The 113,436-nt window shown below is 61.3% G+C and carries 110 protein-coding genes and 4 pseudogenes (1 of these 114 cut by a window edge); 78 read left to right on the top strand and 36 right to left on the bottom strand.

All coding sequences use genetic code 11. The features are described 5' to 3' along the window. The first annotated feature begins 6 nt into the window (after positions 1–6). The 6 genes from AC066Y_RS15465 (at position 7) to AC066Y_RS15440 (ending at position 4,369) form a co-directional block, all read left to right on the top strand. Positions 7–276 carry a DUF992 domain-containing protein gene (locus AC066Y_RS15465; protein WP_478274614.1) on the top strand — a complete coding sequence of 90 codons (270 nt, stop codon included), beginning with the start codon at positions 7–9 and terminating at the stop codon, positions 274–276. A 141-nt stretch (positions 277–417) separates the two neighbouring features. Next, positions 418–720: a hypothetical protein gene (locus AC066Y_RS15460; RefSeq protein ID WP_478274613.1), complete on the top strand. Its 303-nt coding sequence runs from the start codon at positions 418–420 to the stop codon at positions 718–720. A 423-nt stretch (positions 721–1,143) separates the two neighbouring features. After that, entirely contained in the window at positions 1,144–1,860 is a 717-nt protein-coding gene (locus tag AC066Y_RS15455) for an outer membrane protein (RefSeq protein ID WP_478274612.1), read from the top strand. A 203-nt stretch (positions 1,861–2,063) separates the two neighbouring features. Continuing rightward, positions 2,064–2,417: an HdeA/HdeB family chaperone gene (locus AC066Y_RS15450; protein ID WP_478274611.1), complete on the top strand. Its 354-nt coding sequence runs from the start codon at positions 2,064–2,066 to the stop codon at positions 2,415–2,417. 122 nt (positions 2,418–2,539) lie between these two features. Continuing rightward, positions 2,540–3,493, top strand: a complete 954-nt coding sequence (locus tag AC066Y_RS15445; RefSeq protein WP_478274610.1) for a helix-turn-helix domain-containing protein — start codon at positions 2,540–2,542, stop codon at positions 3,491–3,493. Between the two features lie 129 nt (positions 3,494–3,622). After that, positions 3,623–4,369 (top strand): outer membrane protein, encoded by a 747-nt coding sequence (locus AC066Y_RS15440; protein ID WP_478274609.1) that lies wholly within the window; start codon positions 3,623–3,625, stop codon positions 4,367–4,369. 623 nt (positions 4,370–4,992) lie between these two features. Here the strand turns inward: AC066Y_RS15440 and AC066Y_RS15435 are convergent. Together AC066Y_RS15435 and AC066Y_RS15430 are read right to left on the bottom strand one after the other, a co-directional pair. After that, positions 4,993–5,997, bottom strand: coding sequence for a phospholipase D-like domain-containing protein (locus tag AC066Y_RS15435; RefSeq protein WP_478274608.1), 1,005 nt, complete (start codon positions 5,995–5,997; stop codon positions 4,993–4,995). 45 nt (positions 5,998–6,042) lie between these two features. Beyond that, on the bottom strand, positions 6,043–7,902 hold the full coding sequence (locus tag AC066Y_RS15430; RefSeq protein ID WP_478274607.1) for an ABC transporter ATP-binding protein: 1,860 nt from the start codon (positions 7,900–7,902) through the stop codon (positions 6,043–6,045). Positions 7,903–7,918: 16 nt separating this feature from the next. Here AC066Y_RS15430 and AC066Y_RS15425 point away from each other — a divergent pair, with 16 nt between their 5' ends. Further along, a complete protein-coding gene (locus tag AC066Y_RS15425) occupies positions 7,919–8,464 on the top strand; it encodes a hypothetical protein (protein ID WP_478274606.1) in 546 nt (181 codons plus the stop codon). A 4-nt stretch (positions 8,465–8,468) separates the two neighbouring features. Here AC066Y_RS15425 and AC066Y_RS15420 read toward each other — a convergent pair whose 3' ends face one another. Then, the gene (locus AC066Y_RS15420; RefSeq protein WP_478274605.1) at positions 8,469–9,005 is read right to left on the bottom strand and encodes a DUF2721 domain-containing protein; all 537 of its coding nucleotides are present in this window, start codon (positions 9,003–9,005) and stop codon (positions 8,469–8,471) included. Between the two features lie 166 nt (positions 9,006–9,171). On the opposite strand from AC066Y_RS15420, the gene AC066Y_RS15415 reads away from it, so the two are divergent. After that, the gene (locus tag AC066Y_RS15415; RefSeq protein WP_478274604.1) at positions 9,172–9,663 is read left to right on the top strand and encodes a DUF992 domain-containing protein; all 492 of its coding nucleotides are present in this window, start codon (positions 9,172–9,174) and stop codon (positions 9,661–9,663) included. A 275-nt stretch (positions 9,664–9,938) separates the two neighbouring features. On the opposite strand, the gene AC066Y_RS15410 is transcribed toward AC066Y_RS15415, so the two are convergent. Next, entirely contained in the window at positions 9,939–11,048 is a 1,110-nt protein-coding gene (locus tag AC066Y_RS15410; protein WP_478274603.1) for an HlyD family secretion protein, read from the bottom strand. A gap of 588 nt (positions 11,049–11,636) precedes the next feature. Here AC066Y_RS15410 and AC066Y_RS15405 point away from each other — a divergent pair. The 9 genes and pseudogenes from AC066Y_RS15405 to AC066Y_RS15365 form a co-directional block, all read left to right on the top strand. After that, positions 11,637–13,079 (top strand): DUF1254 domain-containing protein, encoded by a 1,443-nt coding sequence (locus tag AC066Y_RS15405; RefSeq protein WP_478274602.1) that lies wholly within the window; start codon positions 11,637–11,639, stop codon positions 13,077–13,079. 296 nt (positions 13,080–13,375) lie between these two features. Continuing rightward, entirely contained in the window at positions 13,376–14,242 is an 867-nt protein-coding gene (locus AC066Y_RS15400) for a helix-turn-helix domain-containing protein (protein WP_478274601.1), read from the top strand. 352 nt (positions 14,243–14,594) lie between these two features. Next, a complete protein-coding gene (locus AC066Y_RS15395; protein ID WP_478274600.1) occupies positions 14,595–15,278 on the top strand; it encodes a hypothetical protein in 684 nt (227 codons plus the stop codon). Positions 15,279–15,359: 81 nt separating this feature from the next. Continuing rightward, positions 15,360–16,796, top strand: coding sequence for a DUF1254 domain-containing protein (locus tag AC066Y_RS15390; protein ID WP_478274599.1), 1,437 nt, complete (start codon positions 15,360–15,362; stop codon positions 16,794–16,796). Between the two features lie 52 nt (positions 16,797–16,848). Further along, a complete protein-coding gene (locus tag AC066Y_RS15385; protein WP_478274598.1) occupies positions 16,849–18,279 on the top strand; it encodes a DUF1254 domain-containing protein in 1,431 nt (476 codons plus the stop codon). A gap of 81 nt (positions 18,280–18,360) precedes the next feature. Beyond that, positions 18,361–18,705 carry an HdeA/HdeB family chaperone gene (locus AC066Y_RS15380; protein ID WP_478274597.1) on the top strand — a complete coding sequence of 115 codons (345 nt, stop codon included), beginning with the start codon at positions 18,361–18,363 and terminating at the stop codon, positions 18,703–18,705. A 188-nt stretch (positions 18,706–18,893) separates the two neighbouring features. Further along, positions 18,894–19,247 carry a response regulator transcription factor gene (locus AC066Y_RS15375; RefSeq protein WP_478274596.1) on the top strand — a complete coding sequence of 118 codons (354 nt, stop codon included), beginning with the start codon at positions 18,894–18,896 and terminating at the stop codon, positions 19,245–19,247. Between the two features lie 114 nt (positions 19,248–19,361). After that, entirely contained in the window at positions 19,362–21,212 is a 1,851-nt protein-coding gene (locus AC066Y_RS15370) for a sensor histidine kinase (RefSeq protein ID WP_478274595.1), read from the top strand. Positions 21,213–21,457: 245 nt separating this feature from the next. Then, positions 21,458–21,844 (top strand): annotated as a pseudogene (locus AC066Y_RS15365) (indolepyruvate ferredoxin oxidoreductase family protein); the annotation flags it as partial. Between the two features lie 711 nt (positions 21,845–22,555). Here AC066Y_RS15365 and AC066Y_RS15360 read toward each other — a convergent pair. After that, the gene (locus AC066Y_RS15360; protein ID WP_478274594.1) at positions 22,556–23,557 is read right to left on the bottom strand and encodes an AraC family transcriptional regulator; all 1,002 of its coding nucleotides are present in this window, start codon (positions 23,555–23,557) and stop codon (positions 22,556–22,558) included. Positions 23,558–23,844: 287 nt separating this feature from the next. Here AC066Y_RS15360 and AC066Y_RS15355 point away from each other — a divergent pair, with 287 nt between their 5' ends. The 16 genes from AC066Y_RS15355 (at position 23,845) to AC066Y_RS15280 (ending at position 39,561) form a co-directional block, all read left to right on the top strand. After that, positions 23,845–24,339, top strand: coding sequence for a helix-turn-helix domain-containing protein (locus tag AC066Y_RS15355; RefSeq protein ID WP_478274593.1), 495 nt, complete (start codon positions 23,845–23,847; stop codon positions 24,337–24,339). Between the two features lie 161 nt (positions 24,340–24,500). Further along, positions 24,501–24,821 (top strand): hypothetical protein, encoded by a 321-nt coding sequence (locus tag AC066Y_RS15350; protein ID WP_478274592.1) that lies wholly within the window; start codon positions 24,501–24,503, stop codon positions 24,819–24,821. Positions 24,822–25,137: 316 nt separating this feature from the next. Further along, positions 25,138–25,476 (top strand): hypothetical protein, encoded by a 339-nt coding sequence (locus AC066Y_RS15345; protein ID WP_478274591.1) that lies wholly within the window; start codon positions 25,138–25,140, stop codon positions 25,474–25,476. A gap of 424 nt (positions 25,477–25,900) precedes the next feature. Further along, entirely contained in the window at positions 25,901–26,578 is a 678-nt protein-coding gene (locus tag AC066Y_RS15340) for a hypothetical protein (RefSeq protein ID WP_478274590.1), read from the top strand. A 277-nt stretch (positions 26,579–26,855) separates the two neighbouring features. Beyond that, positions 26,856–28,286 carry a DUF1254 domain-containing protein gene (locus AC066Y_RS15335; RefSeq protein ID WP_478274589.1) on the top strand — a complete coding sequence of 477 codons (1,431 nt, stop codon included), beginning with the start codon at positions 26,856–26,858 and terminating at the stop codon, positions 28,284–28,286. Positions 28,287–28,720: 434 nt separating this feature from the next. Beyond that, entirely contained in the window at positions 28,721–29,551 is an 831-nt protein-coding gene (locus tag AC066Y_RS15330) for a helix-turn-helix domain-containing protein (protein WP_478274588.1), read from the top strand. Positions 29,552–29,763: 212 nt separating this feature from the next. Then, the gene (locus AC066Y_RS15325) at positions 29,764–30,558 is read left to right on the top strand and encodes an outer membrane protein (RefSeq protein WP_478274587.1); all 795 of its coding nucleotides are present in this window, start codon (positions 29,764–29,766) and stop codon (positions 30,556–30,558) included. An 88-nt stretch (positions 30,559–30,646) separates the two neighbouring features. Further along, a complete protein-coding gene (locus AC066Y_RS15320) occupies positions 30,647–31,354 on the top strand; it encodes an outer membrane protein (RefSeq protein ID WP_478274586.1) in 708 nt (235 codons plus the stop codon). A 28-nt stretch (positions 31,355–31,382) separates the two neighbouring features. Beyond that, positions 31,383–31,859 (top strand): DUF992 domain-containing protein, encoded by a 477-nt coding sequence (locus tag AC066Y_RS15315; protein ID WP_478274585.1) that lies wholly within the window; start codon positions 31,383–31,385, stop codon positions 31,857–31,859. 67 nt (positions 31,860–31,926) lie between these two features. Next, positions 31,927–32,283 carry an HdeA/HdeB family chaperone gene (locus AC066Y_RS15310; protein ID WP_456721817.1) on the top strand — a complete coding sequence of 119 codons (357 nt, stop codon included), beginning with the start codon at positions 31,927–31,929 and terminating at the stop codon, positions 32,281–32,283. Positions 32,284–32,335: 52 nt separating this feature from the next. Next, on the top strand, positions 32,336–32,533 hold the full coding sequence (locus AC066Y_RS15305) for a DUF992 domain-containing protein (RefSeq protein WP_478274584.1): 198 nt from the start codon (positions 32,336–32,338) through the stop codon (positions 32,531–32,533). 221 nt (positions 32,534–32,754) lie between these two features. After that, complete coding sequence (locus AC066Y_RS15300; RefSeq protein WP_478274583.1) at positions 32,755–33,192, top strand: ABC transporter substrate-binding protein; 438 nt, start codon at positions 32,755–32,757, stop codon at positions 33,190–33,192. After that, complete coding sequence (locus AC066Y_RS15295) at positions 33,153–33,566, top strand: type 2 periplasmic-binding domain-containing protein (protein WP_478274582.1); 414 nt, start codon at positions 33,153–33,155, stop codon at positions 33,564–33,566. The genes AC066Y_RS15300 and AC066Y_RS15295 overlap by 40 nt, the downstream gene beginning before the upstream one ends. 1,461 nt (positions 33,567–35,027) lie before the next feature. After that, entirely contained in the window at positions 35,028–36,695 is a 1,668-nt protein-coding gene (locus tag AC066Y_RS15290) for a hypothetical protein (RefSeq protein ID WP_478274581.1), read from the top strand. After that, the gene (locus AC066Y_RS15285) at positions 36,677–38,323 is read left to right on the top strand and encodes a Dyp-type peroxidase (protein WP_478274580.1); all 1,647 of its coding nucleotides are present in this window, start codon (positions 36,677–36,679) and stop codon (positions 38,321–38,323) included. Before AC066Y_RS15290 ends, AC066Y_RS15285 begins: the two co-directional genes overlap by 19 nt. Beyond that, a complete protein-coding gene (locus AC066Y_RS15280) occupies positions 38,320–39,561 on the top strand; it encodes a cytochrome P450 (RefSeq protein WP_478274579.1) in 1,242 nt (413 codons plus the stop codon). Before AC066Y_RS15285 ends, AC066Y_RS15280 begins: the two co-directional genes overlap by 4 nt. A 47-nt stretch (positions 39,562–39,608) precedes the next feature. On the opposite strand, the gene AC066Y_RS15275 is transcribed toward AC066Y_RS15280, so the two are convergent. Then, a complete protein-coding gene (locus AC066Y_RS15275) occupies positions 39,609–43,610 on the bottom strand; it encodes a BTAD domain-containing putative transcriptional regulator (RefSeq protein WP_478274578.1) in 4,002 nt (1,333 codons plus the stop codon). Positions 43,611–43,797: 187 nt separating this feature from the next. Here AC066Y_RS15275 and AC066Y_RS15270 point away from each other — a divergent pair, with 187 nt between their 5' ends. From AC066Y_RS15270 to AC066Y_RS15250, 5 genes are all read left to right on the top strand, one after another. Then, positions 43,798–44,022 (top strand): DUF1127 domain-containing protein, encoded by a 225-nt coding sequence (locus AC066Y_RS15270; RefSeq protein ID WP_478274577.1) that lies wholly within the window; start codon positions 43,798–43,800, stop codon positions 44,020–44,022. A 193-nt stretch (positions 44,023–44,215) separates the two neighbouring features. Further along, positions 44,216–44,401: a hypothetical protein gene (locus AC066Y_RS15265; protein ID WP_478274576.1), complete on the top strand. Its 186-nt coding sequence runs from the start codon at positions 44,216–44,218 to the stop codon at positions 44,399–44,401. A 1,396-nt stretch (positions 44,402–45,797) separates the two neighbouring features. Next, a complete protein-coding gene (locus tag AC066Y_RS15260) occupies positions 45,798–46,385 on the top strand; it encodes a c-type cytochrome (protein ID WP_478274575.1) in 588 nt (195 codons plus the stop codon). A 69-nt stretch (positions 46,386–46,454) separates the two neighbouring features. Further along, entirely contained in the window at positions 46,455–47,069 is a 615-nt protein-coding gene (locus AC066Y_RS15255) for a hypothetical protein (protein ID WP_478274574.1), read from the top strand. A 288-nt stretch (positions 47,070–47,357) separates the two neighbouring features. Continuing rightward, positions 47,358–47,858 carry a S1C family serine protease gene (locus tag AC066Y_RS15250; protein WP_478274573.1) on the top strand — a complete coding sequence of 167 codons (501 nt, stop codon included), beginning with the start codon at positions 47,358–47,360 and terminating at the stop codon, positions 47,856–47,858. Positions 47,859–47,942: 84 nt separating this feature from the next. Here AC066Y_RS15250 and AC066Y_RS15245 read toward each other — a convergent pair whose 3' ends face one another. Next, positions 47,943–48,629 (bottom strand): CBS domain-containing protein, encoded by a 687-nt coding sequence (locus AC066Y_RS15245; protein ID WP_478274572.1) that lies wholly within the window; start codon positions 48,627–48,629, stop codon positions 47,943–47,945. A 607-nt stretch (positions 48,630–49,236) separates the two neighbouring features. Between AC066Y_RS15245 and AC066Y_RS15240 the strand changes: the two genes are divergently transcribed. The 8 genes from AC066Y_RS15240 to AC066Y_RS15205 all read left to right on the top strand — a co-directional run bounded on the left by AC066Y_RS15240 (position 49,237) and on the right by AC066Y_RS15205 (position 54,281). Beyond that, the gene (locus tag AC066Y_RS15240; protein ID WP_478274571.1) at positions 49,237–49,698 is read left to right on the top strand and encodes a CBS domain-containing protein; all 462 of its coding nucleotides are present in this window, start codon (positions 49,237–49,239) and stop codon (positions 49,696–49,698) included. Positions 49,699–49,898: 200 nt separating this feature from the next. Next, on the top strand, positions 49,899–50,084 hold the full coding sequence (locus AC066Y_RS15235) for a hypothetical protein (protein WP_478274570.1): 186 nt from the start codon (positions 49,899–49,901) through the stop codon (positions 50,082–50,084). After that, on the top strand, positions 50,081–51,100 hold the full coding sequence (locus tag AC066Y_RS15230) for an LOG family protein (RefSeq protein ID WP_478274569.1): 1,020 nt from the start codon (positions 50,081–50,083) through the stop codon (positions 51,098–51,100). Before AC066Y_RS15235 ends, AC066Y_RS15230 begins: the two co-directional genes overlap by 4 nt. Beyond that, on the top strand, positions 51,097–52,485 hold the full coding sequence (locus AC066Y_RS15225) for an MBL fold metallo-hydrolase (RefSeq protein ID WP_478274568.1): 1,389 nt from the start codon (positions 51,097–51,099) through the stop codon (positions 52,483–52,485). Before AC066Y_RS15230 ends, AC066Y_RS15225 begins: the two co-directional genes overlap by 4 nt. Positions 52,486–52,737: 252 nt before the next feature. Beyond that, a complete protein-coding gene (locus tag AC066Y_RS15220; protein ID WP_478274567.1) occupies positions 52,738–53,109 on the top strand; it encodes a carboxymuconolactone decarboxylase family protein in 372 nt (123 codons plus the stop codon). A gap of 86 nt (positions 53,110–53,195) precedes the next feature. Continuing rightward, entirely contained in the window at positions 53,196–53,480 is a 285-nt protein-coding gene (locus AC066Y_RS15215; protein WP_478274566.1) for a hypothetical protein, read from the top strand. Between the two features lie 318 nt (positions 53,481–53,798). Next, positions 53,799–54,011 carry a YgaP family membrane protein gene (locus AC066Y_RS15210; RefSeq protein ID WP_478274565.1) on the top strand — a complete coding sequence of 71 codons (213 nt, stop codon included), beginning with the start codon at positions 53,799–53,801 and terminating at the stop codon, positions 54,009–54,011. Between the two features lie 9 nt (positions 54,012–54,020). After that, complete coding sequence (locus tag AC066Y_RS15205; protein WP_478274564.1) at positions 54,021–54,281, top strand: hypothetical protein; 261 nt, start codon at positions 54,021–54,023, stop codon at positions 54,279–54,281. Positions 54,282–54,632: 351 nt separating this feature from the next. On the opposite strand, the gene AC066Y_RS15200 is transcribed toward AC066Y_RS15205, so the two are convergent. The 7 genes from AC066Y_RS15200 to AC066Y_RS15170 form a co-directional block, all read right to left on the bottom strand. Continuing rightward, positions 54,633–55,370, bottom strand: a complete 738-nt coding sequence (locus tag AC066Y_RS15200) for a CBS domain-containing protein (protein ID WP_478274563.1) — start codon at positions 55,368–55,370, stop codon at positions 54,633–54,635. A 216-nt stretch (positions 55,371–55,586) separates the two neighbouring features. Beyond that, entirely contained in the window at positions 55,587–56,939 is a 1,353-nt protein-coding gene (gene hemN, locus AC066Y_RS15195) for an oxygen-independent coproporphyrinogen III oxidase (RefSeq protein ID WP_478274562.1), read from the bottom strand. Between the two features lie 53 nt (positions 56,940–56,992). Next, positions 56,993–57,670, bottom strand: a complete 678-nt coding sequence (locus AC066Y_RS15190) for a helix-turn-helix domain-containing protein (protein ID WP_478274561.1) — start codon at positions 57,668–57,670, stop codon at positions 56,993–56,995. Between the two features lie 175 nt (positions 57,671–57,845). Beyond that, complete coding sequence (locus AC066Y_RS15185) at positions 57,846–58,010, bottom strand: hypothetical protein (protein WP_342726645.1); 165 nt, start codon at positions 58,008–58,010, stop codon at positions 57,846–57,848. 18 nt (positions 58,011–58,028) lie between these two features. Beyond that, on the bottom strand, positions 58,029–58,751 hold the full coding sequence (locus AC066Y_RS15180; RefSeq protein ID WP_478274560.1) for a CBS domain-containing protein: 723 nt from the start codon (positions 58,749–58,751) through the stop codon (positions 58,029–58,031). 61 nt (positions 58,752–58,812) lie between these two features. Continuing rightward, a complete protein-coding gene (locus tag AC066Y_RS15175) occupies positions 58,813–59,136 on the bottom strand; it encodes a c-type cytochrome (RefSeq protein ID WP_478274707.1) in 324 nt (107 codons plus the stop codon). A gap of 47 nt (positions 59,137–59,183) precedes the next feature. Beyond that, positions 59,184–60,020, bottom strand: a complete 837-nt coding sequence (locus tag AC066Y_RS15170; RefSeq protein ID WP_478274559.1) for a universal stress protein — start codon at positions 60,018–60,020, stop codon at positions 59,184–59,186. A gap of 165 nt (positions 60,021–60,185) precedes the next feature. Here AC066Y_RS15170 and phbB point away from each other — a divergent pair, with 165 nt between their 5' ends. From phbB to AC066Y_RS15145, 5 genes are all read left to right on the top strand, one after another. Next, positions 60,186–60,911 carry an acetoacetyl-CoA reductase gene (gene phbB, locus AC066Y_RS15165; protein WP_478274558.1) on the top strand — a complete coding sequence of 242 codons (726 nt, stop codon included), beginning with the start codon at positions 60,186–60,188 and terminating at the stop codon, positions 60,909–60,911. Between the two features lie 9 nt (positions 60,912–60,920). Further along, complete coding sequence (locus AC066Y_RS15160) at positions 60,921–61,406, top strand: CBS domain-containing protein (protein WP_478274557.1); 486 nt, start codon at positions 60,921–60,923, stop codon at positions 61,404–61,406. Continuing rightward, positions 61,403–61,783: a hypothetical protein gene (locus AC066Y_RS15155; RefSeq protein WP_478274556.1), complete on the top strand. Its 381-nt coding sequence runs from the start codon at positions 61,403–61,405 to the stop codon at positions 61,781–61,783. Before AC066Y_RS15160 ends, AC066Y_RS15155 begins: the two co-directional genes overlap by 4 nt. A gap of 85 nt (positions 61,784–61,868) precedes the next feature. After that, on the top strand, positions 61,869–63,683 hold the full coding sequence (locus AC066Y_RS15150) for a PHA/PHB synthase family protein (protein WP_478274555.1): 1,815 nt from the start codon (positions 61,869–61,871) through the stop codon (positions 63,681–63,683). A gap of 87 nt (positions 63,684–63,770) precedes the next feature. Further along, complete coding sequence (locus tag AC066Y_RS15145) at positions 63,771–63,938, top strand: hypothetical protein (RefSeq protein ID WP_478274554.1); 168 nt, start codon at positions 63,771–63,773, stop codon at positions 63,936–63,938. Between the two features lie 219 nt (positions 63,939–64,157). Here AC066Y_RS15145 and AC066Y_RS15140 read toward each other — a convergent pair whose 3' ends face one another. Genes AC066Y_RS15140 through AC066Y_RS15130 form a run of 3 tightly spaced genes read right to left on the bottom strand, consistent with a single transcriptional unit; the run spans position 64,158 to position 67,042 of the window. After that, complete coding sequence (locus AC066Y_RS15140) at positions 64,158–64,412, bottom strand: hypothetical protein (RefSeq protein ID WP_478274553.1); 255 nt, start codon at positions 64,410–64,412, stop codon at positions 64,158–64,160. Positions 64,413–64,466: 54 nt separating this feature from the next. Beyond that, on the bottom strand, positions 64,467–66,062 hold the full coding sequence (locus tag AC066Y_RS15135; protein WP_478274552.1) for a bifunctional aminoglycoside phosphotransferase/ATP-binding protein: 1,596 nt from the start codon (positions 66,060–66,062) through the stop codon (positions 64,467–64,469). Continuing rightward, a complete protein-coding gene (locus AC066Y_RS15130; RefSeq protein WP_478274551.1) occupies positions 66,059–67,042 on the bottom strand; it encodes a zinc-dependent alcohol dehydrogenase family protein in 984 nt (327 codons plus the stop codon). The genes AC066Y_RS15135 and AC066Y_RS15130 overlap by 4 nt, the downstream gene beginning before the upstream one ends. Before the next feature lie 132 nt (positions 67,043–67,174). On the opposite strand from AC066Y_RS15130, the gene AC066Y_RS15125 reads away from it, so the two are divergent. The 3 genes and pseudogenes from AC066Y_RS15125 to AC066Y_RS15115 all read left to right on the top strand — a co-directional run bounded on the left by AC066Y_RS15125 (position 67,175) and on the right by AC066Y_RS15115 (position 70,950). Beyond that, complete coding sequence (locus tag AC066Y_RS15125) at positions 67,175–67,645, top strand: Hsp20/alpha crystallin family protein (protein WP_478274550.1); 471 nt, start codon at positions 67,175–67,177, stop codon at positions 67,643–67,645. A 74-nt stretch (positions 67,646–67,719) separates the two neighbouring features. Next, entirely contained in the window at positions 67,720–68,196 is a 477-nt protein-coding gene (locus AC066Y_RS15120) for a CBS domain-containing protein (RefSeq protein WP_478274549.1), read from the top strand. Next, positions 68,178–70,950 (top strand): annotated as a pseudogene (locus tag AC066Y_RS15115) (bifunctional acetate--CoA ligase family protein/GNAT family N-acetyltransferase). The gene AC066Y_RS15120 and the pseudogene AC066Y_RS15115 overlap by 19 nt, the downstream one beginning before the upstream one ends. Here AC066Y_RS15115 and AC066Y_RS15110 read toward each other — a convergent pair. Beyond that, the gene (locus AC066Y_RS15110; protein WP_478274548.1) at positions 70,920–71,330 is read right to left on the bottom strand and encodes a hypothetical protein; all 411 of its coding nucleotides are present in this window, start codon (positions 71,328–71,330) and stop codon (positions 70,920–70,922) included. The pseudogene AC066Y_RS15115 and the gene AC066Y_RS15110 sit on opposite strands and share 31 nt — an antisense overlap. A gap of 180 nt (positions 71,331–71,510) precedes the next feature. Between AC066Y_RS15110 and AC066Y_RS15105 the strand changes: the two genes are divergently transcribed. Genes AC066Y_RS15105 through AC066Y_RS15095 form a run of 3 tightly spaced genes read left to right on the top strand, consistent with a single transcriptional unit; the run spans position 71,511 to position 74,491 of the window. Next, positions 71,511–72,623: an MlaE family ABC transporter permease gene (locus tag AC066Y_RS15105; RefSeq protein WP_478274547.1), complete on the top strand. Its 1,113-nt coding sequence runs from the start codon at positions 71,511–71,513 to the stop codon at positions 72,621–72,623. Positions 72,624–72,625: 2 nt separating this feature from the next. After that, on the top strand, positions 72,626–73,363 hold the full coding sequence (locus tag AC066Y_RS15100) for an ABC transporter ATP-binding protein (protein ID WP_478274546.1): 738 nt from the start codon (positions 72,626–72,628) through the stop codon (positions 73,361–73,363). Between the two features lie 18 nt (positions 73,364–73,381). Further along, positions 73,382–74,491 (top strand): ABC-type transport auxiliary lipoprotein family protein, encoded by a 1,110-nt coding sequence (locus AC066Y_RS15095; protein ID WP_478274545.1) that lies wholly within the window; start codon positions 73,382–73,384, stop codon positions 74,489–74,491. A gap of 82 nt (positions 74,492–74,573) precedes the next feature. Here AC066Y_RS15095 and AC066Y_RS15090 read toward each other — a convergent pair whose 3' ends face one another. The 5 genes from AC066Y_RS15090 to AC066Y_RS15070 form a co-directional block, all read right to left on the bottom strand. After that, positions 74,574–75,758 (bottom strand): acetate/propionate family kinase, encoded by a 1,185-nt coding sequence (locus AC066Y_RS15090; protein ID WP_478274544.1) that lies wholly within the window; start codon positions 75,756–75,758, stop codon positions 74,574–74,576. A 28-nt stretch (positions 75,759–75,786) separates the two neighbouring features. Next, entirely contained in the window at positions 75,787–78,198 is a 2,412-nt protein-coding gene (locus AC066Y_RS15085) for a phosphoketolase family protein (RefSeq protein ID WP_478274543.1), read from the bottom strand. A 989-nt stretch (positions 78,199–79,187) separates the two neighbouring features. After that, positions 79,188–79,796, bottom strand: coding sequence for a response regulator FixJ (fixJ, locus tag AC066Y_RS15080; RefSeq protein WP_478274542.1), 609 nt, complete (start codon positions 79,794–79,796; stop codon positions 79,188–79,190). Next, on the bottom strand, positions 79,793–81,223 hold the full coding sequence (locus tag AC066Y_RS15075) for a PAS domain S-box protein (RefSeq protein ID WP_478274541.1): 1,431 nt from the start codon (positions 81,221–81,223) through the stop codon (positions 79,793–79,795). Before AC066Y_RS15075 ends, fixJ begins: the two co-directional genes overlap by 4 nt. Positions 81,224–81,553: 330 nt before the next feature. Then, a complete protein-coding gene (locus AC066Y_RS15070) occupies positions 81,554–81,910 on the bottom strand; it encodes a hypothetical protein (RefSeq protein WP_478274540.1) in 357 nt (118 codons plus the stop codon). A gap of 686 nt (positions 81,911–82,596) precedes the next feature. On the opposite strand from AC066Y_RS15070, the gene AC066Y_RS15065 reads away from it, so the two are divergent. The 12 genes from AC066Y_RS15065 (at position 82,597) to ccoS (ending at position 92,495) form a co-directional block, all read left to right on the top strand. Continuing rightward, positions 82,597–83,346: a CBS domain-containing protein gene (locus AC066Y_RS15065; RefSeq protein WP_478274539.1), complete on the top strand. Its 750-nt coding sequence runs from the start codon at positions 82,597–82,599 to the stop codon at positions 83,344–83,346. After that, on the top strand, positions 83,343–83,552 hold the full coding sequence (locus AC066Y_RS15060; RefSeq protein ID WP_456718733.1) for a hypothetical protein: 210 nt from the start codon (positions 83,343–83,345) through the stop codon (positions 83,550–83,552). Before AC066Y_RS15065 ends, AC066Y_RS15060 begins: the two co-directional genes overlap by 4 nt. A gap of 223 nt (positions 83,553–83,775) precedes the next feature. Next, positions 83,776–84,003: a hypothetical protein gene (locus tag AC066Y_RS15055; protein ID WP_106320070.1), complete on the top strand. Its 228-nt coding sequence runs from the start codon at positions 83,776–83,778 to the stop codon at positions 84,001–84,003. Between the two features lie 113 nt (positions 84,004–84,116). Next, positions 84,117–84,614, top strand: coding sequence for a hypothetical protein (locus AC066Y_RS15050; RefSeq protein ID WP_478274538.1), 498 nt, complete (start codon positions 84,117–84,119; stop codon positions 84,612–84,614). Positions 84,615–84,640: 26 nt separating this feature from the next. Then, entirely contained in the window at positions 84,641–86,263 is a 1,623-nt protein-coding gene (gene ccoN, locus AC066Y_RS15045) for a cytochrome-c oxidase, cbb3-type subunit I (RefSeq protein ID WP_478274706.1), read from the top strand. Positions 86,264–86,271: 8 nt separating this feature from the next. After that, positions 86,272–87,006: a cytochrome-c oxidase, cbb3-type subunit II gene (gene ccoO, locus AC066Y_RS15040; RefSeq protein ID WP_456760150.1), complete on the top strand. Its 735-nt coding sequence runs from the start codon at positions 86,272–86,274 to the stop codon at positions 87,004–87,006. Between the two features lie 10 nt (positions 87,007–87,016). Next, positions 87,017–87,181: a cbb3-type cytochrome c oxidase subunit 3 gene (locus AC066Y_RS15035; protein ID WP_050402627.1), complete on the top strand. Its 165-nt coding sequence runs from the start codon at positions 87,017–87,019 to the stop codon at positions 87,179–87,181. A gap of 6 nt (positions 87,182–87,187) precedes the next feature. After that, positions 87,188–88,060, top strand: coding sequence for a cytochrome-c oxidase, cbb3-type subunit III (gene ccoP, locus AC066Y_RS15030; RefSeq protein ID WP_478274537.1), 873 nt, complete (start codon positions 87,188–87,190; stop codon positions 88,058–88,060). Positions 88,061–88,156: 96 nt separating this feature from the next. After that, the gene (ccoG, locus tag AC066Y_RS15025; protein WP_478274536.1) at positions 88,157–89,614 is read left to right on the top strand and encodes a cytochrome c oxidase accessory protein CcoG; all 1,458 of its coding nucleotides are present in this window, start codon (positions 88,157–88,159) and stop codon (positions 89,612–89,614) included. 15 nt (positions 89,615–89,629) lie between these two features. After that, positions 89,630–90,130: a FixH family protein gene (locus AC066Y_RS15020; protein WP_478274535.1), complete on the top strand. Its 501-nt coding sequence runs from the start codon at positions 89,630–89,632 to the stop codon at positions 90,128–90,130. An 11-nt stretch (positions 90,131–90,141) separates the two neighbouring features. Further along, a complete protein-coding gene (locus AC066Y_RS15015) occupies positions 90,142–92,328 on the top strand; it encodes a heavy metal translocating P-type ATPase (protein ID WP_478274534.1) in 2,187 nt (728 codons plus the stop codon). Next, positions 92,328–92,495: a cbb3-type cytochrome oxidase assembly protein CcoS gene (ccoS, locus tag AC066Y_RS15010; RefSeq protein ID WP_176533342.1), complete on the top strand. Its 168-nt coding sequence runs from the start codon at positions 92,328–92,330 to the stop codon at positions 92,493–92,495. Before AC066Y_RS15015 ends, ccoS begins: the two co-directional genes overlap by 1 nt. Here the strand turns inward: ccoS and AC066Y_RS15005 are convergent. Together AC066Y_RS15005 and AC066Y_RS15000 are read right to left on the bottom strand one after the other, a co-directional pair. After that, entirely contained in the window at positions 92,477–92,650 is a 174-nt protein-coding gene (locus AC066Y_RS15005) for a hypothetical protein (RefSeq protein WP_478274533.1), read from the bottom strand. The two genes, ccoS and AC066Y_RS15005, sit on opposite strands and share 19 nt — an antisense overlap. A 2-nt stretch (positions 92,651–92,652) precedes the next feature. Further along, positions 92,653–92,898 (bottom strand): hypothetical protein, encoded by a 246-nt coding sequence (locus AC066Y_RS15000; RefSeq protein ID WP_478274532.1) that lies wholly within the window; start codon positions 92,896–92,898, stop codon positions 92,653–92,655. A gap of 105 nt (positions 92,899–93,003) precedes the next feature. Here AC066Y_RS15000 and AC066Y_RS14995 point away from each other — a divergent pair, with 105 nt between their 5' ends. Both AC066Y_RS14995 and AC066Y_RS14990 read left to right on the top strand, forming a co-directional pair. Beyond that, the gene (locus tag AC066Y_RS14995; protein WP_478274531.1) at positions 93,004–93,330 is read left to right on the top strand and encodes a hypothetical protein; all 327 of its coding nucleotides are present in this window, start codon (positions 93,004–93,006) and stop codon (positions 93,328–93,330) included. A 55-nt stretch (positions 93,331–93,385) separates the two neighbouring features. Beyond that, positions 93,386–94,729, top strand: coding sequence for an NRAMP family divalent metal transporter (locus AC066Y_RS14990; RefSeq protein ID WP_478274530.1), 1,344 nt, complete (start codon positions 93,386–93,388; stop codon positions 94,727–94,729). Positions 94,730–95,053: 324 nt separating this feature from the next. Here AC066Y_RS14990 and AC066Y_RS14985 read toward each other — a convergent pair whose 3' ends face one another. Further along, entirely contained in the window at positions 95,054–95,338 is a 285-nt protein-coding gene (locus tag AC066Y_RS14985) for a hypothetical protein (RefSeq protein WP_478274529.1), read from the bottom strand. 184 nt (positions 95,339–95,522) lie between these two features. Between AC066Y_RS14985 and AC066Y_RS14980 the strand changes: the two genes are divergently transcribed. Both AC066Y_RS14980 and AC066Y_RS14975 read left to right on the top strand, forming a co-directional pair. Next, positions 95,523–96,002: a MarR family winged helix-turn-helix transcriptional regulator gene (locus AC066Y_RS14980; protein WP_478274528.1), complete on the top strand. Its 480-nt coding sequence runs from the start codon at positions 95,523–95,525 to the stop codon at positions 96,000–96,002. 9 nt (positions 96,003–96,011) lie between these two features. After that, positions 96,012–96,959, top strand: coding sequence for an AraC family transcriptional regulator (locus AC066Y_RS14975; protein WP_478274527.1), 948 nt, complete (start codon positions 96,012–96,014; stop codon positions 96,957–96,959). Positions 96,960–97,292: 333 nt separating this feature from the next. On the opposite strand, the pseudogene AC066Y_RS14970 reads toward AC066Y_RS14975, so the two are convergent. Together AC066Y_RS14970 and AC066Y_RS14965 are read right to left on the bottom strand one after the other, a co-directional pair. Beyond that, a pseudogene (locus AC066Y_RS14970) lies at positions 97,293–98,045 on the bottom strand (beta-keto acid cleavage family enzyme). Between the two features lie 12 nt (positions 98,046–98,057). After that, positions 98,058–98,264 (bottom strand): annotated as a pseudogene (locus AC066Y_RS14965) (protocatechuate 3,4-dioxygenase subunit alpha); the annotation flags it as partial. Here AC066Y_RS14965 and AC066Y_RS14960 point away from each other — a divergent pair. After that, positions 98,233–98,580: a hypothetical protein gene (locus AC066Y_RS14960; protein WP_478274717.1), complete on the top strand. Its 348-nt coding sequence runs from the start codon at positions 98,233–98,235 to the stop codon at positions 98,578–98,580. The pseudogene AC066Y_RS14965 and the gene AC066Y_RS14960 sit on opposite strands and share 32 nt — an antisense overlap. Before the next feature lie 81 nt (positions 98,581–98,661). Here AC066Y_RS14960 and AC066Y_RS14955 read toward each other — a convergent pair whose 3' ends face one another. Further along, positions 98,662–98,829 (bottom strand): hypothetical protein, encoded by a 168-nt coding sequence (locus AC066Y_RS14955; RefSeq protein WP_478274526.1) that lies wholly within the window; start codon positions 98,827–98,829, stop codon positions 98,662–98,664. Positions 98,830–99,443: 614 nt separating this feature from the next. Between AC066Y_RS14955 and AC066Y_RS14950 the strand changes: the two genes are divergently transcribed. Both AC066Y_RS14950 and AC066Y_RS14945 read left to right on the top strand, forming a co-directional pair. Further along, positions 99,444–102,548, top strand: coding sequence for a DEAD/DEAH box helicase (locus AC066Y_RS14950; protein ID WP_478274705.1), 3,105 nt, complete (start codon positions 99,444–99,446; stop codon positions 102,546–102,548). Between the two features lie 298 nt (positions 102,549–102,846). Beyond that, a complete protein-coding gene (locus AC066Y_RS14945; RefSeq protein ID WP_478274525.1) occupies positions 102,847–104,295 on the top strand; it encodes a porin in 1,449 nt (482 codons plus the stop codon). A gap of 83 nt (positions 104,296–104,378) precedes the next feature. On the opposite strand, the gene AC066Y_RS14940 is transcribed toward AC066Y_RS14945, so the two are convergent. The 4 genes from AC066Y_RS14940 to AC066Y_RS14925 form a co-directional block, all read right to left on the bottom strand. Beyond that, positions 104,379–105,413 (bottom strand): LLM class flavin-dependent oxidoreductase, encoded by a 1,035-nt coding sequence (locus AC066Y_RS14940; RefSeq protein ID WP_478274524.1) that lies wholly within the window; start codon positions 105,411–105,413, stop codon positions 104,379–104,381. Between the two features lie 225 nt (positions 105,414–105,638). Next, the gene (locus AC066Y_RS14935) at positions 105,639–106,562 is read right to left on the bottom strand and encodes a glutathione S-transferase family protein (RefSeq protein ID WP_478274523.1); all 924 of its coding nucleotides are present in this window, start codon (positions 106,560–106,562) and stop codon (positions 105,639–105,641) included. Between the two features lie 112 nt (positions 106,563–106,674). After that, positions 106,675–107,433, bottom strand: coding sequence for an SDR family NAD(P)-dependent oxidoreductase (locus AC066Y_RS14930; RefSeq protein ID WP_478274522.1), 759 nt, complete (start codon positions 107,431–107,433; stop codon positions 106,675–106,677). Between the two features lie 37 nt (positions 107,434–107,470). Next, positions 107,471–108,040: a TetR/AcrR family transcriptional regulator gene (locus AC066Y_RS14925; protein WP_478274521.1), complete on the bottom strand. Its 570-nt coding sequence runs from the start codon at positions 108,038–108,040 to the stop codon at positions 107,471–107,473. Positions 108,041–108,144: 104 nt separating this feature from the next. Here AC066Y_RS14925 and AC066Y_RS14920 point away from each other — a divergent pair, with 104 nt between their 5' ends. Both AC066Y_RS14920 and AC066Y_RS14915 read left to right on the top strand, forming a co-directional pair. Beyond that, a complete protein-coding gene (locus AC066Y_RS14920; protein WP_478274520.1) occupies positions 108,145–108,933 on the top strand; it encodes a crotonase/enoyl-CoA hydratase family protein in 789 nt (262 codons plus the stop codon). 275 nt (positions 108,934–109,208) lie between these two features. Then, entirely contained in the window at positions 109,209–109,994 is a 786-nt protein-coding gene (locus AC066Y_RS14915) for a division plane positioning ATPase MipZ (protein WP_478274519.1), read from the top strand. Between the two features lie 115 nt (positions 109,995–110,109). Here AC066Y_RS14915 and AC066Y_RS14910 read toward each other — a convergent pair whose 3' ends face one another. The 3 genes from AC066Y_RS14910 to AC066Y_RS14900 all read right to left on the bottom strand — a co-directional run. Then, positions 110,110–111,501: a hypothetical protein gene (locus tag AC066Y_RS14910; protein WP_478274518.1), complete on the bottom strand. Its 1,392-nt coding sequence runs from the start codon at positions 111,499–111,501 to the stop codon at positions 110,110–110,112. Positions 111,502–111,679: 178 nt separating this feature from the next. Beyond that, entirely contained in the window at positions 111,680–112,540 is an 861-nt protein-coding gene (locus AC066Y_RS14905) for a sugar phosphate isomerase/epimerase family protein (RefSeq protein WP_478274517.1), read from the bottom strand. A gap of 3 nt (positions 112,541–112,543) precedes the next feature. Beyond that, a protein-coding gene (locus AC066Y_RS14900; protein WP_478274516.1) for an MFS transporter crosses the window boundary here: on the bottom strand, positions 112,544–113,436 show its 3' portion. It continues 454 nt past the right edge of the window; only the last 893 of its 1,347 coding nucleotides appear in the window; the start codon falls outside the window, past its right edge — the gene reads right to left on this strand; the stop codon is at positions 112,544–112,546.

Genomic DNA, 113,436 nt, shown 5'->3' with positions numbered 1-113,436 from the left:
TCGCGCATGCTGCTCTATGAAAACAGAAGGCGGTTCAGGACCAAGCGCCTGCCCGCGATCAATGAGGTTTTGCGAGATGATCGGGAAAGGAAATGCGTGCGCAAGTTCTGGCTGTCGTCGGGTGACATTGGGCTCGGCCTGGGCGCCGCCGGCGTCAATGTTCTTGTCGGTGGCTCGGGGCGGTCATTTGCGTTGCAGCCCGTTTCCGTAGAGGGATCGATTGCCATCAATGTCACTGTCGGCCTTTCCGGCCTGCAGCTGCGCCCGATCTATTGAAGCTCCGCGCTTTTCTCTGGCGTGACGGGATGGGACGCGGCTCCAGTTCGTGGTGTCGAAAGTGCGTGGTGTCGAAAGTGCGTGGCGGGACCGAGCTCGCAGAGATCGGCGAGCCCACAGGAAAGCAAATCGGAAGACCCGGTGTCAACTGATCCGCCGAAAACATGGTATGTTTCATTTGAGGTGCCGAAGAAGGTGCGCAAAGCATCGGCGCAGCGACATCCGAGACGAAGTGAGAGCTTTCCGACCGAGCTCGACGCCCAGAGGTTTGCTCGCCAGAAATTCGAGCAAGGATACGTCGTGACCGCGGGTACCATCAATCCCTGCACACCGCGACGGGCAATTCCTTCGATGCTCATTCACCATTGGTTTGCGGAAATGTCCGAGCCGCCGTTTGTCGAGCCGGCCTCATTCGAGGATACCAAAGAGGCTGATCTGCCGTAGAAGTCACCGCGATGCGGTGCCCTATGCATTGGCAGATTTTGCATAGAGCGTTCCGGCAAGTTGTCGATTTCGTTCCAGCATCCCGCAATCTCCCGGAATATTGAGCGGGGTTCGCCGGACGACGCACAATGCAAAGTTTGACCGAGATATTGCCCGTCCCTCCCTCGATCGATCAGCTTGGCCGCATCATTACTGTCAGTCCGACTGTCAGAATTTACATATTCGTCAGCTCGCTCGGCTGAACCCAGAGGCGTTTCGCGAAGGTCGCTTGTGGTGAACACCGATGGCGCGTCGGTCTTCCGCTGCGGCAACTTGGCCACAGTCGGGAAAACTGAAGGCGGGCGTCAGATTCTGCATAGCGGGTTGCGCGAGTTCGATGCGATTTGATGTTGCATGAATTTCTTCGGTCAATCAGGTGGGGTCATGAACAAGATTGGAAAGCTAGCAGTTGCGATCGCGGCTTCGGCAATGATGGGTGGCTACGCAACCGCGGCGGATTTGCCGGCGGCGCCCGTCTACAAGGCGGCTCCGGTTGCCGCCGTCTACAACTGGACGGGATTCTATGTCGGCGGCAACGGCGGTTATGGCTGGGGTAACCAGGACCCGCTTGTGCTGTTCTCCAACAGGTTCGATCGTTCCGGCTTCGACATCAATGGCGGCATGATCGGCGGCACGTTTGGCGCGCAGATTCAGCAGGGATATGTCGTGCTCGGCTTGGAAGGTGATATGGACTGGGCCAACATCAAGGGCTCGTCCGTCGTAACACCCCGCGTTCTCGGCATCGGGCAGGGCGTCACGCTGAACACGTCGTCGAGCATCAGCGCCTTGGCAACGGTGAGGGCGCGTGTCGGTGTCGCCATGAACAACGTGCTGATCTACGCCACCGGCGGCGGAGCCTTCGTCAGGTCGACCGCCAGCGCATCGAGCATCGCGGGCGTACCCTGCGGCACGCTTGGTGTCTTGCCGGATTGTTCCGGCTCGTCCTGGCGTCCGGGCATCGCCGCGGGGCTGGGCCTGGAATATGGCTTTACGCCGAACTGGTCCGTGAAGGCCGAGTATCTCTACACGAAAGTCGTCGGCACTGGAATCAGCACGGATCAACTGAATATCGTGCGTGGCGGCGTCAACTATCGATTCTGAATGGAGCGGCATTGATGACGCATTCGGGTCGTGTTCGATGCGCGATGTGCCGCCTCAACCATCCGATAGTGCTGCATGGATCCCGATCGCGCATCCGAGCCGATGGTTTTGAGCTCGGATGCCGGTCGCCCGCGAAGGCGCCCGGACTCTGAAAGTCATCGGAAGTCCTTCCACATCCGATCATTCCAAAATGGGGGCTCCCAATGCGTTCGAAACTGCTGCTTTCCGCCGCTCTGCTTGCCGCCGGCATGGCTTCAGCCAAGGCCCAAGTGCCGCTGTCGTCCTATGTCGATGCGAACGGATTCATCGACGTCCAGACGTTGACCTGCGCGCAACTCGCAGGGACTTACCAGGAGGACGCCGATGCGCTGACAGCCTGGTACAGCGGATGGTACAATGGCCTTGCCAAGAAGCATTTCCTTGACCTGCGCAAGGGCAAGCTCGTCGAGCACGAAGTCATTCTCTACTGCAAGGCCAACCCGGACAAGCGCATCATCGATGCTATCGCTGTCGTATTCAAAGCGGAGAGGGAGCTGATGGGCATCCATATGAAGTAGACCGTCCGGAACGGCGTCGTCGCGGCGGCAGACCTGTCCCCTTATGCCGCTTTGCCAAAACCGCGCAGCCTGCGCCATCTATTTCATGTGAGATGCCGCTCTGACGAGTCGGGATTCTAGATTTGAACGATTTCGGGCAATACACCGACGCCATTCGGGGTGCGACGGTGACATTTCTGAAATCCGCCCCATCGTCCCACCGTTGGGGGGTGCGGTATCTCCCCTTGAATCGCACGATGCTTCAGTTCGGAGCCGACGGCGGCCCAGGGATCTCTCATGGCGTCACCGCCTCGAACTTGACGACGGTGATGATCCAGTCGTCCAATTTCGATGATCGCGTCGTGCTCGATGGCGTGCCATTTCATGTGTCGGACCTGGTCATTATGCCCCCGGACTGTCAATTTACCTTTGTTCGGTTCGGTCACGTCGAGTGGATAGCATGGTCGCTGCCGGAGGATGGGGAGGTCGCGAGGAAGATCCTTCCGGTCGCCACAAGTCGGGAATCGCTGAGCACTGCCAAGCATCGCGTCCGATTGCCAATACCGATCGCATCGGGACTGATCGAAGCATCGAGGCGGGCCCTGCGTTCCATCTCCGATTCCGCTTCCACCGATCGGCCCGTGATGGCCCGGGAGACAGAGCGCGCCTTGATGGATGAACTGGCTTACGTCTGGGACAATCGCCTGAGCGAAACCCTCCTGCCCACCAAGTACACCGTCTCGTCCGAGCGAATCGTTCTGGAGGCACTCGAATTCGTGCGGAAAAGGCCGGAAAGCGTCGTCCATATCAAGGATATCGTGAAAGCTACCAAGGTGGAGTACCGAACCTTGCTGCGCGCTTTCGAGCGCTATCTCGGCTTCTCGCCAAAGCACTATCTGAAGCTGCGACAGCTAAACCTAGTTTACCATGAGATCCGTCGCGGGAATGGCGCATCCGCCAGGCTCGCCGATATCCTGGCGGCCCACGGCGTCACCGAGTTCGGCAGGTTTGCCGGCCACTACCGGTCGCTGTTCGGCGAGTTGCCATCCGAGACATATCGCCGGTTTCGCGCAGTGAAGTCTGGCAAGTCGCTGTGAGTTCGGCGTGGTGTTTTGGTGCAACACCGCGGTGAAATGCTCGGCGGTGACAGTTTCTGCATATCAGGTGAGCCTGGGGCGATGGCAAATGGCTAGACTATTCTCCACGTTCGAAAAGGCACACAGACGATGAAAAAAATCAGCTTACTCGCCGCAGCGGCGGTGACGTCCGTTTCCCTGACGGGTATTGCAAAGGCCGCTGACCTTCCTCAGAGACCGACCTATAAGGCAGCGCCGATCGCAGCGCCGATGATGTACAACTGGTCCGGCTTCTATCTCGGCGCGAACGGCGGATATGGCTGGAGCAACCAGTGCATCGATATCACGGCCATCAACGGAATTGGCGGCGTTTTCGCGGAAGGCTGCAATAGCAAAGGCGGCGGCATCATCGGTGGTCAACTTGGCTATCGCTGGCAGGCTGGACCATTGGTGTACGGTCTGGAAGCGCAGGGCGACTGGGCCAACATCCGCAATACGCGCATCAGTGCGCAGGATCCGACCCGCACCTACAAGTCGACCCTCGCCGGCTTGGGCCTTTTCACGGCTCAACTTGGCTACGCGGTCAACGAGGCGTTGTTCTACGTCAAGGGCGGCGGCGCGGTTGGCAGCCAGGACTTTGCCATCATCAACAACGTGACCGGCACGGGCCTAGCTTTCGCGAATCGGACCCGCTGGGGTGGGATCGTGGGCGTCGGCTTCGAGTACGGCTTCTCTCCGAATTGGACGGCCGGCATCGAGTACGACTACCTGTGGCGGGTGAACGAGAGCAACACCTTCCTGACGCCATCATTGGGCCCCATCGCGTCGATCACCTCCAACACCAAGACGGACGCCAATCTGCTCGCGCTCCGCGTCAACTACAAGTTCGGTTACTAATGAAGAGAGGAGGCCGGCCAACTCGGCTGGCCTCCACTCGGTCCCATCATGTGCCTGGGCCCAGGTCGTCCCTGATTCTGGAACTGATCATGCTCTCGAATACGATGTCGAGCGGGCCGAGTAATTCGTGCCGCACACCGGTGTTCAGACAAAGTGATTGGAGACATCTATGATCGCTGCACGTTGCCGCTGCCTGGCTTGGGCCTGTTCGCCGCTACGTCGTCCACTTCCTTAACCGCCGTCACGCCAGATCTCGACCGACCACTTCATCCGCAGGTCTCAACGATCAGTTGATCCAACGCGCCGTCGAGGCCGTGATCTGGTCGACGCCAGCTATAAGCGACGTGTTCTTCCGGCAGTCTCTTTTCCGTGGCTTCGGAATGAAGCCCGGCGACGTCATGGTCATGCGCAAGCCCCTTGTGGCGCGTCACGAGGTGCTTACGGCAAACAACCAAGTCAACTAGCGGCCATGGCATATGAGCAGAAGCAGCCCGTCTTCTCCCTCAATTGATCGCGTAGCACCCGTGGCTTGCCTCAACGCAGCCGCTGAACTCGGCGCGGTGTCCGGGTCCAATTTTGCGCCGGCGTTTGGTTCCGTGGGGCTATCGTGGCTCCTCTTCTGTTCAAGACGTACGCTTCTTTGGCTTCTTGCTTATGGCAAGCGTCTCCGCTCCCTTGGTTCCGTGTTTTTCGAAATCGGCCAAAATTCCCTCGTCAGACAAATCGAGCTTTTTGGAATTTTTCCAATCCCGGCGCGATGTCTTGACGAGCCGCTTCACGACATGCTTGTCGTCTGTCTCGACGGCCAGTTCTCGTCTTGCATCGAAACTTCCTGGCGTGAGGTTGATCGATCCTACAATCGCGCGCTTCTCATCCGCGAGCAGCATCTTGCCGTGCAGCTTGAGGTCTTTGAGTTTATGAATCTTTGCACCGACGTCGTGCATGATGCGGAGACCGCCGACCGCTTCGACAAGCTTGTTCCGCTTCAGCTTGTGCGCGGGCCGCGCCATGATTCGGACGCGAACGCCACGATTTAAGGCTTGAACCAGCCTTTCGATAATCACCGTGTCCTGGTAACGCTCGTTTTGAATCCAGAGGCTTCTCTTGGCCCCGTCGATGAAAGCCGCAATGCGTTCGCGGCCGTCGTTGGGACACCAGATGAGCCGCGACTTGGGGGCGGGCTTGAACGGCTTTCGTGACCAATCGGCGTTGAAGCACGCTATCATCTCCGCAACTTCGCGCTTGCTGGTCGTTACGACGGCGTAGTCGCGGGTTTCCGTAAGGTCCCGCGTCTCCCAATTGAGCGACTCGACAAATCCAGACGCATCATCAACGACCATCGACTTTTGATGGGTTAGTGCAAACTTCTCGCTGCTGTTCCGGACTTTGACACCCGCTTTGAGCAATAGCTTGCGGGCCTCTTCGTTGTCGCTTTCCCCGTCGCGTCGCGCCGGGTTCAGCATCACACGCACGTTGACGCCGCGGTGCTGTGCCGCAATCACGGCACGCAACAGTGTCGGATCGGTGAACAGAAACATTCGAATGTTGAGCGAATGTTGAGCCGCATTGATCGGGTCAAGGATCGATTTGGCGGTGTCATCCGGGAGAACGATTAGCCTGTGCGACATTGCCTTAGCTCCGGAAAATCACAAAGCGAGATGGCCGACCGGAGGCTACGGGGTGCCGGCCGGTTCATATTGGACGCGGTGCAGTTCGGCGTAGACGCCCCCGCGTGCAATCAATTCGTCATTTGAGCCTTCTTCCGCGACGACGCCGTCCTTCAGGACGACGATCTTGTCGGCGTTGACGATGGTGCTGAGGCGATGCGCGATCATGATGACCGTGCGCCCCTTCATTAGACGCTCCAGGCCTTCAATGACCAGACGTTCGGATTCCGAATCGAGCGCCGCGGTGGGCTCGTCAAGGATCATGATTGGACTGTTGCGAATGACCGCACGCGCGATGCCGATGCGCTGCCGTTGACCGCCCGAAAGCGTGTCACCGCGCTCGCCCACAGGGGAGTCGTAGCCGTGCGGCATCCGACTAATGAACTCGTCCGCGTTGGCAATTTTTGCGGCAGCGATGACCTCGTCCTTCGTGGCCCCGGGACGTCCATAGGCGATGTTCTCGCGAATGGTTCCACGAAACAGCACCGTTTCCTGCAAGACGAAGCCAACCTGAGAACGCAGTGACGCTAGCTTGTACGTAGAGACGTCGGCGCCGTCGATCAGCACTCGTCCGCCGGTGGGATTGTAGAAGCGGGGAACCAGGCTCAACACCGTCGATTTGCCAGAACCCGTTGGGCCAACGATTCCCACGACCTGTCCGGGCTCGATGCTGAACGAAACGTCGCGCAACACTGGAGCATCGTCACCGTAGCCGAATGCGACATGATCGAACGTTATGGCGCCCTTGAGGCGACCAGGATCTGTGGCATCCGCATGCTCTTGGATGATGTCATCGGCGGACAAAATGGTTTGGATGCGTTCCAGGGCCACTGTCGTTTGCGCGATGGCGCTTGTCATGCTCGCGAGATCTTTGACGGGTTTGAAGAACTTTGACAGATAGGCCAGATAGACGGTCAAGGCGCCTGCCGTCATCGTCCCTGCGACGATCAGGGAAGTGCCCTTCCACAGCACGATCCCCGTACAGACCGCCACGACGATATTGACCATCGGCGACAGCAGGGATTTCACCTGTCGCGCCTTCAGTGCAGCTTCAACGGTGGCATGGCTCGCGGCCTCCAGATGGGCAACCTCGAGATCCTGCCGTCCGAACGCCTTGACGGCCCGAACCGAACCCAGCCCCTCCTGGACAACGGCAACGATCTCGCTCTGCCGCGCACGCACGGTTCGTGTGACGTCCTTCACCGCCTTCTTGAAGTGGAAGAGGAACACCACCAGGAAGGGCGTGAAACCGACGGCAATCAGAGTGAAATCCCAGTCGAGCCAGAACATCAGCCCGACCATGAAAATGATCGTGATCAGGTCAACGACGATGTCGAGCGTCGATGACGATGCAAAACCTTGGATCGTTGCAACGTCGCTGGTGATCGTGGACATCAGCGCGCCGGTCTTGACGTTGTCATAGTAACGCAGCGAAAGGCGATGGAGATGTTCGTATATACGAATACGGAGGTCGTTTGCCACCCATTGCCCAACGCTTGTCGTGTAGTAATTGTCGATGTAAGTGGCGATTGCTCCGAAGATGGCGATGAACAGGGTTGCGACCCCTGCGAACAGGGCGACGCCGAGCGTATGGCGTCCAAAGCCGTAGTCGTGTGCCCAGGCGAGCCAGTCCGGGAGCTTGTGGTGTCCGAGGGCGTCGTCGAGTACCAGCTTGAGTGGCCACGGTGCCGCCAGGCTCATGGCGATTTCGACCAACATCGCGATGAACACAATGATTAGCCAGCCACGGTACGGCCTGAGGAGGTCAAGAACCAGGCGAGTCAACTGCCCGCTCTTCGCAAGGTTTGCTTTAGAGACTTCGCCGACCGACACGGTAGTCGTTGCAGCGGATTTCGAATGCGGCATTCCTGATCACCTGGTCATGGCCGTCCTTCTACCTCGGTTCAAATTTTCACGATGCGACATCATCCGCTATGCAGAATCGGGCAAATCGTGGAGGCCGAATTGTTCGGATGAGGGAACGAAGCTTCGATGTCGCAGGCATCATCGTTTCGTGGTCGGATTTTGCATAGACGGACGGCGCGATGCCGAAATAAACACGGTCAGCGAAGGCGGTCTTTTCGTGACCGTTGAACCAGGCAAGAACGAGGAGTCGCAGATGCCCATCTCAATTTCGATGATTGTTCTGAGCTCGCAGCTGGTCATGCCCGTGGCTGACGGTGTGCCGAAGTTCGATATCGCCCGGAGCTGCAAGCTCGATATTGCGGCGACCGCGGGCCTCACGGTTGATCAGCCCCTGAAGAGCTGCATGAATGACGAACAGAGGGCCAAGCGGCAACTCGCGGGTCAGTGGCTGAGATTCCCCGCGCCAAGCCGGGAAAGCTGTGTCTCGCAAGAGAGCATTGGCGGCACGCCGAGTTACGTCAGTTTGCAGACTTGTCTCCAAATGGGGCAATGGGTGCGGTAGCAGCTCACCCGTAGTGATCATATTCGCTCAGCGCAATTCGGACTTCACGGGCAAAGTCTACCAGCGAGATGGTGAAAGCGCCGAGCGAGATCATGAAAAAGATGGCGACTCCGCGTTCGTGCTGTATCTGAAAGAATGCGGTTACAAAGGCGACGATCACGAGAAGCGTCACCGCGATACTTGCGATCACTGCCCAGAAGATCGCCCGGTTCATCATCACCGCACGCTGCATCAGACGCGGCAGATCGGCCTTCAGCCGGCATCGGGCCGTATCGTCATCGGGAATCCCGTTCAGGATCACCGTCCGGTCGACGATCCTGTTTAGACGGGAGATCAGGATGGCGATGAAAGCGGCCAGCGCGCCCAGAAGGAAAGCGGGTGCAGCCGCTTGTGAAATGACATGAGATAGCTGAGTTACAGAGGGCGTATCTGGGAACATTGAGCGGCTTTCGGTTGGCATCACGGTCAGCGCGCTTGGTTGGACCACCTGACTTACCGTCCATCCGACGGATCGACTATGCAAAATCGGCGTCGTCTGCATTGAGCCTTCGATTCATTCGGATAGATAATCAGCGTTGCGCGCCGAGCACGGTCCGATCTTGCATAGGCAGATGACTACGCCGGTCCGTATAGCTACTCCACACATCAGCCCGAGTGGGCTCATCCATAGCAGCGATCGGTGTCAGGCTCGCAGGGAGCGATCGATCATGACCAAGCGCCATTTCGTTCGGGTAATGAGCCTTGCAGCGCTGATACTTCTCGGCCCGGCGTTTGCCTCGGCTCAGCAGCCCCCTCCGGGCGTCCAGGCCGGTATGCTGACCTGTAACCTCGCGCCCAGCATCGGCCTGATTGTCGCCGAGAGCCAACGGATGAGTTGCCGGTATGCACACAACGGGCCTTATCCGCCCGAGAACTATAATGGTGTGCTGAACACGGTCGGACTCGAACTCGGCATCACTGCAGGGGGAGCTATGGCGTGGGGCGTGTTTGCTCCAACTCAGGGGACGCCGATCGGAGCGTTGGCCGGCGAGTACGTAGGCGCCAGCGGCGACATCACAGTCGGGGTCGGTGTCGGCGCCAACGTCCTGTTCGGCGGCTCAAACCAGACGATTGCGCTGCAACCTTTGTCGGTAGAGGGGCAGGCGGGTTTGAACGTGTCCCTGGGAGTGTCGGGCCTGACACTCGCCTTCGCGCCCTGATGCCGAGGTCATTTTCCGGGATGTTGCCATAGCCGACGGCGCGACCGCGCTTGCCCAGGGGCAATGGAATGCCCGACTTGATGAGTTGGCGGACCACATCGAGCGGAACGAAGGAGGAGAACGATTGCAGCGAGCTTCGCAGCAGCGAAGCCGCCGATTCCATCTTTGCAATCTGCCGGATATTCGATCCATTCCTCATGCTCTGTCCGTTCTTTCAGCATGCCGGAATCTGCCCGATATCTTCCGCGGTCCTGCGACCAGGGAGGCCGCTTCGGCTAGAGGTAGGCTGTGTAGGAGCTGACCCAGACCAGAATGGAGGCGAGCAGCCCGATAACGCCCGCATTCGCAGCAAAGGCGGTTGCGCTGCCGGACATCCCGAGCCGGAGCGAGTCGCGGCTCATTTCGTCCGGAATGGAGATCGCTGCTGGAAAGACCGACGCCCCACCGATCGCATTGGTCCGCGCAAGGGTGCCGGATGTGGCAATCTGTCCCTGGCCTACCCCCTTTGGAATTTCCGTGATCTTCGCGTGATAGATCCGTCCGGGGGCGTTGTCGAACACGATATCGACGGGCGCGCCGGCCTTGATCGTCTGGAAGCCGTTTTGTGAAAACATTCCGACAATCGTAATTTCATTCTCAACGATAAACGACATCGTTGAGCGTGCCTGGAGGGCACGATCGCCGACAGTGAGTGCAACAGATGTGACATAGCCGTCGGCCGGCGCGCGAATGGTCGTCTGCGACAACTCCCAATTGGCATTCTCCAGCTGGGCCCGAATCTGGGCAACGGCGGTATTCACCCCACCGATTTCCGAATCCAGGGCGAGCTTGGCGCTCTGCTGAGCAGCCTTGGCCGCATTGAGCTGCGCCAGTGACGTCTCGTATTGATTCTGGCGATCCTGTCCCTGGAATTGTGTGTTGGCATCATCAGCGACGAGCTTCTGTATGTCCGCGAGACGTTTTGCGTTGAACGCGACCTGCGAGGTCAAACCAACAACGTTGGCGGTGGCTTGTTCGTAGTTGGATTTCAGTATCTCCGTTTGCTGTTTCGCGGCAGCCAGCGACGCCTGCAATTGCGCTACCTTGTATTGAAATGGTGCAGGATCGATTTGAAACAGGATGTCACCTGCGCTCACCAGCACGTTCGGCTTTACCGGAATGGCTACCACCTGACCTGTCACATTCGGCGTCACCTCGACCACCCGGCCAGCGACCGTCACCTTGCCCGACGGTGTCAGATTGTTGAACAGCGCGAGGAATGTCGCGAGAATAAACGCGCCGATCAGTATCGAAATCGTTCCCGATAGCCAACCCCAGCGCACGAGCTTGAACCTGGAAAACACGGCCCACATCCCAGCAATATAAAGGCACAGGATGATGACCACGGCCGGATCTCCCATCGTTCGGGCACGAGATCGCCATTTGCCGGCAATCGATCAATCCGCGCTATGCAAAATCGGCGTCGTTAAAATCTTCGTACCAAACGATCGCCGTGCTTGTTTTTGCATAGTCGACGCAGCGTGACGTCTCCATGGTGGCCGGCGAGCGAGGCCAGGCCGGAATCATCGTGACCAACAAGGAGATATATCGGCACTCAGACGTTGACCTGCGCTCAGCTTGCGGGCGCCAGGCAGGAAGATGCGGAGTTGCTGACGTCCATCGGAGACGGTGGCAAGGTCGCGGGCGCAACGAGCGCGATGAAGCGATGCGCTTCAGTCAATGTCATCCACCGCAAGGAGCAAATTCGCTAAGTGCAATTCGCGCCTCCAAGCGGGCCACGGGCGCGGACAACGACTAGGCCGTGCTCATCATGGAAAACCTGATGAGCTCGAGGTCGTTGTTTTTCACCGCGGACGCCGAGGCGGGTTTGGACCGACCGTTTTTGCATAGCCAACCATCGCATCGGGCACCTAACATTTACCCATCATCCAAACTCGCATGACCGTGAGCTGCGAACCAGAAGGATTGTTCCGATGTTTACGAAGAGAGATTTACTTCGCTCCACCGCGGCGATCGCCGCGCTCGCGGTCACCACGGCGAAGTACAGCCCGGCAACTGCGCAGAACCAAGCCGATTGGCCCCGGCTGTTGGAGGCCAAGGACATCGCCGAGGAAGGCTTCATCTACGGCCTGCCGATCGTGATGAACTACGGCATCATGTACGAATACGCCGTCGATCGCAACTCGGGACAGTTCAAGGCGCCGTTCAATCAGATCAAGAACGAATCCCAAGTCTTTACTTATAAAGATACCGCCGTCATTTCGCCGAACAGCGACACGCCCTATTCGGTCGTGTGGATGGATCTGAGAGCCGAGCCGATGGTGCTTTCGGTCCCGGCGGTGGATCCAAAGCGCTACTACGCTGTCCAGCTTATCGACGGTAATACCTCCAATTACGGTTATATCGGCCAGCGCGCCACTGGAAGCGATGCCGGCGACTACATGGTCGTCGGACCGGAGTGGAAGGGGACTACTCCCCCCGGAATCAAGAAGGTGTTCCAGTCGGGCACGCAGTTCTCGCTCGCCCTCTACCGCACCCAGCTTCTTGATCCGGGCGACATCGACAACGTGACGAAGGTGCAAGCCGGTTACAAGGCGCAGGCGCTTTCCGCCTATCTGAAGCAGCCGGCGCCGCCCGCTCCGCCGGCCGTGAATTTTCCGAAGATCGACAAGGAACTCGTGAAGACAAACTTCTTCGAGTATCTCGATTTCTGCTTGCAGTTCGCGCCGGCGCTCGAGAACGAGAAAGATATCCGGGCGAAGCTCGCGCGCATCGGTGTCGGGGCCGGAAAGACCTTCAGCTTCAGGGATCTGCCGCTGGAGCACAAAGCCGAGATTCTCATCGGAATGAAGCAGGGAGAACGAAAGATCGGCGAAGCCGTCGACAAGGCCGGCGTGTCGGTCAACGGATGGCGGCTCAGCTCTCTCTTTGGCGACGCCGCATTCTTCAATGGCGACTGGCTGAAACGCGCCGCAGGCGCCAAGGCGGGCATCTATGGAAACGATGCGGCGGAAGCAACCTATCCGCTCGGAAAATTCGATTCGGAAGATAGACCGCTCGACGGCAGCCAGCATAACTACACGCTGACTTTCCCGGCCGGTCAATTGCCGCCGGTCAACGCCTTCTGGTCGATGACAATGTACGATGGCAAGACCCAGTTGCTGATCGAAAATCCGATCAACCGCTATCTGATCAATTCGCCAATGCTGTCGACCTTGAAGAAGAACCCCGACGGGTCGCTGACGCTTTACGTCCAGCACGAGTCGCCGGGTGCGGACAAGGAATCGAACTGGCTGCCAGCGCCGAACGGCCCGATTTATACGGCGATGCGGCTCTATTGGCCGAAAACAGAAGCGCCTTCGATTCTGCCGGTCGGCAAAGGGACCTGGCAGCCGCCTGGCATCAAGCGGGCTTGATGGCATCTGGACCTGTCATGCCGCCCTGAAAGTTACTTGAGCGCTCGAACCCGTGCCGACCACTTTGGTCAGCGCGGGTTCGGGTGGGATGTGCGGACTTCAAGGGCGGCAATCGGAAACGAAGATGGTGGGAAATACTCCACCTGGCGGCAATTCAATCGGCGCGCTCGGACCAACCTGAGCGCGCGGATTTCCGCAGGAAGAATGAGAGGATTTTTCCGTTGGGGGGTGCTAGCGCCGTACCATTGCACAGCCTTAGCTTTGACGAATATTCCGACATGGTTTTTGGAGCGACGGTGAACCTCCCCTGGTCGGTCGGTCATTGCAAATCAGGTTCAATTGTCCTGCAATTTGGCATGGAGGGAGGCTCCAAGATTTTGCACGGCGTTTCTCGCCCGGATACTTTGAGCTTTATTTTCCAGGACGGGCAAATTGCGGATCGCTTGATTTTCGATGGTCAGATCCTTCAGCCTCAGGACTTCGTGGTGCTTCCGCCGGGAAACGATTTTACGTTCGCGTCGTGCGGCATCCATCGCTGGATGTCTATCTCGATGCCTGTCGGGCTCTTTGAAACGTTCGCTTTCAAAACCGGCAGGAAAGATCTCGCTCGGGTCGGGAAGGAAAAGTGCGTCATTTCGGTTCCGGAACAATTGCTTGGATGTTTGACCGCGGCAGCCGCGAGTACCGCCGGGCTCATACGCGAGAAGCAAACGTCAACTCTCCCTGAATCCAGCATTGACGGTTTATTAACCGCATTGATCACCGCCGTTGCGGGTTCGAACAACCAAATGTGTCTCCCAACAGAAAGGTCACGATTGTCCAACGACACCGTGGCAAAGGCGTTAAAGTATGTCCGTGGTCAGAAATGGGGAGGGCTTCAAGTCGCTAACCTGGCCCTCGCGGCTGACGTAACGAGCCGGACGCTGTTGAGGACGTTTCGGCAACAGTTGGGCGTTGGACCGGCAAGCTACCTCAAGCTGCGTCAACTCAACATGGTCCGCCGTGCACTCCGCGGAAAATGTGAGCCGTCAGGCAAAGTCACAAACATCATGAGCGAACACGGCGTTACTGAATTCGGTCGCTTTGCCTCAGAATACAGAGCTCTTTTTGGAGAGCGCCCATCGGAGACAGTGGCGAGGTCGCGGTTGCAAAAAGTGGGCTGAAGCGATGCGCTTCGGCCGGTCTCGTCAACCGTAATGCGCAAATTGGCCAGGTGCAGTTCACCCTCCGAGCGCGCGGAAAAGAAGCACGACGCAACTGCCTGCGGAAATGGCAATCGGCACGCGGGTGGCGACTGGCTGGCATCTGGCATCGAGTGATGGATGCCCTTGTTGCGGCTCATGGCGGTACGGATGATTGATGGTGCGTCGTCCGGTCGCGAGACGGCTTGCTTTATGTTTTTCGGTCGGTTGGTTTTTGCATAGTCGGTGCGTCATCGCAGACCCATAGTGCCGGCTAGCGCGACCGCCCCCTGCTGACATTGGCGATAACCGAATCCCGACAGGAGAAGTAGAGATGACGACTGCAAGATCTGTTCAGATAGCCGGGCTGCTCGCCGTGACGGCGGTATTGGGCAGCATGGCAACTGCCAATGCCCAAACCGCACAAGCGCCGTCCGCGTTGAAAACGATTGGCACGCCGTCCACCGCAGCCAAGCCTGAGATCGTTCCCTCGCTGTTCGTGCTCAATTCCCGTGGGGCGACGTTGCAAGGCGAGACGCTGGTGCTGACGGGCATTGCCCCGAGCTCCATCATATTCGCCGACCGCCCGGTGCGATCCGCCGGTCATCAGCCCACCGCCGACGTCATCGGGGAATGGGGATCAGGTGACGACAGCTTTGCCAAGAATCCACCGAACGCGACCGTGTCGGTGCTGGGCAAGGACGGCTTGGTCAAGGACGCGGTCGTGGTGCTGAAGAATCCGAAGCTCGAGGGCGACAAGCTCACCTTCAATGTCCAGACCCTCGAAGGCGATCTGGCAGGTGCCGACGGCGCGGCCGCGCTCTTCATCGATATCATCGGTCGGCCATTCACGCCGCTGTCGTTTGCCGGCGTCGCCCGCCGCACGGCATTCAGGGGCGCGATGTATGCAGGTGCGGTCGGAGCGGCCGCGTATGGAGCGGCTGCCTACTACCACCCGTACGCCTACGCCTATCCCCGTCCGGCCTGTGGCTATTACCCGTATCCGCCCTGCTACTGACGTCGGCCGATCGGCAGATGGTCATGCGCCGTCTGCTGCTTCAGCTTCCAGAAAGATTTTGGAAACCAGAAAGAGCTTGTCATGACAACGACCCGCCGTTCTTTCACGATCTCTGCATTTGCAGGCAGCCTCGTTCTCTCCAGCCTCGTACTCACCTTGCCTGCCGCGGCCCAGGTGTCGCCGGCTGAAGCGCAGCAGATCGCGACGGATGCCTACATCTACGGCTATTCGCTCATTACAACAGAAGTTACCCGCGTTCAGATGAGCAGTGTGCCGAAGGTTGAAGGACTGAAGGGGCCGCCCGGGCAGTTCATCAACGTTCCGCGCTACCCGCCGGCCGATTATCGCGGGGTATCGGCACCCAATGCCGACACGCTCTACTCGCTCGCCTGGCTCGATCTGACTGAACCGCAGGTCTTCAGCCACCCGGACATGGGCAACCGCTTCTATCTGTTCGAGGTCGTCGATCTCTGGATGTCGGATTCCGAATCCTCGCCAAGCAAGCGCACGGCAGACGGCAAGGCGGCGAATTACCTGTTCACCCCTCCTGGCTGGAAAGGTGAGGTGCCGGCTGGTGTGAAGCACTTCCCCGTGGCGACGCGCCACATGGTCATTCTGGGCCGGACCTACGCCGATGGGACAGAAGAAGACTACAAGGCCGTCAACGCTCTGCAGGCGCAGTACAAGATCACGCCGCTTTCCGCCTGGGGCAAATCCTACACGCCGGTGGCGCCGCCGGTCATCGATCCCGGTTACAGCATGACCGATAAGCCGCAGTCGGTGATCCTAGCCATGGGAACGGAAGGCTATTTCAACCTGATGGCCAAGCTGATGGGAGGGGTTGCCCCTCCGGCGACTGACGACGGTGCGATGCTCGCAAATATGGCGAAGATCGGCATCGTGCCCGGCAGGCCGTTCGAGATGAGCAAGCTCGATCCGGCCGTGCAGGCCGCGCTGAAAGACATTCCGCAATCCGCGTTGAAGAAGATCGAGGGAAACAAGGATAGCCTCGGAGAGACGGTGGACGGATGGGTTGTAACAAAGGGGCTCGGGACCTACGGGCCGGCGACCTACACGAAGCGCGCGGTGGTGGCCGCGTTCGGCTGGCCCGCCAATCAGGAGCGCGATGCGGTGTACCCCAACACCCAGGTCGATTCCGCCGGACAGAAGCTGACCGGCGCGAACAAGTACACCCTGACCTTCCCGAAGGACGCGACGCCTCCGGTCAACGGCTTCTGGTCGATCACCATGTATATGATCGATCAGGGCTGGTGGTTCGTTCCTAATCCGTTGAACAAGTTTACCGTCAGCATGCGCGACAATCCCAAGTTTAATGCTGATGGATCCCTGACGCTCTATTTCCAGAACGAGTCGCCCGGGAAGGACAAGGAAGCGAATTGGCTGCCCACTCCGAAGGGCGACTTCCTCCCGATGCTGCGGATGTATTGGCCGAAGGAGACCTCTCCTTCGATTCTGAATGGGAGCTGGAAAGTGCCAAAGGTGGTGAAAGTCGACTGACACGGGCGCTTGACGGATCTCATTACGAAACTCAGTTGAAAGGCATCCTCCGATGAACATCACTCGACGCAACCTCACCCTAGGCGGCATCAGCCTGTTGGCCGGAGCGTCCGCGAGCACCGTCAGCCGCGCCGAATTCGGCTCATTCCTCGGGATCGGGGAGGGGATCGAAGACTTCATGCTCGCTACCGACGCCTACATCTTCGGATACCCACTGGTGACGATGGAGATGACGCGGCGCGTCATCACCAACGTCGCGTCACCAGTCGGAACGCGTGGTCCGATGGGCCAGATCATCAAGCTGCGGCAATATCCCGACGCATCGTTCCGCGACGTTACTGCGCCGAACGCCGACACGCTGTACACGACGTCGTTTTTCGACGTCGGCAAGGAGCCGTGGGTCCTCAGCACTCCCGATATGAAGGGTCGCTATTTCCTGTTGCCCATGCTGGACGGCTGGACCAATGTATTCCAGGTGCCGGGCAAGCGTACCACGGGTACCGGCGCGCAGACCTACGCAATCACCGGCCCGGGCTGGAAGGGCACGCTGCCGCCCGGGGTCAAGGAGTACAAGTCGCCCACGTCTATCGTATGGCTGCTCGGGCGCATCTATTGCACCGGCACGCCGGAGGATTACGCCGAGGTGCACAAGCTGCAGGATGAATTCAAGCTGGTACCGCTAAGCTCGTATGGCAAACCCTATGTGCCGCCGCCGGGGACGGTCGATCCATCGATTGATATGAAGACGGCGGTGCGCGAGCAGGTCAACCGGATGGATGCAGTGGCGTACTTCACGCTGCTATGCAAGCTGATGAAGGACAACCCGCCGTCGGCGGCGGATGCGCCGCAGCTGGCGAAATTCGCCAAGCTTGGTATCGTTCCGGGTCAGGACTTCGATGCGAGCAAGCTCAAGGCGGATTTCGTCAAGCGGGTGCCTGAAATCGCGGTCGACCGGATCATGCTCCAGTTCAAGGTCAACAAGGCCGTTACGGACGAGAACGGCTGGACGTTCACGACCAAGACCGGCATCTACGGGACCGACTACTTGATGCGCGCCCTCATCACCGCGATCGGGCTTGGCGCCAACAGGCCGCAGGATGCGGTCTATCCGACTTCACAGAAGGATGCCAAGGACCGCAAGTACAACGGTGCCAACAAATACGTGATGCGATTTCCGAAGGGACAGCTGCCCCCGGCGGAGGGATTCTGGTCGCTCACGATGTATGATTCCGGCTATTTCTTCGTCAAAAATCCGCTCAATCGCTATTCGATCAGCGCGCGCGAGAAGCTGAAGTCGAATCCGGATGGCTCGATCGATCTCTACATCCAGAACGAATCGCCCGGCAAGGACAAGGAGTCCAACTGGCTCCCTGCACCCTCCGGCGATTTTATCCTGATGCTGCGCATGTACTGGCCGCAGGAGAATGTCCCTTCGATCATCAATGGCTCCTGGAAGATCCCGCCGGTGAAGAAAGTCGCCTGAACCAGCGGAGACGTCGGCGCTTCGGTGCCGGCGTCTCATCCGCAACCAAAAAACGGAATGGAGTGCAAAGTGCGCAGGGCCATGATTTTCGCAACGATATTGTCTGCGGCGGCGTTTCCAGTTGCCCGCGCCCAGGTCGATCTCAGCACCTATGCCGACGCCAACGGGTTCCTGAACGTACAGAAATTGACATGCGCTCAACTCGCCGGGACCTGGCAGGGCGACGCCGACCGGCTGACGGCCTGGTACAGCGGCTGGTACAACGGACTCGCTCGCAAGCACTACATGGATATCGTCAAATCAAAAGAGGCCGAGCACGAAGTCATCGTCTATTGCAAGGCGAACCCTGATCAATTGATCATCGAGGCGATCGCCGTCGTGTTCAGGGACATGCGGGCGAAGCTGGGGATTGAAATGAAACCCTGAAATCCGGCGGTTTGCCGCTGCAACTGCCCAATTCGGTTGCCACAGGGGCGGATTTTGCACAGTGTGCCAAAAGGACATCGGTGCAGAACGGCTGTTTGCGAGCCGCGCGCAGGAACTAATCTGATCGCATCCGGGACTTGCTTTTCTCGTCGAGGGGGCAGCGGCAAACAGCCAATGATCGTTCTGTCATGCGCACCATAGCTGTCGTCGATGACAATCCCAGCTTGCTGCAAGGTCTAAACCGCCTTTTGTCCGTCCACGGCTTTCACGTCAGCACCTTTGCATCGGCGGAGGCTTTTTTGGAGGCCTATGTCGAGTGCGAAGCGGATTGTTTGCTCCTCGATATACACCTTGGCGGAATCTCGGGCATCGACCTGCAACGGCAATTGATCGCGTCAGGTAGGGAATTACCGGTCATTATGATGACCGCCATCGATAATGAGGTCACCCGGCAGGAGGCATTCGACGCGGGCTGCATTGCGTATTTAAAGAAGCCGTTTCTATCAAAACTGCTCATCGATGCCATCGGCAGGATTCCCTGAGGAATGGAGGTCAATTTCTTAACGATTGCCGGGAATTGTCGCGGAAGTTGATGTTTATCTCTCCCTGGGCGCTGGGCAAGTCGAGTGGGATTGGGTTCTCGGTCATGATGTGACATGACGGATAAATGGCCGCCTTATTGCATGATCACTCGAATACTTTTCAGTTCGATCGTTCTGCTCCTGGCGATGACCGGTGCCGCGCTTTCCCAGCCGAAGCGGATGCTGATTGTTGATTCCGTCGGCCGCGATTTTTCGCCGTGGGATGATTACGCACGAAAGATCCGCGAGGAGTTGAAGCTTCAGTCGAAAGATCCCATCGATATCTTCGAGGTGTCGCTGTCGACGGCCCGCTTCCCCGACGGGAATGAAGACGCCTTTGTCAGCTATTTGAATGCGGTGTTTTCCGAGCGCAAACTCGACCTGATGATGACGATCGGGGGTCCCGCGGCTGCGTTCTTTCAGAAGAACCGGCAAAGGATCTTTCCCTCCGTCCCAACCCTCTATGCGGCCTTTGACCAACGAATGTCTCCGAAGATATCAGCGACGGACGCGATGGTCCCGGTTTCGGTCGACATATTCGGCACGCTCGATCAGAGTCTACAGTTAGTTCCGGAGGCGAATAAAGTCGTCATCGTGATCGGGAATTCTCCGATCGAGAAGCGTTGGCTCGAGGAGATGCACAAGCTGTATCAGCCGCTGACAAACCGGGTCGAGATAACCTATTTCAACGAACTATCGCTAGAAGAGATACTCAAGCGGGTGGCCGTCCTGCCACCCCGGACCATCATCATCTATGGGCAGATGTTGGTGGACGCCGCCGGCGTCGTGCACGAAGGCGGTCATGCCATAGATCGGCTTCACGCGGTCGCCAACGCGCCTATTTTTTCGGAGCAAGACACGTTCTTCGGCCGAGGGATTGTCGGCGGCCGGATGTCGGACATAGCCGACATCAGTCGACAGACCGCCGCAGTTGCGGTGCGGATCCTGGCCGGGGAGTCGCCGGGCGGCATCAAAACGCCTCCGATCCCCGCTGCATCGCCGAGATACGACTGGAGAGAGCTAAAGCGCTGGAACATCAGCGAGAGCCAACTGCCGCGAGGGAGTCGGGTAATGTTTCGCGTGCCGAGCGTGTGGGAGCAGTATCGGCTGGAAATGTCGGCTGTTACAGCCGCTATCCTGCTGCAGGCCGGTATCATTGGGTTGCTGCTGGTCGAGCGGCGGCGACGCGTAGTCGCCCAGGCGGAGGCGACCAGTCGTCGTCAGGAGGTCGTCCATCTGAATCGGGTCACGACCGCCAGCGTTCTGTCATCATCGATTGCGCATGAACTCAATCAGCCGCTCGGAGCGATCTTGAGCAATACCGAGGCCGCGCAGATGTTGCTCAAGGCTAATCCACTTGATCTGGCCCAGCTCGGCGAAATACTCTCCGATATCGTCCGGGATGAGCAACGCGCCAGCGACATCATCAGCGGCCTGCGGAATCTGCTCAACAACACAGCGGAAGCCGATCTGCGGACGCTCGATTTGAACGACACCGTGCGCGACATCGTCAAGATTGTGTCTCCTGAAGTCACGAGGCGGAGAGTGTTATTGCGCACCATACTGGCACCGGAGCCATTGCGGGTACGCTGTGATCCGATTCATCTGCAGCAAGTCATCATCAACCTTGTGATGAATGGCGTGGACGCGATGGAGGGAGTGGCCAGCCCGCACAATCTGACGATCCGAACGGCCCGGGCGGATGCCGACGGAATCGAAGTCCAAGTATCCGACTCCGGCCCCGGTATTCCCAATGACAAGCTGGCAAGCATCTTCGATGCGTTCGTCACAACAAAGTCGCATGGGACCGGGCTGGGTCTCCCAATCGCGCGAACGATACTTGAGAGCTACGGAGGCGAGCTCTGGGCCAAGAACGGTAGTCGAGGTGCGGTGTTCTCGTTTAGGCTTCCGCTGGCCAGGACTTGAGCGAACGACGAGCGATCGCGCTCACGGAGCCCGATGAATCCTAAAAACTAAATTGCGATTTCAATGGTATAAGAGTTCGCAGTTTTGTTCTGAATGGCGGCCAACCTCACAAAAACCTGGACGCCGCAGGTTTAAATCCTGCCCCCGCAACCATTCCACGCCACGACAGTCGCATCTGCGATCCTGTACGGTGGGTCACGATTTGGAGCATGCAAGTACAAATTGCGCGAAGGACCATCCAGTAGCACGACATCGCCTTCGTCCCCGGCCTGAACGAGGACCTGGCGGCAACCGCGGTCTAGGGCAGCCAGCAGGTCGGCCTGTTTCCCGGCGCCAAGGTCGATGGCGTGTTCGGCATCTGGTACGGGAAGGGGCCGGGCGTCGATCGCTCGGTCGATGCGCTCAAGTATGCCAACGCGACCGGCACCTCGCTCAATGGCGGCGTGCTGGCGCTCGCCGGCGACGATCACGGCTGCCAGTCCTCGACGCTGGCACATCAGAGCGAGCAGGTGTTCGCGGCGGCGCTGATCCCCGTGATCAATCCCGCCACGCTCCAGGACTATCTCGATCTCGGCCTCTATGGCTTTGCGCTGTCGCGCTTCTCCGGCTGCTGGGTCGGCTTCATGACCATTGGCCCATCTGAAGGGCACGTCTGCAAGCTGACATAGCTTGGCGTCCCCCCGATGCTCTCCTGCGAGATGCAGTTCGCCCGGCTCGGCGCTGGGAATTTTGACCACTGGCCTCCCAGTTGTTGGCGCGCTTTCTGTTCGTCACTGATGCATCTTTTTAGCGATTGATCGACCGAGAGCCCGGCAGTGGCCGCCACATCGAGCTTGCAGCTCCGGGCGATGTCGAACCTCGGAACTCCATCTGCGACCGGAATGACCAATTGCCAACCCAACACGATCATCGAAACGCCGAGAGGCATGATGTTTCTCTTCATAAGGCGCGATAGAGCGAGAGCCAATGCGCAGCTTGCGCCAATTTGGACCCATTGCAGAGCCGCCGCCTATGCAAAAACCGACAGGGGGAGCGCCGATCAGGCCGATTCTGCGGCGTCTAGAGCACGCCCTTGGCTAATAATTCTCCTTAGCGACCGCCATGAACGCGAGAGGACTGCCATCGCTGAACGGTCTGGAGCAAAGTACGGCAGAGGTCCGTCCGTTCTCTTTTTTGAACGAAGGATCGAAAAGGACCGCGCGAGAGTTGAGAAATTCTGTGGGACTTTGGCTATCGCGTGCGTGTGAAGAGCGGCTGCGCGACCGCCGCCGACCACAGGGTGGCGACGCTTCGGCGAGCACGGGTTGAGCTCAAGAAAGATCGCCGCGGACCCGGACCGCGGCCTATTGCGGATTCCATTTGCCGCGAAACTCTCTCGGCGTAACTCCGGAAAAGCGTCGGAAAGCGCGCGTGAAATGCGCAGGGTCGGTGTAGCCCGAGGAAAATGCGACATCGATAATCTTGGCATTCGTGTCGCGCAGAAGTTTAGCGGAATTTTCAAAGCGGACCCCGTCGAGCAGGTCAGAATATGTAACGCCGGCGCTTGATAGCTTACGCTGAAAGCTCCTGATGCTGATGCCGGCGATCTCCGCGATTTCCGCGATCGTTGGAACTCTATCGTCCAGGTAGGATGGTAGCATCAGTTTGACTGCGGAGACGATTTCGTGGCCGGACGGCCCAACGTCGTCGTTATATGAAGGCGCCCGCGTCTCGCTTGCGAGATTGGGGAGATCGAGGAAGGAAGCGGGAATATCGATCCACGAGGAATTCTGACCCGAAATGAAGCGGGTATTTTGCCAGAACGACCGGGTCTCAAGGCTCGGTTCGTAGCGGGCTTCGAAGGCCATCGTCGCCGGTACCCAGTCGGGGCCGGAAAATTGCCTTACGATATTCATCATGTAAACGTTCTGAAGCCACTGCGAATGCTCAAGATGCGGCATCCTGGCCGTGCCCGCGACCTTGCTGCAAATCCTTACGTGATTGTCGTTGCGCTCCAGCCACACGCTCACAGTCGTGTCTTCAAGCGACGCCCATTTGCACAGTTGCTGTAAGGCAATGAACAGTGTCGGCGAGAAGCCGATGATGACGCGCATTTTTTCGCTCAGGTGACAGAATTGCAGCCGGCGCGCGGCTTGAAATCCAATGTCTGTGATGCCTTGCGATCGCTGTGCGGCTTCCGCGAAACGTAGGGCCAGCAGGATTGGGATATAGTGCTCGGGCTTTTCCTCCAGAGAAGCGGGAAGGCGAAACTTGGTCAGCAATGCCTCCGTTGGAGCACCGATCTCATTACAAATGTGAGCGACAGGAATAATGAATTGGCAACGAGTTAGAGGAAGTACGGTCATTTTTTCGGTTCTCGCGCAAATATTGATTTTATTTAGTGATGATTTCACACGTTTCCGGCGCGGCCTGGCTGAATTGCCGGAAGCTTAATGGCTCCCGGTTGGCGTGTATTGCAAAAAATTTACCCGCTGCATTGGGCGAAGAGGCTTGGCTGGCCAATTGGGTGCCAGCGCGCTTCGGCTTTAACTTGGCGGCTTATGGCAAGACCTCCGGCGTTTCTCCCACTATGCTCCAGCAAATGGAGGGTTAGACGAGGCGTCTCGGCTCTCCACCACATGTCTTCGGTCCCATGAAGCCTGTTCACATCCCTTCCCGATATTCGGTGCGGGCGGCGATCGCTGCCTCACTGCGTCATGGTGACGCAGCGCTTCAACGCACCGCATTCCAATTAGGGATGAGCCCGCGCTCGTTGCAGCGGCATCTCGCTGGAATGGGCACCAGCTACAGCGACATGATTGCGGAAGTGCGCCTCGATACGGCCTGCTACCTGCTTCTGGAATCCAACAAACGCATATCCGAGATCGCCCGGCGCCTCGGTTATGCGGGAACAAGCAGCTTCAGCCGTGTCTTTATGCGTTTGACAGAAATACAGCCCGTGATCTATCGGCGGCAGCACGCTGTTCAAGGAAATGACGAGTGCCGACCCGGGAAGGAGCCGCATACGGGCGATCAGCAGAAGCCATCGCGATTGGCGCGAAATGGCAAGACATCTTCGCCGCCAGGCGGGAGTAACGTCACACCCTCTCGACAAGGGAAAAGACAGCGCTCTGACGGCACTGACTGAAGAACGTTGGCGTTAGCCTGCCACCCGCGACCGACAGGACCAACGATGTTCATCATTCTCGTCTGATTTGGCTGGCATTTTCAAAGTTCAAGTTGATACGCCTGACCTAGTCGTCCGGAATCGTCGCTGCCCTTGCTGGCATTGCCATTCTCGCCGTCTTCATGGCGATGCTGAACTATCTCACCCCCAACGGGCGGGTCGTGGTCGCATCACGCGTCGTGGAAGTGACGCCGAACGTCAGAGGTGAGGTGATTGCAATCCAGGTCAAGCCAAACGTGCCGGTGAAGGCCGACGCGATCCTGTTCGAAATCGACCCGGCGCCGTTTCGATACAAGGTTCGTCAGCCTGAAGCCGCACTAGTCGCCGCTCAGCATCAGGCCGAGGTGCTGAAGGCGAATTACGATCAGGCCGATGCCAATGTGGCGGGTCTTGAAAGGCAGGTCTCGTTTCATGAAAAGAGGTTGACGATATCGCGTCCTTGACAAACAGCGGAGCCGCCACGTCGTTTCGTGAACAGGACACGCGCGAACAGCTCGATATTGCGATTGCTCAGTTGCAGTCCGCAAAGGCGCAACAGTAGGGCGCGAGGGTCTCGCTCGAATCGTCGATCGGCGGCGTCAACACCACCGTACTGCAGACTAGCGCACAGTTCGATGATGCAAAATGGGAGCTTGAGCAGACGACGATCAAGGCGCCGTCGGACGGCTATGCCGGCGTCGTGGCGCTCGCGGTTGGTGCTCGCGCCTTGCAGGCGCGTGCGGCGATGTCCTTTATCATAGAGTCGGACGCATTGTCGGTGTGTTTTCACAGAATGGCTTTTGCACCATCAAGCCCGGCGCACGGGTCAAACTCGTTTTCGACAATGACCCGGGACGCATTTACGAGGCCAGGATCACGGAGATTCCGGAGGGCGTCGGGCAGGGTCAGATTGCGGTATCAGGGACGCTCGCTCGTGTCGGATCAATCGGCGGTGCGAGCGCATATCCCGCGGTGATTTCGATTCCAGCGAATGTAGACCGCTCCGTCTTGCGGCTCGGTACATCGGGCACTGCCACGGTGTTCGCCGAAAATGCGGGACCCATCGGGCTCATTGCCCTTATCGTGCTCTGGATCCAGTCGTACACGGCTTATCTGTAAGGATTCGATCCGATAGCCGTATGCGAGGGAGTGGGTGTGTCCGGCAACCGGAGATGCAGCGTCGGGTATAGCTTCCGCCCGTCAAGCCCGATCGGCGGGCAGCCGTGCTCCGGCGATCCAAAAGCGTGCAACCCGCGTCACCTTATCGAGCGCATGTCTTGCCGTCTCGACGATTTCACCGGCTTCGCGATCCGACAGCGAGAATTAGCGAAGGTCGGCGACCATTGGCGTGAAATGGCAAGACATTCTCCTCGGTTGCGATGAAATAGCTGGACGAAAACCACTCCCGGTGCTCACCGGATGCCAGCACGATCGTCTGGGTTGGGGCGGAGAGCACGATACGGAGACCCGGCAGCCGAGGTGCCCCGTTCGAGGGACGACGTCGGTTTGCCGCCGTACGGAGAGGATACAGAAAGGTGAACCAATGACAATACTGCGTGCCGCTGTTCTCGCCATCGCCGCCGCTGGCATGGCGTGTGTGCCGACGATCCTTTCCGCTCAATCGGCAGCCGAACCGAAGCCGCACATACCGTTGGAGAAATCCATCGGACAGTCGAGGCCCGAGGTCGTTCCGTCCTTGTTTGTTCTCAACTCTAGGGGCGCCGTCCTGAAGGACGGAAAGCTGGTTCTGGCCGGAGTTGCTCCAAATGCTATCGTATTCGCGGATCGTCCTGTGCGGGCCGCCGGACATGATCTGACGGCGCGGATCGTCGAGGATTGGGGCAACGGCAGCGACAATTTCGCAAAGGATCCGCCGAACGCTACGGTGTCCGGATTCAAGAAGGACGGATCGGCCGTCCTCGACGCGGTGGTTGTGCTGAAGTCGCCGAAGCTCGAAGGAGACAGGCTGACTTTCGATGTCGATGTGCTCGAAGGTGATCTGGCGGGAGCCGATGGACCGGCATCGGTCTTCATCGACATCATTGGTCGGCCGCTGACGCCGCTGTCGTTCGCTGGTGTTGCCCGCAGAACGGCCTGGCGCGGCGCTTACTATCGCGGAGCTGCTGTTGCGGGGGCGGCGGCTGTCGGAGCGGCTGCTGTGGCCTATCCTTATTACTACGCGCCTCGCTGTGGCTATTACCCCTATCCGCCTTGCTACTAGGCTTCCGCGCGAAAGTTCGAACAACCTTATGGCATGAGTAGACGGCGGGCGGTTGCGGTCATGAGCATATGGCAAACTACTCGTTCCTCGCACTCGGGTCTACCGCGAGCGCGGATCTGCCGTCTGGTCATGAGCACGCCCGCCGACCCCACGCAGGATCGGGCGCGGAGGCCGCGGTCAATGTGTCGGTCGGCATATCTCGAAGGTGCGATGGACTCCCTGACTTCCGAATGCGTTTCGATTCAATAACTCAATAGAACAACAAGGAGTACGGCAAATGTTGACGAAGCGAGATCTACTTCGCTCCACCGCGGCGATCGCCGCCGGCGCCGCGATTGCGAGGCCAAGCCTCCTGATGGCGCAGAGCTACCCTGGCATTATCGAGGCCAAGGACATCGCTGAGGCCGGCTTCATCTACGGCCTGCCGATCGTGATGAACTACGGCATCATGTACGAATACGCCATCGATCGGAACTCGGGGCAGTTCAAAGCGCCGTTCAACCAAATCAAGAACGAACCCAACGTTTACACCTACAAGGACACGGCAATCGTCACGCCGAACAGCGACACGCCTTATTCCTTCGTCTGGATGGATTTGCGGGCGGAGCCGGTGGTGCTCTCGGTGCCGGCGATCGATCCGAAGCGCTACTACTCGGTCATGCTCTGTGACGGCAACACCTACAATTACGGCTATATCGGCACCCGAGCCACAGGGAGCGATGCCGGCGACTACATGGTGGTCGGGCCCGACTGGAAGGGTGATACTCCGGCGGGCATCAAGCAGGTGTTTCGCTCGAGCACACAGTTTTCCCTCGCGGGCTATCGCACCCAGCTCTTTGGCCTGGATGATCTCGACAACGTCAAGAAGGTGCAGGCCGGCTACAAGGTGCAGATGCTCTCAGCCTATCTGAAGCAGACGCCGCCAGCGGCCGCACCAACCATCGAATTCCCCAAGATCGACAAGGAACTCGTGAAGACCAACTTTTTCGATTATCTCGACTTCGCGCTGCAATTCGCGCCGGCGCAGGGCAATGAGAAGGAGATACGCGCCAAGCTGGCTCGCATCGGCGTTGGTCCTGGGAAGAGCTTCAACTTCAAGGACCTGCCAGTGGAGCATAAGCTGGAGTTCGGCCTCGGCATGAAGGAGGGCCAGCGAAAGGTCGACGAGGCTGTCGCCGATGCCGGCAAGGCGATCAATGGCTGGCGGGTTAGCGGTCTTCCGGGAGATAGCGCCCACTACAATGGCGACTGGTTGAAGCGTGCTGTTGCCGCCCAGGCCGGCATTTACGGCAATGACCCGGCGGAAGCGACCTATCCGTTCACGCGCGTTGACAGCGACGGCCAGACGCTTGACGGCAGCCAGCACAATTACACGCTGACCTTCCCGGCGGGACAACTGCCGCCGGTGAACTCCTTCTGGTCAGTGACGATGTACGACGGCAAGAGCCAACTCCTGGTCAAGAACCCGATCAATCGCTACCTCATCAACTCTCCAATGTTGCCGGCGATGAAAAAGGACGCGGACGGCTCTCTGACGCTGTACATTCAAAAAGACAGCCCTGGCGCGGACAAGGAAGCAAATTGGCTTCCGGCGCCGGCTGACAAAATCTATCTCGTGATGCGCCTGTACTGGCCTAAGCCCACGCCACCTTCGATTCTGCCGCCCGGCAACGGCACCTGGCAGCCGCCTGCTATCAAGCGTGTTTGATGGCATCTGGACCAGTCATGCGGCCCTGAAGATCGCTTGAGCGCGAGAACTCGTGCCGGCCGCTTTTGGCCGACGCGAGTCCGAGCGTGACTCACGGTCGCTTACGCAGATAGCGAAGGATATGTCGGAATTCAGACGCTGACCTGCGCTCAGCTTGCCGGCACCTTTTAGGAAGATGCGAAGTTGCTCACCACGTGAGACAGCGGCGGATACGACGGTCTCGCGCGTACGTGCGCGCGGAGCTTGGTGTCGGGATGAAGCCGTACGCGGGTCTGTAGAAGCCGAATGGGAGGATTTTTCCGTTGGGGGCTGCTAGCGACGCACCATTACATAGTCTTAGCTTTGACGAATATTCTGACACGGTTATTGGGGCGACGGAGAATTTCCTGCTGACGGCTCCCAGTCAGGCCTGTTGGTCGGTGGGTCATTGCAAATTGGGTTCGATCGTCTTGCAATTTGGCGTGGAGGGAGGCTCCAAGATTCTGCACGGCGTTTCGCGTCCGGATGCTCTGAACTTCATTTTCCAGGACGAGAAGATTGCCGATCGCTTGATCTTTGACGGTCAAATCCTTCGGCCTCAGGACTTCGTGGTGCTTCCGCCTGGGAGCGAGTTTACGTTCGCTTCGTGCGGCATCCATCGTTGGATGTCGATTTCGATGCCTGTTGGGCTCTTTGAGAGATTTGCTACCGAGACCGGCAGAAAGCATCTTGCATGGGTCGAGAAAGAAAAGCGCGTCATTTCGGCCCCGGAGCAATTGCTCAAATGCTTGACCGCGGCAGCCGCGAGCACCGCCGTGCTCATCGACGAGAAGCAAACATCGACGCTCCATGGATTTAGCACTGCCCGTCTACTAAACGCATTGATCACCGCAATTGCGGGCTTGGATAACGACATCTGTCTCCCAACTGAAAAGTCACGACTGTCCAGCGACACCGTGACAAAAGCGTTGAAGTATGCCCGTGGTCAGAAATGGGAAAGGCTTCAGGTTGCCGACCTGGCCCTCGCGGCTCACGTAACGAGCCGGACGCTGTTGAGGACGTTCCGGCAACAGCTGGGCGTTGGACCGGCAAGCTATCTCAAGCTCCGTCAACTCAACATGGTCCGCCGTGCACTCCGCGGAAAATGTGAGCCGTCAAGTAGGATTACAAACATCATGAGCGAATACGGCGTTACTGAATTTGGTCGTTTTGCCTCGGAATACAAAGCCCTTTTTGGAGAGCGCCCATCGGAGACGGTGGCGAGGCGGGCGCAAAGAGCGCGATGAAGCGATGCGCTTCAGCCGGCGCCGTCAGCTGCAATGCGCAGATTCGCCAACTGCAATTCGCGTCTCCGAGCGCGCCGAGAAGAAACGCGGAGGCGAACGCCTGCGCAATGGCAGAAGCGTCACGCTGCAGTGTGCCGAATTTGCAACGGGCCAACTTCTTCCGACGGGTTGTCGGATTTTACATAGCGACCGGGAGTTGACCAAAATACTTTTTGGTACAGGCCATCGAACTTGTGGCCGATGTGTTTCCAGAGGATTTTGAAATGAGAAAGATCGTACTCACGGCTGCTGCATTCAGTGCATTCGTAGCTCCCGCGTTCGCTGCCGACCTGCCGCAGCGGCCTTACGCCCCGGTCAAGGCCCCGTTGATGGCTGCGGTCTACGACTGGACCGGATTCTATATCGGCGGTAACGGCGGCTATGGCTCTAGCCGCAATTGCTGGGGTGTCGTACCGGCAGGTGGCTTGGTCATTCCCGATGGTTGCCACAGTCAGTCTGGAGGCGTCATCGGTGGACAGCTGGGGTACCGTTGGCAGGCCGGCCAGTTTGTGTTCGGTTTGGAAGGCCAGGGCGACTGGGCAAATATGCGCAGCTCGCACGTGAGCGTTGTCAATCCGCTTCTCACCGATTCTTCCAAGGTCACCAGCCTGGGCCTTTTCACCGGCCAGATTGGCTACGCCTGGAACGCGGCGCTGCTGTACTTGAAAGGCGGCGCGGCGGTGACGGACAACAACCTTCTTCAAGCGACTACGTTTGGTGGCGTTGGCCTGAACTATGCGACCTCAACCCGTTGGGGCGGTGCCATCGGCGCAGGGTTTGAATACGGCTTCACCCCGAACTGGTCGGCCGCCATTGAATACGATCGCTTGATCATGGGTAACGCCAACAATTCCTTCTCGGTACCGGCAGGCGCTGCTGCCGTGGTCAATCAGGCCAGCCAAGACGTGGATCTGATCACCGTGCGCGTGAACTACAAATTCGGTGGACCCGCGGTTGCGGCATACTGATCTTTGCTAGCTAACGCAAAGGCTGGCTTAACGGCCGGCCCTCGTTGGCCTCCCGACCATTTGAGGCGAAATTTTCGTGATGGATGACATGAAGAAACTTATCATTGGAGCAGCATTTTCTGCCGTCAGTTCTATCTGCGCCTTTGCGGCAGACCTTCCCGTGCAGAGCTACAAGAGCGCGCCGGTGGCGGCCCAGGTCTATAATTGGACCGGCCTTTATGTCGGTGTGAACGGCGGTTACGGTTGGGGCACGCAAGATCCGCTTACGCTCGTCTCTGGCAGGTTCGACCGCGCAAGCTTCGATGCCAGTGGCGGGATGTTCGGCGGCACCATGGGTGCCCAAATCCAGCAGGGATATGTGGTGATCGGCCTTGAGGGCGATCTCGATTGGGCAAACGTGAAGGGCAGCGGCATCATAAGTCCAGCTATCGCTGGCATCGGGCAGGGCATCACACTCAATATAGCGTCCAACATCAGCGCCGTTGGAACGGCTCGGGCGCGCGTCGGCGTCGCCGTCAACAATATGCTTTTGTATGTCACCGGTGGTGCGGCTTTCGTGAAATCGAGCGCGAACGGCACCTCAATTGCCGGCGTTCCATGTGGTACGCTCGGCGTATTTCCGAATTGCGCAGCCTCGGCCTGGCGTCCTGGCATCGTTGCCGGCTTGGGTATCGAATATGGCTTCACGCCGAACTGGTCGCTGAAGGGTGAATATCTTTACACCCAGGTGGTCGGCACGGGCGCAAGCACTGACAAGCTCAACACCTTCCGCGGCGGCATCAACTATCGATTTTGAAACAGAAGATGCGGGGTAGGACGTTACCATGAATCTTAAAGCGTTGGCTCTTTGTGCAACGTTGGTTGCATTTACCGGTCCTGCTTCGGCCCAGACGCCGACATGGACCCAGACAGGCATGCTCAGTTGCAAGCTTAACCCGAGCATCGGATTCTTTATCGCCGGCCACCAGTCGATGGAGTGCCGCTTCGTGCCGTCGATGCCCGGTCCCCCGCAGTTTTACGAAGGCGCGCTCAACACTGTGGGAATTGATATTGGGATAATCGGCGGCGGCGCCTTGGCGTGGGGCGTTCTGGCGCCTACCGCCGGCGTTCCCGCCGGCGCTCTGGCTGGCACCTATGTTGGCGCAAGCGGTGATGTGGCGTTGGGACTTGGCGTTGGAGCAAATGTTCTGGTCGGCGGATCCAACAGAAGCTTCGCGTTGCAACCGGTATCAGTCGAGGGCTCGGTCGCGCTGGATGTCACGCTTGGTCTGTCCGCACTTCAATTGAGATGGGTTCCTTGAGCCAGTGCACCTGGCCACGCAGAACACAGTTCGGGTTATGCAAGGGCAAGAAACCAGAGGGTTTAGAATGCGACTTTACTTCGTTCTCGCAACGGCTGCGACAATTGCCTGCTCCAGCGCCTCGGCCCAGACGCCGCTTTCGGCCTATGTCGACAGCAACGGCTTCATCGATGTGCAAAAACTGACATGCGCCCAACTTGCGGGTACCTACCAGGAAGACGCGGACGCCCTGACGTCCTGGTATAGCGGTTGGTACAACGGCCTGGCCAAGAAGCACTACCTGGATCTCAGGAAAGGAAAGGTCGTGGAGCACGAGGTGATCGAGTACTGCAAGGCAAATCAGGACAAGCTCATTATCGAAGCCATCGCTGTGGTATTCAAGGATGAGCGGGCGAAACTGGGAATTCGAATGAAGGCCGATTGAGACAACAGCGCCATTCGTCAGGCCTTGGTGCTCGATGATGGGAAACCAGCGGATGTTGTCCATTGCGAAGCGCCGCGGGACGCCGACGGGCGCGCTTGCGGGCGAATATGTCGGTGCCCGCGGCGGCATCTCCCTCGGTGTGGGTGTTGGCGGCAACGTGCTGTTTGGTGGTTCAAACCGCGCCGTCGCACTGCAGTGGCTCTCGGTGGAGCGGCAGGCGGACATCAATGTTTCCTTAAGGGGTATCTGATGCCTGCGCTCGTACGGTGATGCCATGAGCACCCTCGATGGCTCAGGATATTGATTGTCGGAGCGGCCACGGCCGCGGCGATCGGCAGCAGATGGTTCGCGTATCGCTACTTCGCGAAGCCTGTTGTGCTCACCGTGGCCGCCGGGTCGGCCGATGGCGAGTCGCTGGCGCTGATCTCGGCGATATCAGCGCGGCTGTCGGCGTCGAACGCGCATGTCCGGTTGAAGGTCAGCGATGCCGGAAGTTCAGCGAAGGCCGCCGAACTGCTGGCGGCCGGGAAGGCCGATCTTGCAATCGTTCGAGGCGACACCAGAGGTCTGGCAGATGCGCGCAGCGTTCTGCTCCTGACCCATGGGGTGGTCTGGATCGTGACGCCCGCGGCCGTCAGCGCCGACAGCCTCGGTGATCTGCACGACATGACCATTGGCGTCGTCGGCGGCGCCATCAACGCTCCGACAGTTGAGGCCCTCAAGCAGGTGTATCAATTCGACCGCGCCAAGGTCACCTTTCAGAATGTTGCCATCAACGACGCCGCGGCGTCGCTCGCGTCAGGAAAAGTTCACGCCTTGCTGGTCGTGATTCCCTTGACCGAAAATACCTCGCCAAAGTCAGGCAATTCTTGCATCAGGAAAGCGGCAAAGGGCCGGCGCCAAAACTGATCGAAATCGCGTCGGCCAGCGCAATCGCCAACGTCGCGCAGCAATACGAGAGCTATGACATCCCGAAGGGCACCCTGCGGGGCGCTCCGCCGGTTCCCTCCGATGACTTGACGTGGCTGCGCTTGTCGTACTTTCTCGTCGCCAATAAGTCAGTCAATGCCGACGCCATTACCGATCTGGCGCAGTCGCTGGTCGATGCAAAACGGGATCAGCTATCACAGTTACCGATATTGGCCCAGGCTGCGGCGCCGAGCACGGATGCGGATGCATTGATCCCGATCCACCCGGGAGCTGCGACCTACTACAATGGCAACCATCCTCGTGCCGCCTGGCGTTTCGCCCGCTCGGGCAGCGGACCGCAAAGTATGCTGTAGCCGCTTTACGAGCTTGGCAACGAAATCAGGATGGCGAAGAGCGAGGCCGAACTGGACCAAATCGAGCGGAGAATTGACGGCATCCGGGCGGTGCCGGCACGTCACCTTAGGGCAGCCGGACAGCGCGGCCGATACGTGCTCTCGTCGTACGGCTCACCATTGTCCTCGTTGACGACGAGTTCGAACGGGACCGCCTCAAGCTGAAGACGTAACTTGACTTCCTTATAGAGCCTCGCCTCGGCGGGAAATCGATATTGAGATCACCGGAAATCGTCCAACGCGCCTTCTGGTCAACGTATTTTACAACCCGGGCGCAGAGGGCGCGAAGTTCGACTATGGATATCGGGGGACACCGGTAGCTTTACCATTGGGTTTCGATGCGTCCCATGAAGTTGCACGTCAACACGTGGCCGACTCGCTCTCGGGATCTCGCCGGTCGGTTATCGGTCAGCGCACTACCCGCGTCTGCGATTGTGCGCGATATTGCTATCGATGCATTCAAAACGGACGTGTAGGCCGTGTCAGGTTTGCGCTGCCCACGACAGGACTGTCTCCAAGCTGATTCATAACTGAAGTGCCGTGCTTCCCATGTTCGCGTTTGGCTTGGCAACGAAATCTGCCGCAGACGTCATCTCGGGCGCACTAAGCTGCATCTGAAGGAATCGCCCGGTCGGCTCCAGGGAGGCAAGACGGATGGCCTGAGCGATGACGAGGGCTCCGGCCGCTGCCCCGACAAAGGGCACTGACGTGCTAGTCTCAGCGAAGCTGACGATCCCACGCCGGCCAATCTGCTTTTCGAGATCCTATTCAAAGCACTTAAGGCCATGTCAGCGGCGGGACGGATTTCAGCCTGGTTTTGGGAACATGAGCATACGCTTAGCATCTACGATGAGTTTGCCGGATTGAAAAAAGGCCGGTGTCTCGGACACCGAGCGCTTCCGACTTCAATTGCCGACAAAATCCACGAGCCCGTGCCCGGCCTCGAAAGAATTTCTTCTGTCGTGGCAACACGCGATTGAAGACTCTAGGGGGCGTTTATGCGCATGGGTACGCAATACTGTCGCTTGATAACAGTCCTGTTCGGCAAGGTATTTTCCAGAATGTCGATCGGCATTCCGCGGAGGTGCACTCGGAAATCATTGATTGAATTCCCGTCGCGGCGACCCATGGGCGCGACCTGTGGTCGAGCGAACGTCACATCGATCAACGCTCAACGAACAGAAATAATTGATTTGGCGTCGAGAGGCCCTTGTCAGCTTCCGCAAAACTCGTCTTGATGCAGGTAATCGGATTTATCGATAACTTACGGAAACTTTGGAGCCGGGCAGCGAGAGCGTCGGCCGGCGGCAGAAATACTCAAGTTGCAGAATCTTTTCGCAATACGAATTGATGCCGCCAACGGCATGCGAATTTGGACGCCGAGGCGCTGACCAGACATGGAATTGGGATCGGGGACCAACGATGCGGCAAACCATCCTATCCGTTGCGCTGGAAGTGAATCCGGAAAGTGCCGAAAAGCTTTCGCTCATCATTGAGAAGCTGAAGCAGGATGAGGAGAATCCCGGCCAGGGCATGGCTCAGTCCTACGATGGCCTGAAGACAGGCGTGCCGCTGCTTCATTTCATGTCGATGTCGGTGTTTCTCAGCACGGACTACGATCCAATCTTTTTCATTGAGGCGAATTTCGATGGCGAGCCCGGCCCTTTTTGGGCTCAATTTGAAGCCAGGCTAGGCCCGTATCTCCGGCCGATGCTACGCTGCTGCAAGCGCCCGGGAGACAGCGACGGCGTGCTCTACGACGCCGTTACGGCCGATCAATCGCGATATCCGATCGCCCCTTACCTCGAAAGGCGAACCCTGACGCCGAGCGCTTTTCATGAAGGCAATCGGGGGCTGGGGAGAGACCGGATATTGCGGGAAGGCGAACTCTTCCTGGCTACCCAAGCTGAGTTTGCAGCGGCCGACGCGGCAGCGGCCAACCCGTACCGCGGGGTTCCCGCGCAGCAAATCCACCAGAAACTGCGCGAAGCGATGCTGTTGCAATTTCCGTGGCTCGGTACGCCCGCTCCGGTGAGGGTCTCCTGGGCCGACTGGATGATGGATATGGCGCGGCTGCTTGTCTTCGTTCTTGTGGCGCTGTTTTGTCTTTCGATTCCGGGATTGGCGGTCGCGCCGATCACACCGCCGCATCGCTTTTATGGCCTGCTCGCAGTCGCGATCGCGGTCGTGGGTGTCTGGCTCTGGCGCATCGGGGCGCCGCTGGCGGGCAAGGGCGCTCCGGCTCCTTCGGGCGGGCTGACACCCAGCAGCCTCTCGACTCAGAACAAGGTCACATCGCTGGCCAATCCGGCCGGCTTGGCCTTTTGGGTTCTGGTGATGTTGGTGCTGTATCTTTTTGTCGCCACCTGCGCCTTGTCGCTGCTTGCCGTTCCGGTCACTGGGCTCGACTTCAGCGCGGTCTGGTGGCCGACCTTCGGCGTCGTCAAGCTTGGGCTCGTCAGTGTTGTCTTCACAATGTTGGCGATCGTGCTTTGGCTGCGCCTGCTCGAACGGCGCGATTCGTCCCAGGATGCTCCTTCAATCGATCAGCGCGAATTACGGCAGATGACGCATCGCGAGGACTGGATTCCGCAAAATCACATGGGAAGTCTTGTGCTGGTCAAACCCGGCGTGCTCCGCATGGCGCTTCTTCGGGCGGGGCATCTTGGCTTGGGCCTGCTCATCAGGGTGGCGGCGACCGACGGTTATCTCGGCAGCATGCGCACGATTCACTTTGCCCATTGGGCATTCCTGAACAACGGCAGCCGCCTGCTGTTCTTCAGCAATTTCGATCACGGCTGGGACAGCTATCTAGACGATTTTATCGAGAAGGCGCATGGCGGCCTGACCCTGTCGTGGGGCAGCGGGGTGGGCTTTCCACCAACCCGCTTTCTGGTGCTCGATGGCGCCAGCCACGGCCGTCACTTCAAAGCCTGGGCGCGGCACTCCATGGCGGTCAGCCGATTCTGGTTCAGCGCCTACAAGGACCTCACGGTCGATCAGATCGAGCGTAACACCCGCATCGCCGACGGCCTGCGGAAAACCTCGTTGAAACCAGAAGAGGCAATGGCATGGGCGCTGGATCTGTGACGAATTCGAGCAACACGGCGCCGAGCTGGAAGCTCGCATCCCCGCATGACGTGCAGACGCAGGGCATCGTTGTCAGCGGCTTTGGTTCTCTGCCTGCCGCGCAGGCGCTGTTTCTGGAGTTCGGCTCGAAGCCAGCTGCCGGCGGCGCAGCTCAGGGGCCAGCCGGCTCCTGGCTGCAGGCGTTGATGGGCGTTGCGCCGATCACCGATGCGGACAAGGCCGACAAACGTGCGGCATGCATCGCATTCACCTGGACGGGCTTGCAAAAGCTGGGACTTCCAGAGGCCGGACTGGCGAGTTTCTCGGCACCGTTCAGCGAGGGTATGTATCAGGAAGACCGGTTACGCCGCCTGGGCGACAAGATTAATGACACCTGGCAAGCGACCGTCATCGATGGCGGGCCATTGTGGAGCGCCAACATTCCAGCGCGGAAGAACCTTGTGGCTCAACCGAAGGGAAGTCCGCTCGGCAATGTCGGTGGCAGCCCCGAGGGCGAAGAGCGCCAGGTAAAAACCGCAACCACAGTGCACGTGTTGTTGCTGCTGTACGATATCGATGAGACCGCCGTCACCGCGTGGGCCAGCGCGGTCGAACAGGCGCTGGCTCCCTGGAGCGTCAGGATCGTACACCGGCTGTTGCTTGACCTCCGATTAGATCAGGACAATGTCGGCCGGGAGCATTTCGGTTTCGCGGACGGAATATCCCAGCCGCTGCCTTACGAAAACGTTGGCTCCGGCGACGCAACGGTTTTGGTCGATAGCCGGCCCGCGCCGCAGGACTACTGGAACGGCGTCCCGCTAGGCGACATCCTGATCGGTCACAACGACGTGCATAACGAGAAGAGCCCCGGGCCGGTCATACCTGACAGCGAAGACGGAAAGGGGCGCGCCGCGGGCCTTACGGCCGCAGGGGCGCCGGAGGGACTGCTGAATTTCGGGCTCAACGGCAGCTACATGGTGGTCCGCGAGCTTCGACAAAACGTTGCGGGGTTCTGGAAATCCCTCATGGACGAGGCCGAAAGGATCTCGCGGCAAGATCCGTCCGCAAAGCCTGTCTCTGACTTGTGGCTGGCCGAGCGAGTGATCGGCCGAAGTATCGACGGCCATTTGCTTTGCCCCGACGGCAAATTCTTGCCGGTGGACCAGTTCAATTTTCCGCAAAACGATTTCCTGTTCAAGAAAACCGATCCGCAAGGGTTTGGCTGCCCGCTCGGATCGCATGTCCGCCGGGCCAACCCGCGTGACAGCTTGGCAAAGGATATGGCGTCGGTTCAGACCTTGCTCGATGCCGCCAATAATCACCGGATACTCCGGCGCGGTCGCAAATACGGCAGCACGATCCAACAGCGCGACCAGGACGACCATGTAGAGCGCGGGCTGCTCTTCATGTGCCTGAACTCCGACATCGCCCGGCAATTCGAATTTATCCAGCAGCGATGGCTTCTCAATCGTAACTTCTCGACACTATTCGACGAAACCGACCCGTTGATCGGCCCAAAGGGTCCTTTCACCGTCAATGAACAGCCATTGCGGAAGATCGTGGACGTCGAAACCTACATCCAGTGCGCCGGGGGCGATTATTTCTTTTTGCCAAGCATTCCGGCACTCAACTATCTGGCCACGATATGAACACGACAGCCTCCCCGGACGTTCTGCGTCCCGCCGCGCGAGGACTGAAGGCCGCGATTATGGCCTGGATCGTGGAGCAGTTGCCGCTTGTGTTCCGGATCCTGCGTACCGTTCGTCCGATACTGCGGATAGGCAATAGCTTTGTCGTCACACGCTATGACGACGTGCGCGAAACATTCCTCAACGATGCGGCGTTCCGCGTCCCTTATGCCGGGAAGCTCGACGTCATCATGGGACACCAGCCGTTCTTTCTTCGCATGGACGATACGCCGGAATATCGCCGCGACACCGGCGCGATGCGAAAGGTAGTGCAGGCTGCCGACATTCCGCAGCGTCTCGTTCCCGAGGTGGAGCGGCTCGGTGAAATGATCGTCACCGAATCGAATGGGAGTCTGGAAGTCGTCGACGCGCTGGTCCGGCGCACTACATTCGAACTGTACGCCGCCTATTTCGGCGTGACGGATCCGCCCGGCGGAGACCTGCGCGTCTCGGCGACCCGGCTGTTCGAATTCCAGTTCGCCGATGGCGGCAACGATCCTTCGCTGCGAACAGAGGTCGATGTGATGGCGCCAGCGTTGCGCGACCATATCCAGAATCTGATGGACGCGCGGCGGACTTCCGGGCTCAGTCAGGACGACGTGCTTGGCCGCTGCTTGGTCATGCAGGCAGAAGGCGTCCCCGGTTTCAGCGATGACCAGATTCGCAGTTCGCTGATGGGTTTCATCGTGGGAGGCCCGCCACAGCCGCCGATGGTGGTGCCTCAGGCGCTTGAGCAATTGCTGCGCCGTCCAGACGCGTTGGAAGGGGCACAGCAGGCGGCGCGCGCCGGCGACGACAAACTGCTCGCCGGTTACGTTTTCGAGGCGATGCGCTTTGATCCGCTTGCACCATTCCTGACTCGCACGGCCATTAAGATCGCATCCATCGCGAAGGGGACTTCCCGCTCAACCGATGTGCCCGAAGGCGCCAGCCTGTACATCGCGTTCAGTTCAGCCATGATGGATGAGCGACGGCTAACCGATCCGCAGACATTCAACCCGCGGCGGTTGCCCCATGAATACGTCCATTTCGGCTACGGGCTGCATCAATGTTTCGGTATCCACATGAACAACGCGCTGCTGCCGCTGATGCTGAAAGCGCTCCTGAAGCGGAAAAATCTGCGTCGGGCCGAGGGCTCCAGGGGGAAGTTGCGCAAGCGCGGCGCGTTTTCCGATACGCTCTACGTCAACTATGATTGATCGGGGCAATGAGGCGATCCTGCATTATCGCCGTGGTTCTGCGATGACTACCGCGCCTCACGCATCTCCGCCTGCTCCAGCCAGAACGGCATGTCCATGTCGCGATACATTGTCATCGCGATCGTGAGGTGGTCGTGGGCTTGATCCCGTTTGCCGGTGCGCAGGTAGAGCTTGCCGAGACCGCGGTGGCAGTGGGCGGCGAGGGGGGGCATGCCGAGCCCCTCGGCGATGGCCAGCGCCTGGCGATAGTGAGTCTCGCCACGCTCGGCATGGAACTGATCGGGGTGGACTGCGACGTCGCCGAGCAGGTGCAGCGCATGCGCTGCGAACCCGGGTTGGGATGAGCAGAATTCGAGCGAGCGATCGCCGAGACGCCTCGCCTCGTCGCGCAGGCCGAGCAGCAGACAGGCGCGCCCCAGCGCGTAATAGAACAAGTTGAGATTCGCCAGCAGTCCGTTCGCCGCCAGACGATCGAGGAGCGGCTCGCTTTCCCTGATCCGCTTTAATGCTTCGTCCACCTCGCCGAGCTGCGCCAGCGGCCAAGCGGAGGAGGCAACGCCCCAGGCGAGGTGGAAGGAGAAGCTCCCGGTCCGGGCCACCGCGACCCAGCGCTCAATCCGTGAGAGCGCCTGGGCCCAGTCCCCCTTGAGAAGATGGAGCACACCTGCGGTGAAGAGTGCCATGCTGACGGTAAAGGCATGCTCGGTGGGCTCTGCAATGCCGATCGCCTCGGCTTCGTACCTGGCCGCTTCGGCAAATCGACCGCGCTCGGCCAGGCTCATGATCAAGCAACCCCGATCCCACACCGAGGGGGGGCCACCAAGTCCGAAGGTCTCGTGGACCCAGTCGGCAGGCAACGCGGCGAGGTTGCCGGTGGCCAGTTCAATCACCCGATCATACTCACCTCGGGCGTAATGCACCTGCACCAGAAGGCTCGTGGCAACGATGCGAGTTCTCAAGTCCTCAAGGCGCCCGGCGGCTTCCAACGCGCGGGAGCCGGTCGCGCGCGCCTCGTTCAGCTCGCCGCCTAACGAGTGGGCGACCGTCATGAACCCTAAGACTCGGCTACGCCGGCGGTCGTCGTTCAGCCGCTCGGCGAGGGCCTCGGCTTCGCGCAGGCACTCCAACATCCGCTGGCCTCTGCCGAGTTCGAGCAGCACCGGACGCAACTCGAGACGGAGATCGCAACCCTGCTCCAGCGTGGACTGGCTCTCCGGAAGCGCTTCGAGGAGGACCCGCGCTCGTTCAAAGGAGCTAACGGCCTCCCGGTTGGCGGAGCGCGCGCGTGCGAGCCGACCCGCCTTGAGCCAATGGACGATCGCCTCGCTCGAACGCCCGGCCTCAGTAAAATGATGGGCGACAACCTCAGGCAGGGTTTCGGCCAGCGCCGCGAACCGCTCGACCAGCACTTTGGCGATGCCCGCATGCAACTGCCGCCGCCGGCTCTTGAGCATCGTGACATAGGCTGCGTCCTGCACCAGTGCGTGCTTGAACGAGTAGGTCGCCTCCGGCGGCGTTCCACGCCGGGAGATCAGGCCGGAGGCTGTCAGCCGTTCCAATGCCGCCTCAAGGCTTTCCGGACTCAAGGACGCCACCGCGTCAATCAGCTCGTGGGAGAACTCCCGTCCGATGGCGGCGCCGATCTGCGCCACATCCCTCACCGAGGCAAGCCGATCGAGACGGGCCACCAGCGAGGCCTGCAACGAGGTCGGAATCGAGAGCGGCGGTAGCGGTCCGTCATGCACGTAGGCGTCCGTTGTCTCACGCAACAGCCCGCTCTCGAGCAGCGTGCTGGTCAGCTCCTCGATGAATAGCGGCACGCCATCTGTGTGCAAAACGATCTGTTCGACGATCGCGCTAGGCAACGCCTTTTCCTTGGTGATGCTTCGAATGATGCCGGCGCTGTCGCGACGGCCGAGGCGGCTCAAGGGCAGCATCGTGACATGTGGCTGGCCGACCCAGGTCGGCTGGAACTCCGGACGGAACGTGGCGACCAGCAGCACGGCAATGTTAGCGACGCGGGCAACCAATCGGTCGACTAGGTCGAGCGATGTAGGATCGATCCAGTGGACGTCCTCGATCACGATCAGGACTGGGCTCTGGGCGGCCATGCCGTCGAGCTGGTCGAGAATTGAGGTGAGGGTCATCTCTCGCTTCTGTGCCGGGCTGACCGCCAAAGCCGGGTAGCGCTCGTCTGCCGGCAGCCCCAACAGCTCGGCAAAGAGCGCAACGTTGCGAGCCAGATCTGTCGCCGACCGCTTGAGTAAAACCTCGAGCTTGTCGAGCTTTGCTCCGGCGCCATTGCCGGGCTCGAATCCCGCGGCCTGCTCAAGCTGTGCAATGAACGGGTAGAGCGGGCTGTGCGTATGGTGGGGCGAACAGAAATATCGGAGGCGAGCATGCGGCTCACCATCGAGCCTGCTCAGCAGGCTTTCGCCGATACGCGACTTGCCGATGCCGGGCTCGCCCGAGAGCAGGGCGACCCGACCCTCGCCGACCTTGGCTTGATCCCAACGGCGCTGTAGCAGCTCAATCTCCTCTTGCCGGCCCATGAGCGGGGACAGCGCGCCGGTGCGCCGCGCCTCGAACCGACTGACGCCGGCCGTTTCGCCGCGCACCTGCCACGCCTCCACCGCTTGCGTCGACCCCTTCATCTCGAGCGCGCGGCAGTCGAACATCCGCCCCACCAGCCGCCGCGTGCTGGCGGCGATCACCACCTCGCCTGGCGGTGCCAGGGCCTGCAGCTGCACCGCCACATTTGGCGCCTCGCCGATCGCGACGCGCTGCTGAGTGTCGCCGGTCGCTGGCCGCTCGCCGATGACAATGAGCCCGGTGGCAATGCCAACGCTCGCCTGAACGTCGAAAGATGCTTTCAGCGCGCCGACCGCATTGAGGATGGCAAAGCCCGCGCGCACGGCCTGCTCAGCGTCATGCTCGCGAGCAGCGGGGTAGCCGAAATAGACGTGCGCCCCATCGCTCAGATACTGGCCGACATATCCGTCGAATCGCGACACCGCATCGGCGACCGTCTTGTGGAAGACGGCAATCAGATCGTGCATGTCCTCAGGGTCTAGGCGCGCCGAAAGCGGCACCAAGCCGACAATATTGCAGACCACGATCGTCAGCTGTCGCCGCTCGGGGCTTCCGGAACGTACTGCTACCGCAGACACTCCCGGATCGCCGTCAGCTGCGCGGTTTTCGGCACTCTGTTCTTCGTGATTTCTCATATCGCCAACGGGCGGCGTCACGATCGACGGCCGGCCGGGTTGCGGCAGCGTGGGCTGGGCGATTTTGACAGGTGGCGATCTGCTCGCCGGCTTCGTCGCCCGAAGCTTGGCAGCGAGCGACCTGGTTGCCGCATCCGGCTCCGTATTCAGCTCATGCTTGAGCAGTGCAACCAGGTCCTGGTAGTGCTTGAGCGCTTCGGCATTGCGTCCCGCGGCGGCCAATGCCTGCACGATCAACCGATGGGCGTCCTCGCGCATGTTGTTGAGCGCGACGGCACGCTGGCCGGCTTTCAGCGCGTGTTCGGCGCGGCCGGTGGCTAGCTCCTGCTCACCGAGCCCCATCATGGCGCCAAGGGCAAGCTCCAGTAGCCTCTCGCGTTCACCAGTGAGCCATTCGTTCCAGCCCTCCTCACTCACGGTAACGTCGTCGATGAGCCGGCCCCGGTAGAGATCGGCTGCCGCACTTAGCGCATCACGGCTGCCCTCACCGACCAGTATCTCGAACCGGCTGACGTCGCATAGGACGGCTGCCGCATTGAGCCACACGACCTCGCCGTCGCTCCGTAGGGCGTCTTCGCCGAGCACTTTGCGCAGCCGGAAGAGGGCCTGGCGCAGGTTCTGCTTGGCCTGCGCGTCGAAGTGGGACCCCCAAAACATGGCCGACAGCTTCTCACGCGACTGCGGCCGGGGCGCGGTGCAGGCCAGGTAGGCCAACAAGCCCGCAAGTTTCTTGCTCGGCAGATCGACAACGCCATCCGGTCCGGTCAGCTCGAAGCCTCCCAGCAACGAAAGACCAAACTTTGGCGACGGCGCGCCGTCCATTGGCGCACGTGGGATTTGCACGGTGATGGTCCTCCGGGAGGGGCATTCTATGCATTATCACGGTCCGCCAAAGAAATATAACGCCGCTGTCACGCCGGACTGACGCTGGCGACGACGGCGACAGGCTCAATTGGTGTCACGCAACGATGTGCCGGGACATCCCGGCCGCAAAAATCGGAGTACCACCATGCGCGCCTATACACAGCTTGAATCAGGCGGCGATTATCTGCGCCTCGGTGCGATCTTCAGCCTGCCTGCCACGTGGTGGCGGCGAGCCTGTTTCAGGGCAGAGTTGCGCGCGGATCTCAGGGACAAGCCCGATTTTCTCCGCGATATCGGCATCGGCCTGCACGAATCGCAAGTCGAAGCGGCGCGTTTTTTCTGGGAGCCTTTGCTACTGAAGCACCGATAGTCCGAGATCGCCGATTGCCGCGGCGGACGTGGGCTCGACCAGGAGCGTGAGTATCGATGTCTCCGAGATACACCATAAGACCAGAAATCATCGAACGGAGCATTTTCGTCTTTCCGATGCCGGTTGATCGGACGAACCACCCCGATTGCGAACGCGCGCATCTTTCCAGATTTCTCATACTCAGAGGGAACTAATGTCCGCCACTATCATCCACACCGTGAAACCGAGGTGCAGCAACACGTCACAGCACATCACGCCGGACTTCATCGGGTTCTACAAGAAGCGCGCCCACGAATTGCGCGCGGAATGTTATCGCGACATGTGGCGGGCGATATGGGTGTCGCTGACCAGGATCAGTCGGCGGCGGTCGACTGTCTAACCCTGCGCACTGCAAACCTTGGAGGTTATCATGCTGGCTCCTGCTACGGCTGCTATTGCAAGCGTCTTCGCCCGAGTGTCTCCCACGTCACTACTCCAGACGGAATCTCTCATGCGCGGTATCGCGTTTCGGTTTCGGAGATGGCGCGAAGATCGGCAGACTTGGGCAGCGCTCAGGCATCTCGATGACGATCTATTGAAGGAATTCGGAATTTATCCGCGGCCGCCGGAGCTTACTAAACGAAGATTTCCCTGACCGCTCGATGACCGCACGGTCCGGCAGTGGAGGAATTTGCGGCTGAGCGCCTTTGAGACATTTGCAGCACGAAACTACAAATACGAGGAGCGAGCGTGCATCATCAACAGCGCGATTCCATTCGACTGGACCAGAATCCGACCGAACCTCCGCTCGATATAAGTTATCGTCCCGCAGCAAGACACAAGGCCATTCTTGCGGCGTTCCTGAATGCTCTTCACGAATCGAGGCGCCTTCAGGCTCGTCGAATCGTGCACCAATATGAACACTTGATTGCGCACCCCAAAGAACGGATACCGCACGCATTGAACCAGAACTCCAGAGGACGGGAAAAGCTCGTCCATGGCGGTCCGGATCAAGCAAAGTTGGGCCGGCTTCCTGCTCCATCTGAGATGGGCTGGCTCGTGGCCGTAGCCGTGGGATTTATTATAGTGCACATCGTCGCCGGAACGATCTGGCTGCGTGCTTCCGCGAATGAGACTGCAACTTCGCGACACGAACCAACATCCTCGCTGTACGATTAGCGAAATACGAAACTCCAACCGCTTGCACAATATGGCAAGCAACCTGCTGTTCATTCTCTACGGGATGCTTGGGCATACCTATCCGATGTTCTTTCTGCACCTGCCGCTCCTTCCGATCAAGCTAGTCGAGCTGAATCGAACTCGACGTCGTTTTGCTACAACTGATCGGTCGCGCGAAAGGCGTTCAATTCCCTGCCTGATTATTGTCACCGAGTGACTCGCCGGCCGGACGTCAAAATGGAAAGCGGCGACTCTTCCAGCAACGCTTCGACTATTGTCCTTCTGCGAACCACGCTGGACGAGGTGTTTAGCGACCATCGGTTCTTTGTCCGCAAATCATTGTCCCCTTGCCAGATTGCCCAATATATCTTGACCCGAATCCTGCAAGGTGAGCGCGACGTCGGCCGGCTCAAGACTGTGACTCTTGAGAGATGTAATCGTGATTACCGCGTTCACGAACATCCAACAGCGCGCGGGAAGTGTGGGACCGTTAATGCGGATTTGGCACTCGATCCCGGCGATTTAACGTTACCACCAGCTGCTTGGGGCACGTTCAATGAATAATATCATTCTGCTGTTCATCTGTGCGAGATCGTGCTGCATGAAGCCCAGCATCCATGCTTGCGTCGATCTCCGTTCTGAAGAGGCGTCGGCTGCGCGGCAAGGCCGCCAGTTTCCTTTCCGTTGATTTACGTCAAACTGAAGCAAGTCCATCACCGCTAAACGGATTTATCCGAAAGCCCCGGGGGCGCGATATGATGACCGTTTGCCTGAAGCCGCTGATGATCGTCAGTCTGACCGCTGTTTTCGCCGCGGCCGCTCACGCTGAAGATGCCGATGTCGGCAAGGTCGAATTTCAAGCCTCGTGCGCAAGCTGCCATGGTGTGGATGGAAAGGGCAGGGGACCTGTCGCTGAGCAGCTGAAGGTGCCGCCTGCCGATTTGACGGCTTTGGCCAAGAACAACAACGGGGTCTTTCCTATAACCGCCGTTTATGAAGCCATAGATGGGCGGAGAACAATTTCCGCGCACGGCACGCATGAGATGCCGATTTGGGGGGAACGATTCAATCCCGTTAAAAGCTTGCCTCACATTGTCGATCCGGCCTACGACGCGCTCGATCCTTCCCGGGATCTGCGGGAGGTCGTCGTACGAACACGGATCCTCGCCGTTATCGATTATCTGAACCGCATTCAGCAAAAGTAGCGACAGTGAAGGCGTTCGGGATCGTCGTGCTGCCGATACTGCTCGGCCGCGGCGACGCGATCTCCTGCAATGGACGAGCGGCAGCGCTGTGTGCGCGAAGGCGCGCCGCGCGCAACATTGATCCCCATCAAGGCCGCTGCGAGCAAAGTCGTTAGTGGTCATATGGAAAGTGGAGGATCAACGATGACCAGCATAATGCTTGATGCCCAGCAAATTCAGAGCGCCCCGGCTCCCGTTCGCCTCTGGCTTGAGCAGCAGATATCGGCGGCTCTCGGTCCAAGGCCGGCACCCGGAGCGCCGTCGCCGCACCTGGTTGCTTGCACGGGAACTCAGGCAGCGAACCTTCTCAGTCGAATTAGGCAGGTGCCGTTTGCTGTCGAAGTGTTCTTCGGGCTCGCCCATCCCGAGATCTCCTTCGGCGAGCCGCCGATCGTGACGTTCCGCCTCCTCCAGCTTCAGCGTCGTGCCGGTTTGGAGAACATCACGAAGCTCCTCGAATGCCTCGACCTCATCAATCGGGCGTTCGCCGAGATGTGTGACGATCCTGCCGCGCGGTTCTGTGATTTCGATGCCGCCGGGCACTGCTCGATCCTGCCAGCCACCCAAAACAGTATCGCTGCATTGTGGAAGGCACTCATTGCGGCGGAGCGGCCTGGCGCGCTGCCAATCACCGCAGCCGAATAGTGCGGGGCGGGCACGAGATGAACCCGAAAAGGCCCTGCCGCAGGCTGGCGAGGAAGTGGGCCGGCCGCCTGTCGTCATCCATTGTCATTATGACGTGGATGCTCCTGCTGTGGCCCGGACAGGTGCGAGCAGGAGAAGTCCGGGATGTGCAAACACTTGCGCCTCTGGTCGGGAAGATCATCCAAAGTGTCGTCGGCATAAAAGCCACTACGGAGACAGCGGCGGTTTCCCGGTCGATCGACCACGGGGCCCGGGTTTCCCAGTGGACCGCCTCCCACGACGAAGGATGTGTATGGTGCGGGCGTCATCATCAAGGCGGAGCCCGGATTGATCGTGACGAGCAATCATGTGGTCAGCGGCGCCAAGACACTTTCGGTCCGATTGCCGGACGGACGCCAGCTTGACGCCAGGTTCGTGGTGGCCGACGAGCGATATGACTTGGCGATGCTGAGGATTTCGGCGTCGGGCCTGACCGCAGCCCGGATCGGTCGATCGATCGACGCAGAGTCCGGGGATTTCGTCCTTGCGGTCGGTGGCTCTTCGGGGCTCACTCAAAGCATTAGCTTCGGTATCGTCAGCGCTCTGCATCGTTCATGGCCCGGCATCCCTTGCCAGGATCTCATTCAGACCGACGCCCTGCTGGATCGCGGCAGTGCAGGTGGGCCGCTGTTCAATCTGCGGGGCGAAGTGATCGGCATTGTTGCCGCCAGCACCGGCGAGACCGAATCCGAGCGCGCCTTTGCGATTCCCTCGGATGCCATCGATCGCCTCTTCATTAGGATGAACTAGGTGTTCGGTTCGATTCGTGGATCGATTTGAAGCCGTTTGATCCGCTGACTGAATGCTGGCCGCGCTGCGATCGCCGCCGAGAGATCAATAGACCATGATCGGCGTTTCCAGCAGGTGATCGTTCACTGCAACGACACCGGGGATTGCCTCCGCGGCAATCCGGATCGCCGTGCGCTCGGCGGCGGATGGTGCATATCCCCACAGGTCGACGACGCCGTTCTGTACGGTCGCGGTCAGATTGAAGGTGTGTGCCCATGGTTGCTCGCGAAGCTCGCCGAGTAATTTCTTCCTGATAGCGGAATCGGTGGGTGATATCTCCAATTTCGGCCGGGCGCTCGCGACGGCCTGGAGCAAGTTGGCCCGGCTGACGATGCCGAGGAGGTGGCCGGCTTCATCGACGATGGGGACACGCTTGATGCCATGTTTCTCGAGCAGCATCGCAATTTCATGCAGAGGCGTATTCGGCGCCGCGGTCACGACCTTACGGGTCATGATGTCCGCTATCTTGACAGCATGGGACTTCACGTAGTCGGACGCCATTTGCGCGTCTCCGACCAGTAGTCGCAGCCACCACGAATAGGGGCGCTCGGTGCCGGCTTCGGTCCGATGCATCAAATCGCTTTCCGTGATGATTCCGACGAGTTCGCTGTCCTTGCCCACAACAGGAACAGCGCTGATGCGGTGCTGGAGCAGCAGGGAAGCAACCCGCTGCACCGTTGCGTTGGAGCCCACCGTGATGACGGGTGACACCATGACGTCGCGCGCTTGCATGATCGTGCTCTCCGTAGACGGCAAGATGTCACATTCTGCAGGATCTCGCGCAGGGGTGATTTGACCCCGATCAATCGGTCTGGAGTTACCTGGCCGTAGAGAGGACTTGAAGCGGAGGATGTCGAGATGGCGGGAATTCCAAGGAAGGCGCTCGTGTTTGTCGGAGACGGTAGCAAGGCGCTGTTGCTGCGCAACGAAGGCGACGATCGGGTTCCCCAACCTGAAGGCGGAGGCTGTCTTCGAAGATCAGAACCCTGCGACGCATCTGCAAGGCACGGACCGCCCCGGACACTTCGTAAAGGGGATCGTCTCCGGTCAGCGGGGAGCCGTCGAACCGACGAACTGGCACGAGCTCGAGGAGTATTTGCCCGTTTTTCGAATGCTTGGCCGGATGGCGTTTGCTGAAACGACGACAGCCGAATGAATTATGGTCGCTATAGCCCCTGAGAAGAATTTGGTGTTCGCCGTCGCAGTTCGCCGAATGGTCTCGCGGCGAAAACCAGCGGCTACAAAATCTGCACGGCTTATTGATCCAGATCAGCCTGGCCTTCCATTTTTGATCGATGCTGGCACACCATCGCGTACACCAAGCTCTGAGGAGTTTGCCATGTTGGCTTTGGATGTCATGCGCACGTCGTTCGCGACGATCAAACCGGGCGCGCCATTGCTCGATGCCGTTCGTCTATTGCTGGAAACTGGCCAGCGCGGCTTGCCCGTGCTCGATGGCTCAGGAGCGCTGGTCGGTGTTATCTCCGAGGGCGACTTCCTTCACCGTCGCGAACTCGGCGTGCATTGGCCTGAGGGCTTTTGGCTCGAGTGGCTGCTGAGCAGAGAGGAGGGGCGGCTGGTCCGCGAGCGGACCCGAGCCCTCAGCGTCGACGCTGTGATGAGCCGCGAGCCCGTTTGCGTCGACGAACGCGCGACCGTGGACAAGATCGTCGCCGAAATGGACAATCACCAGATATCGCAAGTCATGGTTCTCCGAGATACGCGGGTCGTTGGCATCGTTGGCCGCGTGCAGCTGATCATTGCGCTTGAGCGAATACTCGCGCGATCCGAGGGCGACTGACGCGAAGACCGAGGCAGACAATTGCGGAGTGTGCGATTGATCCGAGTGCGTTTCTGGTCGAGCTCAGGAAGAGCGAGAAGTAGGCTGATCGCCGTGCCTTTCCATCAAGAATGCTATCGCTGAATTGACCTTGCTCAAGGTGTCTATGCATCCGGTCCTGGATGCTAGGCATTACTCATTGAGTGCTGACGAGGTCCGCCATGACTGATCGAATGAAGTTGCCTGCCGTCGAGCAACCTGTGAAATATGGAGCAAATATTGGTTGCGAATGGTCGGGTGATCGCTGCCGGCTTCTGGATGCGTTGGAGGACGACGAAGTTCGTGAGGTCCTGAAGCACGATGCGGCGCTTGCTCCCTCCAAAGCAAAACGACAGGCCGGCGCATGATTGACGAAGGCGGTCCGCGATCAACCCATCCGAGCTCGATCCCGAAGCCAACCCAACGTGTCGACAAGGCCGCGGCACTCCCGAATGAGCAGCCCGCGGGCGCCGAAGAGGATACTCGCGCGTCCGGCGCTTTGCGCAGCATCCTGCAATCGTCAAGCTATCAAGAGGCGGATCAGGACGAAAATTTCCTGCAGAGCGAATCCACACGCGGCATTCGCCTCCAACTTGATTTTCTCAAGGCCGAAACCTTGCTGCGAGAGCATCAGATCGCTCATACGATCGTCGTCTTTGGCAGCACTCGCATTTGCGAAGCGCCAGCGGCGCGCCGGGCCGTCGCCTCGATAGCTGATACGCTGGCCCTGAATCCCGACGACGACGGTTTGCAGCGCCGTCTCAAGGCGGCACGGCGCATTGCGGCGAACAGCAAGTATTACCGAATCGCGCGCGAGTTCGGACAGATCGTCGGTGCCGCAAGCGAAAAGGCCATCGGCGGGCGACTCCTGATCATGACCGGTGGCGGGCCGGGCATCATGGAAGCAGCCAACAGGGGTGCGCACGACGTCGGGGCCCAGTCGATCGGACTGAACATCACCCTTCCAAAGGAGCAGGACGCCAACCCCTATGTCACGCCCGAGCTGTGCTTCAGGTTTCACTACTTTGCGATGCGAAAGTTGCATCTTTTGATGCGCGCGCGGGCGCTGGTGGCATTCCCCGGTGGCTTTGGCACGATGGACGAGCTGTTCGAAGTGCTGTCGTTGGCGCAAACCCGAAAGATTGCGCCGGTACCGGTCGTGCTGGTTGGCGAGTCGTATTGGCGTCGCGCGTTTGACCCGGACTTCCTTGTCGAGGAGGGTGTCATCGATCCGGAAGACAGGGACCTGTTTTGGTTTGCAGAGTCCGCCGAGGAAGCCTGGCAAGGCATTCTGCGGTGGTACGAGGCGGCCGGCCGGCCGCTTCTTCCGGTTGGAGACGACGCCTCACGCGGCGAGTCGATCAGTCGAGAGGTCGGATCGTGAAGTTATCCTTTCATGGCGCCGACCGGGCGGTGACCGGGTCCTGTCACCTGGTCGAGTGCCTGAACCGACGCATTCTGATCGATTGCGGTCTTTTTCAGGGAAGTCGCGACCCGGTAGAAGAGAACGCCGCCGCCTTCGGGTTCGATCCCGCGACCATCGATTATGTTCTGTTGACCCATGCCCATCTCGATCACTGCGGCAGGATTCCATTGCTCGCCAAGCGAGGATTCAGGGGTGAGGTGATCACGACTGCTGCCAGTCGTGAACTGACCCGACTCGTGCTGGTCGATGCCGCGCACCTTCAGGAGGAGGACGCACAGCGGAGAGCGCGCCAATGGCGCAGACGGGGGAAAGAAGAAGGGTCGCAGCCGCTCTATACCGTCCTCGATGCGCTCGATTGCTTCGATCGGTTTGGAAGGACGGCTGAATACGGGCAACCGTTACAGCTCGTAGAGGGACTTCGCGCAACCTTCTTCGATGCCGGCCATATCCTGGGCTCCGCGAGCATCCTTATCGAGGCAGCCGAGCACGGCCGCACGCGTTCGGTCCTGTTCTCGGGCGATCTCGGCAACGCCGGTCGTCCGCTGCTGCGGCTGCCGAGCCCTCCGGCCCGCGCCGACATTGTCGTCATGGAATCGACCTATGGCGACAGGCGCCATCGATCGCTGAAAGACTCCATCGAGGAGCTCTACGGCGCGATCGGCAGCACGCTGGCGCGCGGCGGTAACGTCGTCATCCCGACCTTCGCGCTCGAGCGCGCCCAGGAGATCCTCTATGTGCTGCGCCAGGGGGTAGAGCGCAGCAGGCTGCCGCCGGCCATGCAAATCTTCCTGGACTCACCGATGGCGATCTCGGCGACCGAGATATTCAAGCGGCATTCCGAATGTCTCAGCCTTGAGGCCGCTTCGATGTTTCGTGAAGGACGGGATCCACTGCACCCGGCAAACCTGCGTCTGGTCCACGAGAGTGCCGATTCGGTTGCCATCAACAGGATAACCGGCGGTGCCGTCATCATGGCCGGGTCCGGGATGTGCACCGGCGGCAGAATTCGCCATCATCTTCGGCATAATATCTGGCGCAAGGAATCGGCGGTCGTATTCGTCGGATACGCCGCCTCGGGAACGATTGCGCGGCAGATCATCGATGGGGCCAAGTCCGTGCGGCTGTTCGGCGAAGACATTGCGGTTCGCAGCACGATTTACACGATCAACGGATTTTCGGCTCATGCGGACCAGCGGGAGCTGCTCGCATGGCGAAGCGCGATCGAGGGATGCGAGGCAACGTTCCTGGTTCATGGCGAAGAGCCCGCAATGCAGGCGCTCGCCGCGCTTTTGCCGGGCCAGCGGGTCGAGCTGCCGCGTCTGGGCGACGTGTTTGATCTCTAGGCGGCCCGCAATAGTTTTTGATGGTTGGGACGTGTTGATCTGACGCAAGCGGCAAACTGCGCGCGGTTTGATCTGGCGCAATGTCGCGCGGGATCGCTGCGCTACAAGTGCGGGTCCTTGCAGGCCGAACACGCACGTCCTTCAGAGAGGCCAGATCGCGTTGCCGGGCTGCGTTGGATGAGGGCGGCGTTCGCCGGTGCATCCCCGTCGGTGAGCCGCGCTTCCCCTGGACGTTCCAATATCGAGGGTCGCATGCAAAAGGACTATGCCGACGTCTGCAAGCATATCTCCAGCAATCTGGACCAACTGCGCAAGGGCATTCCGGAGACCATGCGCGCGTTCTCGGCGATGGCGCAGGCGGCAACCAGAAATGGCGCGCTTGATGCACGGACAAAGGAGTTGATCGCGCTTGCATTGGGCGTTGCCGCTCATTGCGACGGCTGCATCGGCTTCCACGCCGAGACCCTGGTCAAGCTTGGGGTTGGCCGCAAGGAGGTCGAGGAGGCGCTCGCGATGGCGGTCTACATGGGCGGTGGACCGTCCTTGATGTACGCCGCTGACGCGCTCGGGGCTTACGACCAGTTTCAGGAGCGCGCGGCGGTTGCCGAACCGGCGATGGATTGATCCGATCGACGCCGCGCGCGGCGAGGCGGTTGGCAAACTACCGGAAGGGACCGGACCTGTCGTGCTTCGATAGCTGGGATATTTGTATGATGTGCTCTGGATATGCCGAGCAGCCGCCGTCGCAGCAACACGGTACCGAAGCGCAGCCGCCGCGTCAGGCGGCGAAGAATGCCGTTGAGGTCGCGCAGAAGAAGCCGCGTGCCGGAAAGCCTCAAGACGACGCTCTATATTGGGCGTCCCGCGCCGAGCGGACGAAGCGCCAGGCTGCACGACATCAGGACCAGGCGACCCGCGATCACTTCATGAAGATTGCGGCCGGATATGAAGCGCTCGCGCGCTCGGCTCGCAGCGTCGGGCGGGATCCAGATTAGGCAGGCGGCCGACGAATAGTTCAGGGGATCGAGGCAAGCTAGACCTGGCTCAACGTTGGCTGCGCCGCCGGGCAAGGCGCCGACCTCATCGTCACCGGAGGCTAGGGGCATAGCCGGCTCGGTGAATGGATGTTCGGGCGGCATGACGCGCGGCTTGCTGCAGCACGCCCCAATCTGGCTGCTGATGTCGCATTAGATCGGCTGTGTCCGCCCGGTCTGGCGCTGGTTGGTGGTCTGCACCGTGTGAATTGATCACAATCAAAGGCCGTGAGCCGGAATGCGTTCAAAATGAAGCTGCATCAAAGGAGGCACATTGTCATGACACGCAACGTCGGACTCATTGATCAGCACGCCCGGATCATCATCGGCCTGGCTGTGATCGCATATGCGCTGAAGGACGGCTCGCTTGGAGCAGGATGGCTGGTCGCCGGGACACTCGGATTCGTTCTGATCGCGACAGCATTCTTCTCGTACTGTCCGCTCTACACGTTGCTGGGAATCAACACTCGGCAAAAGTCCAGCTCGGTCTAGAGATAGCGTATGAATAAAGACCTGACCCTTGCTGAGTTGCGCTCGCGACTCGATCGTCTCGGCGTTGGCGCGGTTTTAAGAATCTCCGATCATGATTATGAGCGGTTGTTTGGGATCAACGAGGTCGCTGCCGCCAAGGCCGCACAATTTGCCGGGAAGCACCATTGCGTGAGCGTTCCGGGAGACGGCTCGGTGTACTTCCGAAAATCGAACCCCGACGCGTATCGTTCGGTCGAGTTGGTGCAGGACGCGCCCCCAACGTCACGCTGAATCCGAAATCCGTTCAACGAACCTTCAGTCGAGAGTGATGATGGTTAGAAGCAGCCGGAAGATCTCCCAGCCGGAGGCAACCAGCAATGCGCCGACGATCAGCAGACGGCCGTACCATGAGACGGTCGGACCGTTCCGAAGATGCCGGCCTCGGATCGGTTGGTCGAGTGTTGGCGTCGGCGCCGAGGTTGCGACGGCGCGAGCATTGCCATTGCTCGCACCGTCAAGTCTCTGCTTGTTCCGTTGCTGTGATCGATCCATTTGTGGTCAAACCCATGCATCGTGCTAAGGAAACAGCAGGTGCCAATCTGTCAGCGCAGGCCAGACACGATCGTCGGGCCTATCGCAAGCCTACAAGGGCTGATCGTCTTCGGTCGAAGGTTCTTCCTCCAACGAGACAAAGTCGCCGCCGCCATAGTCCTCCTCCGGCGGCGGGTAGGTGACCTTCACCAATTGGTCGTCAACGCGCTTCACGCCCGCAACGTTCTCCACCGCAACGGTCGTGGCCTTGCGCGCATTGTTGTTCCGGATGTTGCCGCGCAAGCTGACGACCCCGTCACGCACACTCACGTTCAGCGCAGCGGGTCGCCAGGGCGCACGCGCCAGTGCCGCAATGACGGATGCGCAAATCTGGTCGTCGTTGCCGGAAGAGGAGGATAGGTCGAGGCGAAGGTTTGCGATGGCGGTCATGAAATCCGTACGCGTGACCATCCCGACCAGCTTTTTATCACGCATGACCGGAAATCGCGTGGCGCCGTGCGATTCCATGAGTTGAACGACCTGCTCAAGCGGGGTGTCCTCCTCGATGGTGATCGGGTTGGGCGACATGATCTGATTGACCTTGCGGCCGCATTGACGGGTGAAGTCGAGTGCGACCTGGCTCGTGCCTGCGAGCATCGCAAGCCAGCGGCCGCGGCGCTTCTCCGTTCCAACCTCCACGCGGCGGATGAAATCGCCGTCCGACAGGATTCCGACGAGCGCTCCATCCCGATCGACGACAGGAAGGCCACTGATGTGATGGGACAGCATCGTCTTGATGGCATCGATCACCGATGCATCGGCATCGATTACGATGACGTTCCGTGACATGATCTCCCGTACGAGCACGCGTAGATCCTCCAGCATGAGCTGATATGAGTGAGCTAGCTCCTGGAAGGAACAACGTGTGTTGATCCTCATCAACCGGACGGTCGTGTAATTGCGTTGATATGTTTACTATTGGGCAGGCAACCGAGTTGGGCAAGCCGCCCATAGTTGGTGACGGTCCATGACTTCTGATTGTTCAACCCCCGCCATGGTCGCAACCTAGACCGCTCGGCTATGCCGGGCCGTGGCGCGACCAAGGTGAGCGTCGAACGCCGAGGCGACGCTTCGGGCCAGGAATTCTGCGTCATCATTGATCGAGAGGCGATCACCCATCATCGTCACGGCACCGTCCGCGATCAGCCTGTCGAGCCGGGAACGATCGACGACGGCCGAACTAGGATCCCAGCGGTGTCGGCGGCACATTCCCGGCAGGTCTACGGCCATGTCGCACATGATGCGCTCGATGATGTCGGCACGGAAACGGTCCTCTGCGGTCAGCATGTAGCCCTTGACGGTGGCAAGCCGGTCCTCGGCGATGCGCGCAAGGTAGTCGCGTGTCGCGACTGCATTCTGCACGAAGCCCTGCGGCATGCGGCCGATTGCGCTGGCGCCCAGACCAATCAGGGTCTCGGCAGAATCGTCCGTATAGCCTTGGAAGTTACGCCGCAGCCGGCCCTCGCGCTTTGCCATGGCCAGATTGTCGCGAGGGAGCGCGAAATGGTCGAGGCCGATGCGGATGTATCCGGCGTCGGTCAGCGCCTGCGCGATTGCTTCGGACTGACGATGCCGCTCGAGACTATCCGGCAGCGACGGTTCGTCGATCATGCGCTGGTGCTTCTTGAAGGAGGGAATATGGGCATATCCGAACACGGAAAATCGGTCGGGCCGCAGCGCGACGCATTTGCCGACAGTATCCAGGCAGGACGCGACAGTCTGAGAGGGCAGGCCGTAGAGCAGGTCGAAGTTGATGCGACCGACGCCAGCACGGCGCAGCCGCTCGACCGCTTCCGCGGTCTGCTCAAGGCTCTGCGAACGATTGATGACGTGCTGAACGACAGGATCGAAGCTCTGGACGCCAAGGCTCGCGCGGTTGACGCCGCTGTAGCCCAATGCTTCCGCCATCGGCTCGGTCAGGGTGCGCGGATCGATCTCGACGGCGATCTCGGCATCGGGCTGCACGAAGAACGAGTAACGTAGCGCGCTGACGAGATCGGCGAAGGTTTCGGGCGTCATGATCGTCGGGGTGCCGCCTCCGAAATGGATGTGGGAGACGGGCAATCGCTGACCGACCGCTTCCGCAACGAGGTGCGCTTCGGTGCGAAGGCCGGCAGCGTAAATGGCGACCGGTTCGTCGCGCTTGGAGATGGAGGTGTGGCACCCGCAGTACCAGCACATCGACCGGCAAAACGGCACATGCAGGTAGATCGACGCCGGCCGGCGAGTTGGAACCGACCTGAGCCATGTCCGGTAGTCAGCCTCGCCGACCTCCGCAGAAAAATGCGGAGCCGTTGGATAGCTCGTGTAGCGTGGCAGCCTGTCCTGCCCATAGGTGATCGCCAGGTTCGACCGCATTCGATTACTTGCCTCTCACTCGCCGCCGGCTCTCGGAGCCTGGCGCGCCCTTCTCACGCCGCCATGATCCGGTTCGACATCGCACGGTTGCGCAGTTCCACCCGGCGCGAGGTCGGAAGCGAGATCACGCCGTTCTGCTCAAGCTGGGTAAAGGTGCGTGACACCGTTTCGATCGTCAGACCGAGATAGTCCGCGATATCCTGGCGCGACATCGGAAGCTCGATGGCGGCATTCTTGAAGGCGCGGCGCGCCATGTCATGAAGGAAGCCGACGACACGATCTTCGGCGCTGCAGATCAGGAGCATCAGATGCTCCTGGAAACGGCGCAGCTCCTGGGCCGTAGCATCCCACAGCTGCCGCGCCAGATCCTTTTCGTGGCCGGCACGGACCATGAGCGCGGCGCGCTTGACCACGATGACCCGGGCCTCGGAGACGGCCTCAGCCGAGGAGATATGCGTCTCGCCGGCCTCGAAGCCGAAGATATCGCCGGGGAGATAAAAAGCGCCGATCTGGCGACGCCCGTCTTCCAGAATCCTGTAAGTTCGGACGGCGCCGGAGACGACCTGGTAGAGGTATTCCGAGGCCTCATCCTCGCCGTAAATCTCGCTGTTGCGTGCGAACCGCATCGGCGTCCCAATCATGCCGAAGGGCCCTTCAACGCGCGCCTGCCGGTTGAGGATGCTGGTCGGGTGACGGCTGTTCTCGATAGAAATGGCGTTCTGGGTCTGCATGGCGGCACTCCATGGATGGGAAGATCGATGGAGGCAGATTGATCGCATCTCCTGGATCGGGAAATTTGGATATTTCCCCTAAGTAGAAGCCACTTACGTATTTATACGTAGGTGCCGGACAAAGTAGCCGCGCGCCGAGACATCGGTCGCGCGGCGCGTCGCTCAAGAGGAGAGGCTAGCGGCCGTTCTTGTCGGGATAGGCAGCGCGCGTGCTGGCTCCATTCCCGTCCTCTTCCCGAAGCCAGCGCGTCGTGCTGCGATCGGTCACGGCGAGCACGAGCGCAAAGAGCGAGAAGATGAGACAGACGGCCGTGACGACAAGCAGTGTGCTCATTGCCATCTTGGGCTCCTCGATTGATCAGCCGGCCGCCTTGATGTCTTCCGGCGATTCCACATAGTAGCCGGAATAACCGTCGACGAAGCAGAGGTGATCATGGACCTCCTTGACGCCCGAGGTGTTCTCGGCGAGCACGATCGCGGCCTGGCGCGCGCGGTCATCAAAGATCAGGCCGTTCAGATGCACGACGCCGTTGCGCACCCAGACCTGGAAGCCGGCGGGACGCCAGCCGGTGGCGTTGATTTCGCGCAGGATCCGTTCACGGATATGGCCGTCGTCGGCGGTCGGGTCGGGAACCTCGCGCGCCAGCGATGCGACAGCCTGCAGGATGTCCGCCCGGGTGACGATCCCGACCATGGTCTTGCCGTTCACGACTGGCACTCGCTTCACGCCATGCTTGTGCATCAGATGCACGATCTCGTCGAGCGGCGTCTGCTCCCTGACGGTGATCGGGTTCGCGGTCATGACATCCTCGACCTTGCGACCGCGCTCGCGCACAAAATCAGTCGCGGCACGACCCACGCCGGTGAACAGTTCCAGCCATGCTGAGCGCTTGTGGCCCGTGCCGATCTCGCCGCGCTGCAGGAAATCTCCCTCGGACACCATGCCCCTGAGCGTGCCGTCTTCGTCCATCACCGGCAGACCGCTGAGGTGACATCGCAGCATGATGTTGGCCGCATCCAGGATCTTCGTGTGCGGACTGACGGCGATGATATGCTTGGTCATGATCTGATGTGCACGCATGTCGGACCTCCGTGTTGAGAAAATAGAATAAAGCTCCGTGCACTCCGCACATTGACCTGGCTCAACGGTCTGCTTGCCCGCGCTCCAGCGATTTCAGGAACAGAATGAAGTCGCCCACCTGGTCCGCCTCGAAGCTGAACTGGGGCATGGTCGGATGGCCGGTGACGATTCCTTCCGCCAGCGATTCCTGCAGCATCTCGACCGGATAGCGTTCGTGCAATGTCCGGAACGGAGGCGCAATCTTCAGCGGGCTTGGGCTCACCTTGTCGATTGCATGGCAGCGGGCGCAGTAGAGCTGCGCAAGGCGACGGCCTTGCTCCTGGTCCGCAGCAGCTGGAGTCAGTGCGGCGCAGATCGCGCCGATGATGGCGAATCCGCGGGCCACATGCCTTGAAGATGTTCCGGCCGGATAATTCACAATTCGACTCTCGCTTAGTGAGACATCAGGACCGGGACGGTCATCGCGCGCAGCATGTCGCGCGTGACGCCGCCGAGCAGAGTCTCATGCAGACGGGAGTGGCCGTACCCACCCATCACCAGAAGGTCGAGGCTCTCGTCCGCCGCGATCGACAGCAGGATCGACTGAACCTCCGACTTGGACGCCGGCAACGACGTGATCTTGGCCGGAAGACCGGCCTTGGCAAGATATCGCACCAGATGGTCGGTGGAACTCTCCGCGGGGATAGCGTCAGGGCCATTGATGGTGATGATGGCGAGGGCGTCGGCAGCGCGCAGCAGCGGCATCGCATCATGCAGCGCGCGGGCAGCAAGCCGGCTGCCGTCCCAGCAGATTCCGATCCGCTTCGCTGAAAATGCGCCATGGAACGTGTAGGGCATGAACAGGACGGGACCACCGGCCTGGAACAATAGCTCTCGTGGAATCACGTTGTCGTAGCTGTTGTACTCGCCCAGCGGCTGCGCGACCACGGTGAGGTCGTGCAGACGCGCGCTCGCGCAGATGATCTCGCGCGCATCGATCGGAAGCGCACCCACGGCGCGGGTCGCGTAGGATATCCCTGCATTCCGCGCCTCGATGTCGAAGACGCGCAGCGCCGCCTCAGCGCGTTCGAGGGCCTGATCGTGTTCGACCTCGAACAGCGAGGCGACCGCCACGCCCCCTTCAGCGACGAACGGTACGCTGGCAGTCTCATAGCCGATCGCCATTGCGTCGAGATGCGCACCGATGCCGAGCGCGAGCGAAACCGACCCGTCGACCGCGGGACGTGGCGACAGCTCAGTCGGAATGTGGACCAGGATGTTCTTGAACATGGGCCGTTCTCCAAAGGGGGGTGGAAAAGCAAGTGCCATCAAAGCACCGGTTGAGGCGGGCCGATTTGATCTGCCTCATGCGCGTTCATGGATTCTCATTGAGGGAGATCAATTCATCGAGCGTGTATTTCGCGCAAATGTTGTGCCCAGCCTGGAGGAGCCGGCATGGCGCGCGTCGCATTGGTTACGGGTGGAAGCAGGGGAATCGGCGCAGCGATTTCGCGGGCCCTCGCGGCTGCTGGATATCGGGTTGCGGCCTGCTATGCCGGAAATGCTGACGCTGCGCGCCGATTTGGCGAGCAGACCGGAATTCGCACCTTCCGGTGGGATGTTGCCGATTTCGATGCCTGTGCAGCTGGTGTCCGCGAGGTCGAAGCCGCGCTCGGTCCGATCGACATCCTGGTCAACAATGCCGGCATCGTGCGCGACGCCACGCTGCACCGAATGACCAAGCCGCAATGGGACGCGGTGCTCCGAACCGATCTGGATTCGCTGTTCAACATGTGCAGGCCGCTGATCGAGGGCATGCGGGCGCGCAAGTTCGGGCGGATCATCAACATCTCGTCCATCAACGGGCAGAAGGGCCAGATCGGCCAGACCAATTATGCCGCGGCGAAAGCCGCCGAGCTCGGCTTCACCCGCGCGCTCGCGCTCGAAAGCGCGCGGTTTGGGATCACGGTCAATGCGATCTGCCCAGGTTACATCAATACCGAGATGCTGGCCGCGGTGCCGACCGATGTCATGCAGAACTCCATTCTGCCGCAGATCCCGGTCGGGCGGCTAGGACAGCCGGAAGAAATTGCCCGTGCCGTTGCGTTTCTTGCCGCCGACGAAGCAGGGTTCATCACCGGGTCGACGCTGTCGATCAATGGCGGCCAACACATATGCTGAATGGGAGAGATGACGATGCTCGCAACCGATGTGATGCGCAGTTCATTCGCGTCGATCAAGCCGACCGCCACAGTGCTCAGTGCCGTCGAGCTGCTGCTTGAGACCGATCAGCGCGGCCTGCCGGTGATCGACGATGCCGGCGACCTCGTCGGCATGGTGTCGGAGGGCGATTTCCTCCACCGCGACGAGCTTGGTATCAGCCCGCCGTCAGGAAACTGGCTGGAGTCTCTGCTTGGCATTGCGGAGAATACGCCTGAACGCGAACGCATGCGCACCTTGCGGGTCGGTTCGCTCATGAGTTCTTCTCCGATCACCGTCGATGTCGAGGCATCGATCGAGGACGTCGTCGCGCAGATGGATGTCTACAATGTCGCCCAGATTCCGGTGCTCTGCGCCAGAAGGGTCGTTGGTATTGTCAGTCGCAGGGAGCTGCTTGCGGCATTGGCGCGCCGATTGAGAGAAGCAGGGAAAGCAAGCACCGGAGTGACTTCATGAGCGAGATTGCCTTGCAAACACATGCGCATGCCGTCGTTTGGATCGATCACCTTGTCGCGAAGGTTTTCGGCATTGGGTTGACGGGCGTCAGCGCCACGGCCGTTCATGCGCATTTGCCCTCGCAGCATCTGCATCACAAGGCGAATACCATCGGCGATGGCCGCGTCCAGGCCGACGCGACATTCCTCGCCCGGGTAGGGGAGGCCGTGGGCGGTTGCAGCGATCTGCTCGTCATCGGACCAGGCACCGAGAAGGTCGAGCTGACGCAGTATCTCAGAACGGCAAGGCCCGACCTCAATTTGCATGTTGAGCCAAGCGATCATCCGACGGACAGCGAGATCGTGGCGTTGGGCCGGAAACGGTTCCGTTTCGACTAGGCCGGGACGTCTGGCGTCGGAGCAGGCGCCGAACGCGAAGACAGATAAGGGCCGAGCTCATTCCGCTCGAGCAAGGAGATGAGCGATGACAGCCCAAGCAGTTCTCGACCAGACCACATCCGCCGCCAATGACGAGGTGGCGGCTGCCAGAATGCCAGCTTCCGTGGTCCCTGAGAGTGAAGGATCGACGGCTGCCGAATCGATCGACCAGCTGGCTCACGCGGCAATGGCGCAATGGACTGGGGGCATCTCGCCGGCGAGCCTTGCGCTCGCGTTTGCCGATTGGCAGCTCCACCTCGCGGCGTCGCCCGGAAAACGGCTTGAGCTTGCACTGAAAGCTCTTGGTGATGGCTCGCGCTTCGCGCGAATGGTGTCGACGCCGCATGCGGCTTGGCAACCCTGGTTCGTGGTCAGGCCTCAGCCCGGCGACAATAGGTTCTCCGGCCAGGATTGGTCGCTGCCGTCGTTCAATATCATGGCCCAGGCTTTTCTGCTGGGCGAACAGTGGTGGCATTCGGCGGCCAGCGACCTGCGTGGCGTCTCGAAGGCAAATGCAGCAATTGTCGATTTCACCGTCCGCCAATGTCTCGATGTCGTAGCGCCGTCCAACTTTGCGTTCAGCAACCCCGAGGTGCTGCGGCGGGCGATGGATTCAGGTGGCGGCAACTTCGTGTCGGGTTGGCATAATTGGCTGGAAGATTGCAGGGACCTGTTGCGCGCCAGTCCGTCCGGACCCGCCCCATTTGTGGTCGGCAAGGACGTTGCCGCGACCAAGGGCAAGGTTGTCTACCGGAATGAGCTGATCGAACTCATCCAATACGCCCCCGAGACGGCCGACGTTTGCCCCGAACCGGTACTTATCGTGCCGGCGTGGATCATGAAGTATTACATCCTCGATCTCTCACCGCAGAATTCGCTCGTGCGCTTCCTGGTCCAACGCGGCTTTACGGTGTTCATGATCTCATGGCGTAACCCCGGGCCAGCCGATCGCGAGCTTGGTCTCGATCACTATCGCAAACTTGGGATTGACGCCGCGATCGACGTGATCAATCAGCTTGTTCCCGAACGTCCGATCCATGCCGCTGGCTACTGCCTTGGCGGGACGCTGCTCGCAATCGCAGCAGCTCGGCTGCAGAAGGAGCGGCCCGGCTGCCTGCGCTCGGTAACGCTCTTGGCAGCCCAGGTCGATTTCACCGATGCTGGCGAACTGACGCTCTTCATCAATGAAAGCCAGGTCGCGTTCCTCGAGGATATGATGCGGCAGCGCGGCGTGCTCGATACGGCGCAGATGGCCGGGGCGTTCCAGTTGCTGCGGTCGAACGATATGATCTGGTCGCGCCTAGTCCGTGATTATCTCATGGGCGAGCGCGCTGCGCCGAGTGACCTGATGTCATGGAATGCGGACGCGACCCGCATGCCCTACCGGATGCATTCGGACTATCTGCGCAAGCTGTTTCTCAACAACGACCTTGCCGAAGGCCGCTATTCGGTGGACGGACAGCCGGTGGCGCTTGCCGACCTTCGCGCCCCCATGTTCGTGGTCGGCACCGTTCGTGATCACGTCGCGCCCTGGCGGTCGGTTCACAAGATTCACCTGTTGGCCGATGCCGATATTACCTTCGTGCTGGCGAGCGGCGGTCACAACGCCGGCATCGTTGCTTCGCCGTCGGAGGAGGGGCGCAGCTATCAGTTGTTGGAGAAGAAGGCGGATCAACCTTATGTCGGCCCCGACGAGTGGCTGCGGAAGGCGGTGAATCGCGACGGATCCTGGTGGCTGGAGTGGGTTCGCTTCCTCACGGCGCATTCCGGTGCATGGGGGCCGGCGCATTCGGTGCTTCACGCGCCCGAGGGTGTATCGTCGCTTGGTGATGCGCCGGGACAGTACGTCCTCCAGCATTGAACGTCGCACCGGCTTGACCTGTCGCAAATCCTCACCGCCGCGAGCCGTTACGATGAAAAGGTCGCACCAGGTTGCAGCGAGGAAGCCATGAGTCTGATCCTCCGCGTTTTCTTCATACTAGCGGGAGCCATCACCGCGCTGTTCGTCGCGCGCGATTCTCTGTACTTTGATGTCATGCAAATGTTCGTGGCTATCCTGCTGGTGATCGGGCTCCTGTTGGCCGGTAGCCTCTGGAGCCTGTGGCGGCAAACGTGACAGCTCGAGCTCGGTCGATGGCCTTGGGATTTGGGCGTTCGCCATCGTTCGCTGGTATCGGCGCCATTCGCCCATAATATTGCTCTTGAGCTTCACGTACGCGCTGGATCGGTGATGCAGTAGGGCTTGAAACGACTGAGCGCGCCGAGGGTCGGCTGTTCAGGCCGGCCCTCGGAAAGCAGATGGCGGATTTCGTCGACGCGTCCGGAATGGAAACGTCTATCGTCCTTCGAGCCCGGAAGAGCCCTTGGTGATGTTCATGAACATCAGGGCTATTGCAGATGCGGCAGCAACAAATGCCGCGGTCCATCTGACGGTGGAGACGGCAAAGGCGGCGTCAAGCCGCCAGCTTGTGGGTATCGGCTCCGTCGAGGCAAGCGGTACCACATCCGGAAAGTACCAATTGCAGAATAGAGCGAGCACGACCGCGAGGATCGCACTACCGACAAAGACGAAGGTTAATCGCCGTTTCATGGAACTCCTCCTGTCAATGGGAGAATGTTGCCAGACCTGACGGCATCGACCAATTCAGGAGTTTCCCTTAGGCGATGTACCGCTCGCCCCGTCCGTTGGGGACGCCAGCAGGCCGGAAATACTGCGTTCAAGCGTGGTGGAGGGCGTGCCGGAAGCGTCTACAATGTCCCAATCGATCATTCCGGTTTTAATGTTGTCTTGGATCAGGACTACATCGGACGTCGCGTCCGACGCGTCGTTCTGCCGCGATGCCACGCGGTGCAGCCGTGTGGCGCGCCCGGCGGTCAAGAAAATGCCGCGAAAGTCAACTTTTGCGTCGCGAGCAACGGCTTCCGCGGCACCACGTTCCACCGGCTTCAGAAAGACCGCATCGAGTACTACCGAAACTCCCTGGTCCAATATTTGCGCGGCATGCTTGAGCATGGTCTGGTAGACGCGGTTCGATGCTTCGGGAGTATAGGTCTCCGGCGATAATGTGGCGTGCTCGGCGACGTGATAGAGCTGCTTGCGAATGACATCCGATCGCAGAACCAGGGCGCCCGGGGGCGGCGCGATCAGATGCGCCATGTCGCGCGCCAGCACGCTCTTGCCGGTACCGGACTTCCCGCCAATTGCAAGCAGACGGTGCGGCCCCGGTTCAATGAGCCGGCGTGCAAGCTCGAAATAACGCCTCGCTTGGGCGGTGATCGTTTGGCCGCTTTGGTATTGTCGAAGCTTGGTGAAGAGCACGTTGGCGCGTATTGCAGCGCGCATGGACAGAAACAGCGGCAGCAACGACAGCGCGTTCGACTGCGCATCCCAGGTGGCTTGCACGTAGCTGTTGAACAGTCTGTTGGCTGTCGGCTCCTGCCCGAAGTACAGCAGGTCCATCAGTGGAAATGCGAGGTCGTAGAGGACGTCGGTCGTCGCGATATTGGGGTCAAACTCGATCGCATCGAACAGAATGGGCTCGCCATCGAGCAGAACGATGTTGCCGAGATGTGCATCGCCGTGACAGTGGCGGACCTGCCCAGCGGCGGCGCGGAGGCGCAACAGTTCGAGGTTGCGCGCGAGGGTCCGATGGCTCAGTTCGTGCAATTGATCGATTTCCTCCCGGGACAGAGCTGGCGCGGCGCAAAACTGCTCCGTATTTCGGTCGATGATGACCGGGAGCGAGGCAAGCCATGAGGATCCTCCGCGTCCGGTTGCGGTTCGATGGGATTCGAGCAGGATGGCGGCCAGTCTCTCGCCAAGCTCCGGGCGGATTTCATCCCGCTCTGCGAGATGATCGAGTGTCTTGTTCTCGTCGAAGCGAGCCATTTCGACGGCCCATTCGACAACCGGACCGGTCCCCCCGACCACAAGCCCATCGCGCCCACGCGTGATCGGAACCACCCTACGATAGATGGCGGGGGCGTGGCGCTTGTTGATGGCGATCTCATCCTCGCAGGCGCGCCGCCGCTTCTCCAATGTCGAGAAGTCGAGATAAGGCAGCTTGACAGCTCGCTTGATCTTCAGAACACGCGAAGGTTCGAGAAAGACGATCGAACAATGGGTGTCGATCCGCTTTACCGGAACGGTCGGCTGGCGAGACCTGGCCAGGAACGACAATACAGCGGCCTGGCCGATCTCGCCTGTGGCCGCGTCGGGTGTTGATGTCGGCGTCGTCATGGTTTCAAGACGGTTGCGCCGACGAGCTTGCCGTCCCGCAAGCGCGCCAGTGCTTCATTCGCCTGATCCAAGGGAAAGACGGTGACGTGTGTCCGGATTCCAGCTCCTGCCGCTGTCTTGAGAAAGTCGACGCCATCCTGTCGCGTCAGGTTGGCAACGGAAACGATCTGCCGTTCACCCCAAAGGATGTCGTAGGGAAAGCCCGGGATATCCGACATGTGAATGCCGGCACAAACCACGCGTCCGCCTTTGCGCAGCGCGCGCAGCGCGAGCGGGACAAGCGACCCGGTGGGGGCGTAGATGATTGCGGCATCAAGCTCGGCCGGCGGCCGATCTACCGAAGCGCCGGCCCAGCATGCGCCGACCGATAAAGCCAGGTGCTGGGCCTCGGTGTCGCCCGCACGGGTGAAAGCGTACACATCCCGCCCTTGCCAACGCGCCACTTGCGCGACGATATGTCCCGCCGCGCCAAAGCCGTAGATGCCGAGCTTGCGGCCGTCGCCAGCCATCACCAGGGAGCGCCAGCCGATCAGGCCGGCGCAGAGCAGCGGTGCAAGCTCCGCGTCCTCGCCGTCTTCACCGAGCGGGAAGCAGTAACGCGCGTCTGCCACCAGGTGGGTGGCAAAGCCGCCGTCCCGCGTATAGCCGGTGAACAGGGGGGCGTCGCAGAGGTTTTCCTTGCCTTCCCGGCAGTAGGGACAATGCCCGCAGGTCGATCCAAGCCAGGGGACGCCGACGCGTGTGCCAAGATGCGCATGGTCTACGCCGTCACCGATCGCATTGATACGGCCAACCACCTCATGGCCGGGAACGATCGGATAGGCGATGTCGGGCAGTTCCCCGTCGACGACATGCAGGTCGGTGCGGCAAACGCCACAGGCGCCTACCTTGACGCGGACCTCGCCTGGCCCCGGAAGTGGGTCGGGCCGCTCCGCATATTGCAGCCGCGCGCCTCGCGCGGGCAGGATCATGGCGTGCATGACGGGACTCGCTTCGGTCTGTGCCCCTCCTTTGATCACATGACATTGGCCCGGTTTTGATCCCGGTCAAGGGTGGAGTGGCTGCTCCTGATTAACGTTGGCACGTAAGCGACACTCAAACAGGAGGTATTGATGGTCAACGACATGATCCCCGTTCGAACCGAGCGCGCCTTGGCGCGGCGGGAGAACAACCCCTTCACATTTCTGCAGCAGGAGATCGACCGGCTGTTCGATGGATTCGGCCGCAATTTTCCGACATTCGCCCCGTCGCAGGCGATGCCGCGAATGGACGTCAGCGAGACCGACAAGACCGTCGAGATCTCCGCCGAGCTGCCTGGCCTCGAGACTAAGGACGTTCAGCTCAATCTCGCCGACAACACGCTCACGATCCGGGGTGAGAAGAAGAGCGAGCGCGAGGAGAAGGACAATGACTATCACCTGATCGAGCGCAGCTTCGGCGCGTTCTCGCGGTCCGTCGCATTGCCCGAGGGCGTCAGCGCGGAAGACGTCAGCGCCGAAATCGCCAAGGGCGTGCTCAAGGTCACCGTCAAGAAGCCGGCTCCCAAGCAGAGCAGGCAGATCGACATCAAGACGGCGGCGTAGCCGCCCTGCCGGGCGCGTCGCCCGTCGGCGAGCGACGCGCCCACGAAATAGCCATCCATCCAAGGGGATCCGCCATGTACGAGTTTCTTCAGGAAACCGTCGCGAGCAACATGACGAGGTCGGTACGAAGCGTCGCTCCCGAAATGACGGTCAGCGACTTGTACCGGTTGTTCGCAAAAGACGACTATGACGCCTATCCCGTGCTCCGCGACGATGTCGTGGTCGGCTTCGTCACGAAACTCGACGCCCTGAAGGTGTTCGCCTGTCCGACCGATCACATCTTGCCACGTTACGACGATCGGATGGGAACGACGGTCGATGAGATCATGTCGTCCAACGTGATCGCGGTGGAGCCGGACACGAATTTGCAACGTGTTCTGCAGATGATGGTCGCACATCGGCTCAAGAGCCTGCCCGTGATTGACAAGTATCGCCACCTGGTCGGGATCATTGCTCGCGAGGATGTCATGCGGGCTCTGGCGCGCTGCACGAAGCGGCAGGCGCCTCCGCTCGTTCCCTGCGAGACCGTCCGATGTCTACGTTTGGTCTAGAACGGGTTCTTTCGCCTCGAGCGGTCGCACTTGTCGGCGGTAGTTCGCGTCCATCTTCGCTCGGCCTGGCGGTGCTCATGAACCTCAAGGCGTGCGGCTTTTCCGGCCGCATCGCCGTGGTCAATCCGAACTACACTGCGATCGACGGCGAGGTTACATTCCCGGATCTCAAGTCACTTCCATTCGTTCCGGACCTCCTCGCGATCACGGCGCCCGCGACCGCGATTCCCGGAATCATCTCGGACGCTGCCGCGGTCGGTGTCGCCGGTGCGGTGATCCTGTCGTCCGGTCTCGGACACGGTGCCGGCTCGCTTGCCGAGACGGTCGCGCGGACCGCGCGCATGCACCGCATGCGCCTGATCGGGCCGAACTGTCTCGGCGTCATGGTGCCGCGCGCAAAGCTCAATGCGAGCTTTGCCGCGCATCAGCCTGCCGACGGGCGTCTTGCCCTGATCTCGCAGTCGGGCGCCGTCGCTGCCGCGATGATCGAATGGGCGGCAGAGCGGCGGCTCGGCTTCTCCGGCATCGTATCGATCGGAGACCAACTCGACGTCGATGTCGCTGATTTGCTCGACTATTTCGCGCAGGACGATCATACCAACGCGATCCTGCTCTACCTCGAGGCGGTCAAGGATGCGCGTAAATTCATGTCAGCCGCGCGCGCTGCGGCGCGGCTCAAGCCACTGATTGTCGTGAAAGCGGGTCGGATGGCCCAGGGCGCCAAGGCCGCCGCTACCCATACCGGCGCGCTGGCCGGTTCGGACGCAGTCTATGATGCAGCGTTCCGCCGGGCCGGCATGCTGCGCGCATACGACCTTCGGGAATTGTTCGACTGCGCCGAGTTGCTCGGCCGCGGCTTCGTTCCGCGCGGCAACCGGCTGTCGATCCTGACCAATGGCGGCGGGCTCGGCATCCTCGCGATCGACCGGCTCGTTGAGCTCGGGGGCGTTCCGGCGAGCCTGTCGGCGGAGACGATTGCGGCGCTCGGTCAGGTTCTGCCGCAAGGCTGGTCTCGCGCCAACCCCGTCGATATCTCCGGCGATGCCGATGCTGCCCGCTACGTATCTGCACTCGGCGCGCTGCTCGAGGACGCCAACAGCGACGCGGTCCTGGTCATGAACGTGGAAACGGCGGTCGCACCGACCGAAGGAATCGCCGAAGCGGTGGCACAATGTGTTCGTGACCGTCGGACCAGGAAGAGTGACGTTGCCGCGCTGGTGCTTGCATCGTGGGATGGTGCCGACGAGCGCACCGCGGCAACCTTCGAAGCTGCCCGCGTCCCGCATTTTCCCACCGAAGATGACGCGGTGCGCGCTTTCATGTACTTGGTGAGATATCGCGAGGCCTCCATCGCGCTGGCCGCAACTCCGCCCAGTATCGCCGCGACGTTTGCGCCGGAGACGGTGTCGGCACGGCGCGTGATTGCGAAAGCGCTGTCCGAGGGGCGAGGATGGCTTGACCCAGTTGAAATCGTGGCCCTGTTCAAGGCGTACGATATTCCGATTGTTCCGACCGTTGTGGCCCGTGATGCCGACGAAGCCGTAGACAAGGCCGCGCCCTTTCTTGCGCAAGGGTTTGCCGTAGCGGTGAAGCTGTTCTCCCGCGACATCAGGCACAAGTCGGACATCGGCGGTGTCATTCTCGGCTTGCGGACTAGCGAAAGCGTCGCACAGGCGGCCAGGACGGTGCTCGCGCGCGCCCGGGCAGCGCGGCCGGATGCCGTCCTGCAAGGCGTGACGATCCAGCCGATGATCGAGCGGCGGGCGGCGCGTGAGCTGATCCTCGGCATTGCCGATGATCCGACCTTTGGTCCCGTGATCGGGTTTGGCCGCGGTGGCACCGCGGTCGAGGTGATCAACGACAAGGCGCTGGCGCTGCCACCGCTCGACATGAACCTGGCGCGCGACCTGGTGAGCCGGACACGGGTCTCGCGGCTCCTGGCTGCCTATCGCGATGTGCCCGCTGTCCCGGCCGATGTCGTGCCCCTCACCCTCGTCAAACTGGCGCAGATGGCGGCCGATATTCCGGAAGTCGCAGAGCTCGATATCAATCCGCTGCTGGCGGATGAAACCGGCGTGCTCGCGCTCGATGCGCGGGTGGCCGTCCGCAAGCCGGCGCGGCTGTTTGCAGGTCAGACGCGGCTCGCGGTGCGGCCTTACCACGTCGCAATGGGAAGGAGAGCTTGCCCTGAGAGACGGCTCGCGCGTCGTGATAAGACCGTTGCGGCCGGAAGATGAGCCCATGGTCGAGAGCTTCTTCAGGCGTGTAACGGCCGAGGATCTCAGGCTTCGTTTCTTCCAGGCGATGAAGAATTTTTCGCATGCGTTCATTGCCCGGCTGACCCAGCTCGACTATGCGCGTGCGATGGCCTTTGCGGCGCTGGATCCGAGCACCGGCGCCATGGTGGGAGCAGTCCAGCTTCATTCGGACTCGCTCTACGAGAATGCCGAGTACGCTATCCTGCTGCAGTCCGACCTCAAGGGCAGAGGATTTGGGTGGGCGCTGATGCAGCTTCTGATTCAGTATGCGCGGTCGGAAGGGCTGAAGCGGCTGTCAGGTGAAGTGCTGGCCGAGAACACCACCATGCTGAACATGTGCTATGAGCTCGGGTTCACGGCCGTGACAGAGCCGACCGACCACCGGATCGTCAATGTCGTCCTCGACCTCTCCCTTCCGGTGGTGGATGCCTTGGGGGCCGACATCCTGATCCGGCGCAGTCGCGATCAAAGCGGTGTGACGGAGACGACCCGATAGGGGTGTATGCCGTCCGCCTCATGAACGGAGACGTATTCGCCGAGCCGAAAGCGCTCGTTGCCGAAATGATATCCGGCTTCATCGGCTGTCGAACCGGCCACGTCGTAATGGAGGCGCCAGCTGCCGCCCGGACCATGAACGAGATGACCGAGCTGATCGTCTTCCGTGGGGCGCTGACGAACGACGCGGCAAGCCTCGCGATGGGTTTTCCAGGTCTCGACATCGATCCGCGATGCCGTGTCGAGCGGGGCAACGATGATATAGCCGATCGCGGGCGCGCCCTCGGGGTGATCATGCTCGCGCGCGCGCTCAAGCCGAACCTGCCTGAACGAGTGCGGCAACGCAGTGTTTTGCAGAGGCGTGAAGGCGGCGCGATTCATCAGAAATCTCCCTGAACATGCCCGAGCTGCCGGGCAATCTGCTCAATTCTAGAGCCGCGGCGCACCAAGCCGTTGATTTGGGTCAAGCGCATGTCTGGGGCACCGGTGAAGCCGATTGCGCTGGGTCAAACATAACCCTCTCCAGCAGCCTAAGGTGAACTGAAAATTGGAGTCAGAATCTTGCTCAACGCCCCGGCCCTGATATCGAATGCGGACGATCCGCGCGTGCTTAACGCATGTGGGGCCTGGAACGTTGCCAACGTCGAAGCGCTGGAGCGGCTGTGCGCGAACGTCGCGCGTACCGATATCGGCTCGATCGATGTACGTCGTGTCACCGCGCTCGACACCGTCGGGGCCTGGCTTCTGGAAAGGCTTGCCCGCGGTGGCGCTGCCAGAGCATCCCTCACAGGTGCCGACGGTCCATATGGCGACCTGCTGGAAGAGGTACGAGGACTGAACCGTTCCGGCCCCGCCGAACGCAGATCAGTCAACCCCGTGCTGCAGAGGCTCGATCAGCTCGGCCGCGGCAGCAGGCGGTTGGCGTCTGATTCGGCGGCATTCCTGCACATGCTCGGCGCCTTCAGCACAGCGCTGCTCGGCATTCTCAGGCATCCGCGATCGTTCCGGTTGACGTCGACCGTCTATCAGCTCGGCCGGGTGGGCTGGCAAGCGGTGCCGATCATGGTGCTGATCACGTTCCTGATCGGCGCCATCATTGCTCAGCAGGGCATCTTCCATTTTCGTCGCTTCGGCGCGGAATCCTATGTCGTCGACATGGTCGGCATCCTCGTGCTGCGCGAGATTGGCGTGCTGATCGTTGCCATCATGGTGGCCGGACGTTCGGGCAGCGCCTATACGGCCGAGATCGGTGCGATGAAGATGCGTGAGGAGATCGATGCGCTCAGCACCATGGGGCTCGATCCGGTCGCAGTCCTGATTCTGCCGCGGATCCTGGCACTGGTGGTGGCGCTGCCGATTCTCGCCTTTCTCGGCTCGCTCGCGGCGCTCTATGGCGGCGGGCTCGTCGCCTGGCTCTATGGCGGCATGAGTCCGGCGATCTTCATCGCACGCCTTCACGACGCGGTTTCAGTCACTCATTTCGAGGTCGGTATCATCAAAGCGCCATTCATGGCACTCGTGATCGGGCTTGTCGCAGCGGTGGAGGGATTGAGCGTCAAGGGCAGCGCGGAGTCGCTCGGGCAGCAGACGACGGCGTCGGTCGTGAAATCGATCTTCCTGGTGATCGTGCTCGACGGATTGTTCGCGGTGTTCTTTGCTTCGATCGGGATGTAGCCATGGTCGACCCGCCAGCGATCCATATCCGCGACCTCGTGGTCGGCTTCGGCGAGAAGATCATCCTCGATCATCTCGACCTCGACGTGAACGACGGTGAAATTCTCGGCCTCGTGGGTGCGTCCGGCGGCGGAAAGTCGGTGCTGATGCGGTCATTGGTCGGTTTGCTTCCGAAGCGAAGCGGGCAGATCGATTTCGCGGGCGATAGCGATGACGAACGCCGCTGGGGCGTGCTGTTCCAGCAGGGAGCGCTGTTCTCGGCCTTGACGGCTCGCCAGAACATCCAGTTTCCGCTGCGCGAGCGTGCGCGGCTTTCCCTGGGGCTGTTGGACGAAATTGCGGACGCCAAGCTCGAGATGGTCGGCCTTACGCGCGAAGACGGGGACAAGTATCCGTCCGAGCTCTCGGGCGGCATGACCAAGCGGGTTGCGCTCGCGCGGGCACTGGCGCTCGACCCCTCGCTCTTGTTTCTTGATGAGCCGACGTCCGGGCTCGATCCGATCGCGGCGGGCGAGTTCGATACCCTGATCCGGACGCTACATCGGACGTTGCGTTTCACTGTGTTCATGGTGACGCACGACTTGAACAGCCTGCAGGCCATCTGCGACCGCGTCGCCGCCCTTGCCGACGGCAGGATCGCAGCAATCGGGCGGCTGTCATCGGTGCTCAAGTCCGATCACCCCTGGGTCCAGGCTTACTTTCACGGAGCTCGGGCGCAAAAGCTTGGTCTCGGCAATTAGGCAGAGAGAGAGACACATATGGAAATCCGCGCGCCCTACATTGTCATTGGTGCATTCGTATTGTCGGCAATCGTCGCCGTGTTCGGCTTCGTCTACTGGCTGAACAATTTCGCTGGAATCGGAAAGCGGGAGACATATCAGCTCGTCTTTACCGACCCAGTGCCTGGCCTGCTCGTCGGGGCGGGCGTTCTCTTCAACGGTATCCGCGTCGGCGAGGTCACGACCCTTGAACTGGTTCCGGAACGCCCGCGCGAGGTTCGCGCCAGGATCGCAGTCGCCGAGCGCACGCCGGTGCATACCGACACGCGCGTCGGCCTCGACTTCCAGGGGTTGACCGGCGTTCCGGTGATCGCGCTGGAAGGCGGTGATGATCCCCAGGCGCCGCCGGCGCGCGAACCGCTGGTGGCCGAAAAGGGGGCGGGGCGGAGCATGACGCAGGCCGCCCGCGATGCGCTACGCCGGGTCGACGCCGTGCTGTCCGACAACGCCGCGCCGCTGCACAGCACGATCGGCAATCTCAGCACGTTCGCTGAAGGCCTCGCGCGCAATACGCCGAAGCTCGATGGAATTGTGGCCGGACTCGAACGCATGACCGGCGGCGGTGCGCCCACGCCGCGCAAGGTGGCGTATGACCTTCACGCGGTGGACAGCTTCGGCGCGCAACGCCATGCGAATCTGCCCGAGCAGCTGGTCATGGCGGAGCCGACCGCGATCGCCCGCCTCCAGACCCAGCGCTTCTTGTTCTCGCCGGATGAGGAAATTCAGGGATTCGAAGGTGTGCAGTGGAGCGATAGTCTCCCCGTGCTGGTGCAGGCGCGGTTGCTGCAGAGCTTCGAGAATTACGACGTCCAGCATGCGCCACTGCGCGCCGACAGCGGCGTAGAAGGTGCGCCGCGTCTGCTGATCGACCTGCGCCGGTTCGAAATCGTGCAGGGACCGCAACTGCGCGCGACGATCTCCTTATCCGCGAAAATCTTGGATCGAAATGGTCAGGTAAAGGCTGCAAAGCTTATCGAGGGATCCGAAGGAATTAGCTTGCTGACGCCGTCCGGGGCGGCCGCCGCATTCGATAAGGCTTTCGGCACCCTCGCGAGGGAGCTCGTGATGTGGGTTGCGGCGACGGACTGAACCAGATCGTTGCAGCGTCTCACAACGAACGTCCTGGATCAGATTTGCTCGGCGGCTGCCGCCAAGCCAAGGTCGTCGCGACCTAGCGACCTGTGATCAGCAGGCTGCGGCAGTGCCGCGCAATACTGACTTCCTCATTGGTCGGAATGATCAGTACGTCGACCGGGCCGCCCTTCGCGGCGATACGCTGCGCGCCCCGAGCATTTGCGGCCGTATCGATGCTGACCCCAAGCCAGGAGAGGCGATCGCAGATGCTCTGACGGATTTCCGGGGCGTGCTCGCCGATGCCACCGGTGAACACCAGGCCATCGAGGCCGGCGAGGGTATTTGCCATCACGGCGACTTCTGCGGCGACACGAAATGTGAAGAGATCGACGGCTTCGCGAGCCGCAGGATCGTGGCTCGCCAGCAGGGCGCGCATGTCGGCTGACACCCCGGAGACGCCGAGCAGACCCGAACGTTCGTAGAGCAGGTGCTGCACGTCGTCGACCGACATTTTCTCTTCCTGCATGAGATAAAGCAGCACGCCGGGGTCGATCGTTCCACAGCGTGTCCCCATCACGAGACCGTCGAGTGGGGTCAATCCCATCGTGGTGTCGACGCTGTCGCCCTTTCGCAAGGCGCAGAGGCTCGCACCATTGCCGAGGTGTGCTATGACGACGCGCTTGTCGGCCCATTGCGGCGCGATCGCGGCGAGCCGGCTGGCGACGTATTCGAAGGAGAGGCCGTGGAAGCCGTAGCGGCGGATGCCGCGGTGCTCAAATTGCCGCGGAATGGCAAAGCGGCTCACCGGCGGCGCCAGGCGGTGATGGAAAGCCGTATCGAAGCAGGCGATCTGCGTCAGCTCCGGCTGCAGCGACAGCACGGCCCGGACCGGCGCAAGGCAGCGCGGCTGGTGCAGCGGCGCCAGCGGCGTCAAGGCCTCCAGCGCAGCGAGAGTCTGCCCTGCGATGACGACCGGTCCATAGAACTCGCGCCCGCCATGGACGATGCGGTGGCCGACGGCGGCGAGCCTGCCGCCGTCGAGATAATCCTCGATCCAGGCAAATATATCGCTGAACAGGCCGTTGTCCTCCAACGTGCCGCTTGCGCGGCGCTTCTCGAACAGCTGCTTGCCCGAGGCATCGCTCACCACGATGCGCGGGGTCTTCTCCTGCTCGTCAAGCAGGCCCTTGCATTGCAGCTTTGGCTCGGCCGGCGCGACGTCGAACAGGCCGAACTTGATGCTGGACGAGCCGGCGTTGAGAACCAGGACGCTGTCGGACATAGACGGTCTCTCTCGCGTATTCGCCGCCTCAGTCAACGGATTTGTGGTCTGTCGTGCCGTAGGGCCAGACCCAGTTACGGATCTGCGGCATGTCCTCGCCATGCTCGCGCACGTAGCGCGTATGCTCGATCAGGGCGTCGCGGAACTGCTGCTTGACGTGGGCGGCCGCGATGTCGAGCCCCGGCACGCGTTCGATTGCTTCGATGGCGAGATGGAAGCGGTCGAGGCCGTTCAACACCACCATGTCGAACGGCGTCGTGGTGGTGCCTTCCTCCGCAAAGCCCCGCACGTGCATTCCATCATGATTGGTGCGGCTGTAGGTCAGGCGATGGATCAGATAGGGATAGCCATGATAGGCGAAGATGACAGGCTTGTCGCGGGTGAACAGGCTGTCGAAGTCGCGCTCGGACAGGCCGTGCGGATGCTGCTCCGTCGGCTGCAGCGTCATCAGGTCGACCACGTTGACGACGCGGATCTTCAACGTCGGCAGCGCCTTGCGGAGTAGATCGACGGCGGCGAGCGTCTCCAGAGTCGGAACGTCGCCGGCGCAGGCCATCACCACGTCTGGCTCGGCGTCGACTGCTTCGGTGCCGGCCCACTTCCAGATGCCGATGCCCGCCTCGCAATGGGTGATCGCATCGCGCATCGAGAGCCATTGCGGCGCGGGTTGCTTGCCGGCGACAATCACATTGATGCGGTCATAGGTCCGCAGGCAGTGTTCCGCGACCCAGAGCAGGGAGTTCGCATCAGGAGGGAAGTAGACGCGGACGATGTCGGCCCTCTTGTTGGTGACGAGATCGACGAAGCCGGGATCCTGATGACTGAATCCATTATGGTCCTGACGCCAGACATGCGAGGTGAGGAGATAGTTCAGCGACGCGATCGGCCGCCGCCAGGGCAGCGCCCGCGAGACCTTCAGCCATTTGGCATGCTGGTTGAACATCGAATCCACGATGTGGATGAAGGCCTCATAGCATGAGAAGAAACCGTGGCGGCCCGTAAGCAGGTAACCTTCAAGCCAGCCCTGGCAGAGATGCTCGCTTAAGACTTCCATCACTCGCCCGTCATGAGCCAGATGGACGTCATAGGGCTCGATGCCCTCCATCCAGACCCGGTCGGTGGCCTCGAAGACCGCGTCGAGCCGGTTGGATGCGGTTTCGTCCGGACCCATGATGCGGAAATTGCGGGCCTCCGCATTCAGCTCAACGACCTCGCGCAAGAACTTGCCGAGTTCTCGCGTTGCTTCGGCGACGGCGTCACCCGGAGCGGTGACCTCGACCGCATACGCACGGAAATCCGGCAGCTTCAATTCCCGCTTCAGCAGGCCCCCGTTGGCGTGCGGGTTCGCCCCCATCCGACGGTCGCCTGCAGGCGCAAGGGCTTGCAATTCAGGTACGAGCCGGCCGTTCGAATCGAACAGCTTGTCGGGCTCGTAGGTGCTCATCCAATGTTCGAGCAGTTTCAGATGCTCGGGGTTGCCATGCGGGTTGGCGATCGGCACCTGATGTGCACGCCAGAAGCCTTCGACCTTCAGCCCGTCGACTTCCTTCGGCCCGGTCCAGCCCTTCGGGCTGCGCAGCACGATCATCGGCCATCGCGGTCGCTTAAGGCCGCCGGTCTGCTGGCGTGCGGCTTGCTGGATCGAGCGGATGCCGGCGAGCGCGGTGTCGAGCGTGTCGGCCATCAACCGATGCATGGCATGCGGATCGTCGCCTTCGACGAACAGCGGCTCGTAGCCGTAGCCGATGAAGAGGCTGCGGACTTCCTCATCATCCATCCGCCCAAGCACGGTGGGATTGGCAATCTTGTAGCCATTGAGGTGCAGGATTGGCAGCACTGCGCCGTCATGTACCGGGTTCAAGAACTTGTTGGAATGCCAGGACGCCGCAAGCGGACCGGTTTCCGCCTCGCCGTCGCCGACGACGCAAACGGCGATCAAATCGGGGTTGTCGAACACTGCGCCATACGCGTGAACCAGTGCATAGCCGAGCTCGCCGCCTTCGTGGATCGAGCCGGGCGTTTCCGGCGCCGCGTGGCTGGGAATGCCGCCGGGGAAGGAAAACTGGCGGAACAGCTTGCGCAAGCCGTCCGCATCGCGCGTCACCTCCGGGTAAATTTCCGTGTACGTGCCTTCGAGATAGGTGTTCGCGACCATGCCGGGACCGCCATGGCCGGGACCGCAGATGTAGATGACGTTGAGATCGGAAGTGCGGATTGCGCGATTGAGGTGGGCATAGATGAAATTGAGCCCCGGCGTGGTGCCCCAATGCCCGAGCAGGCGCGGCTTGATATGCTCGGGCTTCAGCGGCTCTTTCAGGAGGGGATTCGCCAGCAGATAGATCTGTCCAACGGAGAGGTAATTGGCGGCTCGCCAATAACGATCGAGCAGCTCAAGATCATCCGTGCGCGCTTGCTCGTTTGGAGTGGTCGCAGATTGCATGTCGCTCTCCAGGGATTCAAAGATGACCTCGGACGCCGCTATCGGTTCCACATTAGAGGGCGAATATGACGGGAATGGCTTGAGCCAGCTCAAAGATGCACGCCAATTCGGACCGGATCGTCAACGCTCCCACTGACGTGCATCACCATGAGACGTTCAAGGAACGGAAAGCTCGATGTCGCAAACGGAACCGGACGCCCACGAGGTCAGTTTCGCTCGCGCTCCAGGAGTTCCGGCGATGCGTCGCTTCGTAAGCATGCCTGCGTTGGCGTGGCGCCACGCGGTCGAGGACAACATCCGTCACCTGCCTGCGCTCTGTCGTCAGCTCACCCGGCGGGACAAAAAGATGCCCGGCAAAATCGAGCCGGGCATTAAATATCGAGACAACCTCCCGGGAGTATGGGGTGCTCGTCCTAGTAACTTCATGTAAGCATGCAGCGGCCCGCGGCGGTTTGATCCAGCGCAAGGAATCGAAGATTGCGCCTCACCGCAAATGGAGAGCGGATGGTTCTTGCTCCAGGTCGTTTGGCACCGTTCCATATGTCCTCAGCACGGTGGTTCTCATCGCCGGATGGCCGGTACGGACGACAGCTGCGGCACCAGCGTGGCCGAATGTCTTCCATAAGTGCTTGGCATGCTCTATCGCCGCTGCAGGGCTGGCGCACTTGGCCTGCTGGCCCGGAACGAGCCCGCCATCGGTCCGATCGTACGGCAGGGCAATGAAATGCGTGATCCCGTCCATTGATGCCCCTTTCTCGTTCGGTCGACGTCACCCAGCAAAGCCTTATGGCGACAGTATCTTGATCTGCCTCAGCTCATTTCGTTTTGATCCGGATCAAGGCGGAATAGGCGCATCTCGTTTGCTGTTGATGGTCGAAAGGGAGCTTGCTTGCTATTGAGCTTCCTCCTCTCGAACTGTCGCTGGAAACCGAGCAGAAGTTGGCTGCGGTACTCTCGAGCGAGTGCGCGCGTTCGGCAGCAGCTTAGGGCTAGAGCCCGGCAGCGATCGCGATCCGCATCAGCTCCGACATGCTGCGCGCATTGGTCTTGGCCATCAGGTTCGCTCGGTAAACCTCGACCGTGCGCGGGCTGATGCCAAGGTCATGGGCGATCACCTTGTTGATCTTGCCCGCCACGAGCCCTCGCAATACATCACGTTCGCGCGGCGAGAGGTCCACCAGACGAGCTTCAGCGTCGCGCTTGACCGTTTCGTCGGCCGGTGCTGCTGACTGTGTTTGCAGGGCCTCGCGGATCGCACGCAACAGCGCTTCGTCCTCGAACGGCTTTTCGATGAAGTCAACCGCGCCAGCCTTCATCGCCTCGACCGCAAGTGCGACGTCGCCATGGCCAGTCATCAGAATGACGGGGCATGCCGCTGCGTCAGCCTTGAGTTTGCGGACCAGTTCGAGGCCGCTCATGCCGGGCATGCGTATGTCGGATACGATGCAGTCGACCGTACTGCTCTTGAGATGATCGAGAAAACTGGTTGCCGTCTCATAAGTCGTTACGGCAAAGCCGTTGACATCGAGCAGGAATGCCAGTGAGTCCCGCATCGCCGGATCGTCGTCGATGACAAGAATTGTACGCCGCGTCGTCATGCTTCTTCTCCGTCCTCCGCGAACGGGAGGATGAACTGAAAAACCGTGCCGCCTCCGGAGTTTGGCATCACATCGATGCGTCCACCATGGGATTCGATGATGGTCCGGCAGATCGAGAGGCCGACGCCCATGCCATGCTCCTTTGTCGTGATAAAGGGCTGAAACAGGCGGTCGGCGATGTCAGGGCTGATGCCCGGACCGGTATCGGCAATGGTGAACGTCGCTACACCGTTAGTCTTGGTGACGCCGATGGTCAATTCGCGGCGCGGGCTGGAGGCCATCGCCTCGATCGCATTGCGAATCAGGTTGAGCACGACCTGCTGAATCTGGATCTTGTCGACGATGATCGAGGGCATGTCCCGGTCGCTGCGGATCGCGAACCTGACGCCCTGCTCCTTGGCGCCGAGCAGCGCTAATGCGACAGCTTCTTCAAGCAGGGTAGCCGGGCTCTCCAGGGAGTGTTGGGTTTCGCCCTTGGCGACGAATTCGCGCAGACGCTTGATGATGTCGCCAGCCCGTAGCGCTTGCTGCGCGGCCCGCTCGAGTGCGTCCCGAATGCGGGTAGCGTCCGGTGTCTCCGACGCCAGCAGTGCCCTAGCACCGTGCATGTAGTTCGTAATGGCTGATAGCGGCTGGTTGATCTCATGCGCGATTGAGGACGCCATCTCGCCCATGGCGGTCAGTCGCGACACATGGACCAGCTCGGACTGCAGTTCCTGAAGCCGCCGTTCCTGCGCACGACGCTCGGTGAGATCGCGGATAAAGCCGGTGAAAAAGCGTTCTCCGCGTACCTTGGCCTCGCCGACGGCGAGCTCCATCGGAAAGGTCGAGCCGTCGCTCCGTTCTCCGACCACGATCCGGCCAATGCCGATGATGCGCCGTTCGCCCGTCGTAAGGTAACGTTCGAGATACCGGTCGTGCTCGCCGCGATAGGGCTGGGGCATCAGGCTCGAGATGTTCTTGCCGACGACCTCGTCCGGTTTCCAGCCAAACAGCCGCTCAGCCGCCGAGCTGAAGGAACGAATAATACCGTGGTCGTCGATGACGATCATGGCGTCAGGGATCGTGTCGAGGATCGACTGTAGATGGGCCTGGCGATTTTGCGCCTGATCGCTTTCCCTCAAGAGCCGGTCGCCCATGAAGCCGAGGATCGGGCCGAGGATCGCAAAGCAAGCGATATCCATCAGATTCGCAGGTTCAGTAACCAGGCTTGTCCCGAGGAATTTGGCGCTGATGACAAGGCAGAGCAGGGTGGTGACGATCGCTGGGCCGCGACCGCCGGCGAAAGCGGCAAACAGCACGGCGGGCACATAGATGATCGTGAAGGTCCGGTCTTCGAAATAACTATCAAGCCCCGCGCGCACCGCGAATACGAGCGCGGCCGCTGCCACGGCAGTGCCATAGCGGTACCAGATGCGATCGGACATATTTCCCCGGCGAAGCCCTTAGCTGGATCGATACTACAACGTTCGGACGGCCGAAGCCACCGGCCGCTCGGCACGAGCCGGCCACGGCGGCGGGGACAGGTCTATCTGATCCAGGCACGCCAATGCGTCGGCTGCACCAGGATGCGTTCGGCGGTCTCCGCCTTTACCCAGCTGCCCGGGATGCGGCGGCATGGAAAGACGAGCTTGTGAATGGCGTTGCCTTCGATCACGGCGAGTTCAAGATCTCGACCGAAGGGGGCCGTTGCGACCCCCTCCCATGTCGCGCTGACGCCGGCCTCTCGGCGTTCTGGAGCGTCGCGTGTTGGCACGTCAGGCTGCCTCCTGAATAGCCTCGTCGACACTGCTGGTCTTTCTTGCAAACAGGTTCAGCTCGATCGTACCCAGCGAACGCGCGGTCTCGATCGCGTACGTCGCGTCGTTCGCGCCGCGTGCAGTGACGCCCTTGGCCCAGTCCTGCAGAGCCGTGATCTTCTCGGCCACCGAGGCGGTGGAATTGAACCTGCGGAAAAGCTCCCAGGCTTCGTTCGATTCGATCTGGATCTGCTCGAACCAGTGCCGGTTTGCCTCGATCAGTTTCTCCGAGAATTCCGACTGCACCGCCATCGCCCGCTTCGCGTAGCTCTGGACGGCGTCGGAGACGGGACGGGCTTCGCTATGGTCTGTCATGTCTAACATCCTTCGTTGAGCGAAGTATTGCTTCTCATGCGGGTGGCGCCTGCGCGTTGACGCGCGTCAACTCCGGCCCGCGCTGGTTCTCGCGACCAGGCTAGCTGCGCTTGGGACTGACGACGGCACCGGTTCGCAGATTGATGAAGTGGACGCCATCGCAGGCAGCGCAGGAGATCGAGTGCAACTCGTCAGCCAGGGGCTCGGATGCGTCGGCGGGTAGCAAGCCTTGAACTCGATCGCCGGTATTTGGACACGAGAAGATGATGGGGCGCCAAGCCCTTATGTCTGCCATTTGCACGATCCTGACGGACGACCATCCTTAACGGTGGCGCGGCGCTCCGCTTTGATGCAGGTCAAAATTCCAGGGGTGGTCGGATTGGGGCAGGCGGCGGCCTAGAACGGTCGGCGCCGACGGAGCTGGTGGGTGCTCGACTTGGCGGGTTGCCTGAGCGGCCGCCTTGGCGGCAAGCGCATCCTGGCGAACGTTACGATGACAATCGTCAGCACTCCCATCGAGGCAAGCAGGTTCTGCAACATGATTCTGATCTCCTGACAGGGCGTCAGCATCGTCGATCATCGGTCGCGTCGCCTTGATTTCCGTCAAGCGCAGGCGTTGAGGAAGATCAAAGCCGATGAGCCGATAGCGTGTGACCTTGGTGGCAGGCGATGGAAGGAGAGCGGCAATGCGCGCACATCAGATCATGGCGAGACACGTCATCACCGTTGGAACCGAGACATCCATTCTCGATGCAGCGAAGCTGATGATGGATCACCATATCAGCGGCTTGCCGGTGGTCGATGCGGCTGGAAGATTGGTCGGAATCCTGTCGGAGAGCGATTTTCTGCGGCGAAGCGAGATCGGTACGCAACGCCGGCGTGGCCGCTGGTTTCAGTTCCTTCTCGGCTCCGGCTATGCAGCCGCGGACTTCGTCCACGAGCGCGGGCGGAAGGTCGGAGAGATCATGTCGTGCGATCCCGTCACCGTGACGGAAGAAACGCCTCTGCCTGATCTGGTCGATGTCATGGAGAAGAAGGGCGTCAAGCGGCTGCCGGTGATGAACGACGGGCGCCTCGTTGGCCTCGTGACACGCGCGGACCTGCTGCGGGCAGTAGCGTCCATCGCACACCAGGTTCCGGATCCCACGGCGGATGACGAGCATATCCACGATCGCATCGTACGGGCACTCGACGGTGCAAACTGGTGCCCGCTCGGGCTGCAAGTCTCGGTGCGCAACGGCGTGGTGCATCTCCGCGGAGTCATCATGGATGAACGGGCGAGGCAGGCGGCGATTGTCGCCGCGGAGAATGTCGCGGGCGTCAAGGAAGTGCACGATCACCTGTGCTGCGTCGATACCTATTCCGGATTCTATATCCAATCCGCGGAAGACGAACGAGCGGCTGCCGCGAAAGCTACGAGGGAGATGGCAGGATGATCGCTCGTCCCGCAATCCTGTTGTTCCCGTTGATCGCGACCGCAGTGGTCAGCGCAGAAGTCGTGGGATTCGCCGTAACGTTACTTGCGATCTGCCTGATCGTCGGCTTCGCGATCGTTGCCGCCGGTTGGACCGTCAACGGCAAGACGATGTCAATATCAGCAGTCCGGCCGTCATCCGCAGACCGGAAATCTCACCGCAAATAGCAGCTCCCGTCCGGCCCTGTTTGCGGATCTGGTGAGCTGCGCGTCACGATAAGTGCGCGGCTCATGGACGTTGTGGTCGGGATCGCTGCTGGCCTTGCTCGCATTCGCTATCCTCCACAGATACGACGTCTGCTCCTGCGCGACATTCTTGCGAAAGATCAATACCGGCATCGCGCACTCATGGCAGCGTAAATAACAATCAACCAGCCCATGCGAGGGTGCCATGCCATCATTTGATGTTCGTTTCATCAAGACCGTTTGCGACGACACCGGCCATGAACACCGCGCCTGCCAGGCAGCGTTCAAGGTCGACGCTGCCTCGCTTTCCACGGCTGCACAGTTGGCCGAGGCCGACTTCTGCAGACAGAAGGGTGTTCGAGACTGGACGATCTTTGCCGATTCCATGGAGCTTCGGACACCGCCGGCTTTGCCATCAGCTTGGGGCGGCTGACGATTTTTGGGCGGCGATCGCGATCGACTGCCGCGGCATCGCGTTTGACCAAGATCAAATCGGAAATCAGCTTCCTTAGCTAAAGGTGGAGAGCCAAAAAGGGGGGATGAGAAATGACCGATCGATCAGCTGGCAATAGCCCGCCGCAGTTCGAGAGTCTCATCGGTCGCTTGCGTGCGTTTCTGTCTCGATGCCGCGAATTCGATCTGATGACCGATCGGGAGGTCGACGAGATCGCGCATGAGCTCAATCTCTCGACGTCGGACCTTCGTGCGCTCGCCCGCGAGCGAGGCTCGCCGGAGTTGCTGAGCAAGCGTCTCGAGCATGCAGGTTTGTCCGAGCAGATGCTCGCCTCTTCCCATTGCGATGTGTTGCGTGATCTGCAGCGAGTGTGCGGTCTATGCCGTGAGAAGGCACGTTGTGCCGCGGATCTCGCGCGGGAGCGGCGCGCCAGTCCGGCAAGATATTGTCCGAACGAGCTGACCCTGGCCGCGCTGGGCCGCGGCGCCAGCGGCACGCGGCTTGGCGCAGGAATTGATGCCGATCAAACGGCTGCCAGCGAGAGTGTGATTTTCATGACGTCATCGCACCCAAAGAAAGCCTCCACATGACAGGTCCATCTTCCGTTTCAAAGTCGATGACGATGGGCGAAGCCGGCTTGGCGTCGGTACTCGCAGCTTTTGCCTTCGTCAGCTTTCTCGGCGCGGCGATGGGGCACGATGCGGCGTTCAGCTTTCACGCGTCGCTTGCTTGCGCCGCCAGCCTGATCTCCGTGATCATGATCGGCAATCGCTACCTTGACCGTCCGGCGCAACTGCCTCCGGCGGAGATCGGCGGCCGCCCCAATTACAATCTCGGCCCGATCAAGTTCGCTTCCGCCATGGCGATGTTCTGGGGCATCGCGGGTTTCACGGTGGGTTTGATCATCGCCATGCAGCTGGCCTGGCCGGCGCTTAACTTCGATCTGCCCTGGACGACATTCGGTCGCCTGCGGCCGCTGCATACGTCGGCCGTGATCTTCGCGTTCGGCGGCAACGTCCTGATCGCAACGTCGTTCTATGTCGTGCAGAAGACCTGCCGCACGCGCCTTGCAGGCGACCTGTCGCCCTGGTTCGTCGTGGTCGGCTACAACTTCTTCATCCTGATCGCCGGCACGGGCTACCTGCTCGGCGTCACCCAGTCGAAGGAATACGCCGAGCCGGAATGGTACGCCGACCTCTGGCTGACGATCGTCTGGGTGACGTATCTGCTCGTGTTCCTGATGACGCTGGTGAAGCGCAAGGAGCCGCATATCTTCGTCGCCAACTGGTTCTACCTGGCGTTCATCATCACGATCGCGGTGCTCCATCTCGGCAATAACCCCGCGCTGCCGGTCTCTTTCCTCGGCTCGAAGTCCTACATCGCCTGGGGCGGTGTGCAGGATGCGATGTTCCAGTGGTGGTACGGCCACAATGCGGTCGGTTTCTTTCTGACCGCCGGCTTCCTGGCGATCATGTACTACTTCATCCCGAAGCGGGCGGAGCGTCCGATCTATTCCTACCGGCTTTCGATCATCCATTTCTGGGCACTGATCTTCCTCTACATCTGGGCCGGCCCGCATCACCTGCACTACACGGCGCTGCCGGACTGGGCGCAGACGCTCGGCATGACATTCTCGATCATGCTCTGGATGCCGTCCTGGGGCGGTATGATTAACGGCCTGATGACGCTGTCGGGAGCCTGGGACAAGCTGCGCACCGATCCCGTGCTGCGCATGATGGTGGTGTCGGTCGCGTTCTACGGCATGTCGACCTTCGAAGGCCCGATGATGTCGATCAAGGTGGTCAATTCGCTGAGCCACTATACCGACTGGACCATCGGCCATGTGCATTCCGGTGCATTGGGCTGGGTCGGCTTCGTCTCGTTCGGCGCACTGTATTGCCTCGTCCCGTGGCTGTGGAATCGCCAGCTCTACAGTCTGAAGCTCGTCAACTGGCACTTTTGGATCGCGACGATCGGCATCGTGCTCTACATTTCCGCGATGTGGGTGTCGGGGATCCTGCAGGGCCTGATGTGGCGTGCCTACACCTCGCTCGGCTTCCTCGAATACTCCTTCATCGAGTCCGTCGAGGCCATGCATCCCTTCTACATCATCCGTGCGGCCGGCGGCGCGCTGTTCCTGGTCGGGGCCCTGATCATGGCCTTCAATCTCTGGATGACGGTCAACGCCGGCCAAGCCAGCGAAACCGAGGGCGCCGGTGCTCTCCAGCCTGCCGAATAGGTCAAGACATGTCTCTCTGGAACAGACACAAGATCTTTGAGAAGAACTCGATCATCCTGATCGTCGGCATTCTCGTCGTCATTGCGATCGGCGGGCTGGTCGAGATCACTCCGCTGTTCTACCTGAAGAGCACGATCGAGGCGGTCGATGGCGTACGCCCCTATACGCCGCTCGAGCTCGCCGGCCGCAACATCTATGTCCGCGAGGGCTGCTATCTCTGCCACTCGCAGATGATCCGGCCGCTGCGCGACGAGGTCGAGCGCTACGGCCACTACTCGCTGGCCGCCGAGAGCATGTATGACCATCCGTTCCAGTGGGGCTCCAAGCGGACCGGACCGGACCTTGCGCGCGTCGGCGGCAAGTACTCCGACGACTGGCACGTCACGCACCTGATCAATCCACGCTCGATCGTCCCGCAATCGGTGATGCCCGGATACCCGGCGCTCGCCAGGACGGAGCTCGACCCATCGGACGCCGCGGCCCATCTACGCACGAATCGCGCGGTCGGCGTGCCCTATACCGACGAGCAGATTGCAAACGCGGCCGCCGATCTCAAGGCGCAGGTCGACCCCGACAACCCCGGCTCCGACGCGTTCCAGAAGCGCTATCCGAAGGCGGTGGTCCGCAACTTCGACGGCAAGGCCGGCAATCCGACCGAACTCGACGCGCTGATCGCCTATTTGCAGATGCTCGGCACGCTCGTCGACTTCAAGCTCTACAACGAAAAAGCCAATCTGCGCTGAGGGCACGAGCATGAAAGCGATCATTCAAGTCGAGAATTTTGCGTCGAGCCTGGTCGGTACACTTTGGACCCCGGTCTTTGTCGGGATCTTCATCGCCATTGTCGTCTACGCGCTTTGGCCCCGTAACAAATCTCTCTTCGATGCTGCAGCCCGGATGCCGCTGCGGGAGGACTGACCGATCATGAGCGAGCACAATGAGATCGACCGCGTTTCCGGCCGCAGCACGACCGGTCATGAGTGGGATGGCATCAAGGAACTGAACACGCCGCTGCCGCGGTGGTGGGTCCTGACATTCTATGCAACGATCATCTGGGCGATCGGTTACTGGGTCGTCTATCCGGCCTGGCCGCTGGTCTCGGGCTACACTACCGGTCTGTTCCAGTACTCCACTCGTGCCAGTGTCGCGACCGACCTTGCCGATCTCGAGAAGCTGCGCGGCGAGAAGATGGCGGTGCTCGGCAACGCGTCGCTGGCCGAGATCGAGAAGGATCCGGCCCTGCTGGCGCTGGCACGTGCCCGCGGCAAGACCGTGTTCGCCGACAATTGCGCGCCGTGCCACGGCAGCGGCGGCGCGGGTGCAAAGGGCTATCCGAATCTGAACGACGACGATTGGCTGTGGGGTGGTTCGCTTGACCAGATCATGCAGACCATCCAGTTCGGTGCACGTTCCGGACACGCAAAGACCCATGAAGGGCAGATGCTGGCATTCGGCCGCGACGGCGTCCTCAAGAAGGACGAGATCGTGACCGTCGCCAACTACGTGCGCTCACTTTCCGGCCTTTCCACCGCGCCGAAGTTCGATCCCGCTGCCGGAAAGAAGCTATTCACCGAGAACTGCACCAGCTGCCACGGTGACAACGGCAAAGGCAACCCGGAGCTCGGCGCGCCGAACCTGACCGATCAGATCTGGCTCTACGGCTCCGACGAGGAGACGCTGGTCGAGACCATCACCAATGGCCGCGCCGGCGTGATGCCGGCCTGGGTCGGCCGGCTGGACCCGGTCACCGTCAAGGCACTGACGGTCTATGTGCACTCGTTGGGGGGCGGCAAGTAGCCGCCACCGCGAGGGCGTCCGGGTTCATTGACCGAGGTCAAACCCGGACCTCGTGCGGGGATGTAGGTTTCAACGAGAGCCTCATTCGAGCAATCCATGAACAAGCCCGTGCCCCCTGATGAACTCATAACCGACGAAGACGGGCCGCTTTATGCGCCTCGCAAGAAGGTTTTTCCCCAGAGCGTCTCCGGCCGATTCCGTTCGATCAAATGGCGGCTGATGGCCGTTTGCCTCGGCGTTTACTATCTGCTGCCCTTCGTGCGCTGGCATCGGGGCCTCGGCGCGCCCGATCAGGCGGTCCTGATCGATTTTCCCAACCGCCGCTTCTATTTCTTCTTCATCGAGCTGTGGCCGCAGGAGGTCTACTACTTCACGGGCCTTCTGGTGCTGGCGGCGTTCGCCTTGTTCCTGATGAACGCGCTGGGCGGCCGAATCTGGTGCGGTTATCTCTGCCCGCAGACGGTCTGGACCGATCTGTTCTATGCGGTCGAGCGCCTGGTCGAAGGCGACCGTCGCGCACAGATGAAGGCCGATGCCGGGCCAATGACCGTAAAGCGCGCCGGTCGCCGAGTGCTGAAGCACGCGATCTGGCTGATGATCGCGTGGTGGACCGGCGGCGCATGGGTGCTCTACTTCGCCGATGCACCGACTCTGGTGCGCGACCTGGCGACCTTTCAGGCACCGGCGATCGCCTATCTCTGGATCGCGATGCTGACCGCGTCGACCTACCTGCTGGCCGGCTATATGCGCGAGCAGGTCTGCGTCTATATGTGCCCGTGGCCGCGGATCCAGGCCGCACTGACCGACGAATGGGCGCTCAACGTCACCTACAAATACGATCGCGGCGAGCCACGTTGCTCGGTCAAGAAGGCGTTCGACATTCGCTCGCTCGGCGAGAAGGCCGGCGATTGCATCGATTGCAACCAGTGCGTTGCCGTGTGCCCGACCGGGATCGACATCCGCGATGGCGCGCAGCTTGGCTGTATCCAGTGCGGCCTGTGCATCGATGCCTGTGACGCCGTCATGACCAAGGTCAGCCGCAAGACGGGTCTGATCGGATACGACAACGATATCAACGTTCAGCGGCGCGTTACCGGCAAGCAGGAGATTTTCAAGCCCGTTCGCGCCCGTACCGTCGTCTACGCCAGCCTGATCACCGTGGTCTGCGCGGTGATGCTTTACGCGCTGATGTCGCGAACCCTGCTCGACGTCAACGTGCTGCACGACCGCAATCCGATCGCGGTGCGTCTCAGCGACGGCGCGATCCGCAATGGATACACACTGCGCTTCCTCAACAAGCGCGGCTTCGATCGTGTGATCGCGATCGACGTCGATGGACCGGCCGACGCGAAGTTGCACGTCATCGGTGCGGACTCGGTGACGCCAGACCGTCCGATGATCGTCCTTGGCCGCGACACCACCACCGAGCTTCGCGTGCTGGTGACGGCACCGCTAGATGAAAAAGCGGAAAAGTCGGTGCCGGTCACGTTCCGCGTCACTGACATCGGCCTCGGAGAGGTCGCCTCCGCGACCGACCATTTCGTCCTTCCATAACGATGGAATCCAGCCATGGCAGCCTCAAGTTCAGTCGCACGACCCATCACCGGACGTTTCGTCCTGGTCACGACGATCGCATTCTTCGCCGTCGTGATCAGCGTGAACATGGTCATGATGCGCCTTGCCATCACCACACTTCCGGGCACTGAGGTCGACAGCGCCTATAGCGCCGGCCTCGCCTATCAGCGCGAGATCGACGCGGCAAGACAACAGAACGAGCGCGACTGGCAGGTTCATGCGCATATTGATCGGCAGCCTGATGGGACCGCCGCAATAGCACTCGAGGTGCGCGATCACGCCGGCGCACCCCTGACCGGATTGAGTTTCCTCGCTCGGCTCGAACGACCAATCGATCGTCGTGCCGATCGGGAGATCGGGATCGGTGAGGCGGGCGTTGGTACTTATCGTGGCCGAGCCGAGGGCGTCGCCGCGGGGCAGTGGGACCTGGTGATCGAGGGCGACGCGGAAGGCCGTCGCATGTTCCTGTCGAAGAACCGAATCCTGCTGAACTGAGGGGAAATCTCATGCAGGCGGATATCGATTTCTCTCACTATCTGAAGAGCGCGGGCACCGGGCTCGTCCATCTCGATCTCGCAGTCGAGGGCATCAATTGCGCGGGCTGCATGGCCAAGATCGAGCGCAATCTGTCAACCATACCGGACGTCACCTCGGCTCGCGTGAACCTGACCGACAGCCGTCTGGCGCTGGAATGGAAGGCGGGTGCTCTTGATCCGGCGCTGTTCGTAAGCCGGCTCGCGGAGCTCGGCTACAAGGCCTATCCGTTCGAGCGGAATGATGCCGAAACGCTGGAAGCGCAGCGAGCGCAAGGCCTGTTGCGCCGGCTGGGCATCGCCGCCTTTGCCGCGATGAACGTCATGATGCTGTCGATCCCGGTATGGTCCGGCAACGTCTCCGACATGCTACCGGAGCAGCGCGATTTCTTCCACTGGCTGTCGGCGCTGATCGTGCTGCCGGCCGCAGCCTATTCGGCGCAGCCGTTCTTCTCGTCGGCGCTGTCAGCCCTGCGAGCGCGCGGCGTCAACATGGACGTTCCGATCAGTATCGGTATCGTGCTCGCGCTGGCAATCTCGGTGATCGAGACGATAAATCACGCCGAACATGCCTATTTCGATGCCGCGATCATGCTGATCGCTTTCCTGCTCGCCGGTCGCTACCTCGATCAGAACATGCGACGGCGTACTCGAGCCTTTGCCGGTAACCTCGCGGCGCTGAAGGCGGAGACCGCGACGAAGTTCATTAGCCCAACCGAGATCAGAACGGTCCCGGCAGCTGCGATCCGCCCCGGCGACATCGTGCTGCTGCGGCCCGGCGAGCGCTGCGCGGTCGACGGCAACGTGATCGAAGGCCGCTCGGAGGTCGATCAGAGCCTGATTACGGGCGAAACCTTGCCGGCAATGGCGGCGCCTGGCAGCGCCGTGTTCGCGGGCACGCTGATCCGTTCCGGCACATTGCGCGTCCGCGCGTCGGCGGCCTCGGGTGGCACGCTGCTGGATGAGATATCTCAGCTGCTCGATCGCGCGCTCCAGGCGCGCTCGCGCTATCTTCGACTGGCGGAGCGTGCATCAAGGCTCTATGCCCCGGTGGTGCACGCGACCGCGTTGCTCACGATGCTGGGCTGGCTGGCATATGGCGCGAGCTTTCATGATTCGATCGTAACAGCGATTGCAGTCCTGATCATCACCTGTCCCTGCGCATTGGGTCTTGCGATTCCTGCCGTGCAGACCGTTGCATCCGGTACGCTGTTCGGATCGGGCGTGCTGCTCAACGCCGGCGATGCGATCGAGCGCCTCGCCGAGGTCGACCGGGTGATCTTCGACAAGACGGGCACGCTGACGCTGCCCGAACTCGATGTCACCAATTTCGCAAGCATTCCCGACGACGTCATCGAGCTTGCCGGCCGGCTGGCCCTGTCGAGCCGTCACCCGGTCGCGGCCGCCGTGGCGCGCGCGGCCGGCGCCGCCGCCCCGCTGCCGGGTATCGAGGAAGATCCGGGGCAAGGCGTCCACGGTTACCATCAGGGTCACCCGATCCGGCTTGGCCGGCCGTCGTTCTGCGGTGCCGACAGCCTCGCCAACGAGCTTCTGCATCGCGACCCTGAGGCCTCTGTCGTCGCATTCAGCCATGGCGACACCAGGCACGTCTTCGCCGTTCGCCAGAAGCTGCGGGCCGACGCGGCTGACGTTGTCTCGGGTCTGGAACGGCTCGGCCTGGCGGTCGAGATCGTTTCCGGGGACCGCGAACCCGCCGTTCGACTCGCGGCCGAGACGCTCGGCATCCATGAATGGCGTGCCGGGGTTTCTCCGGTCGACAAGATCGCCCGGATCGAGGAACTGGCGCGTCAGGGCTGCAAGGTGCTGATGGTCGGTGACGGCCTCAACGATGCCCCGGCGCTAGCCGCGGCGCATGCCTCGATGTCGCCGGTTAGTGCGACCCATGTGAGCCAGGCGGTCGCGGATGCGGTCTTTCTCGGCGAACGCCTCGCGCCGGTGCGGACAGCGATCGTGGTCTCGCGCAAGGCGCTGCGCTTGATGCGGCAGAACCTCTGGCTTGCCGTGGTCTACAACGTCCTTGCGGTTCCGATCGCGATCGCAGGCTTGGTGACGCCGCTCATCGCAGCGGCGGCGATGTCCGGCTCGTCGGTGCTGGTCATGCTCAACGCGATGAGGGCGCGGGGGCGGGGGACGGTCTGATGGAAGTCCTGGTCTATCTGGTTCCGCTCGCCCTTGCCCTCGGCTTCGTCGGCCTGCTGGGCTTTCTATGGTCGCTGAAGAGCGGCCAGTATGACGATCTCGATGGCGCGGCGTGGCGGGCAATTGCCGACGACGAACCCGCGAACGATCAGGGGCCGTCCAAATAGTGAAAATAGACCAGCGAGACTGCCGAGACGACAGTCAGCGCCGTGCTGGCGAGCGCCAGGATCAGCGTCCAGTCGGGACGCCACTGCGACGGAGAAGCACGTGACCGCAGCAGCAACACCGCGACCAGCCGATTGATGGCGGCAAGGCGTGGCATGGTCAGCAACAACTCATCGGCGGGACGTCGGGCTGCCAGTAGCGCCAGTGGGTCGGCGCCATCGCAATGGGCTGCATGGTCGCGGCATCGAACCATCCACTGCCATGCTTGAGACAGGGGAAGCCTAGCCTGTGCCGTTCGACGTCGATCACGGCGATCTCGACCGCGCAGTCGACCGGGGCGGTCGCGATGTCCCGCCACCCGAAAAGGGTGAGCCAGCGGAACGGTGAGGGGAATGTTCGACGCATGCCGCGAAGCCTCTGACTAGAACGACCGATGGTCGCACGCTCGATCGCCGATGCATTGATGTGGCTCAACCGAGAGTAGGTTGGCAGCAAGGAGGTCGACGTTGCTTGATACAGCTCAACCCGGTCACCGGGAATGCGGCCCATGTTGAAGAGGATTGGAAGACGGGAGTTTTCATGATCGAGAGTTCTGGACGTGTCAAAGATCCGTCTCATTTGCCGAAGCAGCTCGCGCACGAGATCGCTGTGGTCGGGCGACAACGGAAGCGCCAGGACGACGTAGACTATTGGCAGTCACGCGCGGAGCGGACGAGGCGACAGGCCAGCCGATATCGTGATCAAGCCATCCGCGATCCTTTCATGAAGGTTGCTGCCGGATACGACGAGCTTGCCCGATCGGCGCGCAATGTGCGCGACGGCACAGAGACGATATAGGTCGATTACCGGAAACGCGGCGTATTCTGGAAATGACCGGAACACAGGAACTACTATGGTTGAACCGATCGAGGCGCAGGTTGCCGGGTGCTTGGCCGATGCGCCTCGATGCGACGCGGATTTGCCCAGAAGGTCCAAGACTGTCTGGGCGCGCCTGAAGGACCATCCGCTATCGCGCCTTGGTCCGGGCCTTATCACCGGCGTGGCCGACGACGATCCGAGCGGCATCGCCACCTACTCCCAGGCTGGCGCCCAGTTTGGGCTGAACATGCTCTGGACGATGCCGTTGGCATTTCCGCTGATGGCGGCGATTCAGTCCATGTGCGGAAGGATCGGGCGGGTTACCGGCCGGGGCCTGGCCGCCAACATCAAGACGGCGTTTCCGCCCGTTGTGCTCAAGGGCGTCGTGCTGCTGCTGTTGATCGCAAACACCCTCAATATCGGAGCCGATGTCGCCGCCATGGGTGAAGTCGGCGAGCTCGTCACCGGCGTTGACCGGCACGCGATGGCTGTCGTCTTTGTCGTTACGACGTTGCTGCTTCAAATATCGGTGCCGTATCACCGCTACGTCTTCTTCCTGAAGTGGCTAACGCTCTCGTTGCTGGCCTACGCCGCGGTGCTGTTCACGGTCCACGTCCCTTGGGGAGAAGTGGCGTTACGAACCGTATGGCCGCAATTGCAGCTGAACTCGGACACGGCCGCCGTCGTCGTCGGCGTCTTCGGGACCACCATCAGTCCTTACCTTTTCTTCTGGCAGGCTTCCGAGGAGGTGGAGGACATGCTTGCGAACGGCGGCAATTCGCTGATGCAGGATCCCGCCAGCGCACCGAAAGAGTTGCGACGGATCCAATGGGACACCTGGAGCGGAATGTTCTATTCCGACATCACCGCCTATTTCATCATCCTGGCGACCGCCGTTACGCTGCATGTGGCGGGAATCACCAACATCGAGACCGCGGCGCAGGCGGCCAGCGCGCTGCGGCCGCTCGCCGGAGATTTCGCCTTCCTCCTCTTTGCCATTGGCATCATCGGCGTCGGTCTGATCGGCGTACCGGTCCTCGCGGGTTCGGCGGCGTATGCGCTCGCCGAAGCCATGGGCTGGAAGGAAGGTCTCGAGAGAAAGGCACGGGACGCGCGCGGATTCTACGGCGTGATCGCGGTCAGCGTCATCGCCGGGTTGCTCATCCAATATTCCCCGATCAGTCCGATGAAGGCGCTATTCTGGAGCGCTGTCATCAACGGGGTCGTCGCCGTGCCCCTGATGGTCGTGATCATCCTGCTCGCCTCGAAACCTTCGGTCATGGGTGCGCACATTTCGGGCCGGTCGATCATCGTCCTCGGCTGGATTGCGACATTCGTGATGGGGCTGGCAGCCATTCTGATGTTCGTGCCCGGGTAGCCAGCGAGGTGCGCGAGCCAGTTAGCTTCCTTGGAGCGTCGAGTAGAAGTGCAAGCGAAACCTCTCCGCTCGACGCGCGCTCGAAGGATGCGTAAGCGACGCAGCATGCACCGCAGCCCGGCAGGATGTATCCTGCCAGGCTGCGTCATCGGCGTTCCCGAGGGCAGGTCGGGCCGCTCAATGATCGGTGGTCGCCGTCGCCTTTGACGCTCGTCGGAATGGCGGGTTTTCTTTTTAGATGTCCAATGATCGTCGGCATCGCGGGAGCAATCGGATGAGCAGCGGGAGTACGACGCCCTCAGAGCCGAACCGGGCGGCCAGCGCTCAGATATCGCCGAGTCTGCACCAGGCGAGATCGATCAGCGTACCGATCCGCGTGGATTGGACCTGTAATTGTTTACGGTTCTCCAGATTTTCGATCTTTTCGATCGCGATCGATGTTCGCGCATGAGTGATCTGAAGAGCGAAGACCGCCTCTTGTAACGCCTCGCGCGCTTTCTGCCGGTGAACACTCCAAAGCCCAAACGGATCGATAGGCGCTGCTCGGCATGCCAGCGACGGCGCGGGGCGGTGACGCTTACGTCGATCGAGGTTCGCGATGTCCGGCATGGTGGTTCTCCCTTGGCGTGTGCTCGGTGTCGATGTCCTTTCGGGGGATATTGAGGGCGCCGTCTTAATTGCTTGATCAATCCGATTATCGGAATCCGGCAAATTGCGGGAATCTCGTGATTAACCTTTTGAAAACGGCGTATGCCGATAAAATACCAGTATATGCATATAACCCAGGTGAGCGATGAAGCAGGTTGTGTCGCCAATACCCGAGGAACTAACCGTGGTGGGTAGTTGCTGCGCCGCATTCAATGTACGGAAGGCAAGCCGCGTGATCACCCGGCTTTATGCCGAGGCCTTCGCGCCGGTCGGGGTGGAGCCAACGCAATTTATGCTGCTCGTTGCCTGTGCGCGGCAAGAAACCGTGACGATGGGAGCACTTGCGGTGAGGATGTCGATGGACCCGAGCGCGCTCGCACGCAACGTCGCAGTTCTTGAGCGCCGCGGTCTGGTGAGGATTGCGCCGGGAGCAGATCGCCGCGTGCGCAACATCTCGATCTCCGCCAAGGGCAGGAAAACCCTGTCGCGCGCACTGCCGCGCTGGCGGGAGGTACAGGCGAAGCTGGCCGAACGGTTCGGCGAAGACAGCTTCCGGTCGGCGGTCGAACTGATGAAGGGAATTGCGCGCTCGGGCGAGGCCCTGCTGGATCATCCGTTTTCGTAGGAGGTCACGATGCCTGTCCGTTGGCTCGATCCGTCGCCGGTGCTACGTATCGAGCGCTTCAGCAGCTTCGATGAATTCCGTCCCAACGATGTTATTGGCGGAATGAGAAGTACGCCGCTGGATTCGTCGCCCATCTCGGCTTCGCGGAGCATTCTGGCGCTTCCCGACTGCCTTCTCGTGCTACAGCGATCTTTCGCCCGGCGCATGGAGGGAGATCTCGGAGCAAATCGCGGGATTGGGGTCGTCATTCCTCTGGCCTTCCACGCAACGATGAACGGGACCGAGGTCGGCGATTCCACGATCGGCGTCATTCGCGGCCGGGCGCCTGTCGATGTCGTCGAACGGCATGCAAACACCTATCTCATGCTGCGCTTCGGCTCCGACATGAGCAATCGCGGGTGGGCCGACTTCGACAAGGGTATCGAGCTGTTCCAGCTGGCGCCGGTGAAGATGCTGGCGATACGATCGGCAATTCTGGACATGTTTTGCCTGGCTTCCAACTGCACGGATCTCAGGGAATTCGAGCTGTTGAGCGGAAGGCTGCAGGAAACGCTTGTCGCCGGGCTCGACAGCGCCCTGGTCGAGGACAGTGTCAAGCGGGCGCCTCCGGGCTCGTTCGACCGGCATCGGAAGCTGGTTGAACGCCTGGATGAGCTGGTAGCCACGGTCGGAGAGGCCGACCTCTACAGCGCCAGTCTCGCGCTGACGCTCGGCGTTTCCGTTCGTACGCTCCAGACCGCCGTGCAGCACGTCTGTGGCGTTAGCCTGCATCAACATTTGCGATCGAAACGCATGTGGTTGGTCCGCAAGCTCCTCGTCAAAGGAGGCCCGCTCCTTACGGTGACCGCGGCGGCGCGGGCCAACGGCTTCTGGCACATGAGCGACTTCGCGAGATGTTATGGCCGAGCATATGGCGAGATGCCGTCGGAAACCCTCTCACGGGCACGAGGGTTCTAGATCGGCGAAGCCGGCGTTGTCGGCCCGACGATGCTGCGCAATGACCTGCCAAGGCGGCCGCGATGCCGCAGTTCAAATCGTGGGTTTGGGCCTCAAGAAAGTCAGAATGTCATACATTTCAACGAAGATTGACTGACACTCTCTCCGCCATTTGCGCGTTTTTGTGCACCAAACTGCGACTTGAGCGCTTCGATGCCACGCGCACAGGAAGCGCGCTGGCGACGCTAGCCGTGTCGTGACGGTGCCCGACAATCCCGAAGCCATCGCGGCCACGTCTTTGCTACCTCCGACCATCGCGGCAAAATCGCCGCGCGTGCGATCGCCGCCAGATCGCTAAGCGATAGGATCGAGGTGGAGAGCCAAGCCTGCCTCCAGCGGCGTGGCGGGGCGGGCACCGTGACGGCCGATGGCGTCGACGGCGAGCTTGACCAGCTCCGCGTTGCTGCTTGCGAGCCGGTGCCTGGAAATGCGGATGTTGTCTTCGAGGCCGGTGCGCGCTCCGTCACCGCCGCAGGCCAGAACCCATTCCATGACGCGTGCCTGGTTCGCTCCGATCCCTGCCGCCGTCCACGTGGCGTGCGGCAGGATGCGGCGAGTCCATCAGCCCCTTGTCGATCAGGCGGCGCGCGCCATGGATGTGCGACAGGTCGAAAATCTCGATCTCCGGCCGGATGCCGTTCTCTCGCATTTTTGAGGCAAGGTCCTCGACCAGCGCGTGTGGTTTTCATAGATCATGGTAGGGAAGTTGACCGAGCCCGTGGACAGCGAGGCCATGTCGGGCTTCAGATAAAACGCCGAGCCGCGCGCGGCCGGGTCGCGGCCCCGTCCGCCGGTCGAGAACTGCACGATCATGCCGGGGCAATGCTTCTCAATGCCTTCCTTCACGGCGGCAAAGCGCGCGGCGTCAGAAGACGGGCTTTCGTCGTCGTTGCGGACATGGATATGGACGAGCGACGCGCCCGCTTCGAATGCCTCGTGTGTCGCTTCGATCTGTTCGGCGGGCGTCACCGGCAAAGCCGGATTATCACTCTTGCGCGGCACTGAGCCTGTGATGGCGACCGCGACGACGACGGGCTTTGTTGGCACGGCTCTCGATCCTCAAGCGTCAAAGAACACGGTTTCACGCTCGCCCTGGAGGTGAATATCGAACAAATAGACCGTCTTGCCATCGCGCTGGTCGCGACGCGCCAGCAGCGTATCGCAGCGCACCGCGGGTACGATCATGCGCAGCACCGGATCTTCCGCGTTAGCGACCGGCTCGTCGGCGAAATACATGCGCGTTGACAATCCGATATTTACGCCGCGCGTGCGAGTCTGGCACCTTCTGATCCCCGCCGGCAAGCGATGCAATTTCCATCGTCATGTCTTGAATTATTTCTGGACGGCGCATACGGACGGCAAGGCCCGCAACTACTTCGAGGATGGACGAATCGTCGACGTCGAACACTATAAAGGGGAGACTAAGCATCTCCACTTCGGGCCCGGCGAGTATCTTTTGCATGCCGTCGAGAACATAGGCTCAACCGATCTCCTGTTCACGACGGTCGAGTTCCTCGATAGTGCCAACGAGCCTTTGCCGGTGGCGGACGAGATGCGCCTGCGCTTGCCTGAAGCGGCCTAGAACATGGGCCGTGAATGCGAGGGGCATCACCCCGTCCAGTTGCACGGATATCTTTGCTGTCGACAAACGGTAGCTGTTCTCTCATCCGATCCAATCGGACGCCCTTTCAGCCCGTCGAGAGATATCTGCAAATGCTTCCTCGCTACTTGGCTCGACAACCTGTTGCTGGGCTCCGATCATGGCAGCGGCCGACAACACGACCAGCGAGGTCGTGCCCAGCACGCGTTCGGCGAACGATTTCGTCTTCATGATAACCTTCCCTGTTTTTGTTGCGTGACACAGCAGCGCCGCGCGACCGCCTGACGGCCTCGTGATGTCCAGAACGTCTTGTTCGATGTCTTGTGAATGGGACGGCGATGAAGAAGACCTTGCAGGAACGTCTCAAGACAATCGAAGCTGTTCGCCGCGCAGGGCGAACAGCCCTGCGCGTCGTCGTCGGCATCGGCGCCGATGTGGCTCACACCCCTTAGACAATTTGAGCTGGCGCGATGCGCAGCTGGCCTGTGGCGATTTTTCGGGCCGCTGAATTCTCGGAGGCCCCGGGTGATGCGATTCGATGTGAAGGCTGGATTACAATGAGGCCGGCGGCGCGGAGCGAGACATCCTCCGATGCCGCAATTGATCCCGACCCCGCCGCTATCCAACGCGAGTGCGAGACTGTAATGAGAGCGCTGGCCGCGTGCGTCGGGGGGCGCTGGCGGGCCGCGATGGACTTGACATGCCTGTCACCAGGCGATCGGACTTTACGACATAACGATGGATTTGACGTGGCGAATACCAAGAAGGCCCGCGCGGCTGCTGGCGCGAAGAAGAAAAGCAGGGGATTGACGCGTTCCGGGATCTCATCCTCCTCGCCACTCGGCATGCTGGCGCTGCATCTTCTCGAGCAATGGAAGAAGTCCGGGCGCGACGGCATCGTCTTCCTTGCGGAAAGCGAGAACAGGGCGGAGCGCCTCGGCAGCGTGCTGCATTCGCTCGATCCTTCGCTCGAGGTGCTGGTGTTCCCGAGGCTGAATACCTTGCCGTTTGACGGGCTGGAGCCGTCGCACGAGATCGCCGGCAGGCGGAGCTCGGTGTTGCGGCGTCTTGCGAAGAGCGGGAGGCCGGTCTTCCTGGTGTCGACGGCAGAGGCGATCATGGAGCGGTTGCCGCTGCCCGCCAGCTGGGGCCGCCTCAGCATCAGCCTGAAGGTCAGTGCGCGCTATTCCGAGCAGGATCTCAAGGATCGTCTGGAAGCCCTGGGATACGATCTCGACGAAGAGGCGGATTATCCCGGAAGCGTCCTGTTCCACGGAATGACGTTCGAAGTGTTTCCTGCCGGCGCCCTCGGGCCGTACAGGATCGAGCATTCCGGTGGCGTGATCCGCAGGATCGCCGGGGTCGATCCCAACGAACACGATGTCGTGTTCGATACGCAGGAACTGCTGATCGATCCGATGTCGGAACGGATTGCGTTGGGAGGCAAGCGGGCACAGCGGGCGGCGCTGCCGGATTATTGTGAGCGCGCCCACTGGATCGCGGACGCCGGAGTTGCGGGTCATGCCGATAGCTGGCTGAGCACGATCAAGGAGGCGGCCGGCCGCAGAGAGACGGAGCGCGACTACTTCGGCCCCGTCGACTGGAAGCGTCTGACCAAGCGCATGAGTGCGCTGCCTCGCAAGGCGGCGTTCACCCCGACGCCCGATTTCTCGAAGGTCGCCTCGTCGCGAAAGGCGCTCCGCGCCTTTGTCGCCGACATGCAGCGCGCCGGATCGCGGCTGGTCTTTGTTGCGGCGGTGGAGGACGACCTGCGCGCGATCGAGCGCATGAGCGGGATCAAGGCGGAGCGCGTCGGAGATTGGAGCGAGGCGGCGAAGGGGCGGGGTGGCGAAGCGGCGCTGCTGGCTGACTTCGATACCGGCTTCATCGGTTCGGGCCGCAAGCCGCTTGTCGTCGTCACGGCGACCGACGTGCTCGGCAGCCGGGCTCATCATCCGCAGCCCATGGCCAGAGCCTGGGGTGCGGCGTTCGATCATCCCGACGTGCCGGAGCGCGGCGCGGTCGTCGTTCATCTGCCGCGCGGGCTGGCCGTGCTCGATGGCTTGCAAACCCTCGACATGGGGAAGGGATCATCGCGCGAGATGATCCGGCTGGGATTTGCCGGGGATGATGCCGTGCTCGTTCCGCCCGCTGACCTTGCGCTGATCTGGCCGTATGCGGCGGAGCGCGGCAAGCTGACCTTGGACAAGGCAGACGGAAGCACGTGGTGGGCGCGACGGACCAAGGCGGAGCAGGAAATTCAACTTGCCGCCAAGGCGCTTGCCAAGCACATCGCGCAGCGGCGTCGCCGGCGCGCTCCCAGGCTGGTCGCTCCCGGTCCCGCATACGAGCGGTTCGTCGCGCGCTTTCCGTATTTCACGACAGTCGACCAGGCGAAGGCGATTCGGGACGTGCTCGATGATCTTGCGTCGGGTCATCCGATGGACCGGGTCGTCTGCGGCGACGTCGGGTTTGGCAAGACCGAGGTTGCCTTGCGCGCGGCGGCGGCCGTTGCCCTGTCAGGCAAGCAGGTTGCTGTCGTCGTGCCGACGACCGTCCTGGCAAGGCAGCACGTCGCGACGTTCCGCAAACGGTTTGCCCCGCTCGGCATCGAAGTCGGCAGCTTGTCGCGCGCGACGTCGGCTGCGGAGATGAAGCAGACGAAGGAAGGCCTGCGAAGCGGAAAGATGAAGATCGTGGTCGGCACGCAGGCGATCGCATCGAAGGACGTGAAATTCGCCAAGCTGAGCCTGGTCATTGTCGACGAAGAGCAGCACTTCGGGGCGGCGGAGAAGGCGAAGCTTTCGGGCCTGGCGAAGAGCGTCCATACGCTTTGGATGAGTGCCACGCCGATTCCGCGCACGCTTGCGGCAGGTCTCGCCGGATTCAGGGACCTGAGCGTGATCGCATCCCCGCCGGTCCATCGGCTTCCGGTCGTGACCAAGATCGCGCCGCTTTCGGACGCCGCCATTGCCGCGGCACTGCTGCGCGAGCAGCGACGTCACGGGCAAAGCTTCCTGATCTGTCCGCGCATCCAGGATCTGGATCCGCTGTTGGCGCGCGTGCAGGCGGTGGCCCCGGAGCTCCGCATCGTTTGCCTGCATGGCAAGCTACCGGCCGACGAGATTGACGATCGAATGATGAGCTTCGTCGAAGGCGAGGCCGACGTGCTGCTGGCGACCAACATCGTGGAAAGCGGTCTCGACATTCCCCGCGCGAACACCATCGTGGTCTGCTGGCCGGAAAAGTTTGGTCTGGCACAGCTCCACCAGCTCAGAGGGCGGGTGGGACGCGGCGGCACGCGCGCCTTCGCATACATGCTGACGGAATCGAACTCGGAGCAATCCGGCAAGCGTTTGGCCGTTCTCGAGGAGTTCAGCAGACCGGGCGCCGGCTTTGCGATCAGCGAGCGCGATCTGGACCTCAGAGGTGCCGGAGATCTGCTTTCCGAGCGGCAATCCGGCCACGTGCAGGTTTTCGGACCGGTGCTCTATAGCCATCTTCTGAAACAGGCCTCGGAGAAGACCAACGACCGGGCCGCGGATCTTTGGGTGCCCGATCTCAACCTTCCCTTCGCGGATCTGCTGCCAAGGAGTTATGTGCAATCGGAATCCATGCGCCTTGAAATCTATGGCCGCGTCGCGAGGTGCCGGAGCGAAGACGATCTGGAAGATCTGGAGGAAGAGACCTCTCGCCGCTTCGGCAAGCTGCCGTCGGCCGGCCGGGATTTCTTCACCGCGGCAAGGCTCAGGATCGACTGCAAGCGGCGAGGTATCGTGAGGCTCGACGTCGGGCCGGAGGCCGTCGCAGCGACATTCCTCCCGGGGAGGCTGCCCAAATCCAGAGCACGATCGCTACAACGCGACGGCGATCGCGTCTTTTATTCAGGCAAGACAAACGAACCGCCGTTCGAGCGGATCGATGATCTGCTCGACATCTTGGACGAGTGAGTACGACGTTACTCCTGGCCAAGCCTTCGTCGTCGGCATTCCCCGATGCGACCGATCGCGCCGCGCTTCACGGCGCCGCCTGACTCTCGTCAGATGCGAGTCTTGTGACTGCATCGGAGCGTATCGCCCCATGCGAGTACATCACGCGCGCAGTGGAGACATTTCACTGCGCAGCATCTGCGGAGAACAAATCGACTGATCCCGCACACTGACATCGCGGTGACATGTAGCGCCGGTCGTCGCGGTCGGCGGAGCTCAGGCGGCCGATCTTCCCGTCAAGGCCAAAGCGGTCGAGTACGTGAAGGTTTGCTCCCTGTATGGTCCCGGCTTCTACTACATCCCGGGCACCGACACCTGTATCAAGCTGGGCGGCTACCTCCGTGTGGATGTTCTCGCGAACACCAACTCGGACAACACCGGCAACACCTCGGGCGCTGGCGCGGCGAACAACCGTTTCACCAACGGCTACACTTGGCGGTCTCGTGAAGACCTGAACATCGATACGCGCACCGCGACCGAATACGGCGTGGTCCGCACCTTCTTCGATGCGACGTTCTCCTGGACGTCGGATAGCTACGGTGGGCAGGGCAACGGCACGACCGTTTACTCGCCGATCGGCGCGGTTCAGGCTCCGAACAACGCCAACTCCGGCGCGGTTGCCGCCGGTACGGTCGGCGTCTACTACGCCTTCATCCAGTTCGCCGGCTTCACCATGGGTAAGGCGGTCTCGCAGTTCTCGGCTCCGTGGGCCAACTATCCGGGCAACAACTACGACGGTCTCGTCGGCGGTGGCGGCACGGTTACTGGTGTGAACCAGTTCACCTACACCGCTCAGTTCGGCAACGGCGTGTCGCTGTCTCTGTCGGCTCAGGATCAGACGGCCTACTACCAGGCTGGCGTCAACAACCTCGGTGCGGTTCCTGGCGCGCTCGGTCCGTACGGCACCTCCGACTACGCCGGTACGATTTCTCCGGACCTCGTCGCGATGCTGCGCGTCGACCAGGCTTGGGGTCTGTTCCAGGCATCGTTCGCTGCGCATGACAACCACGCGGCCTACTACGGCGGCACCGAGTTGACCGGTCATCCGGACGACAAGTGGGGCTGGGCAGGTCAGTTGGCCTTGTCGATCAAGAACATCCCGACCGGACCGGGCGACACCATCAACTTGCAGGGCGTCTACACCAACGGTGCGACGCGCTACAACATCCAGGACCTCGCCGGTTCGGCAGGTGCGAACACCATCTTCAGCGGCACCGGCCTTGCTGGCGCCTACCAGAGCATCGGCTTCGGCATCGCGCCCGATTCGGTGTTCATCAATGGTGGCTCGCAGCAGCTGGTCTCGACCTGGGGCTTCCGTGGTGCCTACGTCCACAACTGGAACCCCTACTGGAACACCAGCATCTACGGTGCCTACGCTGGGATCATGTATAACAGCACATCCAAGGGCTACATCTGCGGCCCGGCCGGCAACGGTGTGGGTGGTTCGTTCGGCGCCACCTTCGGTACCGCGGGTTTGGCCTCGTGCAATCCCGACTACAACATCGCGCAATTCGGTACCCAGACCCAGTGGACTCCGGTCAAGAACCTGACCTTCTCGGCGGACTTGCTCTACACCCACCTGGATCAGAAGTATGCCGGCACGATCACGTTTCCGGGCAGCGCCGGTATCGCCAAGCCGGGCGCCGTGTACGAGCTGAAGGACCAGAACACTCTGCTCCTCATGCTCCGCGCTCAGCGCAACTGGTGATCCCGGTTGATCTGACTGTGATCTAACAGAGCCCCCGGCGCCAAAACGCCGGGGGTTTTGCTTTGGTGGGCTGCTCTCGCCGATCAGGCGGCGAGCATGTCGCGCACCATCGGCACCACCTTGCGGCCATAGAGCTCGATGCTCTTCATCAGCTTCTCACGCGGCAGCGGGCCCGCCGAATATTTCAGCTGGAAGCGCGCAGCGCCGAGCGCCTTCACGGTCGCCGCGATCTTGCGGGCGACGGTTTCCGGCGCGCCGACATACAGCGAGCCGTGTTCGGCCTCTGCCACGAACTCGTCGCGGCTCATTGGCGGCCAGCCGCGCTCCTTGCCGATCCGGTCACGCATGACCTTGTAGTCCGGCCACAGCTCTTCCCGAGCTTGCGCGTCGGTCTCGGCAACGTAGCCCGGCGAATGCACGCCGATCGGCTTCGGCGTCCGGCCGAACTGCTGGTAGGCCCGCTGGTGCAGGTCGACATAGGGCGCAAAGCGCTTGGGATCGCCGCCGATGATGGCGAGCATCAGCGGCAGATCGTAATGCGCCGCGCGCACCACCGATTCCGGGCTGCCGCCGACGCCGATCCAGGTCTTCAGCCGGCCGTGCTCGACCGGCGGATAGACCGACTGGCCCTTGAGCGGCGGCCGCAGCTTGCCCTGCCAGGTCACCGGCTCCTGCTTCAGCAGCGCGGCGAACAGGTCGAGCTTTTCCTCGAACAACTCGTTGTATTGCCGCAGGTCGAAGCCGAACAGCGGGAACGATTCGGTGAACGAGCCGCGGCCGAGGATCACCTCGGCGCGGCCGTTCGAGACCGCGTCGACGGTTGCGAAGCGCTGGAAGACGCGGATCGGATCATCCGAGCTCAGCACGGTCACCGCCGAGCCGAGGCGGATGTTTTGGGTGCGCGCGGCGATGGCCGCCAGCACGGTCTCGGGGGAGGAGATCGCGAAGTCGGCCCTGTGGTGCTCGCCGAGCCCGATGAAATCGATCCCGAGCTGATCGGCCAGCACCGCCTCGTCGACGACGTTGCGGATCACCTGGGCGTGGGGCAGCGGCGCGCCGGCGGCGTCCTTGGTGACGTCGCCGAATGTGTCGAGCCCGAATTCGAGAGAGGTCGTCATCAATCAGTCCAGTTGTCGGCGTGGCGGATCATCCGCCACGGGCCACCCATCGCACGCAGGCCGAGAGGTCGTATTGCTGCGGAGAATGTCCGCAAGCCTGCGCTGTGGAGCCTTCGGTTGGAGATCCAGTGGAGGTATTGCCTGTTCGCCGGGCGGCAAGGTCACGCTGCGAAACGCAGCGTTTCCAGGTCGCTTGTATCCGGCCTGCGGTCGAGGCCGGGGCGATCAGCCCGGAATGACCAGGAAGCCGGCCCGCGGGAAATGCACCACGACCTCGCCTGTGCGTTCGTCGGAGCGGCGGATCGCGATGTGCTGTGCGGACAGCGAGACGATCTCGCCGCGGACCGGGATCTTGCCGTAGTCGTCCGGCATCACGCTGACGATGTCGCCGGGCTTGCGACCGTTCGGATCCAAGGGGTCGTCGAAAACAGGCGACTCCGGCCGCGCCTTCGCCGCGATCTCGAGCGCGTCGGCTGACGACATTTCGGTACGCGTACCGTGGCCGATGGCGCGCACGCGCTCCTCCCAGGCCGCAAGGCGCGGGAAGGGCTTCATGATCTCGTCCATCGTCGCGACACTTTGCCGGGCATACCACACGTTCATGTAGGCACTGACGTCGGCGAGGCTGAACTCGCCGAACAGCCAGGATCGGCCGTCACCGAGTTGCGCCTCGATCCAGTCGACATTGGCGCGGAACTGGTCGTGCATCTGCGGCAGCGCCGCGGCCATGGCGGTGACGTCGAACTTGGCGCCGCGCAGCTTCTCGCGATCCTCGATGAAATCCTGCGGGACCTTGTCGCCGATGAAGCCGAACGCGAGGGTGACCGTGTTCTGGAAGAACGGCCGGTCGGTCCACATGCCGAGCGCCCAGGGCATCCCGGCATTGCCCGCGGGAAACAGCGTCGGCGTCGGATAGCGCCGCTCCAGCTCGCGGATGATGATCTGGGTGTCGCAATAGATGTCCGCGCCGATCTGCATCGTCGGCGTACGGCGATAGCCGCCGGTCATCGGCATCAGATCCGGCCTCGGCATGATCCGGGAAATCCGTACCGAGTTCCAGGCAAGCTTCTTGAATCCGAAGATGATGCGGATTTTCTCGGAGAACGGCGATTGATCGAAATGATGCAGGATCGGCGTGGGCTGCGACATGGCCTTCTCCCGGGATAGGGCTGCGATCTCCTCGGACCTTGTCGCACAGCCTGACAAGATTTCGGCGGATCGCAACCCATTTCCTCTGGAGAACGACGACGGCGCCGGGCCGTCAGAACGACTCCGCCCATGGCCGCAGGTCGAGCTCCAGCGTCCATGCGCTGCGATGCTGGTGATGCAGCACCCAATAGGCATCCGCGATGGCTGCGATGTTGAGCAGCCCGTCCGGTCCGCGGTCGTCCTTCAATTGCGGACGCAGGCTCAGCAGGCGATCGCCCTCGATGCCGCCGTCGACCACGACATGGCCGACATGGATGCCCTGCGGCCCGAATTCCCGCGCCACGCTCTGCGCCAGCGCGCGCAGCGCGGCCTTCGCGGAGGCGAATGGCGCGTAGTTGGCCTTGCCGCGCAGCGAGCCGCTGGCGCCGGTGAACACCAGCGTACCGCCGCCGCGCGCGAGCAGGGCAGGGATCGCGGCCTGCGCGAGCTGGAATCCGCCGAGCGCGTGTTCCCGCCAGTGCTCCTCGAAACGCTGCTCGGTGACCTTCAGAAACGGCGCCGGCCGGTTGGAACCTGCATTGTGCACGGCCATCGCCAGCGGCGCGAGCTTCCCGGCAGCCTCGACGAAGCGGGCGACATCCGCGGCACTTGAGGCATCGCCGACGACATGGGTGACTTTGGCGCCGGTCGCTGCGAGTTCGGCTGCGGTCGCGGCGAGCTTCTCGGCGTTGCGCCCGGCGATCGCGACGGGATAGCCGCCGGCGGCAAAGCGGCGCGCGATCGCGGCGCCGAGGCCATTGGATGCGCCGACGCCGGCAATCAGCACGCTTCCCTGCACGGCGGTCGACTCGAGGCCGGATCGGTCGTTCATGGCTCACTCCATCAAGCTGCCCGCGGCGCGGGCGAAATCATTCGTCGGACGCCATCGCGACGATGGCATCGCGCACCGTCCGCAGAATGGCATCGGACCGCTTCGGATCGGTGATGACGCGCGAGATCGCGAGTGCGCCGACCATCGCGCTCACCGCGACGATTGCGCCGCTGTCGTCAGCGTCGCCGAACGTCTCGGCGACCTTGGCGATGAAGGATTCGATGTGCGGCTCCATCACCGCACGGCATTGCGCGTCGGCGCGGCCGACATCGGAGATCAGCGCGCCGATCGCGCAGCCCGACTTCGGCTGGTCGCGATGGCTGCGGCTGAGATAGCTTCGCACCAGCGAGTTGACGCTGACCGGCTTGTCGGGATCGCGCGATGCGCGCGCCGACGCCTCACCCAAGGTCAGCGCCTGTTCCAGCGCCGCGGCGATCAGCTCGGAACGCGAGGCGAAGTGGCCATAGAAGCCGCCATGGGTCAGCTTCACCCGCTGCATCAGGCTTCCGATGCTGAGCGCGTCGAGCCCCTTGTCGCGGATCTGCGTCGCGGCCTCGTTCAGGATGCGCTCACGGCTCCTGGCCTTGTCGGCCTGGGAATGGCCCATTTCGCATAGCCCCTGTTTGACTCTCCATCTGGATTATGACCATCATACATCTGGATGACAACTATCATCCAGAAAATTATCAGTCACGAAGCAGGGAGGAACAGATGTCGGGCAGCGCGAGTGAAGGGCGGGTCCGCCACGAGCGGCATGATCACATCCTGAAGATCGTCATCGACAATCCGGCGAAGAAGAACGCCTTCAGCCCGGAGATGATGGCTGAGCTGTCCGACGCGCTGACGCTGCTCGACAATGACGACGGCCTCTGGGTCGGCGTGCTGTGTGCCGCCGGCGGCAGTTTCACCGCGGGTCTCGACATGCCGAAATTCTTCGGCCCGACGGCGAGCCGCAAGCCGCTGCCGGAGGGCAACGTCGATCCCTTTGGACTGTCGAAGCGGTGCCGGAAGCCGATCATCACGGCGGTGCAGGGCATCGTGTTCACCGTCGGCATCGAGATGATGCTGGCCGGCGATATCGTCGTTGCCGCGGACGACAGCCGGTTCTGTCAGATGGAAGCCAAGCGCGGCATCGCGCCGCTGGCCGGCGCGCATTTCCGCTACATCAGCCGCGCCGGGTGGGGTGATGCGATGTATCACCTCTTGCTGTGCGACGAGTTCAGTGCCGCGGAAGCGCATCGGATCGGCCTCGTGCAGGAAGTCGTGCCGGCCGGTCAGCAGATCGAGCGCGCGATGGCGCTTGCGGAGATCATCGCGCGCAATGCGCCGCTTGGAATCCAGGTGACGAAAGAGGCGGGCCGCAAGTTCATTGAAGCCGGCGAGCAGGCGGCAATTGCGATCATCCCGCAGATCCGCGAACGCGTCCTCGACACATCAGATGCGGCCGAGGGCATCAAGTCGTTCGTCGAGCGCCGCGCCGCGGTGTTCCAAGGACGCTAGTCCCCGGGGCGCAAGTCTCAGCGGCGCTCGCTGCGTTCTCTATACGTGCTCGGATTGCGGTTGTGACAATGTTGTCGCAGCCGCATCAATTTCGATCACAACGATCGTACGACGACTCTTGTCGAGATTCGTCGAATCAGGGAGATTCGAATCCATTCATTAAATGCTATTTCGTCCTGCTTTCACTCAAGCGTCCGGTATGGATTCCCATGACAAACGCACGAGTAATAATTGTCGGAAATAACAAGGGCGGCTCGGGCAAGTCGACAATTGCCATGCACGTCGCTATCGCGCTGATCAAGGCGGGTCAGCGTGTCGCCACCATCGATCTCGACAATAAGCAGAAGTCGCTGACGCACTACGTCGATAACCGGCGGGATTGGGCGCGGGAGACCTCGCTGGATCTCGGTATCCCCGCGCATATGTGCTTCGAGACGGTCAGCGGCGGAAGCAGCGAGGTCGAGACGCTCGGCCGTAGCGCGCTTGCCGAGATCGTCGAGCGGCTCGGCCGGTCGCACGATTTCGTCGTCATCGACTGCCCCGGCCACGACACCTATCTGACGACGTTCACGCATTCGCTGGCGAACACGCTGATTACGCCGCTGAACGACAGCTTCCTCGACTTCGACGTGCTCGGCACCGTCGATCCGAACGACTTCAAGGTGACCGGCATCAGCCATTATTCGAAGATGGTGGAGGAAGCGCGGCGCCAGCGCAGCGCGCACGATCAGCCGGCATTCGAGTGGGTGGTGCTGCGCAACCGCCTCTCGACGATCGGTTCCCGCAACAAGCGGCTGGTCGGCGAAGCCCTCAACGAACTATCGAAGACGCTGAATTTCCGTCTGGTCGACGGCCTGGCCGAGCGCGTGATCTTCCGCGAGTTCTATCCGCGCGGATTGACGGCGGTCGACGACGTCAATCAGCTCGCGCTCGGCGGCCGGCCGACCATGTCGCATGTCACTGCATGGCTTGAGATGGAGCGGCTGATGACCGCCATCATGCTGGGTCATCTGGTGGCGCGCCCGGCGGAATCTTCCGACGTCAGCCGCGACGCGGCGTAGGCGAGGTCGGATCGCTAAAGCATGATGCGGGAAAGCGCGAAGCGGTTTTCCGAAAATATCATGCTCAAACAAAGAGCTCATGCGCGATGACGATTCAATCTGATCTCATCGCGCTTTAGCGGCAGTTGGTGTTGCCCGCATTGGCAACGGTCAGGAACGTGATCGTTGCGGGAGCGAAGACGATCGCTCCTGCCGGGGCCGGCTCGCCATTCAGGGCGGGCATCTGGTCGGAAGGCCCGAGCACAAGCGTGCTGCCATTGAGCTGAACATTGCCGTCGACAGGCCTTTCGCTCGCCAATGTGTAGCGTTGCGAAGCCGCCGGCAGCGTCAGCTTGCGCCGCGTCCGCCGATCATTGTTGATGACGAGCAGGGCTATTCCGTCAGGCAGGTCGCGCGCGCAATGTGCATAAACGTGGAGACCGGGTTGCTCGCCGACGCCGGCATCGAGCACGGTGGTTCCCATGAGCCGTCGCCATAGCAGCGCGGCCCAGTAGTTCGGCCGCGGCAGATGGGTTTGCTCGTCAAGCAGCCCGTAGTCGCTCGCCGCAAGCGTGTTGTGCATCACCACCTGAACGCCCGCCTTGGCGAGCCGCCCGAGCTGGTCGAGATAGCGGAACGTATCGGTGAAGGTCGAGGCCCAGCGATTGCCGCCGCACGCGGTCTCCGCGGTCTCGGTCAGCCAGATCGGCTTGCCTGGTGCGAGCCGGTCGCGCAGCGTCCGGTAGAAGGCGAATGTCTTGCCGGTTCGTGCCAGCCATTGGTCTGATAACGCCTGCCTCGCCGTGCGATCGCCGGAGCATCGCGCCGAGAGCGCGCCATAATGATGGTAGGAGACCGCGTCGATGCCCGCCGCTGAAGCCGCAAGGAGGGCTCGCGTATCCGCGCCGGTGCCGATCGTGCCTGGGCCGAGGATCGTCACGTCGGGTGCGGTGTCCTTCATGAATGCGCGGAACGTTGCAAAATCGCGGCCGTAAGCTGCGGCGTCGTAATGCTCTGGGGCGCCGCCGATGGCCGGCAGATCGGGCTCGTTCATGAACTCGGCCGCGGCGATCCGGCCACCGGTCGATCGCGTGAAAGCGAGAAGCTGCCGGGCCTGTTCGGAGGTCCATTGCCCGGCTGCGTCGCGCGCGCCCGTGCTGATCGCAAAGGACGTGACGATGGGCGCGTCGACTGCGTGCGAGAAGTCGATCATGTCGCGCCATTGTTGCCGTGTCAGGACTCCCTTGAAGCCGGCCGGCGGTGCAGCCGGTGGCGCGTCGGAATCCGCAAAGAACGTGCTGTTGGCCCAGGTTCCGCTCACACGAAGGTAGGCGGGAGCGAGTGCCGTGGCGAGCTTGCGTAGCCTGTCGTCGTGCAGATCGATCGGCGAGCGCGCTGCGAACCGTTCCGGCTTTGCCCCCGGCCGAGCGGCGGCTGCATAGGGCTTCCAGAACCGCCCGCCGGTCACCTCGACCATCTCGATGTTGTAGGACTGGAAGCGCGAGTCGATGGTCGCAACACGCGGCATGGCGGCGACGTCAAGCGTCAGCTCTGCCGCGGCGGCCTTCGCCTGAGCAAAAGCCGCAATGGCCAGCACAACGACGCATGCGAGGCGTCGAAGACGAATGGGCCGATGGTCACGCATAGGGGCTTCGCGGCGTTCTCAATGGCGCTTCGCCATAGCATGCCGCTGCAGCTTCTCTGGATCAACTCGATGGTGTGCCGTGCGGCTCGTTCGCGATGCGGTCCCATAGCGCGCGGATCATGTCCTTCATGACCAGCGCGTCCTGCCAGCGGTCGGACAATTCCCTGCCGTCGGGCCCGGTGATGGCATAGGGCGGTGGGCCGAGCTCGCACAGGAAGGTCAGGGTCGCATCGGACCGGGCGCGCTTGCGCCAGGAGCGGATGCCGTAGTCCCACCAGTCCATGAACAGCGACACCCAGCCCTGGTGCTGCGGAAAGCCGAGCGAGATCTGCACCTGCTCGCGGCTCGCGATGCGGCCGTGAATGCCCCAGGCATTGTCGAGGATACGGTGGATCATCGCATGATTGACGTCGTCGACCGGCCAGGCGAATTCGCGGCCGACCAGATAGTGGGAGAGATCGGCGGTCAGCCGCAGATCGGGAAAGCGGTCGAGCAGATCGAGCGTGAAGAACAGGTCGGTCGTCATGCGGTCGCGATGGGTCTCGACATGCACGGCAACGCCGGCCTCCGCGGCCAGTCGCCGCCAGCCTTCGAGCAGGGGAATGCAATCGGACAGCCGGCGCGGCCGGATGTCCGGCTGCAGGTTGACGTGATCGGCGCCGAGCTCAGCTACCAGCTCGAGCACCGGCTTCAGGTCATCGACATTCTTCGGGTAGCATTGCGCCTGCCAGATCATGCCATGGGCGCGAAGGAAGTTCGTCACCTCGCGCGCAAAGGCAGGATCGATGAAGCGCACGCCGGCGCCGTCAAACCCGGCATCGCGGATCATCGCGAGCTGGGTTTGCAGCGGCCATTCGGGCTCGGCCGCCAGCCGCCGCTCCATCGCCCAAAGCGACTGCAGGACGCGCAGCTGCTGCGCCATCAATCAGGCCCGCGCCGGGATCGCCGCGGGCAGCTCGGCGTGCTCGCTCGTGTCCTCGGCGATGTTCTCCTGATAGGTCTCCGGCCCGATCCAGATCGCAACCACCGTGCAGGCCGACAGGAACATCGCGTAGCAGGCGACCGGCCACCAGGTGCCGTAGGCCGCCACCAGCGCGGTCGCGACGAACGGCGCCGGGCCGCCTGACAGCAGCGAGCCGAGCTCGCGGGCGAAAGCGAAGCCGGCGAAGCGGCGCTGCGGCGGGAACAGTTCGGCGAAATACGCCGCCTGCGGTCCGAACATCGCCGCCGTCACCACGGCGCGCGCCAGGATGAACGCGAGCGCGATCATGATCCACTCCCTGGTGCCGACCATCCAGAAGAACGGGAAGGAAAGCGCGACGCCGGCCAGCGCGCCGAACATGTAGACCGGCCGCCGTCCGATTCGGTCCGACAGGACCGCAAAGCCGAGGATCGCAAACAGCTCGACCGTGAATGCCAGCATCAGCGCACTGAGCGCCTCCGCTTTCGGCACGCCCAGCGTGGTGATGACGTAGCTCAGGCCGAACACCGGGAAGAAATAGCCGAGCCCGTTCTCGGCCATCCGGGCGCCGAGCACGACGAAGAAGTTGCGCGGGTGCCGGCGCAACGCCTCCATCGCCGGATTGCTCTCGACCTTGCCGCGCGCGACCACCGCCTGGGTGTAGACCGGCGTCTCGGTGATGCGCATGCGGACGAAGATGCCGACGACGATCAGCAGGAAGCTCGCCAGGAAGGGTAGCCGCCAGCCCCAGCTCATCAGGGCCTCGCGCGGCAGCATCGTCACCAGCGCGAAGGCGGCGGCGGCGAGCAGGTTGCCGACGGAGACGCCGAGCGGCGCGAAACCGCCCCAGAAGCCGC

This window comes from Bradyrhizobium sp. USDA3010 (genome assembly GCF_056429065.1).
Note: the sequence above shows the minus strand (reverse complement) of the source record. Positions and strands in the feature narration are given on the sequence as shown.

What these genes read in the sequence shown, in the direction of transcription:
- AC066Y_RS15390 (WP_478274599.1), top strand. Translation starts at nt 15,360, where the DNA reads ATGACAACGACCCGCCGTTCTTTCACGATCTCTGCATTTGCAGGCAGC.
- AC066Y_RS15415 (WP_478274604.1), top strand. Translation starts at nt 9,172, where the DNA reads ATGACCAAGCGCCATTTCGTTCGGGTAATGAGCCTTGCAGCGCTGATA.
- AC066Y_RS15440 (WP_478274609.1), top strand. Translation starts at nt 3,623, where the DNA reads ATGAAAAAAATCAGCTTACTCGCCGCAGCGGCGGTGACGTCCGTTTCC.
- AC066Y_RS15350 (WP_478274592.1), top strand. Translation starts at nt 24,501, where the DNA reads ATGGCGATGCTGAACTATCTCACCCCCAACGGGCGGGTCGTGGTCGCA.
- AC066Y_RS15055 (WP_106320070.1), top strand. Translation starts at nt 83,776, where the DNA reads ATGCCATCATTTGATGTTCGTTTCATCAAGACCGTTTGCGACGACACC.
- AC066Y_RS15130 (WP_478274551.1), bottom strand. Translation starts at nt 67,042, where the DNA reads ATGCACGCCATGATCCTGCCCGCGCGAGGCGCGCGGCTGCAATATGCG.
- AC066Y_RS15005 (WP_478274533.1), bottom strand. Translation starts at nt 92,650, where the DNA reads ATGCCACGCCTTGCCGCCATCAATCGGCTGGTCGCGGTGTTGCTGCTG.
- AC066Y_RS15125 (WP_478274550.1), top strand. Translation starts at nt 67,175, where the DNA reads ATGGTCAACGACATGATCCCCGTTCGAACCGAGCGCGCCTTGGCGCGG.
- AC066Y_RS15110 (WP_478274548.1), bottom strand. Translation starts at nt 71,330, where the DNA reads ATGAATCGCGCCGCCTTCACGCCTCTGCAAAACACTGCGTTGCCGCAC.
- AC066Y_RS15455 (WP_478274612.1), top strand. Translation starts at nt 1,144, where the DNA reads ATGAACAAGATTGGAAAGCTAGCAGTTGCGATCGCGGCTTCGGCAATG.
- AC066Y_RS15235 (WP_478274570.1), top strand. Translation starts at nt 49,899, where the DNA reads ATGACTGATCGAATGAAGTTGCCTGCCGTCGAGCAACCTGTGAAATAT.
- AC066Y_RS15135 (WP_478274552.1), bottom strand. Translation starts at nt 66,062, where the DNA reads ATGACGACGCCGACATCAACACCCGACGCGGCCACAGGCGAGATCGGC.
- AC066Y_RS15095 (WP_478274545.1), top strand. Translation starts at nt 73,382, where the DNA reads ATGGAAATCCGCGCGCCCTACATTGTCATTGGTGCATTCGTATTGTCG.
- ccoP (WP_478274537.1), top strand. Translation starts at nt 87,188, where the DNA reads ATGAGCGAGCACAATGAGATCGACCGCGTTTCCGGCCGCAGCACGACC.
- AC066Y_RS15170 (WP_478274559.1), bottom strand. Translation starts at nt 60,020, where the DNA reads ATGTTCAAGAACATCCTGGTCCACATTCCGACTGAGCTGTCGCCACGT.
- AC066Y_RS15075 (WP_478274541.1), bottom strand. Translation starts at nt 81,223, where the DNA reads ATGTCCGATCGCATCTGGTACCGCTATGGCACTGCCGTGGCAGCGGCC.
- AC066Y_RS14990 (WP_478274530.1), top strand. Translation starts at nt 93,386, where the DNA reads ATGGTTGAACCGATCGAGGCGCAGGTTGCCGGGTGCTTGGCCGATGCG.
- AC066Y_RS15260 (WP_478274575.1), top strand. Translation starts at nt 45,798, where the DNA reads ATGCTTGCGTCGATCTCCGTTCTGAAGAGGCGTCGGCTGCGCGGCAAG.
- AC066Y_RS15465 (WP_478274614.1), top strand. Translation starts at nt 7, where the DNA reads ATGCTGCTCTATGAAAACAGAAGGCGGTTCAGGACCAAGCGCCTGCCC.
- fixJ (WP_478274542.1), bottom strand. Translation starts at nt 79,796, where the DNA reads ATGACGACGCGGCGTACAATTCTTGTCATCGACGACGATCCGGCGATG.
- AC066Y_RS15385 (WP_478274598.1), top strand. Translation starts at nt 16,849, where the DNA reads ATGAACATCACTCGACGCAACCTCACCCTAGGCGGCATCAGCCTGTTG.
- AC066Y_RS15240 (WP_478274571.1), top strand. Translation starts at nt 49,237, where the DNA reads ATGTTGGCTTTGGATGTCATGCGCACGTCGTTCGCGACGATCAAACCG.
- AC066Y_RS14910 (WP_478274518.1), bottom strand. Translation starts at nt 111,501, where the DNA reads ATGCCGCGTGTTGCGACCATCGACTCGCGCTTCCAGTCCTACAACATC.
- AC066Y_RS15395 (WP_478274600.1), top strand. Translation starts at nt 14,595, where the DNA reads ATGACGACTGCAAGATCTGTTCAGATAGCCGGGCTGCTCGCCGTGACG.
- ccoO (WP_456760150.1), top strand. Translation starts at nt 86,272, where the DNA reads ATGTCTCTCTGGAACAGACACAAGATCTTTGAGAAGAACTCGATCATC.
- ccoG (WP_478274536.1), top strand. Translation starts at nt 88,157, where the DNA reads ATGAACAAGCCCGTGCCCCCTGATGAACTCATAACCGACGAAGACGGG.
- AC066Y_RS15450 (WP_478274611.1), top strand. Translation starts at nt 2,064, where the DNA reads ATGCGTTCGAAACTGCTGCTTTCCGCCGCTCTGCTTGCCGCCGGCATG.
- AC066Y_RS15145 (WP_478274554.1), top strand. Translation starts at nt 63,771, where the DNA reads ATGAGTCTGATCCTCCGCGTTTTCTTCATACTAGCGGGAGCCATCACC.
- AC066Y_RS15185 (WP_342726645.1), bottom strand. Translation starts at nt 58,010, where the DNA reads ATGGCAATGAGCACACTGCTTGTCGTCACGGCCGTCTGTCTCATCTTC.
- AC066Y_RS15100 (WP_478274546.1), top strand. Translation starts at nt 72,626, where the DNA reads ATGGTCGACCCGCCAGCGATCCATATCCGCGACCTCGTGGTCGGCTTC.
- AC066Y_RS14975 (WP_478274527.1), top strand. Translation starts at nt 96,012, where the DNA reads ATGCCTGTCCGTTGGCTCGATCCGTCGCCGGTGCTACGTATCGAGCGC.
- AC066Y_RS15305 (WP_478274584.1), top strand. Translation starts at nt 32,336, where the DNA reads ATGTTGTCCATTGCGAAGCGCCGCGGGACGCCGACGGGCGCGCTTGCG.
- AC066Y_RS15270 (WP_478274577.1), top strand. Translation starts at nt 43,798, where the DNA reads ATGCGCGCCTATACACAGCTTGAATCAGGCGGCGATTATCTGCGCCTC.
- AC066Y_RS15035 (WP_050402627.1), top strand. Translation starts at nt 87,017, where the DNA reads ATGAAAGCGATCATTCAAGTCGAGAATTTTGCGTCGAGCCTGGTCGGT.
- AC066Y_RS15210 (WP_478274565.1), top strand. Translation starts at nt 53,799, where the DNA reads ATGACACGCAACGTCGGACTCATTGATCAGCACGCCCGGATCATCATC.
- AC066Y_RS14940 (WP_478274524.1), bottom strand. Translation starts at nt 105,413, where the DNA reads ATGACGACCTCTCTCGAATTCGGGCTCGACACATTCGGCGACGTCACC.
- AC066Y_RS15150 (WP_478274555.1), top strand. Translation starts at nt 61,869, where the DNA reads ATGACAGCCCAAGCAGTTCTCGACCAGACCACATCCGCCGCCAATGAC.
- AC066Y_RS15200 (WP_478274563.1), bottom strand. Translation starts at nt 55,370, where the DNA reads ATGTCACGGAACGTCATCGTAATCGATGCCGATGCATCGGTGATCGAT.
- AC066Y_RS15155 (WP_478274556.1), top strand. Translation starts at nt 61,403, where the DNA reads ATGAGCGAGATTGCCTTGCAAACACATGCGCATGCCGTCGTTTGGATC.
- AC066Y_RS15310 (WP_456721817.1), top strand. Translation starts at nt 31,927, where the DNA reads ATGCGACTTTACTTCGTTCTCGCAACGGCTGCGACAATTGCCTGCTCC.
- AC066Y_RS14925 (WP_478274521.1), bottom strand. Translation starts at nt 108,040, where the DNA reads ATGGGCCATTCCCAGGCCGACAAGGCCAGGAGCCGTGAGCGCATCCTG.
- AC066Y_RS15280 (WP_478274579.1), top strand. Translation starts at nt 38,320, where the DNA reads ATGAACACGACAGCCTCCCCGGACGTTCTGCGTCCCGCCGCGCGAGGA.
- AC066Y_RS14950 (WP_478274705.1), top strand. Translation starts at nt 99,444, where the DNA reads ATGCTGGCGCTGCATCTTCTCGAGCAATGGAAGAAGTCCGGGCGCGAC.
- AC066Y_RS15220 (WP_478274567.1), top strand. Translation starts at nt 52,738, where the DNA reads ATGCAAAAGGACTATGCCGACGTCTGCAAGCATATCTCCAGCAATCTG.
- AC066Y_RS15425 (WP_478274606.1), top strand. Translation starts at nt 7,919, where the DNA reads ATGGCCGTCCTTCTACCTCGGTTCAAATTTTCACGATGCGACATCATC.
- AC066Y_RS15070 (WP_478274540.1), bottom strand. Translation starts at nt 81,910, where the DNA reads ATGACAGACCATAGCGAAGCCCGTCCCGTCTCCGACGCCGTCCAGAGC.
- AC066Y_RS15180 (WP_478274560.1), bottom strand. Translation starts at nt 58,751, where the DNA reads ATGCGTGCACATCAGATCATGACCAAGCATATCATCGCCGTCAGTCCG.
- AC066Y_RS14915 (WP_478274519.1), top strand. Translation starts at nt 109,209, where the DNA reads ATGCACGTCGCTATCGCGCTGATCAAGGCGGGTCAGCGTGTCGCCACC.
- AC066Y_RS15315 (WP_478274585.1), top strand. Translation starts at nt 31,383, where the DNA reads ATGAATCTTAAAGCGTTGGCTCTTTGTGCAACGTTGGTTGCATTTACC.
- AC066Y_RS15065 (WP_478274539.1), top strand. Translation starts at nt 82,597, where the DNA reads ATGCGCGCACATCAGATCATGGCGAGACACGTCATCACCGTTGGAACC.
- AC066Y_RS15215 (WP_478274566.1), top strand. Translation starts at nt 53,196, where the DNA reads ATGATGTGCTCTGGATATGCCGAGCAGCCGCCGTCGCAGCAACACGGT.
- AC066Y_RS15090 (WP_478274544.1), bottom strand. Translation starts at nt 75,758, where the DNA reads ATGTCCGACAGCGTCCTGGTTCTCAACGCCGGCTCGTCCAGCATCAAG.
- AC066Y_RS15245 (WP_478274572.1), bottom strand. Translation starts at nt 48,629, where the DNA reads ATGCAAGCGCGCGACGTCATGGTGTCACCCGTCATCACGGTGGGCTCC.
- AC066Y_RS15430 (WP_478274607.1), bottom strand. Translation starts at nt 7,902, where the DNA reads ATGCCGCATTCGAAATCCGCTGCAACGACTACCGTGTCGGTCGGCGAA.
- AC066Y_RS15230 (WP_478274569.1), top strand. Translation starts at nt 50,081, where the DNA reads ATGATTGACGAAGGCGGTCCGCGATCAACCCATCCGAGCTCGATCCCG.
- AC066Y_RS15050 (WP_478274538.1), top strand. Translation starts at nt 84,117, where the DNA reads ATGACCGATCGATCAGCTGGCAATAGCCCGCCGCAGTTCGAGAGTCTC.
- AC066Y_RS15320 (WP_478274586.1), top strand. Translation starts at nt 30,647, where the DNA reads ATGAAGAAACTTATCATTGGAGCAGCATTTTCTGCCGTCAGTTCTATC.
- AC066Y_RS15160 (WP_478274557.1), top strand. Translation starts at nt 60,921, where the DNA reads ATGACGATGCTCGCAACCGATGTGATGCGCAGTTCATTCGCGTCGATC.
- AC066Y_RS15265 (WP_478274576.1), top strand. Translation starts at nt 44,216, where the DNA reads ATGTCCGCCACTATCATCCACACCGTGAAACCGAGGTGCAGCAACACG.
- AC066Y_RS15120 (WP_478274549.1), top strand. Translation starts at nt 67,720, where the DNA reads ATGTACGAGTTTCTTCAGGAAACCGTCGCGAGCAACATGACGAGGTCG.
- AC066Y_RS15255 (WP_478274574.1), top strand. Translation starts at nt 46,455, where the DNA reads ATGGACGAGCGGCAGCGCTGTGTGCGCGAAGGCGCGCCGCGCGCAACA.
- AC066Y_RS14935 (WP_478274523.1), bottom strand. Translation starts at nt 106,562, where the DNA reads ATGTCGCAGCCCACGCCGATCCTGCATCATTTCGATCAATCGCCGTTC.
- AC066Y_RS15355 (WP_478274593.1), top strand. Translation starts at nt 23,845, where the DNA reads ATGAAGCCTGTTCACATCCCTTCCCGATATTCGGTGCGGGCGGCGATC.
- AC066Y_RS15140 (WP_478274553.1), bottom strand. Translation starts at nt 64,412, where the DNA reads ATGAAACGGCGATTAACCTTCGTCTTTGTCGGTAGTGCGATCCTCGCG.
- AC066Y_RS14955 (WP_478274526.1), bottom strand. Translation starts at nt 98,829, where the DNA reads ATGAAGACGAAATCGTTCGCCGAACGCGTGCTGGGCACGACCTCGCTG.
- AC066Y_RS15335 (WP_478274589.1), top strand. Translation starts at nt 26,856, where the DNA reads ATGTTGACGAAGCGAGATCTACTTCGCTCCACCGCGGCGATCGCCGCC.
- AC066Y_RS15275 (WP_478274578.1), bottom strand. Translation starts at nt 43,610, where the DNA reads ATGGACGGCGCGCCGTCGCCAAAGTTTGGTCTTTCGTTGCTGGGAGGC.
- ccoS (WP_176533342.1), top strand. Translation starts at nt 92,328, where the DNA reads ATGGAAGTCCTGGTCTATCTGGTTCCGCTCGCCCTTGCCCTCGGCTTC.
- AC066Y_RS15085 (WP_478274543.1), bottom strand. Translation starts at nt 78,198, where the DNA reads ATGCAATCTGCGACCACTCCAAACGAGCAAGCGCGCACGGATGATCTT.
- AC066Y_RS15375 (WP_478274596.1), top strand. Translation starts at nt 18,894, where the DNA reads ATGCGCACCATAGCTGTCGTCGATGACAATCCCAGCTTGCTGCAAGGT.
- AC066Y_RS15370 (WP_478274595.1), top strand. Translation starts at nt 19,362, where the DNA reads ATGACGGATAAATGGCCGCCTTATTGCATGATCACTCGAATACTTTTC.
- AC066Y_RS15405 (WP_478274602.1), top strand. Translation starts at nt 11,637, where the DNA reads ATGTTTACGAAGAGAGATTTACTTCGCTCCACCGCGGCGATCGCCGCG.
- AC066Y_RS15420 (WP_478274605.1), bottom strand. Translation starts at nt 9,005, where the DNA reads ATGCAGACGACGCCGATTTTGCATAGTCGATCCGTCGGATGGACGGTA.
- AC066Y_RS14980 (WP_478274528.1), top strand. Translation starts at nt 95,523, where the DNA reads ATGAAGCAGGTTGTGTCGCCAATACCCGAGGAACTAACCGTGGTGGGT.
- AC066Y_RS14920 (WP_478274520.1), top strand. Translation starts at nt 108,145, where the DNA reads ATGTCGGGCAGCGCGAGTGAAGGGCGGGTCCGCCACGAGCGGCATGAT.
- AC066Y_RS15015 (WP_478274534.1), top strand. Translation starts at nt 90,142, where the DNA reads ATGCAGGCGGATATCGATTTCTCTCACTATCTGAAGAGCGCGGGCACC.
- AC066Y_RS14985 (WP_478274529.1), bottom strand. Translation starts at nt 95,338, where the DNA reads ATGCCGGACATCGCGAACCTCGATCGACGTAAGCGTCACCGCCCCGCG.
- hemN (WP_478274562.1), bottom strand. Translation starts at nt 56,939, where the DNA reads ATGCGGTCGAACCTGGCGATCACCTATGGGCAGGACAGGCTGCCACGC.
- AC066Y_RS15000 (WP_478274532.1), bottom strand. Translation starts at nt 92,898, where the DNA reads ATGCGTCGAACATTCCCCTCACCGTTCCGCTGGCTCACCCTTTTCGGG.
- AC066Y_RS15380 (WP_478274597.1), top strand. Translation starts at nt 18,361, where the DNA reads ATGATTTTCGCAACGATATTGTCTGCGGCGGCGTTTCCAGTTGCCCGC.
- AC066Y_RS14930 (WP_478274522.1), bottom strand. Translation starts at nt 107,433, where the DNA reads ATGAACGACCGATCCGGCCTCGAGTCGACCGCCGTGCAGGGAAGCGTG.
- ccoN (WP_478274706.1), top strand. Translation starts at nt 84,641, where the DNA reads ATGACGATGGGCGAAGCCGGCTTGGCGTCGGTACTCGCAGCTTTTGCC.
- AC066Y_RS14905 (WP_478274517.1), bottom strand. Translation starts at nt 112,540, where the DNA reads ATGGCGCAGCAGCTGCGCGTCCTGCAGTCGCTTTGGGCGATGGAGCGG.
- AC066Y_RS15435 (WP_478274608.1), bottom strand. Translation starts at nt 5,997, where the DNA reads ATGTCGCACAGGCTAATCGTTCTCCCGGATGACACCGCCAAATCGATC.
- AC066Y_RS15285 (WP_478274580.1), top strand. Translation starts at nt 36,677, where the DNA reads ATGGGCGCTGGATCTGTGACGAATTCGAGCAACACGGCGCCGAGCTGG.
- AC066Y_RS15020 (WP_478274535.1), top strand. Translation starts at nt 89,630, where the DNA reads ATGGCAGCCTCAAGTTCAGTCGCACGACCCATCACCGGACGTTTCGTC.
- AC066Y_RS15290 (WP_478274581.1), top strand. Translation starts at nt 35,028, where the DNA reads ATGCGGCAAACCATCCTATCCGTTGCGCTGGAAGTGAATCCGGAAAGT.
- AC066Y_RS15360 (WP_478274594.1), bottom strand. Translation starts at nt 23,557, where the DNA reads ATGACCGTACTTCCTCTAACTCGTTGCCAATTCATTATTCCTGTCGCT.
- AC066Y_RS15340 (WP_478274590.1), top strand. Translation starts at nt 25,901, where the DNA reads ATGACAATACTGCGTGCCGCTGTTCTCGCCATCGCCGCCGCTGGCATG.
- AC066Y_RS15060 (WP_456718733.1), top strand. Translation starts at nt 83,343, where the DNA reads ATGATCGCTCGTCCCGCAATCCTGTTGTTCCCGTTGATCGCGACCGCA.
- AC066Y_RS14960 (WP_478274717.1), top strand. Translation starts at nt 98,233, where the DNA reads ATGCGCGTTGACAATCCGATATTTACGCCGCGCGTGCGAGTCTGGCAC.
- AC066Y_RS15190 (WP_478274561.1), bottom strand. Translation starts at nt 57,670, where the DNA reads ATGCAGACCCAGAACGCCATTTCTATCGAGAACAGCCGTCACCCGACC.
- phbB (WP_478274558.1), top strand. Translation starts at nt 60,186, where the DNA reads ATGGCGCGCGTCGCATTGGTTACGGGTGGAAGCAGGGGAATCGGCGCA.
- AC066Y_RS15205 (WP_478274564.1), top strand. Translation starts at nt 54,021, where the DNA reads ATGAATAAAGACCTGACCCTTGCTGAGTTGCGCTCGCGACTCGATCGT.